At 37.5% G+C, this 115343-nt stretch carries 115 protein-coding genes, 1 tRNA gene and 1 pseudogene (2 of these 117 running past the window's edge); 96 read left to right on the top strand and 21 right to left on the bottom strand.

The window, feature by feature from the left end:
- Together DQM45_RS08700 and DQM45_RS08695 are read right to left on the bottom strand one after the other, a co-directional pair.
- Window positions 1–154 carry the start of a DUF1129 domain-containing protein gene (locus tag DQM45_RS08700; protein ID WP_003083341.1) on the bottom strand. The gene continues 515 nt to the left of window position 1, outside the view, so 154 of the gene's 669 nt are visible here — the first part of the coding sequence; it begins with the start codon at window positions 152–154; its stop codon lies off the left edge, out of view.
- 114 nt (window positions 155–268) lie between these two features.
- On the bottom strand, window positions 269–1213 hold the full coding sequence (locus tag DQM45_RS08695; RefSeq protein ID WP_003085337.1) for a magnesium transporter CorA family protein: 945 nt from the start codon (window positions 1211–1213) through the stop codon (window positions 269–271).
- 220 nt (window positions 1214–1433) lie between these two features.
- On the opposite strand from DQM45_RS08695, the gene uvrA reads away from it, so the two are divergent.
- Complete coding sequence (gene uvrA / locus DQM45_RS08690; protein ID WP_003084665.1) at window positions 1434–4259, top strand: excinuclease ABC subunit UvrA; 2826 nt, start codon at window positions 1434–1436, stop codon at window positions 4257–4259.
- Between the two features lie 12 nt (window positions 4260–4271).
- On the opposite strand, the gene DQM45_RS08685 is transcribed toward uvrA, so the two are convergent.
- Together DQM45_RS08685 and DQM45_RS08680 are read right to left on the bottom strand one after the other, a co-directional pair.
- Window positions 4272–4745 carry a thioredoxin domain-containing protein gene (locus tag DQM45_RS08685; RefSeq protein ID WP_003084227.1) on the bottom strand — a complete coding sequence of 158 codons (474 nt, stop codon included), beginning with the start codon at window positions 4743–4745 and terminating at the stop codon, window positions 4272–4274.
- A complete protein-coding gene (locus tag DQM45_RS08680) occupies window positions 4742–5752 on the bottom strand; it encodes an excalibur calcium-binding domain-containing protein (protein WP_003085260.1) in 1011 nt (336 codons plus the stop codon). The genes DQM45_RS08685 and DQM45_RS08680 overlap by 4 nt, the downstream gene beginning before the upstream one ends.
- A gap of 185 nt (window positions 5753–5937) precedes the next feature.
- Between DQM45_RS08680 and DQM45_RS08675 the strand changes: the two genes are divergently transcribed.
- The 5 genes from DQM45_RS08675 to nusB all read left to right on the top strand — a co-directional run bounded on the left by DQM45_RS08675 (window position 5938) and on the right by nusB (window position 9055).
- Complete coding sequence (locus tag DQM45_RS08675; protein WP_003083658.1) at window positions 5938–7011, top strand: M24 family metallopeptidase; 1074 nt, start codon at window positions 5938–5940, stop codon at window positions 7009–7011.
- Between the two features lie 33 nt (window positions 7012–7044).
- Window positions 7045–7503: a deoxycytidylate deaminase gene (locus tag DQM45_RS08670; RefSeq protein ID WP_003085052.1), complete on the top strand. Its 459-nt coding sequence runs from the start codon at window positions 7045–7047 to the stop codon at window positions 7501–7503.
- A 139-nt stretch (window positions 7504–7642) separates the two neighbouring features.
- Complete coding sequence (gene efp / locus DQM45_RS08665; RefSeq protein ID WP_003084847.1) at window positions 7643–8200, top strand: elongation factor P; 558 nt, start codon at window positions 7643–7645, stop codon at window positions 8198–8200.
- Window positions 8201–8241: 41 nt separating this feature from the next.
- A complete protein-coding gene (locus DQM45_RS08660) occupies window positions 8242–8631 on the top strand; it encodes an Asp23/Gls24 family envelope stress response protein (protein ID WP_003084149.1) in 390 nt (129 codons plus the stop codon).
- Window positions 8624–9055: a transcription antitermination factor NusB gene (nusB, locus tag DQM45_RS08655; protein WP_003084415.1), complete on the top strand. Its 432-nt coding sequence runs from the start codon at window positions 8624–8626 to the stop codon at window positions 9053–9055. Before DQM45_RS08660 ends, nusB begins: the two co-directional genes overlap by 8 nt.
- Window positions 9056–9111: 56 nt before the next feature.
- Here nusB and DQM45_RS08650 read toward each other — a convergent pair whose 3' ends face one another.
- Window positions 9112–10077: a LacI family DNA-binding transcriptional regulator gene (locus DQM45_RS08650; protein ID WP_003085487.1), complete on the bottom strand. Its 966-nt coding sequence runs from the start codon at window positions 10075–10077 to the stop codon at window positions 9112–9114.
- A gap of 1 nt (window position 10078) precedes the next feature.
- Window positions 10079–11518, bottom strand: coding sequence for a sucrose-6-phosphate hydrolase (locus DQM45_RS08645; RefSeq protein WP_003083535.1), 1440 nt, complete (start codon window positions 11516–11518; stop codon window positions 10079–10081).
- Between the two features lie 180 nt (window positions 11519–11698).
- On the opposite strand from DQM45_RS08645, the gene DQM45_RS08640 reads away from it, so the two are divergent.
- The 8 genes and pseudogenes from DQM45_RS08640 (at window position 11699) to DQM45_RS08605 (ending at window position 22978) form a co-directional block, all read left to right on the top strand.
- The gene (locus DQM45_RS08640) at window positions 11699–13561 is read left to right on the top strand and encodes a PTS beta-glucoside transporter subunit IIBCA (protein ID WP_003085957.1); all 1863 of its coding nucleotides are present in this window, start codon (window positions 11699–11701) and stop codon (window positions 13559–13561) included.
- Window positions 13562–13684: 123 nt separating this feature from the next.
- A pseudogene (gene scrK / locus DQM45_RS08635) lies at window positions 13685–14568 on the top strand (fructokinase ScrK).
- Window positions 14569–14688: 120 nt separating this feature from the next.
- On the top strand, window positions 14689–15639 hold the full coding sequence (manA, locus tag DQM45_RS08630) for a mannose-6-phosphate isomerase, class I (protein ID WP_003086111.1): 951 nt from the start codon (window positions 14689–14691) through the stop codon (window positions 15637–15639).
- A 143-nt stretch (window positions 15640–15782) separates the two neighbouring features.
- Complete coding sequence (gene secA, locus DQM45_RS08625) at window positions 15783–18317, top strand: preprotein translocase subunit SecA (RefSeq protein WP_003084935.1); 2535 nt, start codon at window positions 15783–15785, stop codon at window positions 18315–18317.
- 111 nt (window positions 18318–18428) lie between these two features.
- The gene (gene acpS / locus DQM45_RS08620) at window positions 18429–18782 is read left to right on the top strand and encodes a holo-ACP synthase (RefSeq protein WP_003083072.1); all 354 of its coding nucleotides are present in this window, start codon (window positions 18429–18431) and stop codon (window positions 18780–18782) included.
- Entirely contained in the window at window positions 18782–19888 is a 1107-nt protein-coding gene (gene alr, locus DQM45_RS08615; RefSeq protein ID WP_003085070.1) for an alanine racemase, read from the top strand. Before acpS ends, alr begins: the two co-directional genes overlap by 1 nt.
- Window positions 19889–19955: 67 nt before the next feature.
- Entirely contained in the window at window positions 19956–21971 is a 2016-nt protein-coding gene (gene recG, locus DQM45_RS08610; RefSeq protein ID WP_003083215.1) for an ATP-dependent DNA helicase RecG, read from the top strand.
- A gap of 89 nt (window positions 21972–22060) precedes the next feature.
- A complete protein-coding gene (locus DQM45_RS08605) occupies window positions 22061–22978 on the top strand; it encodes an aldo/keto reductase (RefSeq protein ID WP_003084663.1) in 918 nt (305 codons plus the stop codon).
- A gap of 46 nt (window positions 22979–23024) precedes the next feature.
- Here the strand turns inward: DQM45_RS08605 and DQM45_RS08600 are convergent, their stop codons facing one another.
- Complete coding sequence (locus DQM45_RS08600) at window positions 23025–23987, bottom strand: asparaginase (RefSeq protein ID WP_003086012.1); 963 nt, start codon at window positions 23985–23987, stop codon at window positions 23025–23027.
- 70 nt (window positions 23988–24057) lie between these two features.
- Between DQM45_RS08600 and DQM45_RS08595 the strand changes: the two genes are divergently transcribed.
- On the top strand, window positions 24058–25455 hold the full coding sequence (locus DQM45_RS08595; protein WP_003083887.1) for a Cof-type HAD-IIB family hydrolase: 1398 nt from the start codon (window positions 24058–24060) through the stop codon (window positions 25453–25455).
- A 26-nt stretch (window positions 25456–25481) separates the two neighbouring features.
- Here the strand turns inward: DQM45_RS08595 and DQM45_RS08590 are convergent, their stop codons facing one another.
- A complete protein-coding gene (locus DQM45_RS08590; protein WP_003085578.1) occupies window positions 25482–25934 on the bottom strand; it encodes a universal stress protein in 453 nt (150 codons plus the stop codon).
- Window positions 25935–26131: 197 nt separating this feature from the next.
- On the opposite strand from DQM45_RS08590, the gene DQM45_RS08585 reads away from it, so the two are divergent.
- The 3 genes from DQM45_RS08585 to DQM45_RS08575 all read left to right on the top strand — a co-directional run bounded on the left by DQM45_RS08585 (window position 26132) and on the right by DQM45_RS08575 (window position 28874).
- Window positions 26132–27346 carry a pyridoxal phosphate-dependent aminotransferase gene (locus tag DQM45_RS08585; protein ID WP_039984918.1) on the top strand — a complete coding sequence of 405 codons (1215 nt, stop codon included), beginning with the start codon at window positions 26132–26134 and terminating at the stop codon, window positions 27344–27346.
- Window positions 27347–27538: 192 nt separating this feature from the next.
- Window positions 27539–28321 carry a GTP-sensing pleiotropic transcriptional regulator CodY gene (gene codY, locus DQM45_RS08580; RefSeq protein WP_003083524.1) on the top strand — a complete coding sequence of 261 codons (783 nt, stop codon included), beginning with the start codon at window positions 27539–27541 and terminating at the stop codon, window positions 28319–28321.
- 4 nt (window positions 28322–28325) lie between these two features.
- Entirely contained in the window at window positions 28326–28874 is a 549-nt protein-coding gene (locus DQM45_RS08575) for a cysteine hydrolase family protein (protein WP_003085723.1), read from the top strand.
- A 33-nt stretch (window positions 28875–28907) separates the two neighbouring features.
- Here the strand turns inward: DQM45_RS08575 and DQM45_RS08570 are convergent, their stop codons facing one another.
- A complete protein-coding gene (locus DQM45_RS08570) occupies window positions 28908–29168 on the bottom strand; it encodes a metal-sensitive transcriptional regulator (RefSeq protein ID WP_003083478.1) in 261 nt (86 codons plus the stop codon).
- Between the two features lie 268 nt (window positions 29169–29436).
- On the opposite strand from DQM45_RS08570, the gene DQM45_RS08565 reads away from it, so the two are divergent.
- Window positions 29437–29736 carry a rhodanese-like domain-containing protein gene (locus DQM45_RS08565; protein ID WP_003085520.1) on the top strand — a complete coding sequence of 100 codons (300 nt, stop codon included), beginning with the start codon at window positions 29437–29439 and terminating at the stop codon, window positions 29734–29736.
- 97 nt (window positions 29737–29833) lie between these two features.
- Here the strand turns inward: DQM45_RS08565 and DQM45_RS08560 are convergent, their stop codons facing one another.
- A complete protein-coding gene (locus DQM45_RS08560) occupies window positions 29834–30796 on the bottom strand; it encodes a 3-hydroxyacyl-CoA dehydrogenase (protein WP_003084257.1) in 963 nt (320 codons plus the stop codon).
- 182 nt (window positions 30797–30978) lie between these two features.
- Here DQM45_RS08560 and DQM45_RS08555 point away from each other — a divergent pair, with 182 nt between their 5' ends.
- The 31 genes from DQM45_RS08555 (at window position 30979) to DQM45_RS08405 (ending at window position 60221) form a co-directional block, all read left to right on the top strand.
- Window positions 30979–31608: a helix-turn-helix transcriptional regulator gene (locus tag DQM45_RS08555; RefSeq protein WP_003084648.1), complete on the top strand. Its 630-nt coding sequence runs from the start codon at window positions 30979–30981 to the stop codon at window positions 31606–31608.
- A gap of 12 nt (window positions 31609–31620) precedes the next feature.
- Complete coding sequence (locus DQM45_RS08550) at window positions 31621–32427, top strand: pyruvate, water dikinase regulatory protein (protein WP_003082646.1); 807 nt, start codon at window positions 31621–31623, stop codon at window positions 32425–32427.
- A 23-nt stretch (window positions 32428–32450) separates the two neighbouring features.
- The gene (ppdK, locus tag DQM45_RS08545; RefSeq protein WP_039984660.1) at window positions 32451–35096 is read left to right on the top strand and encodes a pyruvate, phosphate dikinase; all 2646 of its coding nucleotides are present in this window, start codon (window positions 32451–32453) and stop codon (window positions 35094–35096) included.
- Window positions 35097–35291: 195 nt separating this feature from the next.
- Window positions 35292–35594, top strand: a complete 303-nt coding sequence (gene gatC, locus DQM45_RS08540; RefSeq protein WP_003083222.1) for an Asp-tRNA(Asn)/Glu-tRNA(Gln) amidotransferase subunit GatC — start codon at window positions 35292–35294, stop codon at window positions 35592–35594.
- On the top strand, window positions 35594–37060 hold the full coding sequence (gatA, locus tag DQM45_RS08535) for an Asp-tRNA(Asn)/Glu-tRNA(Gln) amidotransferase subunit GatA (RefSeq protein WP_003083429.1): 1467 nt from the start codon (window positions 35594–35596) through the stop codon (window positions 37058–37060). Before gatC ends, gatA begins: the two co-directional genes overlap by 1 nt.
- The gene (gatB, locus tag DQM45_RS08530; protein WP_003085837.1) at window positions 37060–38499 is read left to right on the top strand and encodes an Asp-tRNA(Asn)/Glu-tRNA(Gln) amidotransferase subunit GatB; all 1440 of its coding nucleotides are present in this window, start codon (window positions 37060–37062) and stop codon (window positions 38497–38499) included. The genes gatA and gatB overlap by 1 nt, the downstream gene beginning before the upstream one ends.
- 172 nt (window positions 38500–38671) lie before the next feature.
- Window positions 38672–39607 (top strand): DMT family transporter, encoded by a 936-nt coding sequence (locus DQM45_RS08525; RefSeq protein WP_003084183.1) that lies wholly within the window; start codon window positions 38672–38674, stop codon window positions 39605–39607.
- A 64-nt stretch (window positions 39608–39671) separates the two neighbouring features.
- The gene (locus tag DQM45_RS08520) at window positions 39672–39908 is read left to right on the top strand and encodes a GlsB/YeaQ/YmgE family stress response membrane protein (protein WP_003085174.1); all 237 of its coding nucleotides are present in this window, start codon (window positions 39672–39674) and stop codon (window positions 39906–39908) included.
- Window positions 39909–40262: 354 nt separating this feature from the next.
- Complete coding sequence (locus DQM45_RS08515) at window positions 40263–40529, top strand: ACT domain-containing protein (RefSeq protein ID WP_003082719.1); 267 nt, start codon at window positions 40263–40265, stop codon at window positions 40527–40529.
- Between the two features lie 14 nt (window positions 40530–40543).
- Complete coding sequence (locus DQM45_RS08510) at window positions 40544–41881, top strand: PFL family protein (protein ID WP_003083191.1); 1338 nt, start codon at window positions 40544–40546, stop codon at window positions 41879–41881.
- Between the two features lie 92 nt (window positions 41882–41973).
- Complete coding sequence (locus tag DQM45_RS08505) at window positions 41974–42123, top strand: CsbD family protein (protein ID WP_003085193.1); 150 nt, start codon at window positions 41974–41976, stop codon at window positions 42121–42123.
- Between the two features lie 128 nt (window positions 42124–42251).
- On the top strand, window positions 42252–42959 hold the full coding sequence (locus DQM45_RS08500; protein WP_039984656.1) for a histidine phosphatase family protein: 708 nt from the start codon (window positions 42252–42254) through the stop codon (window positions 42957–42959).
- Window positions 42949–43704: a M15 family metallopeptidase gene (locus DQM45_RS08495; RefSeq protein WP_003085633.1), complete on the top strand. Its 756-nt coding sequence runs from the start codon at window positions 42949–42951 to the stop codon at window positions 43702–43704. The genes DQM45_RS08500 and DQM45_RS08495 overlap by 11 nt, the downstream gene beginning before the upstream one ends.
- Complete coding sequence (locus DQM45_RS08490; RefSeq protein ID WP_003085985.1) at window positions 43701–44288, top strand: glycoside hydrolase family 73 protein; 588 nt, start codon at window positions 43701–43703, stop codon at window positions 44286–44288. The genes DQM45_RS08495 and DQM45_RS08490 overlap by 4 nt, the downstream gene beginning before the upstream one ends.
- A gap of 132 nt (window positions 44289–44420) precedes the next feature.
- Window positions 44421–45455, top strand: a complete 1035-nt coding sequence (gene hrcA / locus DQM45_RS08485) for a heat-inducible transcriptional repressor HrcA (protein WP_003083688.1) — start codon at window positions 44421–44423, stop codon at window positions 45453–45455.
- A 43-nt stretch (window positions 45456–45498) separates the two neighbouring features.
- On the top strand, window positions 45499–46038 hold the full coding sequence (gene grpE, locus DQM45_RS08480; protein WP_003082777.1) for a nucleotide exchange factor GrpE: 540 nt from the start codon (window positions 45499–45501) through the stop codon (window positions 46036–46038).
- A gap of 86 nt (window positions 46039–46124) precedes the next feature.
- A complete protein-coding gene (gene dnaK / locus DQM45_RS08475) occupies window positions 46125–47951 on the top strand; it encodes a molecular chaperone DnaK (RefSeq protein ID WP_003084420.1) in 1827 nt (608 codons plus the stop codon).
- Window positions 47952–48366: 415 nt separating this feature from the next.
- Window positions 48367–49506: a molecular chaperone DnaJ gene (gene dnaJ / locus DQM45_RS08470; RefSeq protein WP_003085742.1), complete on the top strand. Its 1140-nt coding sequence runs from the start codon at window positions 48367–48369 to the stop codon at window positions 49504–49506.
- Between the two features lie 160 nt (window positions 49507–49666).
- Window positions 49667–50458 carry an enoyl-CoA hydratase gene (locus DQM45_RS08465; RefSeq protein ID WP_003082774.1) on the top strand — a complete coding sequence of 264 codons (792 nt, stop codon included), beginning with the start codon at window positions 49667–49669 and terminating at the stop codon, window positions 50456–50458.
- A 73-nt stretch (window positions 50459–50531) separates the two neighbouring features.
- Window positions 50532–50966, top strand: coding sequence for a fatty acid biosynthesis transcriptional regulator FabT (fabT, locus tag DQM45_RS08460; RefSeq protein ID WP_003085625.1), 435 nt, complete (start codon window positions 50532–50534; stop codon window positions 50964–50966).
- Window positions 50966–51940 (top strand): beta-ketoacyl-ACP synthase III, encoded by a 975-nt coding sequence (locus DQM45_RS08455; protein WP_003083491.1) that lies wholly within the window; start codon window positions 50966–50968, stop codon window positions 51938–51940. Before fabT ends, DQM45_RS08455 begins: the two co-directional genes overlap by 1 nt.
- A gap of 60 nt (window positions 51941–52000) precedes the next feature.
- Window positions 52001–52225, top strand: a complete 225-nt coding sequence (locus DQM45_RS08450) for an acyl carrier protein (protein ID WP_003083638.1) — start codon at window positions 52001–52003, stop codon at window positions 52223–52225.
- 140 nt (window positions 52226–52365) lie between these two features.
- Complete coding sequence (gene fabK / locus DQM45_RS08445; protein WP_003085232.1) at window positions 52366–53334, top strand: enoyl-[acyl-carrier-protein] reductase FabK; 969 nt, start codon at window positions 52366–52368, stop codon at window positions 53332–53334.
- A 28-nt stretch (window positions 53335–53362) separates the two neighbouring features.
- Window positions 53363–54304 (top strand): ACP S-malonyltransferase, encoded by a 942-nt coding sequence (gene fabD, locus DQM45_RS08440; protein WP_003082641.1) that lies wholly within the window; start codon window positions 53363–53365, stop codon window positions 54302–54304.
- Window positions 54295–55029 (top strand): 3-oxoacyl-[acyl-carrier-protein] reductase, encoded by a 735-nt coding sequence (fabG, locus tag DQM45_RS08435; protein ID WP_003086079.1) that lies wholly within the window; start codon window positions 54295–54297, stop codon window positions 55027–55029. The genes fabD and fabG overlap by 10 nt, the downstream gene beginning before the upstream one ends.
- Before the next feature lie 16 nt (window positions 55030–55045).
- Window positions 55046–56278 carry a beta-ketoacyl-ACP synthase II gene (gene fabF, locus DQM45_RS08430; protein WP_003083063.1) on the top strand — a complete coding sequence of 411 codons (1233 nt, stop codon included), beginning with the start codon at window positions 55046–55048 and terminating at the stop codon, window positions 56276–56278.
- Window positions 56279–56306: 28 nt separating this feature from the next.
- Window positions 56307–56765 carry an acetyl-CoA carboxylase biotin carboxyl carrier protein gene (locus DQM45_RS08425; RefSeq protein ID WP_370737017.1) on the top strand — a complete coding sequence of 153 codons (459 nt, stop codon included), beginning with the start codon at window positions 56307–56309 and terminating at the stop codon, window positions 56763–56765.
- Complete coding sequence (fabZ, locus tag DQM45_RS08420) at window positions 56762–57184, top strand: 3-hydroxyacyl-ACP dehydratase FabZ (RefSeq protein WP_003084278.1); 423 nt, start codon at window positions 56762–56764, stop codon at window positions 57182–57184. Before DQM45_RS08425 ends, fabZ begins: the two co-directional genes overlap by 4 nt.
- A 27-nt stretch (window positions 57185–57211) precedes the next feature.
- Window positions 57212–58585 (top strand): acetyl-CoA carboxylase biotin carboxylase subunit, encoded by a 1374-nt coding sequence (locus DQM45_RS08415; protein ID WP_003084390.1) that lies wholly within the window; start codon window positions 57212–57214, stop codon window positions 58583–58585.
- Between the two features lie 2 nt (window positions 58586–58587).
- Entirely contained in the window at window positions 58588–59454 is an 867-nt protein-coding gene (accD, locus tag DQM45_RS08410) for an acetyl-CoA carboxylase, carboxyltransferase subunit beta (protein WP_003085970.1), read from the top strand.
- Window positions 59451–60221, top strand: coding sequence for an acetyl-CoA carboxylase carboxyl transferase subunit alpha (locus DQM45_RS08405; protein ID WP_003084798.1), 771 nt, complete (start codon window positions 59451–59453; stop codon window positions 60219–60221). Before accD ends, DQM45_RS08405 begins: the two co-directional genes overlap by 4 nt.
- 239 nt (window positions 60222–60460) lie before the next feature.
- Here the strand turns inward: DQM45_RS08405 and serS are convergent, their stop codons facing one another.
- Entirely contained in the window at window positions 60461–61738 is a 1278-nt protein-coding gene (gene serS, locus DQM45_RS08400; RefSeq protein WP_003083255.1) for a serine--tRNA ligase, read from the bottom strand.
- A gap of 289 nt (window positions 61739–62027) precedes the next feature.
- Between serS and DQM45_RS08395 the strand changes: the two genes are divergently transcribed.
- Window positions 62028–63101 (top strand): acyltransferase, encoded by a 1074-nt coding sequence (locus DQM45_RS08395; protein WP_003082635.1) that lies wholly within the window; start codon window positions 62028–62030, stop codon window positions 63099–63101.
- Window positions 63102–63125: 24 nt separating this feature from the next.
- Here DQM45_RS08395 and DQM45_RS08390 read toward each other — a convergent pair whose 3' ends face one another.
- From DQM45_RS08390 to DQM45_RS08370, 5 genes are all read right to left on the bottom strand, one after another.
- Window positions 63126–63491 (bottom strand): DUF956 family protein, encoded by a 366-nt coding sequence (locus DQM45_RS08390; RefSeq protein WP_003084671.1) that lies wholly within the window; start codon window positions 63489–63491, stop codon window positions 63126–63128.
- Between the two features lie 94 nt (window positions 63492–63585).
- Window positions 63586–64497 carry a PTS system mannose/fructose/sorbose family transporter subunit IID gene (locus DQM45_RS08385; protein WP_003083270.1) on the bottom strand — a complete coding sequence of 304 codons (912 nt, stop codon included), beginning with the start codon at window positions 64495–64497 and terminating at the stop codon, window positions 63586–63588.
- A 13-nt stretch (window positions 64498–64510) separates the two neighbouring features.
- Window positions 64511–65323: a PTS mannose/fructose/sorbose transporter subunit IIC gene (locus DQM45_RS08380; RefSeq protein ID WP_003085252.1), complete on the bottom strand. Its 813-nt coding sequence runs from the start codon at window positions 65321–65323 to the stop codon at window positions 64511–64513.
- Window positions 65324–65442: 119 nt separating this feature from the next.
- Window positions 65443–66432, bottom strand: coding sequence for a mannose/fructose/sorbose PTS transporter subunit IIA (locus tag DQM45_RS08375; protein WP_003085239.1), 990 nt, complete (start codon window positions 66430–66432; stop codon window positions 65443–65445).
- Window positions 66433–66805: 373 nt separating this feature from the next.
- Window positions 66806–67618: a Cof-type HAD-IIB family hydrolase gene (locus tag DQM45_RS08370; protein ID WP_003084187.1), complete on the bottom strand. Its 813-nt coding sequence runs from the start codon at window positions 67616–67618 to the stop codon at window positions 66806–66808.
- Between the two features lie 249 nt (window positions 67619–67867).
- On the opposite strand from DQM45_RS08370, the gene DQM45_RS08365 reads away from it, so the two are divergent.
- The 4 genes from DQM45_RS08365 to lytR all read left to right on the top strand — a co-directional run bounded on the left by DQM45_RS08365 (window position 67868) and on the right by lytR (window position 71681).
- The gene (locus tag DQM45_RS08365) at window positions 67868–69328 is read left to right on the top strand and encodes an NCS2 family permease (RefSeq protein WP_003086041.1); all 1461 of its coding nucleotides are present in this window, start codon (window positions 67868–67870) and stop codon (window positions 69326–69328) included.
- Window positions 69329–69417: 89 nt separating this feature from the next.
- Complete coding sequence (gene tsaE / locus DQM45_RS08360; protein ID WP_003083787.1) at window positions 69418–69861, top strand: tRNA (adenosine(37)-N6)-threonylcarbamoyltransferase complex ATPase subunit type 1 TsaE; 444 nt, start codon at window positions 69418–69420, stop codon at window positions 69859–69861.
- On the top strand, window positions 69854–70378 hold the full coding sequence (locus tag DQM45_RS08355; RefSeq protein ID WP_003085921.1) for a GNAT family N-acetyltransferase: 525 nt from the start codon (window positions 69854–69856) through the stop codon (window positions 70376–70378). Before tsaE ends, DQM45_RS08355 begins: the two co-directional genes overlap by 8 nt.
- Before the next feature lie 7 nt (window positions 70379–70385).
- The gene (gene lytR, locus DQM45_RS08350; protein ID WP_003084213.1) at window positions 70386–71681 is read left to right on the top strand and encodes a glycopolymer--peptidoglycan transferase LytR; all 1296 of its coding nucleotides are present in this window, start codon (window positions 70386–70388) and stop codon (window positions 71679–71681) included.
- 72 nt (window positions 71682–71753) lie between these two features.
- Here the strand turns inward: lytR and DQM45_RS08345 are convergent, their stop codons facing one another.
- Both DQM45_RS08345 and DQM45_RS08340 read right to left on the bottom strand, forming a co-directional pair.
- Window positions 71754–72038 (bottom strand): hypothetical protein, encoded by a 285-nt coding sequence (locus DQM45_RS08345; RefSeq protein ID WP_003084563.1) that lies wholly within the window; start codon window positions 72036–72038, stop codon window positions 71754–71756.
- Window positions 72035–72454, bottom strand: a complete 420-nt coding sequence (locus tag DQM45_RS08340; RefSeq protein ID WP_003082804.1) for an HIT family protein — start codon at window positions 72452–72454, stop codon at window positions 72035–72037. The genes DQM45_RS08345 and DQM45_RS08340 overlap by 4 nt, the downstream gene beginning before the upstream one ends.
- A 435-nt stretch (window positions 72455–72889) precedes the next feature.
- On the opposite strand from DQM45_RS08340, the gene DQM45_RS08335 reads away from it, so the two are divergent.
- The 14 genes from DQM45_RS08335 to DQM45_RS08270 all read left to right on the top strand — a co-directional run bounded on the left by DQM45_RS08335 (window position 72890) and on the right by DQM45_RS08270 (window position 85101).
- Window positions 72890–73615: an ABC transporter ATP-binding protein gene (locus tag DQM45_RS08335; RefSeq protein ID WP_003085185.1), complete on the top strand. Its 726-nt coding sequence runs from the start codon at window positions 72890–72892 to the stop codon at window positions 73613–73615.
- 2 nt (window positions 73616–73617) lie between these two features.
- The gene (locus DQM45_RS08330) at window positions 73618–74652 is read left to right on the top strand and encodes an ABC transporter permease (RefSeq protein WP_003085379.1); all 1035 of its coding nucleotides are present in this window, start codon (window positions 73618–73620) and stop codon (window positions 74650–74652) included.
- A 60-nt stretch (window positions 74653–74712) separates the two neighbouring features.
- On the top strand, window positions 74713–75504 hold the full coding sequence (gene ccrZ / locus DQM45_RS08325) for a cell cycle regulator CcrZ (protein ID WP_003084957.1): 792 nt from the start codon (window positions 74713–74715) through the stop codon (window positions 75502–75504).
- On the top strand, window positions 75504–76139 hold the full coding sequence (trmB, locus tag DQM45_RS08320; protein ID WP_003085540.1) for a tRNA (guanosine(46)-N7)-methyltransferase TrmB: 636 nt from the start codon (window positions 75504–75506) through the stop codon (window positions 76137–76139). Before ccrZ ends, trmB begins: the two co-directional genes overlap by 1 nt.
- A gap of 33 nt (window positions 76140–76172) precedes the next feature.
- A tRNA-Ser gene (locus DQM45_RS08315) sits at window positions 76173–76259 on the top strand.
- A gap of 154 nt (window positions 76260–76413) precedes the next feature.
- Window positions 76414–76911 carry a ribosome maturation factor RimP gene (gene rimP / locus DQM45_RS08310; RefSeq protein ID WP_167394855.1) on the top strand — a complete coding sequence of 166 codons (498 nt, stop codon included), beginning with the start codon at window positions 76414–76416 and terminating at the stop codon, window positions 76909–76911.
- 61 nt (window positions 76912–76972) lie between these two features.
- Window positions 76973–78127 (top strand): transcription termination factor NusA, encoded by a 1155-nt coding sequence (nusA, locus tag DQM45_RS08305; protein ID WP_003084329.1) that lies wholly within the window; start codon window positions 76973–76975, stop codon window positions 78125–78127.
- Window positions 78128–78142: 15 nt separating this feature from the next.
- A complete protein-coding gene (rnpM, locus tag DQM45_RS08300; RefSeq protein WP_003084094.1) occupies window positions 78143–78439 on the top strand; it encodes an RNase P modulator RnpM in 297 nt (98 codons plus the stop codon).
- A complete protein-coding gene (locus tag DQM45_RS08295) occupies window positions 78432–78734 on the top strand; it encodes a YlxQ-related RNA-binding protein (protein WP_039984650.1) in 303 nt (100 codons plus the stop codon). Before rnpM ends, DQM45_RS08295 begins: the two co-directional genes overlap by 8 nt.
- A 19-nt stretch (window positions 78735–78753) precedes the next feature.
- Window positions 78754–81624, top strand: coding sequence for a translation initiation factor IF-2 (gene infB / locus DQM45_RS08290; protein WP_003083503.1), 2871 nt, complete (start codon window positions 78754–78756; stop codon window positions 81622–81624).
- Window positions 81625–81717: 93 nt separating this feature from the next.
- A complete protein-coding gene (gene rbfA / locus DQM45_RS08285; protein WP_003083357.1) occupies window positions 81718–82074 on the top strand; it encodes a 30S ribosome-binding factor RbfA in 357 nt (118 codons plus the stop codon).
- Between the two features lie 138 nt (window positions 82075–82212).
- Entirely contained in the window at window positions 82213–82647 is a 435-nt protein-coding gene (locus tag DQM45_RS08280) for a CopY/TcrY family copper transport repressor (protein WP_003084195.1), read from the top strand.
- Entirely contained in the window at window positions 82648–84882 is a 2235-nt protein-coding gene (locus DQM45_RS08275; RefSeq protein WP_003085784.1) for a heavy metal translocating P-type ATPase, read from the top strand.
- An 18-nt stretch (window positions 84883–84900) separates the two neighbouring features.
- Window positions 84901–85101, top strand: a complete 201-nt coding sequence (locus DQM45_RS08270; RefSeq protein ID WP_039984646.1) for a heavy-metal-associated domain-containing protein — start codon at window positions 84901–84903, stop codon at window positions 85099–85101.
- A 48-nt stretch (window positions 85102–85149) separates the two neighbouring features.
- On the opposite strand, the gene DQM45_RS08265 is transcribed toward DQM45_RS08270, so the two are convergent.
- Window positions 85150–85911 (bottom strand): DeoR/GlpR family DNA-binding transcription regulator, encoded by a 762-nt coding sequence (locus DQM45_RS08265; protein ID WP_039984644.1) that lies wholly within the window; start codon window positions 85909–85911, stop codon window positions 85150–85152.
- A gap of 210 nt (window positions 85912–86121) precedes the next feature.
- On the opposite strand from DQM45_RS08265, the gene DQM45_RS08260 reads away from it, so the two are divergent.
- From DQM45_RS08260 to DQM45_RS08225, 8 genes are all read left to right on the top strand, one after another.
- Complete coding sequence (locus DQM45_RS08260) at window positions 86122–86595, top strand: PTS sugar transporter subunit IIA (protein ID WP_003084319.1); 474 nt, start codon at window positions 86122–86124, stop codon at window positions 86593–86595.
- On the top strand, window positions 86588–86893 hold the full coding sequence (locus tag DQM45_RS08255; RefSeq protein WP_003082720.1) for a PTS sugar transporter subunit IIB: 306 nt from the start codon (window positions 86588–86590) through the stop codon (window positions 86891–86893). The genes DQM45_RS08260 and DQM45_RS08255 overlap by 8 nt, the downstream gene beginning before the upstream one ends.
- 16 nt (window positions 86894–86909) lie before the next feature.
- Complete coding sequence (locus DQM45_RS08250) at window positions 86910–88358, top strand: PTS transporter subunit IIC (protein WP_003084959.1); 1449 nt, start codon at window positions 86910–86912, stop codon at window positions 88356–88358.
- 120 nt (window positions 88359–88478) lie between these two features.
- The gene (gene lacA, locus DQM45_RS08245; RefSeq protein ID WP_003085745.1) at window positions 88479–88904 is read left to right on the top strand and encodes a galactose-6-phosphate isomerase subunit LacA; all 426 of its coding nucleotides are present in this window, start codon (window positions 88479–88481) and stop codon (window positions 88902–88904) included.
- 16 nt (window positions 88905–88920) lie between these two features.
- On the top strand, window positions 88921–89436 hold the full coding sequence (gene lacB / locus DQM45_RS08240) for a galactose-6-phosphate isomerase subunit LacB (protein WP_003083301.1): 516 nt from the start codon (window positions 88921–88923) through the stop codon (window positions 89434–89436).
- A gap of 8 nt (window positions 89437–89444) precedes the next feature.
- Window positions 89445–90401: a tagatose-6-phosphate kinase gene (gene lacC / locus DQM45_RS08235; protein WP_003085305.1), complete on the top strand. Its 957-nt coding sequence runs from the start codon at window positions 89445–89447 to the stop codon at window positions 90399–90401.
- Entirely contained in the window at window positions 90382–91359 is a 978-nt protein-coding gene (gene lacD, locus DQM45_RS08230; protein WP_003082723.1) for a tagatose-bisphosphate aldolase, read from the top strand. Before lacC ends, lacD begins: the two co-directional genes overlap by 20 nt.
- A 130-nt stretch (window positions 91360–91489) precedes the next feature.
- Window positions 91490–92302 carry a Cof-type HAD-IIB family hydrolase gene (locus DQM45_RS08225; protein WP_003084803.1) on the top strand — a complete coding sequence of 271 codons (813 nt, stop codon included), beginning with the start codon at window positions 91490–91492 and terminating at the stop codon, window positions 92300–92302.
- A gap of 78 nt (window positions 92303–92380) precedes the next feature.
- On the opposite strand, the gene DQM45_RS08220 is transcribed toward DQM45_RS08225, so the two are convergent.
- On the bottom strand, window positions 92381–92941 hold the full coding sequence (locus DQM45_RS08220) for a TetR/AcrR family transcriptional regulator (protein WP_003085973.1): 561 nt from the start codon (window positions 92939–92941) through the stop codon (window positions 92381–92383).
- 134 nt (window positions 92942–93075) lie between these two features.
- Here DQM45_RS08220 and DQM45_RS08215 point away from each other — a divergent pair, with 134 nt between their 5' ends.
- Window positions 93076–93924, top strand: a complete 849-nt coding sequence (locus DQM45_RS08215; protein WP_003084680.1) for a DegV family protein — start codon at window positions 93076–93078, stop codon at window positions 93922–93924.
- A 47-nt stretch (window positions 93925–93971) separates the two neighbouring features.
- On the opposite strand, the gene DQM45_RS08210 is transcribed toward DQM45_RS08215, so the two are convergent.
- The gene (locus tag DQM45_RS08210) at window positions 93972–94649 is read right to left on the bottom strand and encodes a GA-like domain-containing protein (RefSeq protein ID WP_003083528.1); all 678 of its coding nucleotides are present in this window, start codon (window positions 94647–94649) and stop codon (window positions 93972–93974) included.
- A gap of 164 nt (window positions 94650–94813) precedes the next feature.
- Between DQM45_RS08210 and nagA the strand changes: the two genes are divergently transcribed.
- The 18 genes from nagA to DQM45_RS08120 all read left to right on the top strand — a co-directional run.
- Window positions 94814–95962, top strand: a complete 1149-nt coding sequence (gene nagA, locus DQM45_RS08205) for an N-acetylglucosamine-6-phosphate deacetylase (protein ID WP_003085155.1) — start codon at window positions 94814–94816, stop codon at window positions 95960–95962.
- Between the two features lie 179 nt (window positions 95963–96141).
- Window positions 96142–97293, top strand: coding sequence for a PTS sugar transporter subunit IIC (locus DQM45_RS08200; protein ID WP_232036535.1), 1152 nt, complete (start codon window positions 96142–96144; stop codon window positions 97291–97293).
- On the top strand, window positions 97286–98107 hold the full coding sequence (locus DQM45_RS08195; RefSeq protein WP_003083792.1) for an alpha/beta hydrolase: 822 nt from the start codon (window positions 97286–97288) through the stop codon (window positions 98105–98107). Before DQM45_RS08200 ends, DQM45_RS08195 begins: the two co-directional genes overlap by 8 nt.
- A gap of 35 nt (window positions 98108–98142) precedes the next feature.
- Window positions 98143–98982, top strand: coding sequence for an aldo/keto reductase (locus DQM45_RS08190; RefSeq protein WP_003082568.1), 840 nt, complete (start codon window positions 98143–98145; stop codon window positions 98980–98982).
- Between the two features lie 107 nt (window positions 98983–99089).
- Window positions 99090–99617, top strand: a complete 528-nt coding sequence (locus DQM45_RS08185; protein ID WP_003084102.1) for an isoprenylcysteine carboxyl methyltransferase family protein — start codon at window positions 99090–99092, stop codon at window positions 99615–99617.
- A 439-nt stretch (window positions 99618–100056) separates the two neighbouring features.
- A complete protein-coding gene (glyQ, locus tag DQM45_RS08180; RefSeq protein WP_003084681.1) occupies window positions 100057–100974 on the top strand; it encodes a glycine--tRNA ligase subunit alpha in 918 nt (305 codons plus the stop codon).
- Window positions 100974–103013 carry a glycine--tRNA ligase subunit beta gene (gene glyS, locus DQM45_RS08175; protein ID WP_003082828.1) on the top strand — a complete coding sequence of 680 codons (2040 nt, stop codon included), beginning with the start codon at window positions 100974–100976 and terminating at the stop codon, window positions 103011–103013. The genes glyQ and glyS overlap by 1 nt, the downstream gene beginning before the upstream one ends.
- Window positions 103014–103048: 35 nt before the next feature.
- Window positions 103049–103306, top strand: coding sequence for a DUF896 family protein (locus DQM45_RS08170; protein WP_003085229.1), 258 nt, complete (start codon window positions 103049–103051; stop codon window positions 103304–103306).
- 138 nt (window positions 103307–103444) lie between these two features.
- Window positions 103445–104956, top strand: coding sequence for a glycerol kinase GlpK (gene glpK, locus DQM45_RS08165; RefSeq protein WP_003085288.1), 1512 nt, complete (start codon window positions 103445–103447; stop codon window positions 104954–104956).
- 14 nt (window positions 104957–104970) lie between these two features.
- A complete protein-coding gene (glpO, locus tag DQM45_RS08160; RefSeq protein ID WP_003085012.1) occupies window positions 104971–106809 on the top strand; it encodes a type 1 glycerol-3-phosphate oxidase in 1839 nt (612 codons plus the stop codon).
- A gap of 2 nt (window positions 106810–106811) precedes the next feature.
- The gene (locus DQM45_RS08155) at window positions 106812–107513 is read left to right on the top strand and encodes an MIP/aquaporin family protein (protein ID WP_003083080.1); all 702 of its coding nucleotides are present in this window, start codon (window positions 106812–106814) and stop codon (window positions 107511–107513) included.
- Between the two features lie 79 nt (window positions 107514–107592).
- Entirely contained in the window at window positions 107593–108927 is a 1335-nt protein-coding gene (locus DQM45_RS08150; protein WP_003084585.1) for an NAD(P)/FAD-dependent oxidoreductase, read from the top strand.
- Window positions 108924–110396 (top strand): helix-turn-helix domain-containing protein, encoded by a 1473-nt coding sequence (locus DQM45_RS08145; protein ID WP_003082579.1) that lies wholly within the window; start codon window positions 108924–108926, stop codon window positions 110394–110396. The genes DQM45_RS08150 and DQM45_RS08145 overlap by 4 nt, the downstream gene beginning before the upstream one ends.
- A 123-nt stretch (window positions 110397–110519) precedes the next feature.
- A complete protein-coding gene (fsa, locus tag DQM45_RS08140) occupies window positions 110520–111164 on the top strand; it encodes a fructose-6-phosphate aldolase (RefSeq protein ID WP_003085947.1) in 645 nt (214 codons plus the stop codon).
- A gap of 159 nt (window positions 111165–111323) precedes the next feature.
- The gene (tkt, locus tag DQM45_RS08135) at window positions 111324–113309 is read left to right on the top strand and encodes a transketolase (RefSeq protein WP_003083831.1); all 1986 of its coding nucleotides are present in this window, start codon (window positions 111324–111326) and stop codon (window positions 113307–113309) included.
- A gap of 167 nt (window positions 113310–113476) precedes the next feature.
- Window positions 113477–113728 (top strand): bacteriocin immunity protein, encoded by a 252-nt coding sequence (locus DQM45_RS08130; protein ID WP_003086118.1) that lies wholly within the window; start codon window positions 113477–113479, stop codon window positions 113726–113728.
- 24 nt (window positions 113729–113752) lie between these two features.
- Window positions 113753–114490 (top strand): ABC transporter ATP-binding protein, encoded by a 738-nt coding sequence (locus tag DQM45_RS08125; protein WP_003083620.1) that lies wholly within the window; start codon window positions 113753–113755, stop codon window positions 114488–114490.
- Window positions 114491–115343: the 5' portion of an ABC transporter permease gene (locus tag DQM45_RS08120; protein ID WP_003082928.1), read on the top strand. Its footprint extends 788 nt past the window's final position; only the first 853 of its 1641 coding nucleotides appear in the window; its start codon is at window positions 114491–114493; its stop codon lies beyond the right edge, outside the window. It begins immediately after the preceding gene.

The raw sequence follows: 115343 nt of genomic DNA, 5'->3' as shown, positions 1-115343 counted from the left end.
CTGGGATCCCTTGTCTTTGTCTTTCAAGAATCGTAGGAACTGTTTCTTCTAAAATGTCTTTAATTTCTTGATCAGATTTGCCATCTTGAATTAAACGGTTAGTAGCAATATGAATAAATTCTTGATTCTTTTTGGTTAGTTGTTGAAAATCCATGGGGTCTCCTTAGAGTAGTCTAAATTAAAATAATATTGTGAAAAGGTGTTTGCTTATAATGTTTTAGATAATAAAACTAGCAGAGCAACCTTAGTAATCTTAGGAATTACTCGCTTAAAACCATTTTTTCCTTAAGAAATAGATGATAACGCCAGATGATCCTAAAGCAGCAATCAGAACAATGAGATAGAAACCATGCTCTAAATCATTAAAGGGCATCCAGTTATTCTGAAAGTTCATACCATAGGCCGAGAAAATAACAGTTGGAATATCCAAAGTCATGGTCATTAAAGCCAAGGTTTTCATGATAGTATTCTGATTGTTATTGATGATAGAAGCTGTTGTCTCGGTCATAGCATTTAAGACATTTTCATAGATGCCAGCCATTTCAATGGCCTGCTGCGTTTCAATCAGTGTATCCTCCAGTAAATCTTCATCTTCGATGTATTTCTTTAAAGAAGAAGTAGAACTGGATAGTTTTTTGACAATGCGCTCATTGAATTTCAAAGAGGCTTTCAAGTAGACGATGGATTTTTCAAGTTCCATCATATCAACAAGTTCTTCGTTACGAGTTGCCTTCTCAAGCTGTGCTTCTAAGCGATCACTTTGACGATCAATCGTACGGAGTGCAGTAAGAAATAGCTCAGCATTGCGATATAAAATTTGAAAAACGAAACGCGTTTTCATAAAGGTATAGAAATTTTTCACCCGCTTGTTATGAAAATGGTCAAATAAAGTTAACTCCTGAAGACAAGTTGTAATCACTGCTTGCTCGGTAACAATTATTCCCAGTGGGACGGTGACATAATAACTCTTACTATTGCGTTCTTCGTATGTTGGGACGTCAACGATGATTAAAGTATAGTCATCTTCAACAGCGATACGGGATGTTTCTTCAATATCCAACGGAGCTCTCAAGTCTTCGATGTCAATGTTAAATTGATCAGCAACCTCAATAGACTCTTCCTGGGAGGGGTTCACCAGTTTAATCCAAGCCCCTGGCTCGAATGTTTCAATTTCTTTGAATTCAATTGCTGATGAAAGAAACATTTGTTTCATGACAAGCCCTCCTTTTTAATGATAGTCTATTAACTTAGGAAGATGATGTGAAAAACACTTGAAAAGCCATGAAAACAAATGGTAACACATAATACCCCTAATTATAATTAAATACTAACCTATTATACTATAAATGATCAAGTTTGGGACAACTGAATATTAGAAAATTTTGTTATAATATAGAAAATTGTTATCAGAAAGAAGATTGGTTAAGAACCATATGCAAGATAAGTTAATTATTCATGGAGCGCGAGCTCACAATTTAAAAAATATAGACGTAGAGATTCCTAGGGATAAACTTGTTGTCGTTACAGGACTGTCTGGGTCAGGGAAGTCCAGTTTGGCGTTTGACACCATCTATGCTGAGGGACAACGTCGCTACGTAGAGAGCTTATCAGCCTACGCTCGGCAATTTTTAGGTAACATGGAAAAACCTGATGTTGACTCCATTGATGGTCTTAGTCCAGCTATTTCTATTGATCAAAAAACAACTAGCAAGAATCCACGTTCGACAGTTGGTACTGTTACGGAAATTAATGACTACTTGAGGCTTTTGTATGCGCGTGTAGGAACGCCCTACTGCATCAATGGGCATGGTGCGATAACTGCTTCATCTGTTGAGCAAATCGTGGAACAAGTTTTGGGCTTGCCAGAACGGACGAGGATGCAAATCTTGTCTCCGATTATTCGTCGTAAGAAGGGGCAACATAAAACAGTTTTTGAAAAAATTCAAAAAGATGGTTACGTTCGAGTTCGAGTTGATGGGGACATTTACGATATTTCGGAAGTTCCCGAATTGTCTAAAAGCAAAATGCATGATATAGAAGTTGTTATTGATCGGTTAGTCAACAAGGAAGGTATTCGTAGTCGCTTATTTGATTCTATCGAAGCTGCCTTACGACTGGGAGATGGCTATCTTATTATTGACACTATGGATGGTCATGAACTCCAGTTTTCAGAACACTATTCTTGTCCGATTTGTGGTTTTACTGTACCAGAATTAGAGCCTCGTCTTTTCTCTTTCAATGCACCGTTTGGCTCTTGTCCAACCTGTGATGGATTGGGGATTAAATTAGAAGTGGATTTAGACCTAGTTATTCCAGATCCGAGTAAAACACTACGTGAGGGGGCACTTGCTCCTTGGAATCCAATTTCATCTAATTATTACCCAACGATGCTTGAGCAGGCGATGGCTACCTTTGGAGTTGATATGGATAAACCTTATCAAGATTTATCTGAAGCTGATAAGGATTTGATTTTGTATGGTTCGGGTGATCGTGAATTTCATTTTCATTATGTTAATGATTTTGGTGGAGAGCGGAACATTGACATTCCTTTTGAAGGTGTCGTAGCAAACATTAATCGTCGGTACCATGAAACAAATAGTGAATATACTCGAAATGTGATGCGGGCTTATATGAACGCATTAACTTGCACAACTTGTCATGGCTATCGTCTAAATGATCAAGCCTTATGTGTTCGAGTCGGTGGTCAAGATGGACCAAACATTGGTCAAATTTCAGAACTATCTATTGCTGATCACTTGGAACTCTTGGAAGGGTTAATTCTTTCTGAAAATGAGAGCACAATTGCTAAACCGATACTTAAAGAGATTCATGATCGTTTAACCTTTTTAAATAATGTCGGTTTAAACTATCTAACTCTTTCTCGTGCTTCGGGCACCTTGTCGGGAGGTGAAAGTCAACGAATTCGTCTTGCAACGCAAATCGGGTCCAACTTATCAGGAGTTCTTTATATCCTTGATGAGCCTTCAATTGGTCTACATCAGCGTGATAATGACCGCCTGATTGATAGTTTAAAAAAGATGCGTGACTTAGGTAATACATTAATTGTTGTAGAGCATGATGAAGATACTATGATGCAGGCAGATTGGTTGATTGACGTGGGTCCTGGGGCAGGTGAATTTGGGGGACAAATTATTGCCTCAGGAACTCCAAACCAAGTTGCTAAGAATAAAAAATCGATTACGGGACAATATTTATCTGGTAAAAAAGCAATTCCTGTACCGTTAGAACGACGCCGAGGAAATGGACGTTTCCTAGAGATTAAAGGAGCAAGTGAAAATAATTTACAGAATATAAATGTTCGTTTTCCACTAGGGAAATTTATTGCCGTAACAGGTGTATCTGGCTCTGGAAAATCAACACTGATTAATAGTATTTTGAAAAAAGTGGTTGCTCAACACCTTAATCGAAATTCCGAGAAACCTGGCAAACATAACTCTTTTGAAGGGATTGAGCATATTGATCGTTTAATTGATATTGATCAAAGCCCAATTGGAAGAACTCCTCGCTCAAATCCAGCAACTTATACAGGTGTTTTCGATGACATTCGTGATCTTTTTGCTCAAACTAATGAAGCTAAAATCCGTGGTTATAAGAAAGGTCGCTTCTCATTTAATGTTAAAGGTGGTCGTTGCGAAGCATGCTCAGGAGATGGTATTATTAAAATTGAAATGCACTTTCTCCCTGATGTTTACGTTCCATGTGAAGTATGTCATGGACGTCGTTATAATTCTGAAACCTTAGAAGTTCATTATAAAGACAAAAATATTGCTGAAATATTAGATATGACCGTAGATGATGCTTTAGAATTTTTCGCAGCAATTCCTAAAATTGCCCGTAAGATTCAAACTATTAAAGATGTTGGACTAGGTTATGTGACTTTGGGGCAACCTGCTACGACACTGTCAGGAGGGGAAGCCCAACGGATGAAATTAGCTAGTGAGCTTCACAAGCGTTCAACAGGTAAGAGCCTTTATATCTTAGATGAGCCAACAACAGGCTTGCATACTGATGATATTGCACGACTGTTAACAGTGCTGGAACGATTTGTAGATGATGGTAATACTGTTTTAGTAATTGAGCATAACTTGGATGTTATTAAGTCAGCAGATCATATCATTGATCTAGGTCCAGAAGGTGGTGTAGGTGGCGGCCAAGTTATTGCCACTGGTACACCAGAAGAAGTAGCTAAGGTCAAAGAAAGCTATACAGGACATTATTTACAAATGAAATTACAATAAAAAACCGGTTTTCTACCGGATTTTTTGTTGTAATAGAAAGTGCCAGATATCTTCTTTTTGTGCTTGACTAGGCTTATCCAAACTTTTAATGAGATGATTGGATTGAAAATATGAGAGATTGGGGACAGTCATTATCCCATAATGTGTTCTAAAATGCCTTAGTGTTAGATCAAGGCTGGTGTTTTCAGAATCTAAATAGTGAATGGGGACCTTGCAATGTTGAGTTACCTGCAGAAGTTTAGGGATGAAACTTCTGCAGTGGGGGCAAGTCGCACGGCCTGTATAGAGGTAAAATTGGTCTCCTTTTACCATCATAATTTGAAGTTTAGCAATAGAAGTATGTTTGAAGTAGTGACTGCTTTGTTTATAAGTTAAAATTGCTTGGGCCTCATTGTGGGCTAAAATAGGTGGTGATTCAGCTCTAGTAACCTTACTATTTAGTAACAAGAAAGATAGTAGTAATATGACTGTTAATTTCTTGCTCATTCACATGCCCATCCGTCATGGTCACGATCTAAGTGTGCACTGTAACCTGGCTGACCTTGTTGGATTGGGGCGGCATTAGCATTCCGCATAGCCGTACAGTTAGCATAGTAGCTATTGCTAGTTGAAGGGGGTTGGGAAAACTGCGGGGCTGTCGTTGCTTGAGCTTCACGTTCTTGAATTTCGTGCAACTCAATGGTTGAAATAACTGTATTTATACGATTAATTAGGCTTGTTCTCCGTTCACTATCGGTAACGAGGTTAACTTTATTTTGCACATTGGCAACATGATCACGGATTTGACTCACCTCAAGCTGCTTCACAGCACTTTCGGCATTGTTTATGATGGCCATCTGGGTTTCTTCCTCAATAGTCTTATTCACTAAATTAATGCGGTCTGTAAAATTTTTCCTTTGGCTAACGTCAGTGATGAGATTTACCTTCTGTCTAGCGCTTTCAATTAAGGATTTAGTTTTTGTTAATTCTAACTCTTCAGTTATCTTTTTTGCTTCTTCTGTATACATGTCTTGCTCAAGCCGTACGAAGCGTTTTTGTAATAGTTGTCTATCCTTATCGTTTTTGATTTGCTTGATAGCTACTCTAGCTTTTTCTAGATTTATAGGATTGGTATCCTTTTCTAACTGACTAATAGCTAGATTAGCTTTACTAATGCCTTTGTTCTGACTCTGGGAAGAGTTGTGTTTAGCTTGAGGATTTGTCTCTTTATTTTTGGAGCTAATGACAGTGTTAGGAGCTACTTGCTCTGTATTTTTAAGTGTATTAGAAGAATGTGTAAGACTAAAACTTAAAATAGAAGTTCCAATTAAACCTATGGCTATCGCACCGATAGCATAATTTTTTCTTTTGCTATCTGGTTTTTTCTTGCTATAGAACCATAGACTTATAATTCCTGCTATTAAAATCAGAGGCATTAGTATTAAAATAATACTAAAAATAATAATTCCTAGAAACACATATAGAACAGCAGTTAAGCAACTTTTATTTTTCATTAGTTTTCCAATTTCTTATTTTTATTTTAATTTTACACTTTTTTAATCCATGTGTAAACGCTTTACTAAATAAGAATAACTCATTTAATTAAACTTACTGGCTCTTTTACTGTGATTTCTAGCCATTAAGTAGCCTTTCATGCTACAATATTCTCAAAAGTCAGTAGAAGGAGATTAATTTAAGTATGGGTGAAATTATGGAAAAACGTTTAATGAAATGTCAAGAATTACTAAAAGAGAAAGGGCTGGATGCTATTCTCGTCACTAATTTAACAAATTGTTATTATTTAACAGGTTTTTCAGGAAGTGCAGCAACTATTTTAATCACAAGCAAACGTCGTATCTTTATCACTGATTCTCGCTATACATTAATGGCCAAGGCTAGTATAGAAGGTTTTGATATTATCGAAAGTCGTACACCATTAAAAGTTGTTGCAGAGTTGTTAGAAACAGATCGAGTGGACAACCTTGCATTTGAGGACCAAGTTAGCTTTTCCTTTTATCAAGCACTGCAGACTGCTTTTTCGGGGATTACTTTGCTTGCGCAAGCAGGTTTTGTGGAGGAACTACGCTTGATTAAGGATGATTCTGAAATTAAGACAATTGCTAAAGCTTGCTCTATTTCGGATAAGGCCTTTATGGATGCTCTTGATTTTATTAAACCTGGAATAACTACTGAACAAGAGTTAGCTAATTTTTTAGATTTTCAGATGCGTCAGTATGGTGCTAGTGGAACTTCATTTGACACCATTGCAGCCTCAGGTTTTCGCTCTGCTATGCCCCACGGACGTGCTAGCGATAAGGTTATTAGGTCTGGAGAGAGTCTAACAATGGATTTTGGTTGTTACTATAACCACTATGTTAGTGATATGACTAGAACTATTCATATTGGACAGGTGACGGATCAAGAGCGTGAGATTTATGAGATTGTACTTGCGGCCAATGAGGCTCTGATAGAAAAAGCTTGTGCGGGTATGACCTTTACCGATTTTGATAAAGTCCCACGAGATATTATTACTTCAGCTGGTTACGGTAGTAACTTCACACACGGCATTGGCCATGGTATTGGACTTGATATCCACGAAAATCCATTTTTTGGAAAGTCTCAGCAAAAACTTCAGGTCGGTATGGTAGTAACAGATGAACCGGGTATTTATTTAGATAATAAGTACGGCGTGCGAATAGAGGATGACTTAGTTATTACGGAGATGGGGTGTCAGGTTTTAACTTTGGCGCCTAAGGAATTAATCGTATTGTGAGTGAATAATCTAGAAAGTGTTAGGTAAGAAGCAATGACAAATCGTTTATCATGGCAAGATTATTTTATGGCCAATGCAGAGCTTATCTCCAAGCGGTCAACCTGTGACCGTGCTTTTGTAGGAGCTGTTTTGGTGAAGGATAATCGCATTATTGCAACTGGTTATAATGGTGGCGTTTCAGCGACAGACAATTGTAACGAAGCTGGCCACTACATGGAAGATGGACATTGCATCAGGACAGTTCATGCTGAAATGAACGCTCTGATACAGTGTGCTAAGGAAGGAATCTCAACGGATGGAACGGAACTTTACGTGACACATTTTCCCTGTATCAATTGTACTAAGGCCCTTTTACAAGCAGGAATAAAGAAAATCACTTATAAAGCCCACTATCGGCCACATCCTTTTGCTATTGAGTTGATGGAGAAAAAAGGAGTGGCCTATGTGCAACACGATGTACCAGAACTAACATTGGGTGGTTATTCAGACTAGGTTTGTCTTTACTAGTGAAGTTGGTTAAAAGTGAAGATAGGAGTCTTACGCCTTTCCTTGGGCAGAAAAGATTTGAGCAAAAGGTCCTTTTGTGATAGAATGAGATGATAAATATTTTAGTAATAAGAGGTAATAATAAATGATTGAAGCAAGTAAGCTTAGAGCAGGTATGACTTTTGAGTCAGAAGGCAAATTAATTCGCGTTCTTGAAGCAAGTCACCACAAACCAGGTAAAGGGAATACCATCATGCGTATGAAATTGCGTGATGTTCGTACAGGTTCTACTTTTGATACGACTTATCGTCCAGACGAGAAGTTTGAACAAGCCATTATTGAAACTGTTCCAGCTCAATACTTGTACAAAATGGACGACACAGCTTACTTTATGAATACTGAAACCTATGATCAATATGAAATTCCAGTTGCGAACGTTGAGCAAGAATTGCTTTATATTCTTGAAAATTCTGATGTTAAGATTCAATTTTACGGCAGTGAGGTTATCGGTGTTACGGTACCTACAACTGTTGAGTTAACTGTTACAGAAACACAACCTTCTATAAAAGGAGCTACTGTAACAGGTTCTGGTAAACCAGCTACTCTTGAAACAGGGTTAGTTGTCAATGTTCCAGACTTTATCGAAGTTGGACAAAAATTGATTATTAACACAGCCGAAGGTACCTACGTTTCTCGTGCTTAAGGATTTTGTCAACAACTTGTTGAGAAAAGAAAGGAAATGCTATGTTGAGCGAAAATATTGGTGAAATCGTTATCTCACCACGTGTTCTTGAAGTTATTACAGGCATTGCTGCAACACAAGTTGACGGCGTCTATTCACTTCATAACAAAAAAATGTCAGACAGTTTTAATAAAGCTAGTCTAGGTAAAGGAGTGTACTTACGTACAGAGGATGATGGCTCTGTCACTGCCGATATCTATGTTTATCTTCAGTATGGTGTCAAAGTACCAACTGTTTCAGTGGCTATTCAAAAGGCTGTAAAAGCAGCTGTCTATGATATGGCAGAGGTTACTATCGCTGCAGTTAATATCCACGTGGAAGGTATTGTACCAGAGAAAACGCCGAAACCTGATTTGAAATCACTGTTTGAAGAGGATTTCTTGGATGACTAGTAGTTTTGAAAATTCAAGAAGAGACCTTCGAGAGCGTGCTTTTCAAGCACTCTTTAATATGGAACATGGAGGTGACTTTTTAGAGTCGTCTCAATTTGCCTATGATTATGATAAGGTGTCGGATCAAGATCATCCTTTGGATATACCAGCCTTTCTATTGACCTTAGTTAATGGGGTTAACAATCATAAGGATGAACTGGACGCCATCATTAAAGAAAATCTAAAAAAAGGTTGGTCAATTGAACGATTGACCTTGTCAGATAGAACGATGCTTCGTTTAGGTCTTTACGAAATCAAGTATTTTGACGAAACTCCAGACCGCGTGGCGTTAAATGAAATCATTGAAATTGCTAAAAAATATTCTGATGAAACCTCGGCCAAGTTCATTAATGGTTTATTAAGCCAATTTGTAAAAGATAATTAAAAAAAGCACCTATTCCCACGGGAATAGGTGCTTTTTTAGCTTGAATGTCGCCTTTTTTAAATGCTTTTCCCAGGTAGAAGGCTTATGGGTAAGATATAATCTTTGGCAATTTTTTCTTTGGCAATCCGCTTTAAAAGGATTTCTACAGTTAATTGAGCAATTTCTGGAATAGGTTGTTTAATGGTTGTGAGTTGGGGGAAATAATTTTCAACAAATGCTGTCCCGTCATAGCCAATAAGCTTTAAGTCTTTTGGAATCGTCAAGCCTAGTTGCTTGGCTACTTTCATGATTAAGATTGCTGTTAAATCATCTGATGCAAAAATACCATCGGGTTTACGAGTAGCTAGAATAGATTTAATTTCCATTTCGCGACGTATAGGCGATAGATGATTCGGTAATTTAATAATGTCAGCACTTTTTTTTAATTGGTAAGAAAAACCAAGTTGACGTAAACCTGTCGGTGAATCGGAGTTATCGTTACCAGTTATCATGATGATGGTCTGACAATGATAACTTTGTAACGTTTGTGCAGCCAATTGGCCACCTTGGAAGTTGTCAGAGGAAATAATGGGAACATTTGGGGCCAAATTACGATCGAAAGCCACAATTGGTGCTTCCACACGTTCATAATCTTCGATACCTAAGTTATGACTAGATGAAATAATACCATCGACTTGATTTGCAGCCAACATTTCTAGATATTCTCGTTCTTTAAGAGGATCATGTTGGCTGTTACAAATAATTGTTTTATAACCAGCCTTGAAAAGTTCGATTTCTAAGTATTCAATTAGTTCAGAATAAAAAATATTGCTAATATTAGGAAAAATCAAACCAACTAGTCGGGCTGATTTACCTTGTAGACTACGAGCAAAATTGTTAGGTTGATAACCTAATTCACGCATAGCAGCTTTAACCTTATCTATTGTTTTTTGGGACAAGTATCCCTTTTGATTAATAACACGTGAAACAGTTGTTGGGCTAACTCCAGCTAGTTCAGCAACATCGGTTAATTTTGCTACCACACTAATACCTCATTTCATAGTAAAGTCCCGTAACCTTGCCATCTGGCATCAGAATAGCTGAAGCCTTCTCTTCTGGGAAATAGCGGCTTGTTAGGACAAATTGACCATCATTGATAAAAATTTCAACTATAGACTGGTCTACGTAGATATTAAGTGTAACATCTTCTTTTGGAATTTGGCAAGAGCGTTTAGTTCCAAAATTTTCAGCGAAGCGATTACTAGATTGGCTTCGGTCAAGACTCATCCAGCCTTCTTGGGTATCAACAGTGATGGCTAAGCCTTGACCTTTTGCATCAGCAAAAAGAATCAGACTTTTTTGCTCGCGCTTAGAAACTGTTATTTCTAACAAGTAGCAATTTGAGGTGTGTTCTGTTTCATCTAGAAGTTGAGGTTTTGTTTTCAAGTCTGAAAGAGCCTGAACGGGCTTTTGATATAGGATACCATCTTGGATAGTTAGCTCTTTGACAAGACTGAGTGCTCCTTGATAGTCATAACGATCTGTTGGATAATCGATGTCGGGAAGGCCAATCCAAGAGATAGCGAGGGTGCGGCCATCAGGACTATTGAAAGCCTGGGTTGCATAGATATCAAACCCAAAATCTAGATTCCGTAAAGGGGCTTGACCAATCAAGCATCCATTAGCAGGGTCGAAGGCTTCAAAGATCTGGTAGGTGTTAGGATAGATGTTGGCATAGGCTAACTCCTTTTTAGAAAGACCCTGAGGACAGTAGATAAGAACCGGTGTTTGATCGATAAAGACTAAATTGGGACACTCAATCATATATTCACTTGCTTGGCGACCAATATCTAGATTTGACACAAATTCCCAATTTTCCACATCATTATTGACAGCTTTGTAGAGCTTGATAAAACCTCTCTTTTCATGACTTTGAGCGCCAATAATAGCATATAGCTGGTCTTGGTATTCAAAAATTTGTGGATCTCGAAAATGTTCTGTTACATCTATGGGTTGGGGAATAAGGACTTGAGAGCATTTTTTGAGCTGGCCATCAGTCGAGAGATAGGCACCAATTTGTCTTGGATCGCGTAGCCAATTAGCATCGCGTACGTTACCGGTATAGAATAGAAACAATTGATCACCAACAGGGTAGGCTGAGCCAGAATAGGCACCCTCTTTGTCATTAGTGTGATCAGGAAGTAATTTTATTCCTGTTTCTTCAAAATGGACTAAATCGTCGGAGATAAGATGAACCCATTGCTTTAAGCCGTGAGCTGGACCGTAAGGCCAATTTTGATAAAAAAGATGATATTGACCATTAAAATAAGAAAAACCATTTGGATCATTTAATAAGCCAGTTCTAGGTTCTATATGGTAATGAACATGCCAGGGAGAGTTAGAAATATTAGCTTTTATTATCTGAAATTCTTGTTCTGACCACTCATGATAAGGCCGGTAACGAATCTCCTTTGGTAAATCCATAGAGGTACTCCTTTGTTGAATTCTTAGATACTATACTAAACGTTTTCCTTTTAAAAATCAATATTTAACCTGTAATTTTTTTATTTTATGTCAAACGCTTGACATAAAATGTAAAGGTGCTAAAATGGTTATCAAGAGATAAAGCAGATTTATCAAAAGGAAAAAGGAGAATTTGCAAAGATGGACAATAGAGAAATTGCAAAGCAAGTCATCGAAGCTTTAGGTGGTCGTGAAAACATTAAAAGTGTTGCGCATTGTGCTACACGGTTAAGAGTTATGGTTATTGATGAATCAAAGATTGATAAAGGAAGAGCTGAAAACATTGAGAAAGTGAAAGGTGCTTTCTTTAATTCAGGACAGTACCAAATGATTTTTGGTACTGGTACTGTTAATAAGATTTATGATCAGGTGGTGGCTTTAGGCCTACCTACTTCCACTAAATCTGAAATGAAAAGCGAAGCAGCAAAACAAGGGAACTGGTTTCAACAAGCAATTCGTACTTTTGGGGATGTTTTTGTACCTATCATTCCAGCTATTGTAGCGACTGGTCTTTTCATGGGGCTCCGAGGCTTACTTGGCGCACTTGGAATTACTCTTCCAGAAGATTTGAATACCTATTCCCAAATTTTAACTGATACCGCCTTTATTGCGCTTCCGGCGTTGGTTGTTTGGTCAACCTTTCGAGTGTTTGGAGGAAGTCCGGTTATTGGTATCGTCCTTGGTTTCATGTTGATTTCAGGGTCTCTTCCCAATGCGTGGGCAGTTGCTTCAGCTGGGGATGTTAAACCAGCTATTTTCTTTGGTATTATTCCAGTTGTAGGCTTACAAGGTTCTGTTTTACCAGCGTTTATCATTGGTATAATCGGTGCGAAATTTGAAAAGTTAGTCCGTCGCTATGTTCCAGAAGTACTTGATCTTCTAGTAACGCCATTTGTAACTTTGCTGGTGATGTCAATTCTTGGCTTATTTGTTATTGGTCCAGTATTCCATGTTGTTGAAAACTACATCTTATTAGTTACAGATACTATTCTCGCTTTACCATTTGGATTACCTGGCTTACTTATCGGTGGTATTCATCAAGTCATTGTAGTTTCAGGTGTTCACCACATCTTTAATTTATTGGAATCACAATTGATTGCCCACAATGGGGCAAATCCTTTTAACGCTATTATCACAGCTGCCATGACTGCACAAGGAGCAGCAACAGTTGCTGTAGGCATGAAAACAAAAGATCCAAAACTAAGAGCCCTTGCTTTTCCAGCAGCTTTATCAGCTTTTCTAGGTATTACTGAGCCAGCTATTTTTGGGGTAAATTTACGTTACCGTAAGCCTTTCTTTCTTTCCTTGATTGCGGGGGCCATTGGTGGAGCAACAGCATCATTGCTTGGTTTGGCAGGAACTGGCTTTGGGATTACGATTATCCCTGGAACCCTGCTATACCTAAATGGCCAACTCTTGCCATATCTTTTAATGGTTGCCGTATCCTTTATTGCCGGTTTCACTTTAACTTATCTTTTTGGATTTGAGGATGAAAACGGTGAAGTAATCACTAGTAAGATTGAAACAAACGAACTTAGTGTTAATGCTAAACAAGAAGAAATTGTTTTTTCACCACTTGATGGTCAACTTTTATCACTTGATAAAGTTAGTGACCCTGTCTTTGCTTCAGGTGTTATGGGTAAAGGCGTAGCCATCAAACCAAGTGGGAATCATTTATATGCACCGCTTAATGGGCGAGTGGAGGTCGTTTTTGAAACTGGTCATGCTTTCGCTATCAAATCAACTATGGGAGCTGAAGTATTGATTCATGTTGGAATTGATACTGTTTCAATGGCGGGCCTTGGTTTTGAACCATTAGTGTCAGTTGGCCAAAATGTAAAAAAAGGGGACTTATTGGCTCGTTTTGATTCTGCTAAAATTAAAGCAGCTGGTTTGGATGATGTGACCATGGTTGTTCTGACAAACACTTCTGATTATAAAGAAGTTACTATTGTCGAAGCTACTGACCTTTCTCATGGTCAAGAACTTTTCGTTGCTCAGTAAAAGGTTAGCATAGTCTAACCTTTTTGGGATACTTTCTAAAAAATAGAAAGCTTAAAGTTGGCTAGGACAGCCTAAAAGTTTTCGCTAGTCAATGTAAAAAATTATTTTGAAAAAGGAGAAAAAATGACAGGCTTATATGGAAGCATTGAAGCAGGTGGTACTAAATTTGTCTGTGCTGTAGGTAACGATCAGTTCAAAATTATCAAACAAGCTCAATTTCCGACTACAAATGTTGAAGAAACAATTGCTAATTGTGTCACTTTTTTTTTGAATCTTTTCGTAATCAGCTGCTTGGTCTAGGGATTGGTTCTTTTGGTCCCATCGACAATAATCAAAAATCACCTACTTATGGCTATATTACTAATACTCCAAAAGAAGGTTGGTCAAATGTTGATTTAGTTAGTGAGTTTACAAAAGCTTTGTCAGTTCCTATTTTCTTTACAACTGATGTTAATAGTTCTGCCTATGGGGAAATGATAGCTAGACCTAACGTTAATAGCCTTGCTTATTATACCGTTGGTACTGGTATTGGTGCTGGGGCTATCCAAAAAGGTCAATTGATTGGAGGACTAGGCCATACTGAAGCAGGGCATACCTACGTGAAGCTTCATCCCTCAGATCTTAAAAAAGGCTTTACAGGTATTTGTCCATTTCACCAAGGATGTTTGGAAGGCTTGGCATCAGGTCCAAGTCTAGAGGCGAGAACAGGAGTCAAGGGGGAACGGTTGCTGCTTGACTCACCTGTTTGGGATATTCAGGCCTTCTATATTGCTCAAGCTGCTGTACAAGCAAGTATGCTCTATCGTCCAGAAGTTATCGTTTTTGGTGGCGGTGTGATGGCACAAAATCATATGCTTGAACGAGTACACCACCACTTTGAAGTCCTCTTAAATGGATATCTACCAGTGCCAAATTTGAAAACGTATATTGTCACACCGGCTGTTACAAATAATGGGTCCGCTACACTTGGAAATTTTGCTTTAGCTAAAAAAGTCTCGGGTAAATAATAAGGTTTGTGACATAGTCGAAAGTAGCGTTATAGACCATTTGGCTGACAGTGTCATATAAAGGAGGAAAATGGTATAATGAACCTATCTATTATCATATTCAAATGAAAGAGGAAGTTTATGTCAGAACCATTTTTCCTAAAATCTTGTATGCACGATAAAATTTGGGGTGGAACAAAATTAAGAGATATTTTTAATTATGATATTCCCACTGAAACAACAGGTGAATATTGGGCTATCTCAGCCCATCCAAATGGTGTTTCAACGATTATCAATGGACGATTTGCAGGTCAAAAACTTGATCGCGTTTTTATGGAGAACCCTGCTTATTTTGGGAACCCAAAAGAAAAAGTTTTTCCGCTATTGACAAAAATTTTAGATGCGAATGATTGGTTGAGTGTTCAAGTGCATCCTGATGATACCTATGCCATGGAGCATGAGGGGGAACTTGGAAAAACAGAATGTTGGTATATTATTTCCGCTGAACCTGGTTCTGAAATCATCTATGGTCATAATGCTAAAAGTAAAGAAGAATTGGAAACTATGATTGAAGCTGGCGATTGGGAACGTTTGTTGACAAGAATTCCCGTTGAAGCTGGTGACTTCTTCTATGTTCCAAGTGGTACCATGCATGCTATTGGTAAAGGGATTATGATTCTTGAAACGCAACAGTCCAGCGATACTACTTATCGTGTTTATGATTTTGACCGTAGAGACGCCAAGGGTCAATTGCGTGACTTGCATATAAAACAGTCGGTTGATGTCTTGACAATTGGTAAGCCTAAAAATAGCGTACCTGCCACTCTTGTCTTAGACCATATTGTGACTAGCACCTTAGTTTCTAACCCCTTTTTTACAGTCTACAAATGGGTAATTGATGGTCTAGTAGACATGCGACAGACAGCTCCATATTTACTTGTTAGTGTTTTAGAAGGACAAGGGCAATTGTCAGTAGGTGCAGAAGCATATGATGTCAAAAAAGGGATGCACTTTATCTTGCCTAACGATGTTAAAAAGTGGACTTTTGAAGGACAACTAGAGATGATTGTTAGTCATCCCAACGCTTTATAATTATTAGACATTATCATAGAAAAATTAACGAGAGAAAGGGGATAGAGAGCGAATCCCTTTTCTCTTTTCCTTTATTGGGTTTTCTTGTACTAGTTCCTTAATTATGTTAAAATGAACTGATAAGATGATCGAAAGGAATTAGAATGGCCAATATTCTACGCAAAGTCATTGAAAATGACAAAGGCGAACTAAGAAAATTAGAAAAAATTGCAAAGAAAGTTGAATCTTACGCAGATCAGATGGAAGCACTATCTGACCAAGATTTACAAGCAAAAACACCAGAATTTAAAGAGCGTTATCAGAATGGGGAAACCCTTGAACAATTGTTACCAGAGGCTTTTGCAGTTGTACGTGAAGCTGCTAGACGTGTTCTAGGTTTATATCCTTATCGTGTACAGATTATGGGGGGGATTGTCCTTCATAATGGGGACGTTCCCGAAATGCGCACAGGTGAAGGTAAAACATTAACAGCAACGATGCCGGTTTACTTAAATGCCATCGCTGGTGAAGGTGTACACGTTATCACGGTTAATGAGTATCTATCGACCCGTGATGCTACTGAAATGGGCGAGGTTTATAGTTGGCTTGGTCTCTCTGTAGGGATTAATTTAGCAGCTAAATCTCCGGCAGAAAAACGTGAAGCGTATCTTTGTGATATTACTTATTCAACCAATTCAGAAGTTGGGTTTGATTACCTTCGGGATAACATGGTTGTGCGTCAAGAAGATATGGTTCAGCGTCCATTGAACTACGCTCTAGTTGATGAAGTTGACTCTGTATTGATTGACGAAGCTAGAACGCCTTTGATTGTTTCAGGTGCCGTTAGCTCAGAAACCAATCAATTATACGTGCGCGCTGACATGTTTGTCAAAACTCTTAATGCTGATGACTATATTATTGATGTACCAACAAAAACAATTGGTCTTAATGATTCAGGAATTGATAAAGCGGAATCTTACTTTAACTTAAATAATCTTTATGATATTGAAAATGTTGCTTTAACCCACTTTATTGATAATGCACTTCGCGCTAATTACATCATGCTACTTGATATTGACTATGTAGTTAGTGAAGATGGTGAAATTCTGATTGTTGACCAATTTACGGGTCGGACCATGGAGGGTCGTCGTTTCTCAGACGGCTTACACCAAGCTATTGAGGCTAAAGAAGGTGTCCGTATCCAAGAAGAGTCTAAAACCAGTGCTTCAATTACTTATCAAAACATGTTTCGTATGTACAAGAAACTTGCAGGAATGACGGGTACTGCCAAGACAGAAGAAGAGGAATTCCGCGAAGTTTATAACATGCGAATCATCCCGATCCCAACCAACAAACCCGTTGCACGTTTAGATCATACAGACCTTCTTTATCCAACTTTAGAATCAAAATTTAAAGCGGTTATTGCCGACGTTAAGGCTCGTCATGAAAAAGGGCAACCCGTTTTAGTTGGTACAGTAGCTGTCGAAACTAGTGATTACATTTCAAAACAGCTGGTCGCTGCTGGCGTCCCTCATGAAGTGTTGAATGCTAAAAACCACTTCAAGGAAGCTCAAATTATCATGAACGCTGGGCAACGCGGTGCTGTTACTATTGCAACCAATATGGCTGGTCGTGGTACAGATATCAAACTTGGCGAGGGTGTTCGTGAATTAGGCGGACTTTGTGTAGTTGGTACAGAACGCCATGAAAGCCGCCGTATTGATAACCAATTACGTGGGCGTTCTGGTCGTCAGGGAGACCCAGGAGAGTCACAGTTCTACTTATCTTTAGAAGATGATTTGATGAGGCGTTTTGGTTCAGATCGGATTAAAGCATTCTTAGATAGAATGCGTGTAGAAGAAGAAGATGCTGTTATTAAGTCACGAATGTTGGCACGACAAGTTGAATCTGCTCAAAAACGTGTTGAAGGAAACAACTATGATACTCGTAAGCAAGTTCTTCAATATGATGATGTCATGCGTGAACAACGTGAAATCATTTATGCTAATCGCCGCGATGTGATTACAGCAAACCGTGATCTAGGCCCTGAAATTAAAGCTATGATCAAACGGACAATCAAACGAACAGTTGAAGCTCATACACGTAGCAATCGTAAGGATGCTATTGATGCTATTGTCGCTTTTGCGCGAACAAATATTGTACCAGAAGACTCTATTTTTGCTAAAGACCTTCGTCAATTAAAAGATGATCAGATTAAAGAATTACTGTATGAGCGTGCCCTTGATATCTATGATAGTCAGATAGCTAAGTTACATACTCAAGAAGCTGTTTTAGAATTCCAAAAAGTTTTGCTGTTAATGATTGTCGATAACAAGTGGACAGAACATATTGATGCTCTAGATCAATTACGTAATTCTGTTGGTTTACGTGGTTACGCTCAAAACAATCCAGTTGTTGAATATCAAGCTGAAGGTTTCAAGATGTTCCAGGATATGATTGGTGCTATTGAGTTTGATGTGATGCGAACTATGATGAAAGCGCAAATCCATGAACAAGAAAGAGAACGTGCAAGTCAGTATGCAACTACAACCGCAACACAAAATATTTCTGCTCAATCTACAAATAGCATGACAGATTCTTCTCCGGACTTTACACATGTTAAACGGAATGATCCATGTCCATGCGGTTGCGGTAAGAAATTTAAAAATTGTCATGGTCGCAAAGCTTTTAATAACTAATTCCAATCCTAGATGTTTTCTGATAATAGTGATGAAGCTAAGCTTAAGGCTTGGCTTCATAGACTTTTCCAATCTAGTAAGATAAAAATAATGATCAATTAAGGTAAGAAAATGATTATTGGACACGGTATTGATTTGCAAGAAATTTCAGCTATTGAGCGGGCTTACCAGCGTAATCCTAGATTTGCTCAAAAGGTTTTAACTCCAAGGGAACTCGTAATTTTTGAGACTTATAACAGTAAAAGACGTATAAGCTACTTAGCTGGGCGTTGGTCGGCCAAGGAAGCCTTTTCTAAAGCTATGGGATCTGGAATTGGAAAACTTAGTTTCCAAGATATAGAAGTGACTTCGGATGAGAAAGGGAAGCCTTATTTTAGCCAATCACCTTTTAGAGGGAGAAGCTTTTTAAGTATTTCTCATAGTGGGGATTTTGTCCAGGCAAGTGTGATATTGGAGGAAGAATAATGATCTCAAGTATACATCGTCCAACAGTGGCAACTGTTGATTTAAAGGTTATTCAGAATAATATTAAAGCTGTACAAGGCCATATCCCTAAAGACACAAAAATCTATGCAGTGGTAAAAGCTAATGCTTATGGGCATGGAGCAGTAGAAGTTTCTAAAGCTATTGATAAAGAAGTTGATGCATATTGTGTCTCTAACTTAGATGAAGCTTTAGAATTAAGACAGGCAGGTATCAGCAAAGAAATTTTGGTTTTAGGTGTAGTACTAGCTGATGATTTGCTTTTAGCAATTGAAAATCAAATAACCATAACAGTGGCTAGTCAAGAGTGGTTGGACGATGCACAGGCTTTTCTTGGTGGTGATCTGACTAACTTGCATGTCCATGTCAAGGTTGACTCTGGTATGGGGAGAATTGGTGTCCGTAGCTTAGCTGAAGCAGATCAGTTAATTGCTCATTTACGCCAAGCTAAAGTCATTGTTGATGGGATTTTCACTCATTTTGCTACAGCTGATGAAGCGGATACTAGAAAATTTGAAACACAATTAAACTTCTTTACAGACTTAGTTAATCATTTGACTTATAAACCTGCGTTGGTTCATGCTAGCAATTCAGCAACAAGTCTTTGGCACAGTGACACTATCTTTAATGCGGTTCGGTTAGGAATTGCCATCTATGGGTCAAACCCAAGTGGTAGTGAGCTTAACCTACCTTACCCGTTGAAGCCGGCTTTATCTTTGAGATCACGTTTGGTCCACGTTAAAGAGATTCATGCTGGAGATACTGTTGGCTACGGAGCAACCTATACAGCTACTGAAACTGAATTTGTCGGTACTATCCCTATTGGTTACGCAGATGGCTGGACTAGGGATTTGCAAGGTTTCGAGGTACTAATCGATGGTCAATTTTGCCAAATCATAGGAAGGGTATCAATGGACCAAATTACGGTCAGATTACCAAAAGTTTATGAAATTGGTAAGTTAGTGACCTTAATCGGAACAAGTGGTGATCAGGAGATTACAGCGACAGACTTAGCTGAAAAAAAAGGCACTATTAACTACGAAGTGCTCTGCCTCTTAAGCGATCGTATTCCCAGAGAGTACCAGTAGTGAAATAAAGATGAAACTCTTGTATAATAATTACAAGAGTTTTTTGACTAAAATAGAAGGTATAACTATGCATTTACATTCGCCACTTTCGGAGTTGAAAGGTTTTGGACCTAAATCAGCTGAAAAATTTCAAAAATTAGATATTTTTACAATTGAAGAGTTATTGCTTTACTACCCTTTTCGCTATGAAGATTTTAAGAGTAAATCTGTTTTTGATTTGCAAGATGGAGAAAAGGCTGTACTGAAAGGGAAAGTTGTAACACCTGCAACGGTTCAGTATTATGGTTTTAAACGCAACCGATTAAGCTTCAAAATCAAAGAAGATGACTTGGTAATAGCCATTAATTTTTTTAATCAACCATACTTAGCTGATAAAGTTGAATTAGATAAGGAAGTGGCTATTTTTGGTAAATGGGATCAAAAAAAGACGAGTTTAACGGGTATGAAATTTCTGATGAGCCTTGAAGATGACTTACAACCGGTTTATCATGTGGCACAAGGCGTTAGCCAAACGGCTTTAATCAAAGCTATCAAATCAGCTTTTGATACGAATCTATTGTCAGAAATAGAAGAAAATATTCCTGAACTTTTGGTTCAAAAATATCGGTTAATGGGAAGACAAGAAGCAATTCGGGCGATGCATTTTCCAGCGGATTTACCAGAATACCGTCAGGCACTTCGTCGTATTAAGTTTGAAGAACTCTTCTATTTTCAAATGCAGTTACAGGTACTTAAGCATGCTAATAAATCAGCCACTTCTGGTTTAGCGATAGCTTATGACCAAAGAGCTTTAGAACAAGTTATTGCAAGCTTGCCTTTTTCCTTAACAGGGGCACAACTAAAAAGTTTAGAAGAAATTTTGAAGGATATGGCTAGTGGGCAACATATGAACCGTCTTTTACAAGGAGATGTTGGTTCAGGTAAAACAGTGATTGCGAGTTTAGCCATGTACGCGGCCTATACAGCTGGCTATCAGTCTGCACTCATGGTACCAACGGAAATCTTAGCAGAACAACATTATCAGAGTTTGACAAGTCTTTTTCCAGAACTATCAATTGCCATTCTGAAATCTGGTATGAAAGCAGCAGCTAAGAGAAGTGCTTTGACAGCTATTGCAGATGGTTCAGTCGATATGATTGTGGGCACCCACGCTCTAATTCAAGATGCTGTTCAGTACCATAAACTTGGTTTAGTGATTACTGATGAACAGCATCGATTTGGGGTGAAACAGCGACGTATTTTCCGTGAAAAAGGTGAAAATCCCGATGTTCTCATGATGACAGCAACACCTATCCCAAGGACATTAGCTATCACAGCTTATGGAGAAATGGATGTCTCCATAATTGATCAACTACCAGCAGGACGTAAACCCATTGTGACACGGTGGGTTAAGCATCAACAGCTCGATGATGTTCTAACGTGGATGCGTCAGGAAATTGCTAAAGGTGCCCAAGTTTATGTGATTTCCCCCTTGATTGAAGAGTCAGAGGCATTAGATTTAAAAAATGCTGTCGCTTTGGAACAAGAGTTGAAAAACTACTTTCAAGGAGATGCAAGAATTGCCCTGATGCATGGTAAAATGAAAAATGAAGATAAAGATGCTATTATGCAAGCCTTTAAAAATCAAGAAATTGATTTATTAGTTTCAACAACGGTTATTGAAGTCGGTGTCAATGTGCCAAACGCAACAATTATGCTTATCATGGATGCAGACCGTTTTGGATTGAGTCAATTACATCAGCTAAGAGGAAGGGTAGGACGGGGTCATAAACAGTCTTATGCTCTATTGGTAGCTAACCCCAAAACAGAAACAGGTAAGGAACGCATGCGTATTATGACCGAGACTAATGATGGTTTTATTCTTGCAGAAGCTGATTTGAAAATGCGTGGTTCCGGTGAAATCTTTGGTACTAGACAATCGGGTATTCCAGAATTTAAAATAGCAGATTTGCTAGAAGACTATCCGATTCTTGAGGAAGCACGTCGGGTGGCAAGTGAAATAGCTAGTCAACCCAACTGGCAAACTGATCAGAGGTGGCAAAAAATTGTTAAGAATCTTAACCAAAAGAATTCTTTTGACTAGGATAAAAACTTAAAAGTCTGTCAAATATCAGAAAACAATAACGAAAAATGATACAATATTAAGGGAATAAGGACAAAAAGGAGAAGCGGATGGCAAAACAAATAATAGGGGCAACCAATGTAGAAGGGTCGCGCATTGTCTTAGGTTGTATGCGGATGGCGGCTCTAGAGGTCAAACAAGCTGAAGAAACCATCAGAACAGCCTTAGATGAAGGAATTTCTTTTATTGATCATGCTGACATTTATGGTAATGGAGAATCTGAAATTCGTTTTGCTCAGGCAGCCAAGAATTTAGGGATATCCCGTGATGCCTATCTTTTACAATCAAAATGTGGTATTCGTAAAGGCTACTTTGATTTTTCAAAGGACCATATTATTGCATCAGTAGAGGGTATTTTACAGCGTTTAGAAACAGACTACTTAGATTTTTTGCTCCTTCATCGACCAGATGTGTTAGTTGAACCTGAAGAAGTAGCGGAAGCTTTTACGCAATTAAAAAAAGCTGGGAAGATTAGATATTTTGGTGTTAGTAACCAAAACCGCTACCAAATGGAATTACTACAAGCTTATATGGATCAAAAGCTTGTAGTTAATCAAATGCAGTTATCACCAGCTCACACACCTATGTTTGATTCGGCTTTAAATGTTAATATGCGTAATCAAGCAGGCATTGACCGAGATAACGGTGTGGTTGACTACTGTCGTCTCAATAAAGTGACCATTCAAGCCTGGTCACCATTTCAGATTGATTTGGATAAAGGCCTCTTTACGGGCAATCCAGATTATCAAGAATTAAATGAAACAATAGCAAACTTAGCTGATCAGTATAGGGTTAGTGCAGAGGCTATCGTTATTGCATGGATTTTACGTCATCCGGCCCAAATGCAAGCTATTGTTGGTTCCATGAATCCTGATCGTCTCAGAAAAATTGCTCAGGCACATTCTGTCAACCTCTCTCGTGCAGAGTGGTATGATATCTACACAAGCGCAGGCAATTCACTTCCATAATAAAAAAAACCTAGCTAGTTACTACTAGCTAGGTTTTTGGCTTGTTTTATCCTTCAATATAATCTCTTAAAGCTTGGCCTTTTAGACCAGCATTAAGGGCAATTAAAAGTTTGAGACGTGCTTTGGGTGCGTTCAACTCTTTGACAAACATGACTCCAGCATTTTGTAGCATGGCCCCTCCTCCTTGATAGGCATAAACAGGTTCTGCAATTCCGTTAAAGCAACGAGAAACGAGGACTACGGGAATCCCCCAAGTGATTAATTTTTCAAGTTCGGGTGCGGCATGTGGAGGAATATTACCAGCGCCAAGAGCTTCAATGACAAGACCTTGGATATTATTGGGACTTAATAAACTCAGGATACTTCCATCTCCCATCCCTGCATAGGCTTTAATAATAGGAACAGTACCTGTAATGGTTTGTAAGTCAAATCGGACGCGAGGTTCTGCTGTTTTGAAAAAAAGCAAATCCTGTTTCATGATAATTCCTAAGGGGCCATGGGTAGGTGTTTGAAAAGTAGAGATATTTGTGGTATGAGTTTTGGTTACATATTTTGCAGCATGGATTTCATCATTCATGACAACAAGAACCCCTTTGCCTCTTGCTTTATCATGGCTAGCTACTCGAAGCGCTGTTAAATAATTATAAATACCATCACTTCCAACTTCGTTTGAACTCCGCATGGCACCGGTAATGATAACTGGGATATCGGGGAGTGCCATAGTATCTAAGAAATAAGCAGTTTCTTCTAGGGTATCCGTACCATGTGTAATAACGATACCATCGTAGCTATCAGCTTCCTCTTTGATCTTGTGATAAAGTGCTAACATATGCTTGGGAGTAATATGGGGGCTGGGTAAATTGAAGAAGTCAATGACTGTTAATTGAATATTTTCTAACTCCAATCCAACCTGAGTCATGGGGTTGATTTGATTTGGAGAAATATTTCCGCTCGCATCGGCTTGCATGGAAATTGTTCCTCCAGTGTGCAATACTAGAATTTGTTTCATTATTTGTCATTCTTCCTTCGAAATATGTTATAATCTATTCTATCATAAATAGAAGTGAGTAAAAAAGGTTTTGACAATTAAAGCAGTCTTTTTTGACATTGATGGTACCCTTTTAAATGACCGAAAAAATGTTCAAAAAACAACACAACAAGCCATTCAAAGTTTAAAAAAACAAGGTATAATGGTGGGCCTAGCAACTAGCCGTGGGCCTGGTTTTGTGCAACCTTTTTTAGAAAACTTTGGTCTTGATTTTGCGGTTACCTATAATGGTCAATATATCTTAACTCGGGACAAGATTCTCTATCAAAACCAATTACCAAAATCTCTCATTTATCGTGTGATTCGTTATGCTAGCGACAAGAAAAAGGAAGTCTCGCTAGGGACAGCTTCAGGATTAGCTGGTTCGCGCATCATTGATATGGGAACAAGTCAATTTGGACAAGTGGTTTCTAGTATTGTTCCAAGAGGTATGGTAACGACAGTTGAGAGTAGTTTTAAGAATCTTATCCGACGTGTGAAACCACAGAGTTTTAATAACTTGGTAACGATTATGAGGGAGCCGATTTATCAAATTGTTATGGTTGCCTCTACCCAAGAAACGACTGAGATTAAAGAAAAGTTTCCTCATGTTAAAATTACAAGAAGTAGTCCGTATTCAATTGATTTAATTTCTCTGGACCAGTCTAAGATTAAAGGAATTGAGCGGCTTGGGGAAATGTTTGGCTTTGAATTATCAGAAGTTATGGCCTTTGGCGATTCAGATAATGACATTGAAATGCTCAATGGGGTCGGTGTTGGTGTTGCCATGGGGAATGCTGATGATCTCTTAAAAGCAGGTGCTAGCTTTGTGACAGCATCTAATAATAATGGAGGTATTTCAAAAGCTCTCGCTCATTATGGCCTCATTCATTTTGATGTTGAAAAAAGCTTCAAAAGTCGTGATGATAACTTTAATAAAGTTAAAGATTTCCACCGCCTGATGGATGGTGATACTATTGAAACGCCGAAGGGTTATACATTAAAAGATGCTAGCCACCGTGCAGACTTCAAAATTGAAGAGTTGGTAGAATTTGTCTATGCAACTAGTCAAGGTGACAAGAATAAATTTACGCAGGCGTTGATCGATATGCACTCGGCAATTGATAAAGCCGCTATTAAAGTACAATCTAAAGATAGTAATGAGTCACCACTTGTTGGGCAAGTAGATGCCTTAACGGATTTGCTTTACTTTACTTATGGGTCTTTTGTTTTGATGGGAGTAGACCCACAACCCATTTTTGAAACGGTTCATGAATCTAACATGGGTAAAATTTTCCCTGATGGAAAGGCCCATTTTGATCCAGTAACACATAAAATTTTGAAGCCTGATAATTGGGAAGAACAATACGCACCGGAAAAATCAATTAAAAAAGAGCTAGATAAACAGTTGCAAAAATCTTTACAGCGCTTAGAAAAAGAAAAAGCTTAAGTAGTTAGATCTACTTAAGCTTTATTTTATAAGGTTTTATTGTTATCTCTGACCACTAATAAATCGACTTTAGCGTGACGCATAATGTACTCAGAAGAAGAGCCAACCAAGAGTCGCTCAAAGGTATTTAAACCAGTCGCACCAACCATGATAAGGTCAACCTTTTCTCGGTCGGGAATGTCATGTGCTAATAGGTTTTTAGGATTGCCAAATTCAATGACTTGTTTAACGTTAGTCACTCCGCGCTCGCGGGCTTGTTTTTCTAGATCAACAAGTACCTCTTTTGCTTCTTGTTCTAACTTATCATAGATGTAAGTATCGAAAGTAGCAACACTTTGTAAGGCTCTAGTATCAATAACGTGAGCGAGGATTAATTCAGCTTGATTTCGTAAGGCAACATTTACACCTTTATTGAAGGCAAGCTCAGACTCGAAAGAACCATCAACGGCAACTAAAATGTGTTCATATTTTTGGATCATATAGAAGACCTCCTTTTTATTGCAAGATTACTGTTTTCTATCTACTCTTACCCTATTATACCTTATTTGAGGAAGATTTGAAAGCGGTTAATGTTTTTTCAGAAATAGTTTTAGCATCATTTTTCACATCAAAACCTTTGGTAATTTCTTTTTATTTTTTTGCTTTTTGTTATAATGTTAGGTACGAGGTAGAAGTTATGAAAATTTTTGAGAAATCATCAAAATTAGAACATGTTGCTTATGATATTCGTGGACCGGTTTTAGAAGAAGCAGAACGGATGATGGCGAATGGCGAAAAAATTCTGCGTTTAAATACTGGAAACCCAGCTGCTTTTGGTTTTGAAGCCCCTGATGAAGTCATCCGTGATTTAATTATGAATGCGCGAGACAGTGAAGGTTATTCTGATAGTCGAGGCATTTTTTCTGCTCGTAAGGCTATTATGCAATATTGTCAACTGAAACATTTTCCAGATGTTGATATTAACGATATTTATTTAGGAAATGGGGTTTCTGAATTAATCTCTATGTCTTTACAAGCTCTACTAGACAACGGAGATGAAGTCTTAGTCCCAATGCCTGACTATCCCCTTTGGACGGCTTGTGTTAGCCTTGCAGGTGGTCGTGCTCGTCATTATATTTGTGATGAGGAAGCTGATTGGTACCCTGACATAGATGATATAAAATCAAAAATTACAGATCGAACTAAAGCTATTGTTGTTATTAACCCTAATAACCCGACAGGCTCACTTTATCCTAAAGAACTCTTGGAAGAAATTGTTGCTATTGCGCGTGAACATCAATTAATTATTTTTGCTGATGAGATTTATGATCGATTGGTGATGGATGGAGGAGAACATGTTGCCATCGCTAGCTTAGCTCCAGATGTTTTCTGTGTTTCGATGAACGGCTTGTCCAAGTCTCACCGAATTGCAGGTTTTCGTGTTGGGTGGATGGTGCTTTCAGGGCCTAAAGAACATGTACGGGGTTATATTGAAGGTATCAATATGTTAGCCAATATGCGTCTTTGTTCAAACGTTTTGGCTCAACAAGTGGTTCAAACTTCTTTAGGTGGGCATCAATCAGTAGATGAATTGTTATTGCCAGGTGGCCGTATTTATGAGCAACGTAATTTTATGTATGAAGCCATAAATAGTATTCCGGGACTTTCAGCTGTCAAGCCCAAAGCTGGACTTTACATTTTCCCTAAAATTGATCGTCAAATGTATCGGATTGATGATGATGAACAATTTGTTTTGGATTTACTAAAACAAGAGAAGGTCATGTTAGTGCATGGTCGTGGATTTAATTGGAAGGAGCCTGATCATTTTCGGATTGTTTATCTTCCTCGAGTGGAAGAGTTAGCAGATGTTCAAGCTAAAATTACACGGGTTCTACAACAGTACAAACGCTAATTCAATTCTCATATTGACCTTATTATGATTTAATCACCAATTACTTCAAGTGCTAGTAATGAGAGAAATTGGCTAGGAGTAAGTTGATACAAGAATTGTAGAAATAATAAAAAATTTTCTGATAATTTCTTGCTAAAACTAAGCCCCTTTGGTATAATTGAGACGAAATATATCAAAAGAAATAGGTGACTTATGCCCAACTTATTAGAAAAAACTCGTAAAATTACTTCAATTCTTCAACGTTCTGTAGATAGTCTTGATGCTGAATTACCATATAATATTATGGCTTCTCGATTAGCGGATATTATTGATTGCAATGCTTGTATTATAAATGGTGGTGGTACCCTTTTGGGATACGCTATGAAGTACAAGACAAACAATGATCGTGTCGAGGAATTTTTTGAAGCTCAGCAATTTCCAGAGTCATATGTTAAAGCGGCTAGCCGAGTGTATGATACTGAGGCTAACTTGCCAATTGATAATGAATTGACTATCTTCCCTATTGAATCTAAGGAGACTTATCCAGAAGGTTTAACAACTATTGCCCCAATTTATGGTGGTGGTATGCGTTTGGGTTCATTAATTATTTGGCGTAATGACAAGAAATTTAATGATGATGACTTGATTCTGATTGAAATTTCTAGTACCGTAGTAGGTATTCAGTTATTGAATCTCCAAACTGAAAACTTGGAGGAGACAATTCGTAAACATACTGCTGTTAATATGGCGATGAATACTTTGTCATATTCAGAAATGAAAGCTGTAGCGGCTATTTTAGGAGAATTAGATGGAAATGAAGGCCGCCTAACAGCTTCAGTGATTGCTGATCGTATCGGTATCACACGTTCAGTAATTGTTAATGCACTGCGTAAATTGGAGAGCGCGGGTATTATTGAAAGCCGTTCTTTAGGAATGAAGGGTACTTATCTTAAAGTTATTAATGAAGGTATCTTCGAAAAACTAAAGGAAATCTAAAATAATGACAAAGGCTTTAATTTCAATCGATTACACTTACGATTTTGTGGCTGATGATGGTAAATTAACCGCAGGAAAAGCAGCACAAGCTATTTCAGAAGGAATCTTTCAGGTCACTAAGAGGGCTTTTGAAGAGGGAGACTACGTTTTCTTCGCTATTGATTGCCATGATGCAGCTGACCCTTTTCATCCTGAAAGTAAGCTCTTTCCGCCACATAATCTTAAGGGGTCAAATGGACGGAACCTCTATGGTTCGCTGGGGTCCTATTATCAGGAAATTAAGGCTGATTCAAAGGTATTTTGGTTAGACAAGAGGCATTATTCTGCCTTCTCAGGTACGGATTTGGATATTCGTCTGCGCGAACGGAAGGTTGATACATTGATTCTAACTGGAGTTTTGGCAGACACTTGCGTCTTACATACTGCCATTGATGCCTATAATCTAGGTTATCAGATTGTGATTCCATCTTCGGCTGTGGCTAGTCTGACAGAGGAAAGCAAAACTTGGGCACTAGAACATTTTGAACATGTCTTAGGAGCTAAGATAACATAGAATAATAATAAAGACATGATTAAAATCATGTCTTTATTTTTTGATAATTAAATTGATTGCTTGGTTGATGCGCTCTTCTTGAAGTTCAGGATTATCTACTGGATTTTCGATAACCTGAGTGATTCTATTCCCAATGATAACTCCCATGGTACTATTGATGCTAGATCTGATAGCAGTTAACTGGGTAATAATTTCGAAACACGTTTTCTCATCTTCAATCATTTTTTGGACGCCTCGAAGTTGTCCCTCTGTACGTTTCAATCTATTAATAATGTCTTTTTTCTCGGACCTCATATATACCTCACTTCTCTAGCCATTATACGTGGTGAAGTAGCCTTTGTCAATTCTTTCTGAAGTGCTTTGGTTGACTGAGTATAGGATAGATGTTATCATTAGAATACCATATATGGTATTCTAAATTACTGTTTCTTCTGATTACTTTCGTGTTATAAAGTTAAGGAATGGCCAATCGTCTAGACTAGTGATTTAAGACGCTTGATGATTTTAAATTTAGATGAAGCTTGTGCTCTTTATAGAAGTTATGACTTAAAAAGGATAGGTGATGATGAAAACTGAAAGTATCATGGCACTAGCAGATCAATTAGCAGCAGGATCGATTGAATTGATTGATGTGAGTGAGAAAGAAGAATTTGCTTTAGGTCATGTTCCAAGCGCTGTTAATCTCCCCTTAAGTCAATTGGATGACTATTACCAGTCCCTTTCAAAAGATAAAACTCTTCATATTATTTGTCAATCTGGTCATCGATCTCAAAGGGCTTGTGAATTTTTGGCAACTAAGGGTTATCATGTTGTTAATGTTGAAGGTGGTATGGTTACTTGGTTATGGCCACTAGAAAATTAAAAAGCTGTCTATTTCATTTGAAGTAGATAGCTTTTTAATTTGTTAAACTGATATGATAATTGGGCTGGACTTTTAAAGATATACTACTGATTTTCAATTAATAGGGGTAAAAACCATGACCTGCGACTTTACCAAGGTATCCTTTATCAATGAATTCTTCTTTTAACATTTTGGCTAAATGAGCGTGTAAACTATCTGGGTTTTCAGTAGTATCAGCATAATTTTTGAGGATATTATAGGCTGTTTCAATACCGATGATATCTAGAATTTCCAAAGGTCCATAAGGCGCTCCAGTACCTAATTTCCAGGCTTGATCAATAGTTTTTGAATCGGCAACTTTCTTATAGTAAAGTGTTAAAGCGGATTCTAAAAATGGGACAAGTATTGAATTTAAAACATAACCTGGCTGTTCCTGCTTGAGTTCTAAAGGAATCATGCCAATTTGTTGGGCAAACTCTAAGACTGTTTGATGTGTTTTGGAACTTGTATGCTCATGTCCCATAATTTCAACAATGTTATTTTGCCAGATATTATTAGCAAAGTGCAGCGCAATAAACTGTTCAGGACGGCCGGTCACTTGTGCAAATTCACTTGGCAGTAGTGTGGAGGAGTTAGTTGCAAAAATAGTTTTTTTAGGAGCAAGGTGACTTAGTTTTTGATAAAAGTCTTTTTTAACCTTGGCTTGTTCAGGAACAGCTTCAATCACAAGGTCAGCCTCTTCGACAGCTTTTGCTAAATCTGTTGAGAAGTGAATCTCACGAGGGAGTTCCTCAACTAATTCAAGTGATTGATTCACTTTTTCTAGAAAGACATCATCCAATTTAGGGAGTAGATTTTTATTATAGGAAAGATTCTCAACTTTTTCACTGTAATTGTTTTTGGCGACCAATATTTCATCTTTATATAGAGAAGCAAGGTGTTTAATCTTTGCTTTACCACGCTCTATAGCCTGCTCATCAATATCATAGATGGTCACTTCAAAGCCTTTATAGGCTGTTTGGAAAGCAATTTGGCTGCCTAAAACGCCACTACCGGCGACTGTAACTCGTTTAATTGTCATAAAAACACCTCCAAATATTTTTCTGTAAACGTTTACAGATGCATTCTATCAGATAAAAGTGAAAATCACAAGCAAATAGTAGATACAAATAAAGTTCTTTTTTCAATTTTAACCTTGAATTTTAAAAAACGAAGTATTATAATATACTATATAATAAATAGTATATCACATTTAAGAAGGTGGTGGGTATTATTCAACTAACTAAAAGACAAGAAGAGATTAGTCAGATTGTTCAGCAAAACCAACCTATTACAGGTGAAAAAATTGCTGACCTATTGCATGTAACGCGTGCAGCTCTCCGATCAGACTTGGTTGTTTTAACCATGCTAGGACTATTGGATGCTAAACCAAAGGTCGGGTACTTTTACGTAGGATTGGAGAATCAAAAAAACGAATATTACCATTTTAAAGATACGACAGTATCCGATATTATGGGGATACCTTTAACGTCACATCAGGCAGATTCAGTATATGAGGTGATTGTCAAAATTTTTATGGAGGATGCAGGTTGTGCTTTTATTCTAGATGATGATGGTTTTCTTTGTGGCGTGGTTTCGCGCAAAGATTTACTCAAAGCCAGTATTGGTGGTGGGGATTTATTCAATATTCCGATAGGGATGATAATGACTCGCGTACCAAATATTGCAACTGTTCTGGAGTCTGACTTTGTTTTTGAAGCCACCGAAAAATTAGTTCAACGGCAAGTTGACAGTCTACCAGTTATTCGTTTGGTAGAGAATGGAAAAGCCCGTGTAGTCGGGAAGTTTTCTAAGACGATCATCACAAAACTCTTTTTAGAGCTAAAAGAGTAAGAAGGAGGCGCTATGGACGACCAACTATCACTCTATATTATTTCTGACTCATTAGGAGAAACTGCTAGAGCTATTGCTAATGCCTGTATGCAACAATTCCCTCAACATGAAAATTGGCAGTTTGAACGTTTCTCTTATATAAATACTAAGGAGCTTTTAGATGAGGTTTTTGAAAAAGCTAAAACAAAAAATGTTTGTCTTATGTTTAGTTTAGTGGATGATGACCTTGCAAATTACGCTCAGCAACGTTCAGAAAAGGAAAATTTTGTCTATGTTGACCTCTTATCCAATGTTATTAAGGCGATGTCAAAAATTTCTGGATTGGCGCCTCTAGGTCAACCAGGGCTTTTAAGGAAACTGGATCGAGAATATTTTAGACGTGTTGAAGCTATTGAGTTCGCTGTGAAATATGATGATGGTAAAGATCCGCGAGGTATTTTAATAGCAGATTTAGTTCTTTTAGGAATCTCTCGGACGTCAAAAACACCTTTAAGCATGTTTCTTGCCGATAAACACGTCAAGGTTGTTAATATTCCTTTAATTCCAGAGGTACCAATACCGAAGGAAATTTATGAGATTGATCCTAAGAAAATTATTGGTTTGACCAATTCCGTAGAGCGCCTGAGCCAGGTTCGAAAAGAACGACTGAAATCCATGGGAATCTCTAGTTCAATTTCTTATGCAAATTGTGACCGTATTTATGAAGAAACACGCTATGCAGAAAAGCTTATGCGTCAGTTAAAATGTCCAATCATTGACGTTTCTGACAAAGCGATTGAAGAAACAGCAACGATCATTTTGGAAATATTGGAAAAATAATAGTTTTTAAATTGGAGGAGAATATGAGAGGAAAGTTTGTGTATCCTTTTTCGGAAGGTCATAAAGATATGAAGTCTTTGTTAGGTGGTAAAGGGGCTAATTTGGCAGAAATGACTGGGATTGGCTTGCCAGTGCCTCAAGGATTTACCATTACGACAGAAGCATGTAATGATTATTATAATAGTGGGGAACTAATCCGTTCAGAAATTTTACAAGAGATTGACCAAGCTTTAGTGACTTTAGAAAAAGAACAAGGAAAAGGCCTTGGGAGTGACCAAGATCCCCTTTTGGTATCTGTTCGTTCGGGCGCTGTTTTTTCGATGCCAGGAATGATGGACACTATTCTTAATCTGGGGCTTAATGATACTAGTGTAAAAGGTTTAATCGCTGTAACTCAGAATGAGCGTTTTGCTTACGATTCTTATCGTCGCTTTATCCAAATGTTTGCAGATGTTGCTATTGGTATTTCAAAATATAAATTTGATGCGGTCTTAGAGCGAGCAAAAGAAGAAAAAGGTATCCAAAACGATACCGAATTAAGCAGTCAGGACTTACAAGAAATTGTAACCGCATACAAACAAATTTATTTAGATGAAACCGGAGAAGCTTTCCCACAACAGCCCAAAGAACAATTAGTGTTAGCCATTGAAGCTGTTTTTAAATCTTGGAATAATCCACGTGCTAAAGTCTATAGACGATTAAATGATATCTCACAAAGTTTGGGAACAGCTGTTAATATCCAAGCAATGGTTTTTGGTAATATGGGTGAAAACAGCGGAACAGGAGTTGCTTTCACGCGTAACCCATCAACTGGAGAAAACAAGTTATTTGGTGAATATTTGATTAATGCTCAAGGAGAAGATGTTGTAGCTGGCATTCGGACCCCTCAAAGCATTGATCGGTTAAAAGCAGATATGCCTAATATTTACCAAGAACTCTTAAAGACAACACAGTTACTTGAAAAACATTATCAAGATATGCAAGATGTTGAATTTACAATCGAAAAAGGCAAACTCTTCATGTTACAAACTCGAAATGGTAAGCGTACAGCAAAGGCTGCGATTAAGATTGCTGTTGATCAGGTTAGAGAAGGATTAATTAGTAAAAAAGATGCTATTATGCGTATTGAACCTCGACAACTTGAACAAGTTTTGCACCCTACATTTGATTCTGATGACGTGCAAAAAGCTGAGTGCCTTACAAACGGATTACCAGCGTCACCAGGTGCAGCTTGTGGACAGGTATATTTCCATGCTGATGATGCTGTTAGAGAAGCTAAATCAGGTAAAGATGTCCTTCTTGTCAGACAAGAAACGTCTCCGGAAGATATTGAAGGTATGGTTTCTGCCAAAGGGATTATCACAGCTCGAGGTGGCATGACATCGCATGCAGCCGTAGTTGCGCGTGGGATGGGGAAACCCTGTGTTGCAGGTTGTAGTCAGCTTTTGGTTGACGAAGCACGCAAAGAAATAACAATAGGACAAATAACTATTAATGAAGGGGAATTCTTATCAATTGATGGCGGAACAGGGGCGGTCTATATTGGTCAAATCCCCATGTCGGCTACAAATCTTGATAGTGATTTTCAAACGTTCATGTCTTGGGTAGATGAGGAACGTGACATGAAAGTCCGGTCTAATGCTGATAATCCACGCGATGCCCGAAAGGCTTTGGAATTTGGCGCAGAAGGTATTGGGTTATGTCGGACTGAGCATATGTTTTTTGATGAAGAGCGCATTCAACTTGTCCGTGAAATGATTGTGGCTGACAATCTGAAAGACCGTGAAAAAGCTTTAGCAAAATTATTACCTCACCAACGTGGAGATTTCTATGAACTCTTTAAAGCGTTAGATGGCAAGTCAGCTACCATTCGCTTACTGGATCCGCCTTTGCATGAATTTTTACCGCAAGATGTTTCTTCTATTACCAGTCTTGCTAATCAGCTTGGCTTAAATGTTAATTTGCTTAAAAAGCGTATTCGCGATTTATCAGAATTTAATCCGATGTTGGGACATCGGGGTTGCCGCTTAGCGATTACCTATCCAGAAATCTATAAGATGCAGGTACGCGCTATTACTCAAGGGGCTATTCAGGCTATCCAAGAAGGTTATCACGTTGCTCCAGAAATTATGATTCCCTTAGTTAGTATTGTTGATGAATTACGGATTCTTCGCAAATTAATTGCAGAAACGGTGGACCAAGAACTGGAAGAAGCAGGAGTAAGCATGTCATATAGCATAGGGACGATGATTGAAATTCCGCGTGCTTGCGTCACAGCTGATGAGATTGCTCAAGAAGCAGATTTCTTTAGTTTTGGAACTAATGATTTAACGCAAATGGGGTTTGGTTTTTCTCGTGATGATGCAGGTAAGTTTTTAGGCGAATACAGTGAGAAGGGAATCCTTGATAAAGATCCTTTCCAAGTGTTAGATCAAAAAGGTATAGGCCGATTAATAGAGATGGCCGTTAAACTCGGTCGTCAAACTAAGTCCGATTTAAAAATGGGAATTTGTGGAGAACACGGTGGTGAAGCAGCGACAGTCGGTTTCTGTTACCAACAAGGTTTAAACTATGTTTCTTGCTCGCCTTTTAGAATACCAATTGCTAAATTAGCAGCGGCTCAGGCTAAGATTAACCGGTCAGGAAATAGTTTTAGTCATGACAAATAAGTTTTGATAGGTAGTTATTATTAAAACAGGGTAGATAAGAGTTATAAAAAGAGAGTGTGTGAGTCTAGTGGAGGGTATTTGTCTTTTGCTAGATTCACTTTTTTGTTAAGAAATGAAGATTAGTACGCTAGCTGAATAGGTGGCAATTGTGATATAATGAATAAGACTATGTAAAAATAGAACTAAGGAGAAATGATGAAAATTTCTGAAGAGGAAGTGCGCCACGTAGCCACTTTATCAAAATTAACATTTTCTGATCAAGAGACTAGCGCGTTTGCCACTAGCTTAACGAAAATTGTTGATATGATTGAATTATTGAATGAAGTTGACACAGAAGGCATTGCAATTACTACAACCATGGCTGACCGAAAAAATGTGATGCGACAAGACATAGCTCATGCTGGCACAGATCGCCAACTCTTGTTTAAAAATGTACCAGAAAAAGAAAATAACTTTATCAAAGTACCTGCCATTTTAGAAGATGGAGGAGATGCCTAATGTCATTTAACACTAAAGATTTAACAGAATTACATGACTTATTGGTGAAAAAAGAGATTTCTGCCAAAGAATTAACTGCTGCTACGATTGAAGATATCAAAAAACGTGAAGATAGTATCGGCTCATTTATTACGATCAGTGAAGATTCAGCACTTGCTCAAGCGCAAGCGATAGATGATAAAGGTATTGATGCTGATAACCTTTTGTCTGGAATTCCGTTTGCTGTCAAAGATAATATTTCGACCAAAGGTATCCTAACAACAGCTGCCTCAAAAATGCTTTATAATTATGAGCCTATTTTTAACGCGACAGCTATTGATAATGCACTTGCTAAAGATATGATTGTTATAGGAAAAACCAACATGGATGAATTTGCCATGGGGGGATCAACGGAAACTTCTTATTTCAAAAAGACCAAAAACGCTTGGGATCAGACTAAAGTACCTGGGGGATCTTCAGGTGGCTCTGCGACAGCAGTAGCTTCAGGACAAGTCCGCCTCTCTCTAGGTTCGGATACAGGTGGCTCTATTCGTCAACCAGCAGCCTTTAATGGTGTTGTGGGAATGAAACCAACCTACGGGGCAGTTTCTCGCTATGGCTTAATTGCCTTTGGATCTTCCTTAGATCAAATAGGTCCTATTTCGCAAACCGTTAGTGAAAATGCTTATATGTTGAATGTTATCGCTGGTCCAGATGAGAAAGATTCAACTTCGGCGCCTGTGAAGATAGCTGATTATACTAGCAAGATTGGTCAAGAGATAAAAGGGATGAAGATTGCTCTTCCAAAAGAATATCTAGGAGAAGGTATTGATCCTCAAATCAAAGAAAATATTCTAGAAGCTGCTAAACAGTTTGAAAAATTGGGAGCTCGTGTAGAAGAAGTGAGTCTTCCGCATAGCAAGTATGGGGTAGCTGTCTATTATATTATTGCCTCATCAGAAGCATCATCGAATTTACAACGTTTTGATGGAATTAGATATGGATTCCGTGCTGAGAATGCGAAATCTTTAGATGACATCTATGTACAAACACGTAGCCAAGGCTTTGGTGATGAAGTGAAACGCCGAATTATGCTAGGAACTTTTAGCTTATCTTCTGGTTACTATGATGCTTATTTCAAAAAAGCTGGTCAAGTTCGTACCTTGATTATTGAGGATTTTGCTAAAGTTTTTGCTAATTATGATCTTATTCTTGGGCCAACAACACCTTCCGTTGCTTTTGGACTAGACACTCTCAATCATGATCCTGTTTCGATGTACTTAGCTGACTTATTGACTATTCCGGTTAATTTAGCTGGTTTGCCAGGAATCTCAATTCCTTCAGGATTTGCAGATGGCTTGCCAGTTGGCTTACAGTTAATTGGACCAAAATACAGTGAAGAAACAATTTATCAAGCAGCAGCAGCTTTTGAAGCTAGCACAGACTACCATAAGCAACAGCCATTTATTTTTGGAGGTGACAAGTAATGAATTTTGAAACAATTATTGGACTAGAAGTTCACGTTGAACTGAATACCAATTCGAAAATCTTCTCACCTTCGTCGGCACATTTTGGGCAAGAAGCTAACGCAAACACCAACGTCATTGACTGGTCTTTCCCAGGTGTTTTACCAGTCATGAATAAGGGTGTAATTGATGCAGGAATCAAAGCTTCGCTGGCTCTTAATATGGATATCCATAAAAAGATGCACTTTGACCGCAAGAATTATTTTTACCCTGATAATCCCAAAGCGTATCAAATTTCCCAGTTTGATGAACCTATTGGGTATAATGGCTGGATTGACATCAGGCTGGAAGATGGAACTGAGAAAAAAATTAGAATTGAAAGAGCTCACTTAGAAGAAGATGCAGGAAAGAATACTCATGGAACAGATGGTTACTCCTATGTTGACCTCAACCGTCAAGGTGTTCCCTTAATTGAGATTGTCTCAGAAGCAGATATGCGTTCTCCTGAAGAAGCCTACGCCTATCTTACAGCTCTTAAAGAAATTATCCAGTATACTGGTATTTCTGACGTGAAAATGGAAGAAGGCTCAATGCGCGTGGATGCCAACATCTCTCTTCGCCCATATGGTCAAGAAGAATTTGGTACGAAAACAGAGTTGAAAAACCTCAATTCTTTCTCTAACGTCCGTAAAGGTTTGGAGTACGAAGTTGAACGACAAGCTAAAATCTTGCGTTCAGGTGGAACTATTCGGCAAGAGACACGACGCTATGATGAAGCTAATAAGGGAACAATTTTAATGCGGGTTAAAGAAGGTGCTGCAGACTACCGTTATTTCCCAGAGCCAGACCTACCCTTGTATGAAATTGACGATGCTTGGATTGAAGAGATGCGCTCAGAGTTACCAGAGTTTCCAGCTCAGCGTCGTGCCAACTACATCACAAAACTAGGTTTATCTGACTATGATGCAAATCAATTAACAGCAAGTAAGGCCTTATCCGATTTCTTTGAACAAGCAGTTGCAGTTGGCGGAGATGCTAAGCAAGTTTCGAATTGGTTACAAGGTGAAGTTGCTCAATACCTTAATTCTCAGGACCAAACGATTGAAACGATTCAACTGACACCAGATAACTTAGTGGAAATGATTCAGTTAATCTCAGATGGTACGATTTCATCTAAAATTGCTAAAAAAGTTTTTGTTCATTTAGCTAAAAACGGTGGTTCTGCTCGTCAATATGTCCAAGAAGCAGGCTTAGTACAAATATCAGATCCAGAAGTCTTAATTCCAATTATTCATCAGGTCTTTGCAGATAATGAAGCAGCGGTTGTTGACTTTAAATCCGGCAAACGTAATGCGGATAAAGCTTTCACTGGTTTCCTCATGAAAGCAACTAAAGGCCAAGCTAACCCACAAGTCGCTCAACAACTATTAGCACAGGAATTGCAAAAATTATTAGATTAATAAAACACGGAAATAGATTCATAATAAAAAGGAAGTCTTGCTTCCTTTTTATTATGGGCTGAGCTCTATCACATTGATGAGGAATGAAGTAAACATTGAAAATAAGGAGTACTTTTAAAGCCAAAGCAACTGTGTTACACTAGAATTAGTTAGTTATAAAGAAGGGAAAGTTATGTCCAAAAAATGGAGTGGAAGTATCATGGTTTTGTCTGCTGGAATAGCTTGGGGTATTTCAGGAGTTTCAGGACAATATTTGATGGGTCATGGTATCCATGTTAATCTATTAACCTCATTACGTTTATTATTGTCAGGACTTTTTTTGTGTGGTTTAGCTTTAGTGACACAAAAAAGTAATCTTAAGAAAATACTTACTAATCCTAAGTTGCTAGTTGCTATTTTTTTATTTGCCATTTTTGGTTTATTAATGAATCAATACGCTTATTTGAATGCTATTCAGTACACAAATGCTGGAACAGCAACAGTACTTCAATACTTATCGCCAATTTTTATTTTGATTTATGTTTCGCTTGTCGAAAAAAGGTGGCCGTCGTTAAGTGAGTGTTTTTCGATGTTTTTGGCTATCCTAGGGACGTTGATTATTGCTACCCATGGTCATCTGTCACAATTAGCCATCACCCCAAAGGGACTAACGTGGGGGTTATTAGCGGCAGTAACCGCGGCTTTATATATTATTATTCCGATACGGCTAATTGAAAATTGGGGAAGCTTGGTCGTAATTGGTTTGGGGATGCTATTTTCAGGAATCTTTTTCCCACTTGCTACACAAGCCTGGCAATACCCGCTATCATTAGGGGGATATAATCTCTTAGCTTTGTTTGGTTTGATAGGGATAGGAACTATTTTTGCGTATACTGTTTTTTTGAAAGGGACAGCCTTGGTTGGCCCCGTTAATGGTAGTTTGTTAGCTTCTATTGAACCAGTTGTCTCCGTTGGCTTTGCTATTCTACTTTTAAAAGAAGTTTTTTATCCAATTGATCTTATAGGGATGCTATTGATTTTGATTTCTGTTATTTTGATTTCGTATCGAGATTGGCTTATCATGCGTAGCCTTAGAAAAATGAATGAAGGAGATGATTTGCTCATCTGAGGTCGGTTTTCTGTTCATAAAGCTAGATTATGTTATAATATGGAAAATATAAAAGGAGAAAGTTATGATTGGATCTTTAATCGTCGGCGCTATCATCGGGATGATTGCCGGTAAAATTACAGAAAAAGGCGGACAAATGGGTTGTTTAGCCAACATAGTAGCGGGCCTTGCAGGTTCATATGTGGGACAACGTCTTTTTGGAAACTGGGGCCCTCATTTGGCAGGTATGGCACTTTTTCCCTCTATTATCGGTGCAGCTATCATTGTTGTATTAGTATCTTACCTAATAGGTAAAAAGTAAAAGCTCACAAGAAGTGGGCTTTTTCTTCAATTTATTGAATACCAGTATTTTTCTAAGCAACTATAAATCATTTTTAGTAGTATTTAAAAAAAGATTGGCCTAAGATAAAAAATGCACCCCTATTAGAGAAGGGTGCTGTGATCAGCAACTTTAAAATTGTCTTATCTTTTTAATTGGTTGCCCAACCATCATTATAGAGCAGTAATATTGAAATTATCTGTCAATTTGGTAACAAAATTCACCGTATCTGTGACATTTGACATCAAGATGCAATCAAGGAGGTATAGAGTTTAAGTAGCCTAGAATAATGGTTTTTTTTGTGGTAAAATGTAACAAATATAAGGAGGTGCTTTCATGAAAGCTATTATTACAGTTGTCGGTCAGGATAACAGAGGTATTGTCGCCGGAGTTTCAGGAAAGATTGCAGACTTAGGACTAAATATTGACGATATTTCACAAACTGTATTAAATGATTATTTTACAATGATGGCTCTTGTGTCAAGTGAAAATAAGGAAGATTTTACTCAGTTACGTAAAGAGTTTGATGCTTTTGGGGAAAGCCTTCAGGTGAAGATTAATATCCAAAGTACAGCAATCTTTGATGCCATGCATAATCTATAAGGAGATATTGACCAATGGATATTAGACAAGTCCGTGAAACCATCGAAATGATTGAAGAGCAACATTTTGATATTCGAACCATTACCATGGGAATTTCTCTATTAGATTGTATTGATCCTGATATCAATCGTGCGGCAGAGAAAATTTACCAGAAAATTACAATGAAAGCTTCAACTTTAGTAGCTGTTGGAGATGAGATTGCTGCTGAGCTGGGGATACCTATTGTTAATAAAAGGGTGTCTGTTACGCCTATTTCTTTGATTGGAGCGGCAACAGATGCTACCAATTATCTACCATTAGCAAAAGCACTAGATAAAGCTGCGCACGAAATTGGTGTTGATTTCATTGGTGGTTTTTCTGCTTTGGTTCAAAAAGGCTACCAAAAAGGTGATGACATTTTGATTAATTCTATTCCTCAAGCCTTAGCGGAAACGTCAAAAGTCTGTGCTTCTGTCAATATTGGTTCGACTAAATCGGGGATTAATATGAGTGCTGTCGCTGATATGGGACGTATTATCAAAGAAACTGCTCAAAAATCAGACCTAGGAGCTGCTAAATTAGTTGTTTTTGCTAACGCTGTTGAGGATAATCCTTTTATGGCAGGTGCTTTTCATGGTGTTGGTGAAGCTGATGTAGTCATCAATGTTGGAGTATCTGGTCCTGGTGTTGTTAAGCGTGCTTTGGAGAAAGTTCGTGGGGAAAGTTTTGATGTTTTAGCAGAAACAGTTAAGAAAACAGCTTTTAAAATTACCCGTATTGGTCAGCTGGTAGGGCAAATGGCTAGCGAACGCTTGGGTGTTAAATTTGGCATTGTTGACTTATCCTTAGCGCCAACGCCAGCAGTGGGGGATTCTGTCGCGCGCGTTTTGGAAGAAATGGGTTTAGAGACAGTGGGAACGCACGGAACCACGGCTGCTTTGGCTTTACTCAATGATGCTGTAAAAAAAGGTGGTGTTATGGCCTGCAACCAAGTAGGTGGTTTATCAGGTGCTTTTATCCCAGTATCTGAAGATGAGGGGATGATTGCTGCTGTTCAAAATGGTGCGCTAAATCTTGAGAAACTTGAAGCAATGACGGCAATTTGCTCAGTTGGATTAGATATGATTGCTATTCCAGAGGATACACCATATCAGACCATCGCAGCAATGATTGCTGATGAAGCAGCAATTGGTGTAATAAATCAGAAGACGACAGCAGTTAGGATTATTCCTAAAGGTCAAGTGGGTGACTTGATTGAGTTTGGTGGCTTACTCGGGATGGCGCCGGTCATGTCTGTCAATAAAAATTCCTCAGCAGATTTTATTGCACGTGGTGGACAGATTCCTGCGCCAATACATAGCTTTAAGAATTAATGATAGACTAGTTAGTCTGTTGATGACTGTTTTTCCTTGCAAATCTTCCTTTTAAGTGATAAGATTTTAGAAAATAAAGGGAGGATTTTACAATGACAGAACAAAAGTTAGATTCTAAATTTGAAGAAGTAAAAGGTCGTGCTAAAGAGGCTGCTGGAAAAGTCCTCGGGGATAAAAAGTTGGAAGTTGAAGGCTTGGTCGAAAAGGAAATTGGCAAGATCAAACAAAAATTCGAAAAGTAAACTTATGAAGGGCATCACTAAGGTGATGTCTTTTTATGAACGACAAATAATCTTAAACGTTGATTTGATTGCCTGTAAAAGTAAAATCATGCTATAATCTTATTATGTATAGAATCTGGGAGGTTAAGATGTCGAAAACGAGATTATATATTGCCCGTCATGGAAAAACCATGTTTAATACAATTGGTCGCGCTCAAGGTTGGAGTGATACCCCCTTAACTAAAAAAGGAGAAGAGGGGATTCGAGAATTAGGCCTTGGCTTAAAAGATGCAGGCATTCCTTTTAAAGCAGCTTTCTCCAGCGATTCTGGTCGAACAATGCAAACTATGGAGATTATTCTTAAGGAATCCGAAAATGAATTTCTCCCCTATACTAGAGATAAAAGAATTCGTGAATGGTGTTTTGGTAGCTTAGATGGTGCCTATGATGCAGAGCTTTTTATGGGGGTTTTACCAAGAACTAAAGCCTTTGAAGGAAAAAAAGACATGCGTGATGTTCCATATTCTGAGCTGGCTGAAAGTATTGTTGAGGTCGACACTGCTAATTGGGCTGAGCCTTGGGAGGTTTTGAAAAAACGCATTTATGAAGGATTTGAAGCTATAGCTTTATCCATTGAAAATTCTGGAGGTGGCAATGCTATTGTTGTTAGTCATGGTATGACGATTGGAACTTTTATGTGGTTAATTGATCCTAACCGTGAAAAACAATTTATTGATAACGGCAGTGTGACTATTGTTGACTTTGAAGAAGGGCAATTTCGCATCAAAACTATTGGTGATATGAGTTATCGTTACCGGGGCCAAGAGATTATAGAGAAAATATCAAATGAAAAATAATAAGTTATTACTTTTTTTGATGCAGGTCTTAGCCCTGCTTTTGTTTGCTTTTTGCTTATATATCTTTATTAAGGGTGACGCCGCTCTTTTAAATCCTAAAAAGGCTCAAGAGAGTCAGACTGTTACCAGGAAAAAGGTAACAACTCCTTCGAAAGCTGATGGTGATTTACCAAAGGTTTCACTCAAAGATTGGGAGTTGGTTTTAGTTAACCGTGACCATACAAAAGAAGAAATGAATCCGGAACTTGCGGAGATTAATGGTATCTATGTGGATAAAAGGATTGCAGATGCCACAGCTGATTTCTTAGCGGCAGCTCAGGCTGTTGATCCTCAGGAACATCTTATTTCGGGCTATAGAAGTGTTGAGTATCAGGCGCAGCTTTATCAAACTTACCTTGCTCAGGAAATGGCAAAGGATCCTAATCTAACACAAGAAGCCGCGGAGAAACTGGTTCAAACCTACTCTCAACCAGCGGGTTCTAGTGAACATCAAACTGGCCTAGCTATTGATATGAGTACGGTTGATCAGCTAAACCAAAGCGATCCAGCAGTTGTTAAACAAATTATTGCTTTAGCGCCGAAATATGGTTTTGTACTACGATTTAAGGATGACAAAAAGGAGAGTACTGGTGTTGGATATGAAGATTGGCATTATCGCTATGTGGGTAAGAAATCGGCAGCATATATGACAAAGCATAACCTTTCTTTAGAAGAATATATTAAGGTCTTAAAGGAGAAACAATGAGAGCGCGTTTGAAACTACCTGTATTTTTAGGAATACTTGTCTTCTTTCTATTGATTTGTGTCTTTCCGCTTGTTATTAATAGTCATTCTAATCAAGCTTACAAAAGGGTAAAAGTTCCTTATACCCAAAAGGAATTTATAAAAAAAATAGGTAAGGAAGTTATCCCTTATGCCAAAGTTTACGGTATTCGATCGTCAATTATTATTGGTCAAATTTTGTTGGAAAGCCAGAATGGTCAAACACTTTTAGCTTCACGTTATCACAATTTGTTCGGAATGGAAGCTAGACCTGGTCAAGCATTTGCAAACTTGTATGTTTCAAAAAATGTTGCTTCTCAACAAAATAATAGCTTTGTTCGTTTCACCCGTTATCCGGATTGGCAGAATTCAATTGCTGATTATTTTTCAACTCTACGTAAAGGACAAGTTTGGGATAAACAACTCTATCGGGAGTTAGCTATACAAGAAGGTTATAAGGCTCCTGCTCAAGCTCTTGAAGATTACATCTATTCTTACGATAAAGATTACTCTAATAAACTGATCAAAGTTATTGAAGATAATGACTTGACTCGATTCGATAAATGAATTAGCACTCTAAAAAAAGAGTGCTAATTTTTTAAGGTTTTTTCTTGACAGGTAGGATATTAAGAGTATAATAGAAATATAAGTTAGCAGTCTTACTGATAGAGTGCTAATTCCGAAAAGGGGTGATTGTTAGTGATCACAGAGCGTCAGAATGAAATTCTAAATTTGATTGTTGACTTGTTCACGCAAACTCATGAACCGGTCGGATCAAAAGCTCTGCAAGCAAGTATAGAGACAAGTAGCGCAACCATTCGTAATGAAATGGCTAAGCTTGAGAAATTAGGGTTGTTAGAAAAAGCTCATACCTCTAGTGGACGAATGCCTAGTGCGGCAGGGTTTAAATATTTTGTCGAGCATTCTTTGAATCTTGACAGTATTGATGAAAGAGATGTCTATCAGCTTGTAAAAGCTTTTGATTTTGAAGCCTTTAAGCTAGAGGATATACTGGCAAAAGCAAGTCATGTCTTAGCTGCGATTACAGGTTATACAGTTGCTATTTTGGATGTAGAGCCGTCAAGGCAAAAGCTGACAGGTTTTGAAATTGTTCAACTTTCCAATCATGATGCTTTAGCAGTCCTTAATCTGGATGAATCTAAGCCAATTACAGTTCAGTTTGCCATTCCTAAAAACTTTCTAAAACGTGATTTATTCATCTTAAAGGAAATTGTAGATGAACGTTTACTGGGACGAGAACTGATGGATGTTCACTACAAACTAAGAACTGAAATTCCTCAAGTTCTTCAGAAATATTTCACGGTAACGGATAATGTTTTGGACTTGTTTGATTATATTTTTAAGGGATTATTCCAAGAAAGTGTTTTTGTAGATGGTAAGGTTCATGCCCTTGATTATGCGGGTTTACAAACTTATCAGTATTTAGATAATGAACAAAGTTTAGCTTTGACAATACGCCAAAGTATGGCGGAAAATGAGATGGCTACCGTTCAAGTTGCTGATAGTAGTGAACCAGCTTTAGCAGACTTAAGTCTTTTGACTTATAAATTTCTTATCCCTTATCGAGGATTTGGTTTGCTTAGCCTAATAGGCCCCATTGATATGAATTATCGACGAAATGTTAGTTTAATTAACGTGGTGGGACGTATTTTGGCGGTGAAACTAAGAGATTACTATCGCTATTTAAATAGTAATCATTACGAGGTTCATTAGTTTATAACCTTGTTCAAAGAAAACAAAGAAAGAGGACCTTCAATTGTCAAAGAAAGATAAAGAAGATATTCAAAAAGAAGAAATTGAAAATGTGACCGAAGAGACTGAGCAAAAAAAGGTTGAGGAAACTGAGGCACCCATTGAAAAAACGGAGTTAGAACTAGCACTTGAGAAGGCAGAAGATTTTGAAAATAAGTACCTTCGTGCCCATGCTGAAATGCAAAATATCCAGCGCCGAGCTAATGAAGAACGTCAAAGTCTTCAACGTTATCGTTCACAGGATTTAGCTAAAAAAATCTTACCAAGCTTAGATAATCTTGAACGTGCTCTTGCTGTTGAAGGCTTAACCGACGATGTTAAAAAAGGTTTAGTGATGGTTCAAGAAAGCCTCATCCAGGCATTAAAAGAAGAAGGAATTGAAGAAGTAGCAACAGAAAGCTTTGATCATAATTTGCATATGGCAGTGCAAACATTGCCAGCTGATGATAATCATCCAGCAGATAGCATTGCAGAGGTTTTCCAAAAAGGCTATAAGCTTCATGAAAGACTACTCAGACCAGCAATGGTTCTTGTTTATAATTAACAATCATTCATTTAATAAATAATCATTTTCGACCGCCAAGTCGTTAAACTAGCCTAGTATAAGAAAAAAATAAAGAGGTATATAAGATGTCTAAAATTATTGGTATTGACTTAGGAACAACAAACTCAGCAGTTGCAGTTCTTGAAGGAGCTGAAAGTAAAATTATCGCTAATCCAGAAGGAAATCGTACAACACCTTCAGTAGTATCATTTAAAAATGGAGAAATTATTGTCGGTGATGCTGCTAAACGTCAAGCAGTGACAAACCCTGAAACTATTATCTCTATTAAATCTAAAATGGGAACTTCAGAAAAAGTTGCAGCAAATGGAAAAGAATATACTCCACAGGAAATCTCTGCAATGATTCTTCAATACCTTAAAGGATATGCTGAAGATTACCTTGGTGAAAAAGTAACAAAAGCTGTTATCACAGTTCCGGCTTACTTTAACGATGCCCAACGTCAAGCAACAAAAGATGCAGGTAAAATTGCAGGTCTTGAAGTAGAACGTATCGTCAATGAACCAACTGCAGCAGCTCTTGCTTACGGTCTTGATAAGACAGATAAAGAAGAAAAAATCTTGGTATTTGACCTTGGTGGTGGTACCTTTGACGTTTCAATCCTTGAACTAGGAGATGGTGTTTTCGATGTACTTGCTACCGCTGGTGACAATAAACTTGGTGGGGATGACTTTGACCAAAAAATCATTGATTTCTTAGTAGAAGAATTTAAAAAAGAAAATGGTATTGATTTATCTCAAGATAAAATGGCCTTGCAACGTTTGAAAGATGCTGCTGAAAAAGCTAAGAAAGATCTTTCAGGTGTGACTCAAACACAAATTTCATTACCATTCATCACTGCAGGTGCTGCTGGGCCGCTTCACTTGGAAATGAGCCTGTCTCGTGCTAAATTTGATGATTTAACACGTGATCTTGTTGAACGCACTAAGACTCCAGTCCGTCAAGCTCTTTCAGATGCAGGATTATCCTTATCAGAAATTGACGAAGTTATCTTAGTTGGTGGTTCAACTCGTATCCCAGCTGTTGTCGAAGCTGTTAAAGCTGAGACTGGTAAAGAACCTAATAAATCAGTAAACCCTGATGAAGTTGTTGCTATGGGTGCTGCTATTCAAGGTGGTGTCATTACTGGAGATGTTAAAGACGTTGTTCTTCTTGATGTTACCCCATTGTCACTTGGTATCGAAACTATGGGTGGTGTCTTCACTAAATTGATTGACCGTAACACAACTATCCCAACATCGAAATCACAAGTCTTTTCAACAGCTGCAGACAATCAACCAGCCGTTGATATCCACGTTCTCCAAGGGGAACGCCCAATGGCAGCAGACAACAAGACTCTTGGACGTTTCCAATTGACAGATATTCCTGCAGCTCCTCGTGGTATTCCACAAATCGAAGTAACTTTTGACATTGATAAAAATGGTATTGTTTCTGTAAAAGCAAAAGACCTTGGCACACAAAAAGAGCAACACATCGTTATTAAGTCAAACGACGGTCTTTCAGAAGAAGAGATTGACCGCATGATGAAAGATGCAGAAGCAAATGCAGAAGCAGATGCTAAACGTAAAGAAGAAGTAGACCTTAAGAACGAAGTAGATCAAGCTATCTTTGCAACTGAGAAAACAATCAAAGAAACAGAAGGTAAGGGCTTCGATACAGAGCGTGATGCTGCACAATCAGCTCTTGATGAATTGAAGAAAGCGCAAGAATCTGGCAACCTTGAAGATATGAAAGCAAAACTTGAAGCACTCAACGAAAAAGCACAAGGGCTTGCAGTTAAAATGTATGAACAAGCGGCAGCAGCACAACAAGCCGCTCAAGGAGCAGAAGAAACACAATCAACAGATTCAAATAAAGGCGATGATGTTGTTGATGGTGAGTTTACTGAAAAATAAGCTTATTCCGTTAGACAGTCCCAATCTAAGCTAGTTCCTTATATTATTAGGCTTTAAGACTGGAAAAAAGGGAAATAATCATTTGAGAATGAATTGATTATCTCTCCTGTTGTCTCATAAAACAATGATCGATATTTGGGTGAGACGTTGTGTTGTCTCAGCCTATGATGAGTAAAATATCCAAAGTCAGAGGTTTTACCAGACCTCTGTTTTTGGCTAATTGATTAGGTTTACCTTTTAATCATACAGAAAGGAATCGTGGTGTTCAAAAGCTGAACACGGTCGTTCATATTTAGGCGGACAGCTAAATATACTACGGGCCGCAACTCCATATAAAAGTAATTTTCTAGAGACGAATACTTGACTCTTGTTGTTATTTTTGTGGAGATATTAACGACTTTTATATCTTAATACTATGAATAATACAGAATTTTATGATCGCTTGGGGGTATCAAAGAATGCCTCGCAAGATGAAATTAAAAAAGCTTATCGGAAGATGTCAAAAAAATATCATCCAGACATCAATAAAGAAGCTGGAGCTGAGCAAAAATATAAAGACATTCAGGAAGCCTATGAAACTTTGAGTGACTCACAAAAACGTGCTGCTTATGATCAATATGGTGCAGCAGGTGCACAAGGTGGTTTTGGTGGCGGTGCTGGTGGATTCGGTGGCTTTGATGGCTCTGGATTCGGTGGCTTTGAAGATATTTTCTCCAGCTTCTTTGGAGGGGGTGGCGGGATGCGTAATCCCAATGCTCCAAGACAAGGTGATGACTTACAGTACCGCGTTAACTTATCCTTTGAAGAAGCTATTTTTGGAGCTGAAAAAGAAGTTTCTTACCATCGTGAAGCAACATGTCATACGTGTGCGGGCTCGGGAGCTAAACCTGGAACTAGTCCCGTAACATGTGGTCGCTGTCATGGTTCTGGTGTTATCAATGTAGACACTCAAACACCGCTTGGAATGATGCGTCGTCAAGTAACCTGTGATGTTTGTCATGGAACTGGACAAGAAATTAAAGAACCGTGTCAAACTTGTCATGGAACAGGTCATGAAAAAGAGACTCATAAAGTTTCTGTGAAAATTCCAGCAGGGGTAGAAACAGGTCAACAGATTCGTTTGCAAGGTCAAGGTGAAGCAGGGTTTAATGGAGGTCCTTACGGAGACTTGTTCGTGGTCTTAAATGTTCTTCCAAGTAAGAAATTCGAACGGAACGGCTCAACCATTTACTATACAATGAACATTAGCTTTGTACAAGCTGCTTTGGGAGACGTGGTGGATATCCCTACTGTACATGGAGATGTTGAAATGGCAATCCCTGCAGGAACACAAACAGGAAAAGTTTTCCGCTTGAAAGGGAAAGGTGCACCTAAACTTCGGGGTGCAGGTCAGGGTGATCAGCATGTTACAATTAATATCGTGACTCCAACCAAGCTAAACGATAAACAAAAAGAGGCTCTCCAAGCTTTTGCGCAAGCAAGTGGCCAAGAAATTAGCACACCAAAGAAAAAAGGTTTCTTTGATAAAATGAAGGATGCTTTAGAAGATATTTAAAAATCATAACTTAGAAGACTATCTTCTAAGTTATTTTTTTGAAAAAAACTTGCATCTTTGGAACAAGTGGTGTAGAATAATAAACATATTTAATTTGATTATCAAATAACTTTACAAAAAAATCATTTTATAATCAAATAAAATAAGAAAGTAGGCCAATATGACATTTCAAAATATTATGTTTGAAAGAGAAAGTGACTTAGCTATTTTAACTCTCAACAGACCGGAAGTATCAAATGGTTTCAACGTTCCAATGTGTCAGGAGATGCTACATGCAATCAAGGCTGTTGCTACTGATGATACGATACGTTTTTTGATTATCAAGGCGAAGGGATCGGTATTCTCCGTAGGGGGGGATCTGGTTGAAATGGAGAAAGCTGTGGCTAATGATGACATCCAGTCACTTGTGGATATTGCTAAATTAGTTCAGGAAATCTCATTTGCAATCAAGCGATTATCGAAGCCAGTAATCATGTGTACTGATGGAGCAGTTGCTGGAGCAGCAGCAAACATGGCTCTGGCAGTTGATTTTTGTATTTCCAGTCTGAAAACAAAATTTATCCAAGCTTTTGTCAATGTCGCCTTAGCACCGGATGCTGGTGGACTCTTCTTTTTGACAAGGGCAGTAGGTCTTAATCGAGCAACACATCTGGTCATGACAGGAGAAGGCGTAACAGCTAAAAAAGCTCAAGAATATGGTTTTGTTTATAAAGCAGTCGAAAGCCCAGAGCTTGAAAAAACGTTAAGCCAACTCTTAAAAAGATTAAGACGAGGTTCATCGAATTCCTATGCTGCCATGAAAAAGCTTGTTTGGGAAAGTTTTTTTAAGGAATGGACGGATTATGCCCATCTAGAATTAGATCTCCAAGAACAACTTGCATTTAAAGAGGATTTCAAGGAAGGTGTTAGAGCTTTCTCGGAAAGACGATTACCTAAATTTCAAGGAAAATAGGATAAAACCTTGCAAAATACTTTGGTGTTTGATACAATTTGATAGTCAAAGTTTATTGTTGGGAGGTGACAACTTGGAATATACAAAAATAAATGACTACTTAGTTGACGTATTCAATCGAATTTTGGTCATTGAAGAAATGAGTTTGAAAACTAGCCAGTTCAAGGACGTTTCTATAAAAGAGATGCATACTATTGAAATTATTGGAAAGTTTGAAAACGTTACTCCAAGTGATATTGCTAGAGAGCTTATGGTGACTTTAGGAACTGTAACTACTAGTCTCAACAAACTCGAAGCTAAAGGCTATATTGAGCGAAGACGCTCAAGTTCAGACCGTCGAGTTGTCTATTTAAATTTGACGAAAAAAGGAAGGCTCTTGGATCGGTTACATGCTCAATTTCATAAAAACATGGTTGGGCATGTTGTTGCAGACATGGATGAAGAAGCTATGAAAGCACTTCTAAGAGGCTTAGAAAATCTACATCAGTTTCTGGAGGACTTGGTTTAATGCCTTATTCAAAAATTAGTCAGGTAGCTCATTATTTACCTGATCAAGTGGTTAGTAATGATGACTTGGCTAGTATTTTAGAGACAAACGATGAGTGGATTTCTTCACGGACAGGCATTAGAAAACGACGTATATCAAAATCGGAAACGACTAGTGATTTAGCTAGTCAAATTGCTCGGCAATTGCTAGAAAAATCAGGTTATCAAGCAACTGATATCGATTTTATTATTGTTGCTACAATTTCTGCTGATACCGTTATGCCTTCAGTGGCAGCTAAGGTTCAAGCCTATACCGGTGCAACAAAAGCTTTTGCTTTTGATATGACTGCTGCTTGTAGTGGCTTTGTCTTTGCTTTAGCCATGGCTGATAAGTTGATTAGTTCAGGGGCTTATCAAAAAGGGATTGTTATCGGAGCTGAAACTCTTTCTAAGAGCTTGGATTGGTCAGATCGTTCGACTGCTGTTCTTTTTGGTGATGGTGCTGGAGGTGTTTTGTTAGAAGCATCTGAAACGTGTCATTTTTTAGCAGAGTCTTTGAATACTGATGGTAGAAGAGGGTCTAGCTTAACATCTGGGCAGAGCGGGTTGAATTCACCTTTTTCTGATGAAACGGACAGTTCTCCTTTTATCCGAATGGATGGAAGAGCTATCTTTGATTTTGCTATTCGAGATGTTGCCAAAAACATCAAGAAGTTGATAGAAGATTCCTCGTTATCAAAAGAAAATATTGATTATTTCTTGCTTCATCAAGCAAATCAACGCATTTTAGATAAAATGGCTAGGAAGATTGCTTGTCCTCGTGAGAAATTCTTAGAAAACATGATGAACTATGGTAATACTAGCGCAGCAAGTATACCAATTCTCCTATCCGAGGCAGTTCAAGATGGTCATATTTTATTAGATGGTAGCCAAACTGTCTTACTTTCTGGTTTTGGTGGAGGTTTGACATGGGGAAGTCTAATTGTTAAAATCTAGTTATATTATGTGCTTTTGCACATTATAAAAATAAATAAAGAATATTTAAGGAGAAATACAATGTCAGTATTTGAAAAAGTACAAGAAATTATCGTTGAGGAACTTGGTAAAGAAGCAGATGAAATCAAAATGGAAACAACTTTTGATGACTTAGATGCTGATTCACTTGATGTATTCCAAGTCATTTCAGAGATTGAAGATGCTTTTGATATTCAAATTGAAACTGAAGAAGGTTTGAATACTGTAGGTGATTTAGTTGCCTATGTTGAAGAAAAAACAAAATAAAACTTAGCTTTTTAAGTATATGACGAGACATCATATCATTGAGGGTGAGATTAGCCCCCTGTCAAAAGGACCTAACTCACTCTTTCTTTATTTCTATATAGTTTGATTATCAAATTATTTTACGGCAAGAGAAGGATACTATGAAAACACGCATTACAGAATTACTAGATATTGAATACCCTATTTTTCAAGGAGGAATGGCTTGGGTTGCAGATGGCGACCTTGCGGGAGCAGTTTCCAATGCTGGTGGCTTAGGCATTATTGGTGGAGGAAACGCACCAAAAGAAGTTGTTAAGGCCAATATTGACCGCGTTAAATCAATTACCGATAAGCCATTTGGTGTCAATATTATGCTACTGTCACCCTTTGCGGATGATATAGTTGACTTAGTGATTGAAGAAGGTGTTAAAGTGGTAACGACCGGTGCGGGAAATCCTGGTAAATACATGGAGAGATTGCACCAAGCAGGAATCATTGTGATTCCGGTAGTTCCAAGTGTTGCACTAGCAAAACGTATGGAAAAATTAGGAGTTGATGCAGTCATTACTGAAGGAATGGAAGCTGGAGGTCATATTGGGAAATTGACTACTATGACATTGGTGCGCCAAGTGGTGGACAGTATTTCTATACCAGTTGTTGCAGCTGGAGGAATTGCTGACGGACAAGGAGCTGCTGCAGCCTTTATGCTTGGAGCAGAAGCTGTCCAAGTTGGTACACGTTTTGTTGTTGCAAAAGAATCAAATGCTCATCAGAATTTCAAGGATAAAATTTTAAAAGCAAAAGATATCGACACTATTGTATCTGCCCAAGTTGTCGGTCACCCAGTACGTGCCTTAAAAAATAAATTGACATCGGCTTACGCAAAAGCTGAAAAAGAGTTTTTAGCAGATAAACGTACAGTTCAAGATATTGAAGAAATGGGAGCTGGAGCTTTGCGCAACGCTGTTGTTGATGGTGATGTGGTTAACGGATCCGTTATGGCTGGTCAAATTGCTGGCTTAATTCAAAAAGAAGAAAGTTGTCAAGCAATCATAGAAGATATTTTCTATGGAGCAGCAGCTGTTATTCAAAAAGAATCTAAGCGTTGGGAAACTATTAAGATAGACTAAATCATTTTGACATGGATGAGGATGATAAATGACAAAAATTGCTTTTTTATTTGCAGGACAGGGAGCTCAAAAAATAGGTATGGGTCATGACTTTTATGAGACCTATCCTATTGCTAAGGCAACCTTTGATCAAGCTCAAGAATTACTAGGTTATGATTTACGACAGCTAATTGATACAGATGCTGAAAAACTAAATCAAACTCGTTACACACAACCGGCGATTTTGACGACTTCAATTGCTATTTACCGAGTATTATCAAGTTTTGACATCAAACCGGATATGGTAGCAGGACTTTCCCTTGGAGAATATTCGGCTTTAGTAGCATCAGGAGCTATCTCTTTTGAGGAGGTTTTACAGTTGGTTGCTAAACGTGGTCAATTTATGGAAGAAGCTGCTCCAGCAGGCTCAGGCAAAATGGTAGCTGTATTGAATACCCCTGCTGAGCTAATTGAAAAAGTATGTCAATTGGCATCACATAAAGGGATTGTATCACCGGCTAACTATAATACACCAGGTCAGATAGTTATAGGAGGACAAACTGAAGCGGTTAATGAAGCGGTTGAGCTTTTAAAGGAAAGAGGAGTTAAACGTCTGATTCCACTCAATGTTTCTGGACCATTTCATACAGCTTTGTTAGAACCAGCCAGCGTTAAATTAAGTCAAGAATTGGGGAAAATAAACTTTAAAGATTTCGAATGTCCTTTAATTGGGAATACAGAAGCAGATGTTATGAACCGAGAGGAAGTTCCTCAATTATTAGCTCGCCAAGTTATGGAACCAGTCAGGTTTTACGAGAGCATCAAAAAACTTCAGGAGAGAGGTTGCGACCAAGTGATTGAGATTGGTCCTGGAAGTATTTTAAGTGGCTTTATCAAAAAAATTGATAGAAGCTTAGAAACAACTAGTATTGAAGATATAGCTTCATTGCGACACTATTTAGAAGGTAGGAAAGAAAAGAAATGGATGTAAAAGGTAAAAATATTTTTATTACTGGATCAACTCGAGGTATTGGCTTAGCTATTGCAAAAGAATTTGCTCAATTAGGCGCTAACGTCATCTTAAATGGCAGGTCATCTGTGGCACCAGAAGTTTTATCATCTTTTGAAGTGTTTGAGGGTAAGGTATCCTTTATTTCTGGAGATGTTTCAGATCAGAAAGACGCTGAGCGAATGATTAATGAAGCTATTGAATTATTTGGATCAGTAGATATTCTTATTAATAACGCCGGTATTACCTATGATAAACTCTTATTAAAAATGACTCAGGAAGATTTTGAGACTGTGCTAAGAATTAATTTAACCGGAGCATTTAATATGACAAAATCAGTCTTAAAACCGATGTCAAAAGCACGACAGGGTGCTATTATCAATTTGTCTAGCGTTGTTGGCTTAACTGGGAATATTGGTCAAGCCAATTATGCAGCCTCAAAAGCAGGACTGATTGGTTTTACAAAATCAGTTGCTAGAGAAGTAGCAGGACGTGGGATTACTGTTAATGCTATTGCTCCAGGATTTATTGAATCAGATATGACTGATGTGCTATCGGAAAAAACAAGAGAGGCTATCCTTAGCCAGATTCCTATGAAACGAATTGGGAAGGCTGAAGAAGTCGCTAAATTGACAAGTTATTTAGCTAGTCAAAGTTATATCACAGGTCAAGTTATCGCCATTGATGGCGGAATGACCATGCAATAAGATTGAGGTAATAAAAATGACATTTAAGAGAGTAGTAATAACAGGATACGGCCTGACATCTCCTATTGGGAATACCCCTAAAGACTTTTGGTCAAGCTTGAAAAATGGTAAAATTGGTATTGGCCCAATTACAAAATTTGATACCAGTGATTTTGCGGTAAAAAATGCTGCTGAAGTGAATGACTTTCCATTTGATAAGTATTTTGTAAAAAAAGATTTAAATCGATTTGATACATATTCCCTTTATGCATTATATGCGGCTAATGAAGCGGTAAATAATGCTAAATTAGATTTAGAAACAATTAATTCGGATCGCTTCGGTGTTATTGTGGCGACGGGTATTGGTGGCATTCAGGAAATTGAAGAGCAGGTTATTCGTCTACATGAAAAAGGGCCTCGGCGCGTTAAACCGATGACATTACCAAAAGCCTTGCCAAATATGGCAGCAGGAAATGTTGCTATGCGGGTAGGAGCTAAGGGTATTTGTAAATCAATTAATACAGCTTGTGCGTCATCAAATGATGCCATTGGAGATGCTTTTCATCTTATCAAATTTGGCTTACAAGATATTATGATAACTGGTGGAGCAGAAGCGGCCATATCTAAATTTGCCATTGCTGGTTTCCAAAGTTTAACTGCTTTATCTACTACAGAAGATCCAACACGTGCTTCGATTCCTTTTGATAAAGATCGAAATGGTTTTGTTATGGGAGAAGGTTCAGGCATGCTAGTTTTAGAAAGTCTTGAACACGCCCAAAAACGAGGTGCAACTATTCTTGCAGAGATTGTGGGTTACGGAAATACTTGCGATTCTTATCATATGACGTCGCCTCATCCTGAGGGTTTAGGTGCTCGTAAAGCTATTAAACTTGCATTAGAAGAAGCTTCAATTTCTGCTGACACTATTGACTATGTAAATGCCCATGGAACTTCAACTCCTGCAAACGAAAAAGGAGAAAGTCAAGCTATTGTGGCAGTTCTTGGCAAGGAAGTGCCAGTATCATCAACTAAGTCATTTACTGGTCACCTTTTAGGGGCAGCTGGTGCAATTGAAGCTATTGCAACCGTGGAAGCAATGCGCAACGATTATGTTCCGATGACAGCTGGGACACGAGAACTGTCTGTCGATATTGAAGCAAACGTGATATTTGGACAAGGACAAGAAAAAGAAATCCATTATGCCATCTCAAACACTTTTGGTTTTGGTGGGCATAATGCAGTATTAGCTTTCAAAAATTGGGAGGAATAAGTTGAACATTCAAGAAATTAAGGATTTGATGACACAATTTGATCAATCAAGCCTAAGAGAATTTTCATTTAAATCACAAGATGAGGTTTTAACTTTTAGTAAAAATGAAACCAATATTACTCTGCCAACGCCGTCTTTTGATGATCAAGGACTGGCAGCAGAATCATCACTACCGATAAATAAAGCCACTATCACTGATTCTATCAATCAAAACTCAGCGGCCGTAGACCCCTTATTAGTTGAGAAAGCTGAAGGAGAATTGGTTGAAAGCCCTCTAGTTGGAGTTGCTTATCTATCTCCTGGTCCAGGTAAAGATAATTATGTAACTGTTGGAAGTCAAGTGAAGAAGGGGCAAACCTTATTAATTATTGAGGCTATGAAAGTCATGAATGAAATTCCGGCTCCTCACGATGGTGTCATAACAGAAATTCTTGTTTCTAATGAAGAAGTTGTCGAATTCGGAAGTGGGTTAGTTAGACTAAAATGATAGATATTAAGAAAATTCAAGAAGCTTTGCCACACCGCTATCCTATGTTACTGGTTGACAGAGTTTTAGATGTTACAGAGGATAAGATTGTTGCCTTGAAAAATGTAACGATTAATGAACCTTTTTTTGAAGGACATTTTCCTGATTATCCTGTAATGCCAGGAGTTTTAATTATGGAAGCTTTAGCGCAAGCGGCTGGTGTACTAGAGTTATCAAAACCAGAAAACAAAGGGAAACTTGTCTTTTATGCTGGTATGGATAAAGTTAAGTTTAAAAAACAAGTTGTTCCTGGGGATCAACTCATCATGACAGCTACCTTCCTTAAAAGACGAGGGACTATTGCTGTCGTAGAGGCAAAAGCAGAAGTTGATGGTCAATTAGCTGCGAGTGGTATGCTAACTTTTGCTATTGGTAACTAAGAACTACAGATTCTGTGGAGGAGAATAATGTTTAAAAAAATCTTAATCGCTAATCGTGGCGAAATTGCTGTTAGGATTATCCGAGCAGCTCGAGAATTAGGGATTTCCACAGTAGCCGTTTATTCTGAAGCCGATAAAACAGCTCTACATACCATGCTTGCAGATCAAGCCATTTGTATAGGTCCTGCCCGTTCAACTGATTCTTATTTAAATATGAAATCAGTCTTATCTGCAGCTATTGTCACAGGGGCTCAGGCCATTCATCCAGGCTTTGGTTTTTTAAGTGAAAACTCTAAATTTGCAACTATGTGTGAAGAAATGAATATAAAATTTATCGGTCCAGCTGCAACCATTATGGATAAGATGGGAGATAAAATTAATGCACGTGCAGAAATGCAGAAAGCAGGTGTCCCTGTTATTCCAGGTTCTGATGGTGAGGTTTTCTCAGTCCAAGAAGCACAAGAGGTTGCAGATAAAGTAGGCTATCCCATTATGTTAAAGGCCTCTGCTGGTGGGGGTGGTAAAGGTATTCGCAAAGTCACGACTGCTAGTGATTTAAAAGAAGCCTTTGAATCTGCTTCTCAGGAAGCTCTTAGTGCTTTTGGAAATGGTGCGATGTATGTTGAGAAGGTCATCTACCCAGCTAGACATATTGAAGTGCAAATTTTAGGTGATTCTTATGGGCATGTAATTCACTTGGGTGAAAGAGATTGCTCATTACAACGTAACAACCAAAAAGTTCTGGAAGAGAGTCCTTCTATTGCAATCGGCGAAACCCTTCGTAAAGAGATGGGGGATGCTGCCGTTAAAGCTGCGCAAGCAGTTGGTTACGAAAATGCTGGAACGATTGAATTTTTATTAGATGAGAAAAGTGGTCAATTTTACTTCATGGAAATGAATACGCGTATTCAAGTTGAGCATCCGGTAACAGAGTTTGTAACTGGTATTGATCTTGTTAAGGAACAAATTAAGATAGCTGCTGGTATGGAGCTGGAAATCAAGCAAGATGATATTAGGATTTCTGGCCACGCTATTGAATGCCGTATCAATGCTGAAAATCCTAAATTCAATTTTGCACCGAGCCCTGGGAAAATTACTGATTTGTATTTACCTAGTGGAGGCGTTGGTTTGCGTGTTGATTCGGCGGTCTATAACGGTTATACTATTCCCCCGTATTATGATAGTATGATTGCTAAAGTTATTGTTCACGGTGAAAATCGTTTCGATGCCTTAATGAAGATGCAAAGAGCTTTATATGAATTAGAAATTGAGGGGATTTCGACTAATATCGATTTTCAATTGGACTTGATTGCAGATCAGCATGTTATAGCTGGTGATTATGATACAGCTTTTTTGATGGAAAGCTTTTTACCAGTTTATTCTAACAAAGAAGAGGAGTGATTATGGCTTTATTTAGTAAAAAAGATAAGTACATTCGAATTACCCCTCATGTCACCCAAAAGAGCGTTGTCAGTCAGCTTGTTCCAGAGGTTCCGGATGAACTCTTTGCTAAGTGCCCAGCTTGTAAACATTCTATTTACCAAAAAGACTTAGGACCAGCTAAAATATGTCCAGAATGCTCCTATAATTTTCGAATATCTGCTCAAGAGCGTCTCGCTTTAACTATTGATGAAGGTAGCTTCCAAGAACTTTTTACGGACTTTGAGACTGAGGATCCTTTGAATTTTCCGCAATATAAGGATAAATTAGCTAAAGCAAAAGAACTTACCGGCTTACACGAAGCTGTTTTGACTGGGTTGGCTAAGGTAAAAGGCCTTAAACTTGCTTTGGCGATTATGGATTCTCACTTTATCATGGCTAGTATGGGAACAGTTGTTGGAGAAAAATTAACCCGCCTTTTTGAATATGCCACCAAAGAAAACTTACCGCTGGTTGTTTTTACAGCTTCTGGTGGAGCGCGAATGCAAGAAGGTATTATGAGTTTGATGCAGATGGCAAAAGTATCTGCGGCTGTGAAGAAGCATTCCAATGCTGGGCTTTTCTATTTGACGATTTTGACAGACCCGACAACGGGTGGTGTCACTGCGAGTTTTGCTATGTTAGGTGATATTATTCTTGCTGAACCTCAATCACTTGTAGGTTTTGCGGGACGTCGTGTCATCGAAACGACAGTTAGAGAGAATCTTCCTGAAGACTTTCAAAAGTCAGAGTTTCTCCTAGAGCATGGGTTTGTGGATGCTATCGTTAAAAGGACAGAGCTTCGCGATACTATTGCGTATTTGCTGGACTTTCATGGAGGTGTTAGATGACAGATGTAGCACGGATTCTAAAGGAAGCCCGAGATCAGGGCCGGATGACGAGTCTTGACTATGCCCATCAATTGTTTGACGATTTTATGGAACTGCACGGAGATCGTCTATATGCTGATGATGGTGCTGTTGTTGGAGGTATAGGTTACTTAAATGATCTTGCAGTTACGGTTGTTGGTATCCAGAAAGGTTCTAACCTACAAGATAACCTGCATCGTAATTTTGGTCAACCTCATCCGGAAGGTTATCGAAAAGCTTTGCGTTTAATGAAGCAGGCTGAGAAATTTGGCCGTCCGATCATTACATTTATTAATACTGCTGGTGCCTACCCAGGTGTGGGTGCAGAAGAAAGGGGTCAGGGCGAAGCAATTGCTCGTAATCTTTTAGAGATGAGCGATCTGAAAGTTCCTATTATTGCAATTATAATAGGTGAAGGTGGTTCTGGTGGAGCATTGGCACTAGCATTAGCTGACCAAGTTTGGATGCTTGAAAACTCCATTTACGCCGTTCTCAGCCCAGAAGGTTTTGCTTCCATTTTATGGAAGGATGGTTCGAGAGCTACAGAAGCAGCTGACCTGATGAAAATTACGGCTAGAGAATTGCTTCAAATGAAGGTTGTAGATCGTATTATTCCTGAACGTGGTTATTTTTCAAGTGAGATTATCGCTAAGTTGAAAAAGCATTTAATTACTGAAATTGAAAATTTGCGGAAATTACCACTAGAAGAATTATTAGAAAATCGGTACAATAGATTTAGAAAATATTAAAAATCCTAATTAGGATTTTTTTTTGCAAAAGGAAGAACTAGCACGAAAATAAAAAGTTATTACCACTTATCATTGTGCTAACTGCTTGTCAGAATTCATCTTATAAAGAAAAAGATCATAGCTGGGTTTTAAATCAGAAAAGGATATAAGAAAAAGGATAGAAATTTCTATCCTTTCAGGTTTAAGGCAAACTAGAACTAGCAGTAGCCTAGCTTGTCTTTTATTTTATCCTTGATTTTCTATTTTGGCGAAATAATATCAGCACCACCCATATAAGGACGGAGAACTTCAGGAATAGTGATTGAACCATCTTCATTTTGATAGTTTTCTAAAATTGCTGCAACGGTACGTCCAACAGCAAGACCGGAACCATTAAGGGTATGGAGTAGCTTAACTTTACCGTCAACTTCATCTCGGTAGCGGATTTGTGCACGACGAGCTTGGAAATCTTCAGTGTTAGAACAACTTGAAATTTCTCTATAGGTGTTTTGTGCAGGTATCCAAACTTCCACATCATAAGTTTTAGCGGCAGAAAACCCCATATCTCCAGTGCATAATGTTATAACCCGATAAGGAAGGTTAAGTTTTTGTAAGATGTTTTCAGCGTTGGCGGTCATTTTTTCAAGTTCATCATAAGACTCTTCAGGTTTTGCAAATTTAACCATTTCTACCTTATGGAATTGATGTAAACGAATGAGCCCACGTGTATCACGACCTGCTGAACCTGCTTCTGAGCGGAATGATGGACTCATAGCAGTAAAGTAAATTGGTAATTCTTTACCGTCAAGAATTTCGCCGCGGTAATAATTAGTCAAAGGAACTTCTGCTGTAGGAATGAGAACAAAATTAGTATCAGCCAATTCAAAGGTATCCTCTTTAAATTTTGGATATTGACCTGTTCCAAACATAGAATCATGATTAACCATGTAAGGAGGGATAATTTCCTGATAGCCTTCTTTGGCATGTTCATCTAGCATAAAGTTATAGAGTGCTCGTTCAAGTCGAGCGCCTAAGTTTTTATAGAATAAGAAGCGTGCACCAGTAACTTTGGCGCCACGTTCCCAGTCAAGAATATCTAAAGCTTCACCCAAGTCCCAATGTGCTTTGATTTCAAAGTCAAATTCACGCGGTGTTCCCCAACGACGAACTTCAACATTTTCTTCCTCATCAGCACCAACAGGAACAGAATCGTGGGGTGTATTAGGGAGGGTGGTAATGATTTCAGTTACTTTTTCATCAATTTCAGCTAATTCATTATCAATTGCTTTAATATTTGCTGAGACTTTTTGCATATCAGCAATTTGTTGATTTGCATCTTCTTTTTGACGTTTTGCTTGGGCAATAGCAGCAGAAGCAATATTACGTTCAGCTTTTAATTCTTCAGATTTGATAAGTAGTTGTCGTCGTTCTTGATCTAAATCTTTTAAATGGCTAAGTGTTTCTTCAGAGACACCGCGCATTTTTAACTTTGCGGCAACACTATCAAAATCAGTTCTGATACGCTTTAAATCTAACATGATAAACTCCTTTTTTATAAAAAAATACAGAATATGAAATGCTGGAGCGCTTTTGCGCGGTTCCATCCAGCTTCACATTCTGTGCACTTAATTAGTATTCAATTAATCGAATCGGTAGAATTTCACATGGGCAACTTATCTGTTCACAGCAAGCACAGACTTTCTGAAAAGGTAACCATATTACTTATCCGACAAGTTTATTATATCAAATTTATTTGAAATGTAAACAAGAAAAATACGTGCATAGTAGACGCCGACACCTGCATTCCCTAAAAACTTATGATAAAATATGGCTATGACTACAAAAATGAAAAAAGAAAGTCGAACACATCACTATGGCTTGGATTTATTACGAATTATTTCCATGTTTATGATTGTTGTGACTCACGTATTAGGAAAAGGTGGCCTTAGATCGGAAGTTGATGGACAAGCAGACTCTTATTTTATTGTTACATGGGTCATTCAGGTTTTAGTATATGGAGCAGTTAATTGTTATGCTTTGATTAGTGGTTACGTAGGAGTAAATTCAAAATATCGATATTCAAAATTAGCCAATATTTGGTTGCAGGTTTTCTTCTATACTTTTACTATTACGTTATTATTTTCCTTAGCCGGATTCCCAGTAACCTTATTAAATTGGCGTCAAGCTTTTTTCCCAATTGTTAGTGGCCAATATTGGTATATGTCTGCTTATTTTGGCTTACTTATTTTTATGCCAATGATTAACAGTGGACTCAAAGCATTGTCAAATAACCAGTTGCGAAATCTCGTTATTTTGATTGCTATAGTATTTTCTATCTTACCTGCTATGATGAATAATCGTGTTGCCGAGTTTTCATTGAGTAAGGGATTTGAGATGACCTGGTTGCTTATTCTGTATATTTTGGGTGCATACCTACATCGATTAGATCTGAAACGATTTAGTACTTACAAGTTGCTGCTTGTTTATTTCATATCGATGGTAGTTACTTATTTTATGAAGTTTATTGTTGGGAATATTTGGTACTGGTATGTATCTCCAAGTCTCAGTTTAGGAGCTATTTGTTTATTTATAATTTTTGCAAAGATGACTATATCTGAGCAACACAAGCTTCATGCTTTTATTGTACTAGTAGCCCCCACTACGCTAGGCGTTTATCTAGCACATTTGCACCCCTTATTAGTAAAGTTTGTCATACGTGATTTTGCAGAACCATTTATTAACGCACCTATTTTTATTTATCCATTTTTAATATTAGGAGCAAGTTGCCTCATTTATATGTGTGCCTTTTTCGTTGAAAAAAGTCGCATCTACCTTTTTAAATGCTTAAGAGTCAATTACTTAATGGAGTGGATTGATCGTAAATTACCTTTTGATAAATAAAAAAATAAACTGAAAGAAGTCAGTTTATTTTTTTCGTCTAAACCATCTAGCGATAATCGTTTGAATGAGTGTTGGTAATCTAACAACCTTTTCATTTCCGATTTTTTCTCTAGCAACTTTTAAAATCTTTCCCGAATCTTTAGAAGCAAATAAAAATTTACCTTTATCCGTAAAAATCTCAAAATGGCGACTAATTTTTTTTCTTGAAACATTAGCTCCAATTTGATTTATGGAGGTCCAAGGAATTTGAATATAGTCTTCTACATTTTTATCGCTATAAAACTCAAATGCTTTATCACCAATTAAAATTTTCCCGACTTTACCTCCCATACCAAGGTATGAGACAGCTTTAGTTTGTAAGATGACTGAACTATTCATGGATTTAGCCATTAATCTAACCCCTTCTAAAAAGACTATAGCTATTATAGCATATATTAATAGTAAAGATAAAAACCTGAGATAAAAATCCCAGGTTTTGTCGTTATTACATGATATGTAGTACACGAGCAAGGATACCAACAGCAAACAAAGCGATAATGATTGTGATTGGTGAAACTTTTTTCTTCAGCAACCACATACATAGGAATGTAAGGGCAAGTCCCATTAATCCAGGAATAAGTGAATCAAGTTGTCCTTGAAGTGATTGTTCTTGATATTTATCAAGGCTCATACCATTGAGTGCTTGACCAAGGATTCCTTTTAATTCAGCTCCGTTGATATTTCCTTTAGGGAACTCAACATAAGCACCTTTTGATAGAAGTTTAGATGGCAGTCCAACTGTAAATTTAATGGATACCCAACGTTCTACCAACACGGCAAGAATGAACATACCAAGGATTGAAGCACCTTTTGTGATATCTTGAAGGATTCCACCTGACATGTCTTTAGTGATTTCAGAACCAGCTTTATAACCAAACTCTTGAGTATACCATAAGAAGGCCATACGAATGATGTTCCATCCAAAGAAGAATAATAGAGGACCAACAATATTACCAGATGATGCTAGAGAAGCACCAAGAGCACCTAAGATTGGGCGAACTGTAAACCAGAAGACGGGATCACCGATACCGGCCAAAGGTCCCATCATACCAATCTTAACCCCTTGAATAGCTGCGTCATCAATATCAGTTCCATTAGCTCTTTCTTCTTCAAGTGCTAAAGTAACCCCCATGATTGGAGCAGCAACATATGGATGAGTGTTAAAGAATTCAAGGTGACGTGCAAGTGCAGCAGATTGATCTTCTTTTGTTGTGTATAGTTTTTTAATAGCTGGAATTAGTGCATATGCCCAACCTAAATTTTGCATACGTTCGTAGTTCCAAGAACCTTGTAAGAATTGTGAACGCCACCATACTTTCTGACGATCGGATTTTGATAATTTAATTTGTTCAGTCATTGTGGGCCCCTTTCTAGTAGTCTTCAAGGATATCGCCGATTGGATCATTTGATCCACCGTTACCTGATCCACCATTACCACCTTGTTTTGAAAGGTTTAGGTAGATGAAGGCCATTGCAACACCGATAGTACCAAGAGCGATAAGAGTTAAATTGCTCAAAGCAGCAAAAGCGAAACCAAGAGCGAAGAAAGGCCATACTTCACGAGTAGCCATCATGTTGATAACCATAGCATAACCTACGGCAACAACCATGCCACCACCAACAGCCATACCACCATTTAACCAATCTGGCATCAAATTAAGGGCATCTTTTACGGCGTGTGCAGGAATAGCGATTAATAGGGCTGCGGGAATCGCGATACGAAGACCTTGCATAAGTAATGCGATAAAGTGGGCACGTTCAACACCGGCGATGTTACCATCTTTTGCTGCATTATCAGCAGTATGGGCTAAGGCAACTGATAGTGTACGAACAATCATGGTTAGGAAAAGTCCAGCAACGGCCAAAGGAATTGCTGTTGCTGTTGCAACTGCGATTCCTTGGGTAGTAAAGTTTCCACCTTTTACCATGATAATAGCAGCAGCGACAGATGCGAGTGCTGCATCTGGTGCAACTGCAGCTCCAATATTTGCCCAACCTAGAGCAATCATTTGTAATGAGCCACCAAGCATAACGCCAGCTTCTAGATTACCAGTTACGAGACCGATAAGTGTACAAGCGACAAGTGGTTGGTGGAATTGAAATTGGTCAAGAATACCTTCCATACCTGCGAAGAAGGCAACCACAACGACCAAGATAGCAGAAATAATTGAAATATCTGACATTTTCTTATCCTTTCGAAGTGTAAATAGAGAGACTGTCTTAATATAAAAGTAACAGACAGAATTCATCGATTTAATATAGATATAATAGATAGGTTTCGACTTTATTGTCCTAAACTATCTTATTTAACATTTGCTTTTTTAATAAGATCAAATAGATTCTTTTTAGAATCGTTTGGAACTTTACGGACATCAAACTGAACGCCTAATTCTTGAAGTTTTTCAAAAGCAGCAACATCATCTTTATCCATTGAAAGAACGTTGTTAACCATTGTTTTACCTGTTGAATGAGCCATTGAACCAACGTTCAATTCTTTAATCTCTACACCACCTTCAACGGCGCGTAGGGCGTCTTGAACAGTTTCAAATAAGATCAGAGCTTGAGTATTACCAAAGCGAGGATCTTTCGCAACTTCAGTTAGTTTTTTAATAGGAACAACATTTGCTTTGATACCACCAGGTGCGGCTTGTTTAATCAATTGTTTACGTAGATCGTCTTTAGCAACAGTATCTGACGCAACGATGATACGGTTTGCTTTAGAAGCTGGTGTCCAAGCTGTCGCAACTTGACCGTGTAATAAGCGAGTATCGATACGAGCAAGGTTAATTTTAAGTTTACCATCACCAATGACAGTACCTTCTGGAATTGAACCTTTCACAACTGGGGCAGCTACTGGACTAGCGACAACCTCAGCTGGATTGAGCTCTTCTGGTAGAGCTTTGACTCCCTCTTTAGATTCTTTAATAATATTAGCGGCAACTTGTTCAACACCTGCATTAGCGTCCATCATACGCTCAGTATAGGCTTGAATAAGCATTGGCAAGTTAAGACCTGTGATGATAGCCATTTTACGTTCAGGATTTTCTCCCATAACGCGACTAGCCTGGTTAAATGGAGATCCACTCCAAAGGTCAGCTAGTACAAGTACTTCATCATCAGTATCAAATTGAGCGATAGCATTGTTGAAGTGTGCATATAAATCATCAGGTCCTTCATTTGGCATAAAAGTTACAACTTGAACTTTCTCTTGTTCGCCAAAAATCATAGAACCAGATTGATGAATACCTTCAGCAAATTTACCGTGGCTGGCAATAATAATACCGATACCCATTCTTGTTCTTCCTCCTTTTAAAAATTTTTTCGCTAAAATGAAAAAGAATAATCTCCTTCCAACTGTTATTTTTGTCTGACAGTTGGCAATCCTTTTCCATTTAAACGAAATTCAAGAACGTCTCTATTTTAAAACGTTTTCAATGAAAAAGCAATACTTTTTCCAAATTAATTATAAATATAGGAAAAATACCGTGAAATATGAGATAAAATCACCATCTTTGAAGTATTGTTATTATCTTAACCTTAAGGAGATGATAGCTACAAGAAAAAGGCTTGGAAGCGGTGTGGAAATATGAAAACGAAGGCTGATAACTGAGAAAATATCACGAAAAAAACCAACTTTCCGATAAAGAAAGTGGTTTCGTTTTCAACTATAAGAAAAGCGCCTCTAATTTTCTTGCTACTCCATCTTCTTCGTTAGACCATTCAATTTGTTCATCGGCATAAGGTAGCAAGAGATCGTTCGCATTTTTCATGGCATAGCCTTTGCCTGCGTAAGCAAGCATCTCTGTATCGTTTTGTTCATCTCCAAAGGCAATGAGGTCTTTTCTTTCCTTATTAAAGAGATTAAGAAGGTAATTGAGAGCGTATGCTTTATTAACATTTTTAGGAGAGATTTCAAGGATATTTAAGGGGCCACCCCAGGAGTTAACTTCAATCTCATCTTTGAAAAATGCACGCATATTTTTAGCCAAAGCAATCTTATCTTGATGATGTGTTTGCATTAATAGTGCATTTGGATCCCGTGTAATCTTATTTTCAATAAGTTGCATATCATCTGTAATTGCCTCTACTCCAAATAATTGAGGATCAATCTTGTCTCTATTGTTTAAGGTAATGTAGAAGTTTTTGCGATATTCACTAGCAATAAAATCCATTTGGAAATCTTCTTGGAGTTTTAATATATCAAGGAGGTATTTTCGGTTCAGAGTAACATTATGTTCATATTTCCATTTTTGTTCAGGTATATGAGTTAGAGAACCATTGAATGTAATCATGGGAGTTTTGAGTTGTAATTGAAGATAGTAATCTAAGGCCATTCGATAAGGACGTCCAGTAGAGATAACAACTTGGTGACCTTTTTTTTCCACTTTTTGAAGAACTTTTTTTGTATACTCTGAAATAGTATTATCATGATGGAGTAAAGTTCCATCTAAATCAAGGGCAATTATTTTTTTAGTCATGCTAAAAGTATATCAAAAAAAGCAAAAAAACCATAGTATTATCGGAAGGTTAAAAGTCTCTTTCTGTTTTAATAAAAAACGAACATTAAAATATTTTTTTATAAAAATGTTTGAGTTTTAATTGGTTTGATGTTACCATGATCTTGTCGTTTATAATAAAAATCATTAATTAAACAAGGCTAAGTGACATTAATGAAGCCTTTTTTGATTTTTTGTATTATCTAGAAAATAAGGAGAATCCGATTAATTATGGATACATTTTTTAAATTAAGAGAGAATGCTACAAGTGTCTCTACTGAGATAATTGCAGGCCTAACAACCTTTTTTGCAATGTCTTATATTTTGTTTGTCAATCCGAGTATTCTAGGAGCAGCAGGTATGCCAACTAAAGCTGTCTTCCTTGCAACAATTCTTGCAGCAGTAACTTCTACTTTAATTATGGGCTTGTTTGCGAACGTACCGTATGCCTTGGCACCTGGTATGGGCTTAAATGCCTTTTTTACTTATACTGTTGTTTTTGGGCTTGGCTTTTCTTGGCAAGAGGCTTTAGCAATGGTTTTTATTTGTGGTCTGTTTAACATTTTTATTACGGTAACCAAGGTGCGCAAAAGTATTATTAAAGCTATTCCGCTCAGTTTGCAGCATGCTATTGGTGGAGGAATTGGTGTCTTTGTAGCTTATTTGGGATTTAAAAATGCGAATATCATCAATTTTTCCTTGTCCGCTCAAAATATTGTTGCCGTTAATGGCATAGAGCCTGCTAAAACAAGTGCTAAAACATTTGCGCATGGAATCTTATCGCTAAGTGCTAACGGTGGCGTGGTTCCAGCCATCTCTACATTTACAGAACCAAGTGTTCTTTTAGCTGTCTTTGGTTTACTTTTAATGACTGTATTGGTTATTAAGAATGTTCGTGGAGCCATTTTGTTGGGTATTATTGCAACAACATTGATAGGGATTCCATTAGGTGTTGTTGATTTATCAGCTATTGATCTTGGGGGCAATCATATTGGCCAAGCCTTTAATGAGTTAGGGACAACCTTCTTGGCAGCAGTTGGTGGCTTGACAAACTTATTTAAGGATTCTAGCCGTCTGCCGCTTGTTCTTATGACAATTTTTGCATTTTCCTTATCAGATACATTTGATACTATAGGGACCTTCATTGGTACGGGACGTCGTACAGGGATTTTTTCAGCAGAAGATGAAGCTGCTTTAGAAAATAGCACTGGCTTTTCGTCTAAGATGGATCGTGCCTTGTTTGCTGATGCTATAGGGACATCAATTGGGGCTTTATTTGGAACCTCAAATACAACGACTTATGTAGAGTCTGCAGCAGGTATTGCGGAAGGTGGGAGAACGGGTTTGACAGCAGTTTCTACAGCAGTATGTTTTCTCTTATCGATTCTTTTGTTACCATTAGTGGGCATTGTTCCTGCTGCAGCAACTGCTCCAGCTCTCATTATTGTTGGTGTTATGATGGTTTCATCATTTTTAGATGTGGATTGGAGTAATTTTGAAGATGCTTTACCAGCTTTTTTTGCCGCCTTTTTTATGGCCTTATGTTATTCCATTTCCTATGGGATAGCTGGCGCATTTATCTTCTACTGTTTAGTCAAAGTAGTTAAAGGCAAAGCCCGAGAGGTTCATCCAATCTTATGGGGAGCAAGCTTCCTATTTATACTTAACTTTGTTATACTTGCTATTCTTTAAAAAAGCAGTTGTAAATACGACTGCTTTTTTCGAATAGAATAGATAGGATAGGACTTGGAAGTAAAATGCTTTTCTGATATAATGACTTTATGTTTTATACTAAAGATGAAGCTGAGCTCATTACTTTTGGTTGTGCACTTGGCCAAAAACTAAAAGAAAATGATTTGTTAATTTTATCAGGGGACTTAGGAGCTGGCAAAACTACTTTGACTAAGGGGATTGCCAAAGGCTTAGGAATTGCCCAAATGATTAAAAGTCCTACTTATACTATAGTTAGAGAATATGAAGGTCGGTTGCCTCTTTTTCATTTAGATGTCTACCGAATTGGTGACGATTCGGATTCTATTGATTTAGATGATTTTGTGTATGGGAATGGTGTGACGGTTATTGAATGGGGCGATCTGTTAAACTTAGCTGACTTTGAAGATTATTTAGCCATTACCATCGAAAAAATCGCGAATGGACGCCAATTGAAGTTTCATGCACAAGGAAAACGGTCTCAACAACTCCTTGAGGATTTGCAAAATGACTAATGATAATGTACTTATCGAAGAAGCTCGAGCTGAGGATGCTGAAGCTATCATCAATTTAATGAACCAGGTTGCTCAAGAAACGTCCTTTATCTCAGAAGTAGAAGTCTTTAAAAAGGCCTCCCTAGAGCAGTTGCAATTTCTTTTGGCGAGTCAAACAGAAAGCGTACTAGAACTCTGTCTAGTCGTTAAAGTTAATCAAAAATTGATAGGTCTCTTGAATATTTCCAATAGTCAACTGGAGGAAACAGCTCATATTGGTGACCTATTTATCATTGTTAGTGAAGCCTATCAAGGTTATGGTTTAGGGCAAGATTTAATTGAGCTCGCCCTAGACTGGATAAGAGAAATGGGATTGCTTAAAAAAATTGAACTCCAGGTTCAGGTTAGGAATCAAAAAGCCATCCATATTTATGAAAAGTTTGGTTTTAGGATTGAAGGGAAAAGAAAATTAGCTGTTAAAACGAAAGATGGAGAATTTCAGGATGTTTACCTTATGGGAAAAATTCTGGAAGATTAAATAATAAATGAAAATTGGAAAAAAAATATTTTTGATGATTTTAACAATCATCTGTACGACTCTTATAGCAATAGGCGTGTATGCAACTAGTGCTTATAATTTTTCTACCGGTGAACTAGCAAAAACCTTTAAAGATTTCAATACCTCTGATAAGAAAACTGATGTTATCAAGCAAACTAAGCCTTTTTCTATTTTATTAATGGGGGTTGATACCGGCTCATCTGAGCGTAAGTCCAAGTGGTCAGGTAATAGTGACTCGATGATTTTGGTGACTATAAATCCTGAAACTAAAAAAACAACTATGACTAGTTTGGAAAGAGATATTTTAATAAAACTTTCCGGTCCAGACTCAAATGATATGAATGGAGCAGAGGCTAAACTCAATGCTGCATATGCTTCTGGCGGGGCTCAGATGGCTATCATGACAGTTCAGGATTTATTGAACATCAAGATTGATAAGTATGTTCAAATAAACATGCAAGGACTTATTGATTTGGTTGATGCTGTGGGTGGTATTACAGTTACAAATGAATTTGATTTTCCGATTTCAATCTCTGAGAATGAACCGGAGTATCAGGCAAAAGTTCAGCCAGGCACTCATAAAGTAAATGGGGAGCAAGCCCTTGTTTATGCTCGGATGCGTTATGATGATCCTGAAGGGGATTATGGCCGACAAAAACGTCAGCGATTAGTTATTCAAAAGGTCATTAAGAAAATTCTAGCCTTAAATAGTATCAGTTCTTATCGAAAAATTTTACATGCGGTTAGCAATAACATGCAAACTAACATCGAAATTTCATCACAAACTATTCCGGCTTTACTTGGCTATGCCGATGCCTTGAAAAGAATCCATTCTTATCAGTTGAAAGGTGAGGATGCTACCTTAGCAGATGGTGGTTCTTATCAAATTGTTAAGGAAGACCACTTATTGGCTATTCAAAATCGGATTCGTCGTCAACTGGGCTTAAGTGAAATCACAGAACTCAAAACGAGTGCAGTGACTTACGAAGAGTTATATGGTCTTGAAGGAAGTTCGAAAGCTAAAGCAGAAGCTAGTTCTGAAGAGAATACACAATCTGAGGGTCAATATTCAGGCCAAGTAAATAATAATAGTTCGTACTATTCAACTCCAAATAATTTTAGTACGGGTGTTCCTTCAGAAAGCATTCCTTCAACGGTTCCTGGTTCTACAAATAGCTCGGTAACAGGAGGAACTGCAAATTCAGGTAGTCTTCCTGCTAATACAGGGGCAACTACTGAACCAGTAAATCCAGTCTCTCCTGCACCGAATGGGGGGAACTAGCCTTACACCGACGCAATAAAAAAGCAAGACCTAACGGAAGAGGTCTTGCTTTTTTACTAATGCTATCAAAAGTTATTGATATTTTTCCATGCGTTCTTTGATTTGATTGATTTTGGGTTGTGTCTCTTGGTTAAAGACTCTTAACTTATAAGTCAAGTCGTCACTAATTGTTTGAATTTTTTCAGCTTCGGATTGAATAAGTTTCAGATTTGCTTTGATACTATTTAAATCTAACTGAATCTTGTCTTTGGTTTCTTTTACCTTGCTTAGATTGGAAATAATTTTTTCTTTATTCTGATAGGTCATATAAGCAATATAGGAAGCCAATCCTCCTATCAAGAAGGGTTTGATTTTCATTCGTTAACCTCCTTTTTTATTTTGGCAGCAAGCTGTGCTAGGTGTTCAAAGTCAGGGTCATGTACAGTGTATTTAATAGAAAGACCGTCATTTTCGCTATAGCGAGGGACTAAGTGAATGTGTGCATGGAAAACAGTTTGTCCTGCTAACTCCTCGTTGTTATTAACAATATTCATTGCAGTAGCATCGGTGGCTTTTTGAACAGCTCTTGCAAGTTTTGGTAAACGAGCGAAGGTTTTGCTGGCAGTTTCTGCACTCATGTCAAGGACATTGCGGACATGTTCTTTAGGAATGAGGAGAGTGTGTCCAGGGGTGGCCTGGGAAATATCTAAAAATGCTAAGACATCGTCATCTTCATAAACTTTTGACGAGGGAATATCTCCATTTATTATTTTACAAAAAATACAATCATTCATAATGCTTACTACCCTTCTTTAGATTCTATAGCTATTTTTAATCTACTTTTGATTATGGGGATAAATGCTTTAAATGAAAGTTTACTGGACTTTCTTACAAGATTTACCAATAAGTCCCGTCCAAAAAGTAAGTAAAAAAATAATTGAAACTTTGAACCATTTAAACATTGTCAATCCTCCTTTTTACATTTTACCTTTTTTTTGAAAGCACTTCAATCAAAATAAGATAAGAGAATAATCGGATGTGGATTCTTATAATGATAAGCTTCAAAATTGTCGGAATCTTTATTTTTCGGGAAGAAATTAGCTGTAGTGTGTGTTGTTATTAGGTTTATGATAATTCTTATAGAAGCAATTAACTGATTTGCTTCACTTTCTTATCTATAATTTGTTATAATAGAAGGCATTAAAAGCTATTATTTAGAAAGAGTTAACATGCTGAAAATCGAAAATTTAACAGGGGGATATATTAATATTCCTGTTCTGAAAGATATTACTTTCTCAGTTGATGACGGCCAGTTAGTAGGTTTAATAGGTTTAAATGGCGCTGGGAAATCAACTACTATTAAGGAAATTATCGGACTTTTAAGACCTTATAAGGGCACAATAAAAATTGATGGGCTAAGCTTGGAAGAAGACCCAGCTGCTTATCGTAAAAAAATTGGATTTATTCCAGAAACACCAAGTTTATATGAAGAATTGACTTTGGCAGAACATATTGAAACGATAGCTATGGCTTATGATATAGAGGTTTCAGACGCTTTTGAACGTGCACAGCCTCTACTTAAAACTTATCGTTTGTTAGACCGATTAGATTGGTATCCAAGCCAGTTTTCAAAAGGAATGAAACAAAAGGTAATGATTATTTGTGCTTTTATTATTGATCCTAGTCTCTTCATTTTAGATGAACCTTTCTTGGGACTTGATCCTTTAGCTATCTCGGATTTAATTGCTTATTTAGAAGTTGAAAAAGGAAAAGGGAAGTCTATTTTAATGAGCACTCATGTCCTTGATTCAGCAGAAAAAATGTGTGATTCTTTTGTAATTCTACACCAGGGAGAGATAAGAGCTCAAGGAACTCTATCTGATTTACGAGCAACTTTTGGAAATCCAAAAGCCAGTTTGAATGATATCTATTTAGCGTTAACAACTGAGGTATAAAGATGAGACAACTTTTTAAGCAACGTCGGTTAGCCTTCTTAGCCTTGCACCGTAAATATCTCCCTTATGTTTTAAATGATCACTTTGTTTTGGTTTTAGTTTTCTTGTTAGGTTATATTCTTTATCAATATAGTCAATTGCTCAATCATCTCCCTGAGAACCGTTTCCCGATTATACTTATTGTAATGGTTTTATTTCTGTTTCTCTTAGGTTTTGGAAAACCCGCTACCTATCTTGAGCCGGCAGATCAACACTTCCTTCTTTGTCAAGAAACTTATGTCGTCAAGCATCTTAAAGGAAGTGGTAGGCGTTCCTTCTATACTTGGACGGGAGTAGGTGGCCTTCTTTTATTACTCTTATACCCATTATTCCTTAAGTTGGGATTTGGTGTAGTGACCTTTTTAGGTGTCTTAGCTTTGTTTGCTAGCCTGAAGTGGATTGTCCAAAAATATAAAGTTGATACATTGTTGGTAGAAGGGCATCTGGATTGGGATAAGGCTATTGCTTATGAATTAGAACGTCAGCAGGGGGTCTTAAAATTTTATGCTCTTTTCACAACGGTCAAAGGACTTTCTAGTAAGTTTAAAAATAGAAGATATCTCAATTTCTTATTGGCTATCTTCCCTAAAAAGAGTGATAATCTATGGTTAAACCTCTATGCACGGGCTTTTTTGAGAAGTTCAGATTATTTAGGTCTATTTCTTAGACTAATTATCTTGAGCTGTCTGAGTCTAAGTCTAATAAAGAATTCTTATCTAGCTTTGACTCTAGCTCTCGTGTGGAACTATTTATTATTCTTCCAGCTTCTAGCTTTATATCATCATTATAATTATTATTTTATGGCTCAGCTTTATCCTAAGACTAAGGAACTGAAAAAAAAGAATTTATTACTCTTTCTAAGATACTTATCAGCTTTTGCCTTCCTACTCCAAGTTATTTTTTGTCATGAACTAATCATTTTAGGAGGAGTAACTATTATAATGCTCTTTTTAACTCTAGTTTATATCCCTTATAAGCTGAAGAACATAATTGACTAAGTTATCTAAAACAAGTAAAATAGGGATAACTGATTTGAAATAGAAAAGGAGGGCGATAGTATGACAATAACAGAAGATGATTTAACCTTGACGCCCTTACGCGGAAAAAGTGGAAAAGCTTACAAAGGAACCTACCCCAATGGTGATAGTGTTTTTATTAAGTTGAACACTACTCCAATTTTGCCAGCCTTGTCTAAAGAACAAATTGCACCGCAATTACTTTGGGCAAAACGCATGGGGAATGGTGATATGATGAGTGCGCAAGAATGGTTAGATGGCCGTATTCTTTCGCGTCAGGACATGAATAGTAAGCAAATTATCCATATATTATTGAGGCTACATAAGTCAAAACAACTAGTCAATCAACTGTTACAGCTTAATTACAAAATTGAAAATCCCTATGATTTAGTGGCCGACTTTGAACGAAATGCCCCTTTGCAAATTCAACAAAATTCTTACTTGCAAGGTGTAGTCAAAGAACTTAAAAGAAGTCTGCCAGAATTTAGAGCTGACATAGCTACTATTGTTCATGGTGATATTAAGCACAGCAACTGGGTTATCACAACGAGTGGTATGATTTACTTGTGTGACTGGGATTCAGTACGTTTAACAGATCGGATGTATGATGTGGCTTATTTATTGAGTCATTATATTCCAAGATCACGGTGGTCAGAGTGGTTATCTTACTACGGCTATAAAAATAACGAAAAAGTGATGAGTAAAATCTTCTGGTATGGTCAACTTTCTTACTTGACTCAGATCTTAAGATGCTTTGACAAACGTGATATGGAACATGTGAATCAGGAAATTTACGCCCTCCGTAAATTTAAAGAAAGTTTTAGAAAGTTATAATGCGAGTTCGAAAACGAAAAGGTGCTGAGGAGCACTTGGAAAATCACCCACAATATGTTATATTAGAACCTGAAGTTGCCAAAGGTCGTTGGCAAGAAGTATTTGGCAATACTAATCCTATCCACATTGAAGTTGGTTCAGGAAAAGGTGGCTTTATCACTGGTATGGCTAAACAAAATCCAGACATTAACTATATTGGAATTGATATTCAATTATCGGTTTTAAGTTATGCTTTAGATAAAGTATTAGAGGCAGATGTTCCAAATGTACGTTTGTTGCGAGTGGATGGCTCTAGTTTGACTAACTATTTCAATGATGGAGAGATTAGTCTACTCTATCTTAACTTTTCAGATCCTTGGCCAAAATCCAGACATGAGAAACGTCGACTGACTTATAAGGATTTCCTTAAGACTTATCAAACTATTCTTCCTCCTCAAGGACAACTTCATTTTAAAACAGATAATCGTGGCTTATTTGAATATAGCTTAGCTAGCTTTTCTCAGTATGGGATGACTTTAAAGCAGGTTTGGTTAGATTTACATGCTAGTGATTATGAAGGAAATGTCATGACTGAGTACGAAGCTAAGTTTGCTCAAAAGGGGCAAGTGATATACAGAGTGGAAGCTCAATTTTAATATGTTTTGGAAGTTGATATCAACTTCTCAAATGGAGAGGTCGCATAGTGGCCGAGTGCGCACGCTTGGAAAGCGTGTAGTCCTTAACGGGGCTCGGGGGTTCGAATCCCCTCCTCTCCTTTGAATTAACTTTTGAGAAAGTTTAGGCTTTAGGCTTGCTATGTCGAAGGATTGTGGTATAATGGGAATAACAAATATAGAAAGGTGGTGAGAAATATCTCGCCACTTTTGTATTGACATTTTGTCCGATAAAGGAATTTTCCTTTATGCAATTATAGTAAAGGAGGGCATTGTTATCGCTAATCAACATATTATCGATACTGTTACGGAGACAGTATCCCCAGTTATCAAGTCGCCGTTTGAACTTGTTGATGTAGAATATGAAAAAATGGGGAGTGACTATATCCTAAGCATTCTGGTTGACAAAGAAGGTGGTATTACGGTTGAAGATACTACTGAGTTGACGGAGATTATTAGTCCACTTTTAGATCAGATTTCTCCGGATCCCTTTCCAGACCAGTATATGTTAGAGGTATCTAGTCCTGGGTTGGAAAGACCACTCAAGACCAAGGAAGCTATTGAAAAGGCGGTAGGTTCCTATGTGAATGTTAGCCTTTATAAGGCTATTGATAAAGTCAAGGTTTTTCAAGGAGATTTGATATCTTTTGATGGGAAAACCTTAACGATTGATTATTTAGATAAGACTCGTCACAAAGTAGTAGATATCCCATACCAGACAGTTGCTAAAGCACGTTTGGCAGTTAAACTTTAACTGATTTTAAAAGTAAGAAAGGAATTTTGCTTTTGCAAGGAATTGCAGAGCATCACAGATTATGAGCAAAGAAATGCTAGAAGCCTTCCGTATTTTGGAAGAAGAAAAACACATTAACAAGGACGATATTATTGAAGCCGTTACAGAATCTTTAAAGTCTGCTTATAAGAGACGTTATGGTCAATCAGAGTCGTGTGTGATTGAGTTTAATGAAAAAACTGGTGACTTTCAGGTCTTTTCAGTCCGTGAAGTTGTCGAAGAAGTTTTTGATAGTCGTTTAGAAATTAGCTTAAGCGATGCCTTAGCTATCAGTTCCGCATATGAATTAGGAGATAAAATTCGTTTTGAAGAATCGGTAGCTGAATTTGGTCGTGTTGCAGCACAATCTGCTAAGCAAACGATTATGGAAAAAATGCGTCGCCAAATGCGTGAAATCACCTACAATGAATATAAAGAGCATGAAGGTGAAATCATGACAGGGACAGTTGAACGTTTTGATCAACGTTTCATTTATGTGAATTTAGGATCACTTGAAGCGCAGCTATCACACCAAGATCAAATTCCAGGAGAAACTTTCAAATCTCATGACCGTATTGAAGTCTATGTTTATAAAGTTGAAAATAATCCGAAAGGTGTTAATGTTTTTGTAAGTAGGAGTCACCCAGAATTTATCAAACGCATCATGGAACAAGAAATTCCAGAAGTGTTTGATGGCACGGTGGAGATCATGAGTGTCTCACGTGAAGCTGGTGATCGGACAAAGGTAGCTGTAAGAAGTCATAATCCAAACGTTGACGCCATCGGAACCATTGTAGGGCGTGGTGGAAGTAACATCAAAAAAGTTATTAGTAAATTTCATCCGAAACGTTACGATGCCAAGACAGGAATTGAAATTCCAGTAGAAGAAAACATTGATGTGATTCAATGGGTAGACGATCCAGCAGAATTTATCTATAATGCGATTGCTCCCGCTGAAGTTGATATGGTTCTTTTTGATGAAATAGATAGTAAACGTGCAACAGTTGTGGTACCTGATAGTAAATTATCTCTTGCAATTGGACGTAGGGGTCAAAATGTTCGCTTAGCAGCCCATTTAACGGGTTATCGTATTGATATTAAATCAGCTAGTGAATATGATGCACTAGAAACTGAACAGGAACACGTCAACACTTCAGAAGAAGTAGAACAAGTTTTACCAGCGACTGAGGAAGAATAAGAAAAGAGGTGTTTTATGCCTAAAGTAAAAAAAATACCTTTACGTAAGTCATTAGTTTCGGGCGAAATTATTGATAAAAGAGATTTGCTTCGCGTTGTAAAAACCAAGGAAGGTGATATTTTTATAGATCCAACAGGTAAGAAAAATGGTCGCGGAGCCTATATTAAGCTTGATAATCAGGAAGCAATTATGGCTAAAAAGAAACAAGTCTTTAATCGTAATTTTGCCATTGATGTACCTGAAAGTTTTTATGATGAATTGATAGCTTATGTAGAACACAAAGTTAAAAGAAGAGAGTTAGGCCTTGAATAATTTAGAAAGATTGGCTAATCTCATTGGTCTAGCGCAACGAGCTGGAAAAGTTGTTTCTGGGGAAGAATTGGTTGTTAAAGCCATTCAAAATCAAAACGTTCAGCTTGTTTTTCTAGCAAACGATGCCGGACCAAATGTAACTAAAAAGATTACAGATAAAAGTAAGTATTATAATGTAGAAGTCTCCACAGTGTTAAATGCACTGGAATTAAGTTCTGCTCTTGGTAAAGCGCGAAAAGTGGTTGCCATAGCGGATGCTGGATTTTCAAAGAAAATGAGGACTCTTATGGAATAGACGAATAGGAGGACACAAATTGTCAAAGAAAAGATTACATGAAATTGCCAAAGAGATTGGTAAAACAAGTAAAGAAGTTGTTGAAAAAGCAAAAGAACTTGGATTAGATGTCAAAAGTCATGCTTCTAGCGTTGATGAATCAATAGCAAGTAAAATTGCTTCAAGTTTTGCAGGCACATCCCAAACGACCACACAGTCAGTAACCAAAGAAGAAGTAAAAACAGACTCAAGGCCGGCTCAAATACAAAAATCTGAAGAGAAAGTAGTCGCTACGACCTCTAAGAGTGAAGAAGTTGGGTCAAGTGCACCTGTTAATCCTGCTCATGCAAGGCCAAAAAGTCGTAACTTTAAAGCTGAGCGGGAGGCTAGGGCAAAAGAACAAGCTGCGCGTCAACAAGAAGGAAAACAAAATCGTTCTAATGATCGCCGTTCTAACAATCGCAACAATGGTCAACAAAATGATCGATTTGCTAGTAAAGGTCAACACCAGAATAGGGAACGTCGATTTGAAGGTAAACCAAATCAATCTGGAAATCAACAAGATAACCGTCAATTTGGCAACCGTGACAATAATCGTCCGACAACAACACCTAATCGCTCAAATGATCGTTTTAAAGATAATAGGCAGCAACAAAATCGGGTTCAACAACAGGCACCGGCTCCTAAAATTGATTTTAAAGCACGGGCAGCTGCTCTAAAGGCTGAACAAAATGCTGAGTATACCAAGCAGCGTGAAAATCAATTTCGTGCTCAAGAAGAAGCTAAACGGCAAGCTCGAATTGCTCAAGAAGAAGCACGTCGTTTAGCTGAAAAGGAAGCTGAAGCGGCTGCGAAAAAAGCAGCTGAGCAAGCCAAAGTAACAACAGCTGAAAGAGTTACACCTGAGGTCGTAACTACTACTCCTAAGCCTGTTGATAAACGTCGTAAAAAGGGACGTCTTGAAAAAGTCAATGACGCTAATCAAGGTCATGACAATGGACCAAAACAAAATAAAAAGAGTTGGAATAATCAGAACCAAGTGAGAAATCAAAGAAATAGTAACTGGAACAAAAAACCTAAAAAAGGCAAAAATAACAGGAATAATAGCGTCGCTCCAAAACCAGTAACTGAGCGTAAATTCCATGAATTACCAAAAGAGTTTGAATATACTGAGGGTATGACAGTTGCCGATATAGCAAAACGGATTAAACGTGAACCAGCAGAAATCGTTAAAAAACTATTTATGATGGGGGTAATGGCAACCCAAAATCAATCTCTAGATGGCGATACCATTGAATTATTAATGGTTGATTATGGTATTGAAGCAAAGGCTAAAGTTGAGATTGATGATGCTGATATCGAACGATTCTTTGAGGATGACTCTTACCTTAATCCAGAGAATCTTGTTGAAAGGGCACCGGTTGTAACCATCATGGGGCACGTTGACCATGGTAAAACAACCTTATTAGATACCTTGCGTAATTCACGGGTAGCTACTGGTGAAGCAGGGGGAATTACCCAACATATAGGAGCCTATCAAATCGAAGAAGCTGGTAAGAAAATTACCTTCTTGGATACACCTGGACATGCTGCCTTTACTAGTATGCGTGCACGTGGGGCTTCAGTTACTGATATCACTATCTTAATTGTTGCGGCAGATGACGGCGTTATGCCACAAACAGTCGAAGCAATTAACCACTCTAAAGCTGCACAAGTTCCGATTATTGTTGCTATCAACAAAATTGATAAACCGGGTGCTAATCCAGAACGTGTGATTGCTGAGCTGGCTGAATATGGTATTATTTCCACAGCCTGGGGTGGTGACTGTGAATTTGTTGAGATTTCAGCTAAATTCAATAAGAATATTGATGTTTTACTGGAAACAATTCTTTTAGTTGCTGAAGTTGAAGAGCTGAAGGCAGATCCAACAGTAAGAGCTATTGGTACTGTTATTGAAGCAAGACTTGATAAAGGAAAAGGTGCTGTAGCAACCCTTCTTGTTCAACAAGGGACACTACACGTTCAAGATCCAATCGTTATCGGTAACACCTTTGGTCGTGTCCGTGCTATGGCAAATGATCTTGGTCGTCGTGTAAAATCAGCCCTTCCATCAACACCTGTTTCTATTACAGGTTTAAATGAAACACCTATGGCTGGCGATCACTTTGCTGTCTATGAAGATGAAAAAGCAGCTCGAGCAGCAGGTGAAGAGCGTGCCAAACGTGCTCTCCTTAAACAGCGTCAAAATACGCAACGTGTCAGTCTTGATAATTTATTTGATACTCTTAAAGCAGGTGAAATTAAGACAGTTAACGTAATTATTAAAGCAGATGTTCAAGGTTCAGTAGAAGCCTTAGCAGCTTCACTCCTCAAAATAGAGGTTGAAGGTGTCCGTGTTAATGTTGTTCATTCAGCTGTAGGTGCGATCAATGAATCTGATGTTACTTTAGCTGAAGCTTCAAATGCTGTTATTATTGGTTTCAATGTTCGCCCTACTCCACAAGCACGTCAACAAGCTGAATCAGATGAAGTTGAAATTCGACTTCATAGCATTATCTACAAAGTTATTGAAGAAGTAGAAGAAGCGATGAAAGGTAAACTGGATCCAGTCTTCAAAGAAAAAATTCTTGGGGAAGCTATTGTTCGTGAAACCTTTAAGGTATCTAAAGTTGGAACAATTGGTGGATTCATGGTTATCAATGGTAAAATAACACGCGACTCTAGTGTTCGTGTTATCCGTGATAGCGTGGTTGTTTTCGATGGCAAAATTGCTAGCTTGAAACATTATAAGGATGATGTTAAAGAAGTTGGTAATGCTCAAGAAGGTGGGTTAATGATTGAAAACTATAACGACCTCCAAGTTGATGACACACTTGAAGCTTATATCATGGAAGAAATTGTTAGAAAGTAAAATAACCTAACAATGATGAATGACTTGATTACTAGGGTTAAGAATAAGAATGTATTATTGTTCTTACTCATTAACCCTTAGAAAGGATAGTTTATGGCAAATCATCGTATAGACCGTGTTGGCATGGAAATAAAACGTGAAGTCAATGAGATTTTACAGAAGAAAGTTCGTGATCCTCGAGTAGAGGGAGTAACGATTACAGAAGTACAAATGCTTGGAGATTTATCGGCAGCAAAAGTGTACTATACTGTAATGAGTGATTTAGCTTCCGACAATCAAAAAGCTCAAATTGGACTTGAAAAAGCAACTGGGACTATTAAGCGTGAGTTAGGTCGTAATTTAACGATGTATAAAATTCCAGATCTTATTTTTGAAAAAGATAATTCCATTGCTTATGGTAATAAAATTGATCAACTCCTTAGAGATTTAGATGCTAAATCTAAGGATTAGAATGAAAAAGGAACTTCAAATGAGGTTCTTTTTTTGTTGTGGAAAACTTATTATTAAATATTTACAATTGTAGACATAAGAGGTATAATATATTTACAGATGTAAACTAAAAACCATGATAAAACAAAGGAGAATAGGATGCTTAAAATTTCAGCCGCTGAATGGCAAGTTATGCGTATTATTTGGGCTAATAATGGCATAAAGAGTTCAGAGATTATAGCTATTCTGAAAGATAATAGTCATTGGTCTCAATCAACAATAAAAACACTCCTAGGAAGGTTAATTGACAAAGGTTTGGTTAAAAGACAAAGAGAAGGTCGTGCATTTATTTATCAAGCAAATACTCAGCAAATGACATACCAAAAGAAAATGCTAGCTGATGATTTTAGCAGAATTTGTCAAAAAGAACACCCCGATTTATTATTAGATTTACTTGCCGATATGCCCATGACTGAGGAGGTTTTAGAAGCCTTTGAAAAACTTTTAGAAGAAAAGTCCGAAAAACTTGTTGCTGATATTCCTTGTAATTGTCGCCTTGGCCAGTGTAAGTGCCACCAGAAAGTAGGTGATTAAATGGCAAAAGAAGAAGTTTATCTTATTGATGGAATGACTTGCGCCTCTTGTGCTCTAACAGTCGAGAAGGCTGTTCAAAAATTACCAGCCACTGAAAAAGCAACAGTCAATTTAGCAACAGAAAAACTAACAATTTCCTATCAAGGGCAGTCTATGAATGCAGAAGATATTATTAAGGCAATAGCTGATGCAGGGTATCAGGCCAGTTTATATAGGCCTAATCAAAATGAAAGTCTTAGTCAAAGGCAAGAAAGGCAGAATAGAAACCTTTGGAAGAGATTTTTATGGTCGGCTCTATTGACATTACCAGTTCTTTATGTCGCAATGGGTTCTATGTTAGGAGCTTGGCTTCCTGAGAGCCTAAATCCTAACTCACAACCTGGAAATTTTGCGATACTACAATTACTTTTTACCTTACCCGTCCTCTACCTAGCTAGAGACTACTATAAAAATGGTTTTACCTCCATATTTAGAGGCCATCCAAATATGGATAGCTTAGTTGCCTTAGCAACTAGTTTTGCTTTTGGTTATAGCTTATTTGCGACTCTTCGAATTTTTCAAGGGGAAAATCACTACCATCATAGCCTTTACTTTGAATCCGTGCTTGTTATTTTAACTTTGATTACCTTGGGTAACTTTTTTGAAAATAAATCAAAAAGTAGAACGTCTCAGGCTATTCAGAAATTGCTCTCTTTAAGACCAACTGAGGTGAGAATAGTCAAGGGTGAAAAGCAAGAATTAGTTCCCCTTGTACAAGTGAGCTTAGGTGATCGTGTCATGATTAAACCAGGCGAAAAAATTCCTGTTGATGGACGTGTGGTTTCTGGCCAATCTTATGTCGATGAGGCTATGCTAACAGGTGAGAGTGTGGCAAGTGCCAAACAAAAGGATAGTCTTGTCTATACCGGAACTATCAACGGACATGGAAATTTGATTGTAGAAGTCACAAAACGAGAATCTGAAAGCTTTTTAGCACAAATTATTAGTCTAGTTGAAACTGCACAAGGGAGCAAGGCGCCAATAGCTAAAATTGCCGATCAAGTATCGGGCATATTCGTACCCATTGTTATTCTTTTAGCGATACTAACTGGTCTATTTTGGCTCTTTATCATGAAAGAAGATATTAGCTTTTCTTTGACAAGTGCCATAGCTGTATTGATTATAGCTTGTCCATGTGCTTTGGGGTTAGCAACACCAACAGCTATCATGGTAGGCTCTGGTCGCGCGGCTGAGAATGGGATTCTCTTCAAAGAAGGAGCATACCTCGAAAACTTGGCTAATATCAAAACGTTGGTATTTGACAAAACCGGTACCATTACTCAGGGACGACCGCAAGTTAGTCAGATAGTACTTTTAGATCAAACAGAAAAAACAATTTTGCAAGAAGTTGCTTCATTAGAGTCACTGTCTGAACATCCTTTAAGTCAGGCTATTCTAGCAAAAGCAGAGGCAGAAGAATGGGCTTTATTACCGGTCCGAGACTTTACAACGATTTCTGGTCAGGGTCTTAAAGGGGAAATTAAGAATCATACCCTACAAGTTGGCAATAGAAGATTAATGACTGAAAATGATGTTATTTTTGACCAACCAATTGAGGAAAAGATTAAAGCCTTGCCACCTCAAGCAACAATTGTTTATGTGGCAAAAGATTATCAACTGAAAGCTCTGATTTTAATTGAAGATCAGATAAAGACAGACAGTCAAGCTACTATTGATGCACTTAAAGCTTCAGGAATCAAACTAGCCTTGTTAACAGGAGACCAAAAGTCGACGGCTAAGGCAATTGCCCAAAAAGTAGGGATTGAAGAGGTCTATAGCGAGGTTTTACCTACTCAAAAAGCCGCTATTATTCAATCGTTACAAGCTAATAAGGAGCTAGTAGCTATGGTCGGGGACGGTATAAATGACGCCCCAGCATTAGCAGTAGCTGATTTAGGGATTGCTATTGGCTCTGGGACGGATATTGCCATTGAATCAGCAGATATTATTTTGATGCATACGCAACTAACAGACTTGCTTAAAGCTATATCATTGAGTCGTCAAACAATTCGAGTGGTTAAAGAAAATTTATTTTGGGCTTTCATTTATAATATTTTGATGATACCAATTGCTATGGGAGTTCTCCATTTATTTGGGGGACCGTTACTTAACCCCATGCTTGCTGCTATGGCCATGAGCTTAAGTTCAATTTCTGTTGTTCTAAATGCTCTGCGATTAAAAACAATCAAATTATAAACTAAAAGGGAGAAAATTATGGAAAAGACGTATAAGATAAGTGGTATGAAATGTGAGGGTTGTGTGAAAACTGTAACTGAAAAACTAGAATCAGTACGAGGGGTTCAGCACGTTGACATTAGTCTAGCAGAAGGAAAGGCAGTTATTACAGGAAATCCTTTTACTTTATCACTTAAGCGCGCTTTAAAAGGAAGTAAATTTACAATTGAAAAGGCCTAGATGATTATTCATTTAGAGACTAGAAAAGGACTTCAAATTTCGAAGTCCTTATTTTTGTGCAATGATAATGTCTGTAAATGTTTGGTAGTCTTCTACAATTTCCTTAGAAATAGTAGAATCTGTTATAACTTGATTGATCTGATCTAATTGGTAGAAAACGGAGAAATCGTAAGTATTAAATTTTTGGCTATCAACTAAAACAAACTTTTTAAAGGAATTATCCAGTGCTAATTTTTGAATTTCACCTTCAGCTTCGTTATAAGTTGCAATATCCTTGCCATAAATACCATTACAACTGATAAAACATTTAGAAAACTTGAGAGAAGAAATGCTCTGATTGGTTAGTGAACCGACAAAAGCACCTGTAATTTCTCTGTATTCACCTCCGATAAGAATTAAATCAATCTTGGGGCTATTTTTTAGAATAGTAAAAACGGGAAGGCTATTAGTGACAATGCGAAGTTGTTTTTGAACTAATCGCTCAGCGAAGAATTCAAGTGTTGTACCTGGGCCGATAAAAATCGTTTCACCATCCTTAACCAAATTGCTAGCAGTGTTAGCAATTTCTTTTTTTTCTTTTGTTTGCACTGATAATTTTTCGGTATTAGACTTTTCGACTTTTGTTGGATAAGCAATGCTTTGTGCTCCCCCGTGGATACGGACTAATTTTCCAGAATTTTCTAATTCATCTAAGTCACGACGAGCAGTCATATCAGAAATTTTTAAAGTTTCGATGATTTCATTGACTGTGATAATTCCCTTAGTGTTTACCATATCCATAATTTTTAGGAGTCTTTCTTTTTTTAACACACTGGTCTCCTTTTTTTCTGTATTTCCTTTTCTAATCATAGCATAAAGGTTTTCTTTTTACAATAATTAGCAAAAACAAACACAAATCAACACAAAAATAAACAAAAAAGTGTTGAATTTTGTTTATTAATATACTATAATGAACGATGTAAACGGTTACTTAAAAATAGTATCGAAATCCTAAAAAAATTTTTAGAAAGGTGGTATTAGATGTCTACAGACATTGTACTTATGAGTGTGACCTCTCAAGATCAATTATTTGACGAGGTAGCTTCTCATCTCCACAAATTACACTATGTCACGGAAGATTACAAAGAAGCATTAAAAAATAGAGAAAAAGAGTTTCCGACTGGTTTGAAAATTGATTTTAAAGATGGTAGTAACATCCATTACGCTGCTATACCTCATACCGAGACAAAGTATTGCTTAACGAATAAGGTGGTTTATGTTAGAAACGAGAACCCTCTTGTTTTTAAACACATGATTGACCCCAGTGAGGACTGCTTGGTTCGTCACTTCTTCTTTATTATCAATTCAAAGAATGACGGGCAAACTAAAATTTTGTCACATTTAATTAGTTTCTTTATTGAGAAGGGGAATATGGAGAAATTAGAACAATGCGGAAATGATTCTAAAGTCATCAAAAACTATTTATTAAAAGAAGGAGTGCTTACAAATGATTAAAGTTTTAGCTGCATGTGGTGCGGGAGTTAACTCTAGCCATCAAATTAAAGAGGCTATTGAAAGACAAATGCTAGAAAGAGGTTATAGTGTCCATTGTGATGCTGTAATGATCAAAGATATCACTGAAGAAATGGTTTCAAAATATGATATTTTTACACCGATTGCCAAAACAGACCTAGGCTTTGATATGCCGATACCAACTGTTGAAGCCGGTCCCATTCTCTATCGGATTCCCGTCATGAGTGAGCCGGTCTTTGCAGAATTAGAGCGGGTCATAAAAGACCATGGATTAAACTAGGTAAGGGGAAGATGATATGCAATCATTTTTAGAAGTAATTAACCATATGCTTACTCCATTAATTAAGATGGGGTCTGGAGTTGTCATGTTAGCTGTCATGACAGGACTTGCGATGGCTTTTGGTGTAAAATTTACTAAGGCTTTGGAAGGCGGGATTAAATTAGCTATTGCTTTAACAGGTATTGGGGCGATTATTGGTATTTTAACAGGAGCTTTCTCTGAATCTTTACAGGCTTTTGTGAAGAACACAGGTATCAGTTTAAATATAATTGATGTTGGCTGGGCTCCATTAGCAACAATAACGTGGGGATCACCATACACGCTTTATTTTCTCCTAGTCATGTTAATAGTCAATATTGTTATGATAATTATGAATAAAACAGACACTCTAGATGTAGATATCTTTGATATCTGGCATCTCTCTATCACTGGTTTATTAATAATGTGGTATGCTGCAAAGAACCATCTCCCGGTTATATTATCACTTTTCATAGCGACCCTCGCAGTCATCTTAGTTGGTGTATTGAAAATTATTAATTCTGATTTAATGAAGCCTACATTTGATGATTTATTAGCAACGGGGCCTAACTCGCCAATGACATCTACCCATATGAATTACATGATGAACCCGATTATCATGGTATTGGACAAAATTTTTGATAAGGTCTTTCCGGGATTAGATAAATATGACTTTGATGCTGCTAAATTAAACAAGAAAATTGGATTTTGGGGTTCTAAATTTTTTATTGGAATGATTCTTGGATTTGTGATTGGAATTATGGGAGATCCTCATTTTAAAATTTTATCAATTAAACATTGGTTTGAACTTGGTTTCACAGCAGGTGCTTGTTTAGAATTATTCTCTCTCATCGGTTCATGGTTTATTGCAGCAGTAGAGCCACTTTCTCAAGGAATTACCAACTTTGCCAATGCAAAAATGGGAGGACGACGCTTCAATATCGGTCTAGATTGGCCATTTATTGCAGGGCGTGCAGAAATTTGGGCGTGTGCCAATATTTTAGCACCTATTATGTTGGTTGAGGCTTTATTGCTGTCAAAAGTTGGAAATGGTATTCTGCCACTTGCGGGGATTATAGCTATGGGGATGACACCAGCCCTACTCGTTGTTACTCGTGGTAGACTAATTCGGATGATTTTATTTGGATCACTTTTATTGCCTTTATTCTTACTCTCTGGAACAATGATTGCCCCATTTGCTACGGAATTGGCTAAAAAAGTAGGAGCCTTTCCTAAGGGGGCACCGGCAGAGTCACTAATCACTCATTCTACGCTTGAAGGCCCCATGGAGAAAATCTTTGGCTATGTTATTGGTCGTGCCACCACCGGGCAAATCGCTGCTCTCATGACGTTAGTAGTCTTTTTAGGGATTTACCTTGGACTCTTTGTTTGGTATGCAAAAGAAATGAAAAAACGTAATGAAGCCTACAAGCTGGCTCAAGATTAGAGAGTAACTATAAAGACGTGACACCAGTAGGAAAGCTATTGGTGTTAGTCTTTAAAGTTTAATAAAGCTTGTAAAGTAAACCCATAGAGTTTGCACATTTTTTAGTAATAAGGAGAAGAAATGACTATTATAATAGGTGCAGATGCACAAGGATATGACTTGAAAAACCAAATCAAAGCTTTCTTAATCAAGGAAGGTTATCAGACTAAAGATATTTCAGACTTAGATAAAGACTTTGTTGATAATACACTAGCTCTTGTTAAAGCTGTGCAAGAATCAGAGGAAAATCTAGGCATCATGATTGATGCTTATGGAGCAGGTCCTTTCATGGTGGCCACTAAACTTAAAGGAATGGTGGCTGCAGAAGTATCCGATGAAAGATCTGCTTATATGACTCGTCAACACAATAACGCTCGAGTAATAACCATCGGATCTGAAATTGTTGGTCAAAAACTGGCAGAAAATATTGTCAAAGCTTTTGTATCAGCTCAATACGATGGTGGGCGTCACCAAATTCGTGTTGACATGCTAAATAAAATGGTCTAAAAAGGAGAATTAAAAGATGAAAATCGCAATTGGCTCTGACCATATTGTTACAAATGAGAAGATGGCGGTAGTAGATTTCTTGAAACAAAAAGGTTACGATGTTATAGATTTTGGAACTTATGACCATACGAGAACGCATTATCCGATTTTCGGCAAAAAGGTCGGTGAGGCAGTGGTTCAAGGACAAGCAGACTTAGGTGTTTGTATTTGCGGGACTGGTGTTGGTATCAACAATGCTGCTAATAAGGTTGCTGGCGTTCGATCTGCATTAGTTCGTGACATGACGACGGCTCTTTATGCAAAAGAAGAGTTAAATGCTAATATCATCGGGTTTGGTGGTAAAATTACTGGAGAGTTATTGATGTGTGATATTATTGATGCCTTCATCAATGCAGAATATAAAGAAACAGAGAATAATAAAAAACTAATTGCTAAAATTGCTAATCTAGAACATCCAGCTACTAACCAAGAAGATCCAGAGTTCTTTACAGAATTTTTAGAACAGTGGGATCGTGGTGAGTATCACGACTAGGAGGCATGATGATTTTAACTGTAACTTTAAATCCTTCCATAGACATCTCTTATCCGTTAGAAACTTCTTTTAAGTTAGATAGGGTTAATCGTGCTAGTATTGCTCTAAAAACGGCTGGCGGTAAAGGATTAAATGTTAGTCGTGTCTTATCAGAAATAGGACAAGATGTTATTGCAACAGGCTTTATTGGCGGACGGCAAGGGCAATATCTTTTAGATCAACTTGAGAAGCAAAATATACCCAGTCAATTTTTTCATATTAAGAATGACACCCGTAACTGCATTGCTATCTTACACGACGGTTTACAAACAGAGATTCTTGAAAGTGGTCCCTATATAGATCTTGATGAGGCAGATGGTTTTATCTATCATATGCAGATTATTTGTCCTCAGTGTAAAGTGATGACCATTTCAGGTTCTTTGCCACAAGGATTGGATACGATGTTTTATCATCGGATTATTTCGATGGCAAATACTTTTCAAAAAAAAGTTGTTTTGGATTGTTCTGGAGCCCCATTAGAGGCTGTCTTAACATCAAGAGAAAAACCCACTGTCATTAAACCTAATATTGAAGAATTGGGCTTGCTTCTAAAGAAAAAAATAGCAGTAAGAACTGACAGCTTGAAGACAATTCTTAAAGACCAACTTTTTGATGGGATAGAATGGGTTATTGTATCACTTGGGGAACAGGGAGCATTTGCAAAACATCATGACCGATTTTATCGAGTCACTATACCTAGCATTTCAGTCGTTAATCCAGTGGGGTCTGGAGATGCTACTGTAGCGGGAATAGCCTGGGCTTTATCAGAAGAAGATGATGAAATAACCTTATTAAAAAAAGCAAATGCACTGGGTATGCTAAATGCTCAACAAGCCTTAACAGGACATGTTGATATGAGAAATTATTCTAGTGTTTTTAATCAAATCATAGTAGAAGAGGTAAAAAATGACAGTTATATCAAATAAAAAAGCCTACTTAGAAAAAGTAAGCCGTGACGGAATTATTTCTGCATTGGCTTTTGATCAACGCGGTGCTCTAAAAAGGATGATGGCAAGCCATCAAAAAGAAGAGCCAACAACTGAGCAAATAGTAAGCTTAAAGCGGCTGGTATCTGAAGAATTAACTCCCTATGCTTCCTCAATTCTCTTAGACCCAGAATATGGGTTACCAGCTATTGAAGTCAAAGACCAAAAAGCAGGTTTGTTACTGGCTTACGAAAAAACAGGCTACGATGCCAAGACAAGTAGTCGCTTACCAGACTGTCTAGAAGACTGGTCAGTGAAAGGTCTTAAAGCAGCTGGTGCAGATGCGATTAAGTTTCTCCTCTATTATGACGTTGATGGCAATGAGGCTGTTAACCACCAAAAGAAAGCTTACATTGAACGCATCGGTTCAGAGTGTCAAGCAGAAGATCTTCCCTTCTTTTTAGAGATTTTGACCTATGATGAAAAGATTAGTGATAATAGCAGTATTGCTTTCGCCAAAGTAAAAGCCCATAAAGTTAATGAAGCCATGAGAGTTTTTTCGGCTAAACGGTTTGGGATTGATGTTTTGAAAGTGGAAGTTCCACTTAATATGGCCTATGTTGAAGGCTTTACAGAAGGTCCCATTCTTTATAGTAAAGCAGACGCAGCTCTAGCTTTTAAAGAACAAGAAGCAGCCAGTCACTTACCGTACATCTACCTTAGTGCAGGAGTATCAGCTCAGCTATTCCAAGAAACCTTAATATTTGCGGCCCAGTCAGGAGCGACGTTTAACGGTGTTCTTTGTGGTCGTGCTACATGGGCCGATGTTGTTTCAGTCTATATCAAAGAAGGAGAGGCTGCAGCTCGTCAATGGCTAAGACAAGAAGGGGTAAAGAATATTGAATCTCTTAATGACGTTTTAGCTAAGACAGCCAGTCCTTGGACAAATAAAGTATAAGAAGATATTTCCTAAAAAGCACTTCTCCGGTGAGGAGTGCTTTTTATTAGGTAAAGGCTTCAAATTCACCTTTATTAAAAAAAATGCTACACTAATAATAAGAATATGGAGTGAAAGGATAAGTTAGAAAATGATAAAATTAATTGCTATTGATTTAGATGGTACCTTGTTAAATAGTCAGAAAAAGATTCCAGATGAAAATATTAAAGCCATAAAAGAAGCAACAGAGGCAGGAATTAAAATTGTTCTTTGTACTGGCCGACCCCGTAGAGGTACACAACCTTATTTTGAGGAACTTAATCTCACCGAGAACGAATTTCTTATCTTAAATAATGGCTGTAGTTTGCACGCTAGTAAGGATTGGCGTATGCTACATGCCCATAGCTTGACCATAGATGAAATAGAAGAGCTATTTCAAAAAGTAGAAAGTCATCCTGGTGTCTATCTAACCTTGACAGCTGAAAATGACTACTACGTCTTGAATGATTTTGTACCTGACCTTGTTCAGGCCGATGGCGATTTAGTTTTCACACAAGTCAAACCAATAACAATGGCTGACCTTAAGGGGAAACCAGAGCTTATTTTAGAAGGAATGTATATGGGTGAAGAAGCTGCTATTGATCGTTTTGAAGAAGTATGTCGCCCAGAGTTAAGTGAACATTTCAGTTTGGTTAGAAGTCAAAACTATCTGCTTGAGGCTATGCCAAAAGGCGTCACTAAAGCTCGTGCTTTACAAGAATTAGCAGAAGACTTGAAAATCAAGCCCGAAGAAATAATGGCTATTGGTGATGCTCCCAACGATAGTGAGATGCTAGCTTATGCAGGGTTAGGAGTTGCTATGGGTAATGCAAGCGAAGCCATAAAAGTTTTGGCGGATCGAGTAACCTTGTCTTGTGATCAGGCAGGAGTCGCACACGCCATTCGTACACTTGCTTTACCATAATAGTAAAAAACTCTTGATGGTGCTCAGAAACTTAGTAGCTGTTCAAATCTACTAGCGTAAATGAGTCATCAAGAGTTTTTAATATGGTAGCAACGGTAAACCAATACTAGCCATTTCTTCTGCTGGAGTAGTCATTCCATCTTTTATCCAGTCAACTAAAACCGATACAATGGCATTACTCCAAAAGAGTCTGGTGTAATGGGATTGTTTATGCAATTTCCAACGCTGATAGGCTTTTAAGCGTTTTGTAACAATTTGTGTAATCAAAGTTTGTAATTGGTTTTTAAACATGAGCCGAAGTAACTTTTCTTCCTTTTTGGCTTCAGTAAAGAGATAATACCAAGCTTGGTTAGCTTGAGTATTAAGATCAAATAGCTTTAAACCTTGGAAAATTCTTCGAATAACGGCATTTAAGCGATACAACAAGATTTCTTCTTTTGATTTATAATTGCGATAAAAGGCATTTCGAGAGACACCCGCTTTAGTAACAAGTTCAGAGATAGAGATATGAGCTAGTTGTTTTTTCTCTAAGAGATCTAAAAGAGCAATCTCCATTGATTCTCGAGAAAGATTTTGATTTTCCTTGTTAAATTGTGCTAAATTTTGAAGTGACTTTTTCGAAATCAATTTATCAGTCATCACAAATCCCTTCCAAATGTTACGTCCGACGTCATTTTTATAGCTTCACAAAAGCTTTTGATGATATAATTTTATGGGAATTAATAATATTTGTCAATATAAACAACAATCAATAAAGAATGAAGGAGAGACAAATGAAGAAGTGGAAAATTGTGGTAGATTCGGGATGTGATTTAATAGAGTTGGAAACAAATCCCGAAACTATTGCTTTTGAACGAGTGCCTTTGACACTTTGTGTAGGTAAGGAAGTTTTTATAGATAACAGTGAGTTAGATATTGACGGCATGATGGCTGCTATGAACCAATCTGCGCAAGCAACGACATCGTCATGCCCAAGTCCAGATGCCTTTTTACAAGCCTACCATGGAGCAGAAAACGTTATTGCAATTACAATCACGGGGACCCTATCTGGCAGTCATAACAGTGCTCGTTTAGCCAAGGAAATGCTTTTGGAGGAAAATCCTGACGTTAACATTCATGTTATAGATTCATTATCAGCTGGTGGCGAAATGGATTTAATGGTTTTAGAATTAGAACGACTCATCAATCAAGGGCTAACATTTGAAGGAGTTGTAGAAGCTATAGAAACTTACACTAATCAAACAGGCTTGTTATTTGTTTTAGCGAAAGTTGATAATTTAGTCAAAAATGGTCGATTGAATAAGCTTGTTGGGGCTGTTGTAGGTCTTCTTAATATTCGAATGGTTGGCTGCGCAAGCAGTGATGGGAAACTTGAATTACTGCAAAAAGCAAGAGGCCAAAAGAAAGCTGTTAATGCTTTAGTTGAAGAACTGCAAAAAGCTGGCTATAAAGGTGGTAAAATCATTATTGCGCAACGTAATAATGCCAAAATTTGCCAACAACTTACAGAGAAACTTCAATCACTTTATCCAAGTGTATCAATTACTACTTACCCGACCTCTGGTCTCTGCAGTTTTTACGCAGAAGAAGAGGGGATCTTATTAGGGTTTGAAAAAGCATAAAAACTACTAAAAAGAATTATTTCCTCATGGAAATAATTCTTTTTGACTTAATTTAATGAAGTACCAGAACTAGTGTTATCAGTTGCTGCACCGGAATTTGTATTTGGAGAAGTATTTGCTTGGGGAGGTGTTGCTTGATCACCTAGGGGAGCTTGAGGAACATAGCTTTCAGCTGGAGTTTGACCAAGGTAAGCCGAATTGGTTTCCTGATTATTTGGATTAACTCCAGGGGTAACGGTTGACTCGCTATTACTTCTTATTTGATTAGCAGTAGTGACAGCATCCAGTCGATTTTGTAATTCTGCTTTCTTTGCTTTACTATCCACTTGGTTAATAGCAGCTTGAGCAGTTTCAACGGTTTCAAGTGTTGGATTTTTTTCAGCTTCTTCCACTGCTTTGGTGGCTTCTTCACTAGAAACTAATTCTATTAAGCGGTCTAATTTTTCTTGGAGACCTGATTTAGTTTCTGATTTTTTAAGTTTATTGACGAGCTTCTGAGCAGTTTTAACCCTTGCTAAAGAGGGGTTGGATTCAGCTAAGTTAACTGCTTCAATGGCTTTGCTTAAATAATTGGTTTTTTTGACAATCTTTCCAGCTCCTTGATTATGGCTATCTAGAGGCTTACCATTGTAATTATGAGCGAAAGCGACATAAATTGTTCCTCCGATAATTAAGGTTAAAAGACTTAAAATCAGAAAAAGCCTCTCAGTTTTTGCTTGTTTCATTTATTCTCCTTTTATCTCATTTAAAATGCTTCAGAAACCATTATACACTTTATGGGGGGAAAATTAAAGATTTCTTAGCATTAAAAATGAAAACGACTGGTATATACCATTTACAAATAAAAAGATTAGTCGTATAATAAAAGGTAGACAAAGGGAGGAAAATGATGACACGCTATATCAAAGCAGATTGCTTTTATTACCCAGATCATGTAAAAGAAAGTGGGTACTTAGCATTAAATGACGGTAAATTTGGCAAATGGGTAAGTTCAGTCCCAGCTGATGCTGACATTATTGATTACAGTGGCTACCAAATTGCACCCGGCTTAGTTGATACTCACATCCATGGTTTTGCGGGAGCTGACGTCATGGATAATTCAGCAGAAGGACTTCATAGAATGAGTGAAGGGCTTTTATCTACAGGAGTGACCTCATTTTTACCGACGACTTTAACCTCAACTTTTGAGCATTTAGAAAAAGTCTCCGCTACAATCGCTACCGTTGCTGGTAAGGTTAAAGGTGCTAAAATTCAAGGGATATATTTTGAAGGTCCCTACTTTACAGAAGAATATAAGGGAGCACAAAATCCTACTTATATGAAGAATCCTAGTTTAGATGAATTTGAAGCTTGGCAAAAAGCAGCAAATGGACTTATCAAGAAAATTGCCTTGGCACCAGAACGTACGGGGGTGGCAGACTTTGTTTCAACTGTCACCAAAAAGGATGTGACAGTGGCTCTTGGGCATTCTAACGGAACTTACAAAGAAGCCAAAGAAATCGTTGATGCAGGAGCAAGTGTGTGGGTGCACGCTTACAATGGCATGCGTGGACTGACACATCGAGAACCTGGTATGGTCGGAGCTGTCTACAATATTCCAAATACTTATGCAGAGTTAATTTGTGATGGTCATCATGTTTCTCCTGTAGCATGTGAAATTTTGATGAAACAAAAAGGCCATGACCATGTAGCTATGATTACAGATTGTATGCGAGCTGGTGGCTCTCCCGATGGTGATTATATGCTGGGTGAGTTTCCTGTTATTGTCGAAAATGGTACGGCAAGATTAAAATCAAGTGGAAATTTAGCAGGATCTATTTTGAAGCTTATAGATGCAATTAAAAATGTTGTGTCTTGGGGGATTGCTAGTCCGGAAGAAGCTATTCGAATGGCCACCTTAGTTGCTGCCACATCGGTAGGGATAGATCATCTTTGTGGTCAAATCAAAGAAGGGTATGCTGCTGATTTTATCGTGCTTGATGAGAGACTTGAGCTCTACGCTACTTATCTAGATGGTAAGAAAGCTTTCCAAGCCTAAAAACACCAAAGATTAAGATGTCAAAACTCTTAATCTTTTTTGTCTGTCATTATATCTGATTGTGATAAAATAGAAATAAGAAAAATAGTCACATAGCAAATAGCTATCTAAATAGAAAGGGGGTGGATGTTCTGATTCAATTTACAGTTAAGTTATTTATGTCTACTGTAAGAGAAAATTTGAGGAAGCTTGTTCCTTTTGCTCTAGTCTATTCCTGGGTTGAGTTAATTCAGTCTCTTTGTCTATCCCCTTATTCATTTATTGCTGAAACAAGTAACGCCTCAGTTTATTCAGAAAAATGGTTGATATGGATATCTGATCAAACAACTGAATTATCTAAGATACTTATGATTATTATGGTTGCTTATTTTCTTTCAAATATGGTTTTGTCCTTAATACCTGAGGAAGGGAGTGACACTTCAAAGTTACCCTGGATATTATTTCTGATGACTTGGATTCTTTATACAGCTAGTAATAATTTTAACAATTACTATGCTCAGATTCCTTTCTGGCTGTTATTAGGACTGATAGCTTTCGTTTTAGCTTTTATTGCTAGGAAACTAAAGATGCTTTCCCTCAATCAAAGGGTTGTTATTTTTGTCATCTCAATATTTTCAACTTATAGTTTGAGTAAATATTTAGCTAGACATATGAGCTCTAGCCCGGATCTTCTTTTACAAATGGCTAGTCTCTCCTTGCTAGGAGCTGGACCAAGTCACGTGCTATCAGTAGTCTTTTGGTCTAGTATTGCTGTTATCATGCAAGGGGTAGGTCTACTAGTACCTTATATCTTACAGACGCCTGCGAATGATTTGATTTTGACAAGTGAGAACGTTAATGCAGCTTTGTCGGGTCACCTTGATAATATTCCACATTTATTTTCTCTATATACTTTGCGTGATAGCTTTGCTATGTTTGGAGGACTGGGAATGGTTCTTCCCTTGTTGTTAGCTGTTCTCATTGAAAGTAAGAAACTGGACAAGCCCTACCATTTTCATTTAAGTATATTATGCTTCCTGCCAGTTCTTTTTGACCAACCGTTGGCCTTTTTAGTGGGTTTGCCTATCATTTTGGAGCCACTAATATTATTACCAATGGTGACTGTTACCATTTTATCAGAAGTGATAGGAGCTATTGTATTAACTTTGAAGTGGGTACATCCTGCTGTATTTATTGTGCCTGAAGGCACCCCAAGTCTTATATTTGCTTTTTTAGCAAGTAATGGCGATTGGAGGTATTTCATTATTGTTGCTTTTATTATTATTGTATCTATACTGATTTATCTTCCATTTGTTAAGAGGGCATTCCAGAAGGAGGCCTTATATGATTAAGAAAAGATATATTTTAGTTATTTTGGCTACAATTGGTCTATATCTTGTTTTGATCATGTTGGGCAAATCCTATATTAATAAAACAACTAGTCAACAGAAGGCTATCTATCGCTCTCGCATGGTCCCGACTGTTTTTGTTCCAGGGTCTGGTGCAACAAATAACCGCTTTGACGATATGATTTCAGAGCTAAACAAAATGCATCGTAAGCACAGTATCTTAAAAGTTGAAGTTTCAAAAAACAATAAACTAACTTATTCCGGAGGTATCAGTAGTAATGATGAGCATCCTTTTATAGTCGTTGGCTTTGAAAATAATCTTGATGGCTATGACAATATCAAACAACAGGCTAAGTGGTTAGATACAGCTATGCATAATTTGCAATTGAGATATAAATTTCAACGCTTTAATGCAGTTGGGCATTCAAATGGTGGCTTGAACTGGACAATTTTTCTTGAAAAATATTATTCATCAGAACAGTTTCAGATGGAAAAACTCTTAACTATTGGAACGCCTTATAATTTTGAAGAAAGTAACTTTTCTAACAAAACACAAATGTTGAAAGATTTGATCAATGAACGAAATTTGATTACTTCAAATTTACTGGTCTATAATTTGGCAGGTACAAATACTTTTGAAGGTGATAAAATTGTACCCTACGAAAGTGTTGAAGCGGGTAAGTTTATCTTTCAAAAAGTTGCAAAACATTATACTCAGGTCACCGTAACTGGTGATGATGCGACACATTCTGATTTACCAAATAATCCTGAGGTTATTCAATATGTTGCTGACAAATTATTAAGACCTAAACCTTAGATTAGCGTAATACCTTATAAGAAGGAGATATGAAGATGTATAAAGACTTAACAATGAACAATGGATTAGTAATTCCAGCAGTTGGTTTTGGTACTTTTAAAGCAGCTGATGGAGAAGAAGCTTATCAATCAACTTTAGCAGCTATTAGAGCAGGTTACCGTCATATTGACACGGCTGCTATCTACAAAAATGAAGAGAGTGTTGGGCGTGCGATTAAAGACTCAGGTCTTGCAAGAGAAGAGTTATTTGTAACGACTAAATTATGGAATGATGCCCATAGTTATGATGGAGCAAAGAAAGCTTTATCTGCATCATTAAAACGCTTAGGACTAGATTATGTGGATCTTTATTTGATTCATTGGCCGAATCCTAAGGCTTTGCGTGATTGCTGGGAAGAGGCTAATGCACAAGCGTGGCGTTACATGGAAGAGGCAGTTGAGGAAGGATTAATTAAAACAATTGGTGTTAGCAATTTTATGGTTCACCATTTAGAGGCTTTGGCAAAAACTGCGAATATCAAACCAGCAGTTAATCAGATTCGTTTAGCCCCTGGCTGCTATCAAGAGGAAGTGGTAGACTATTGTAAAAAACATAATATTGTGATTGAAGCTTGGAGCCCCCTAGGCCAAGGGGATATCTTTGAAAATGGGACCATGCTAGAATTAGCCACTAAATATAATAGGTCTGTGGCTCAAATTGCACTTGCTTGGTCGGTTTATAATGGCTTTTTACCATTACCAAAATCTGTACATGAAGATCGAATCAAAGCAAATTTAGATTTCTTTGATATTAATTTAAGTGCAGAAGATGCTGAAAAGATTAAAAATATTAAAGGGTTAACACCAGTACCTAATCCAGACACCAAAGATTACTAATTTATTGAAAAGCTTGGTTTATAACTGAGCTTTTTGTATTGACAAGTTTTTATCATTTATATATAATCTTGTTATATTTAAATTACAAATAAATAAAGAGGTTAAAAATGATTTTAATATTTATGTTGGCTATGTTTATCATACGCCTAGTTTTCTTAAAGCTATCTATTGCTAATGAAAAAACAATCCGAGCAAATGGAGGCAGAGAGTTTGGTAAGTTAAATTCTCAGTTCTTAACTCTCCTTCATATTATGGTTTACGCTTTTGCTACCTTAGAAGCTTATTTGCGAAAGACTGAATTTGATGGCTGGAGTTTGCTTGGTCTCTCCCTCATGGTTTTCTCATTAGTTGTTCTTTATAAGGTAACTCAACTACTTGAAGGTATTTGGACGGTCAAATTGATGATTACTCAAGACCATCAATACGTTGATCATTGGCTTTTTCGTTATGTAAAGCATCCTAACTATTATCTCAATATTTGTCCTGAACTAATTGGGGTAGCGCTGCTTTGTCATGCTAAGATTACGGCGGCTATCCTGTTCCCATTCTATCTTGTCTCACTTAGTGTCAGAATCCATGAAGAAAACCGCCTCATAAGAGAGGTTATTATTCCTAATGGTAAGGTAGAAAGATAGAGAATTAGCTTCAGTTTATAACTGTTGACCTAGACAAAGCCTTAGAGATATGGTAAAATATGGGCTATGGAAGAGGGCTTAATAGCATGAAATGAAGCGAGTTCTAGGGCAGTGAAAGCTAGGCAAGATTGTTAGTAAGTTGGCACTTTCAAAGACCGATGTCTATCTAAGGACAAGGTCTTCATCGGCATTAATAATGGAGTAATAAATTAGGGTGGAACCGCGTTTCGACGCCCCTATGTCTTTGACATAAGGGTGTTTGAATGTGGTTCTTTTTGTATTCACAATTCATACACAGTCTATGTGCTACAATGCTTCTATTTAGAAGAGGCCGAGACTCTTACTTATTTGTAGTGACTACTTACCCGTCTTAGAGTTATGCCTTTAGGGATATGGTTTGCAATTTACAAGACACAATTTTTAATAATGGAGGAATCAAATGACTAGAAAACTTACTTTTCAGGAAATAATTTTAACTTTACAACAATACTGGAATGACAAAGGTTGTATGTTAATGCAGGCTTATGACAATGAAAAAGGTGCTGGCACCATGAGTCCCTATACATTTTTAAGGGCAATTGGTCCTGAGCCTTGGAATGCTGCCTATGTGGAGCCGTCTCGTCGACCAGCTGACGGTCGTTATGGTGAAAATCCGAACCGTCTTTATCAACATCACCAATTCCAAGTTGTGATGAAACCATCACCAGCTAATATTCAAGAACTTTATTTGGAGTCACTTGAAAAGTTAGGGATTAATCCATTAGAACATGATATTCGTTTTGTTGAAGATAACTGGGAAAATCCCTCAACTGGATCAGCAGGACTTGGTTGGGAAGTATGGTTAGACGGAATGGAAATCACCCAATTTACCTATTTTCAACAAGTCGGTGGTCTTGCGACTAGCCCGGTTACCTCTGAAGTTACCTATGGCTTAGAACGACTTGCTTCCTATATACAGGAAGTTGATTCTGTCTATGATATCGAATGGGCACCAGGAGTCAAATACGGTGAGATTTTCTTGCAGCCAGAGTATGAACATTCCAAATATTCATTTGAAATTTCAGATCAAGATATGTTGCTTGAGAATTTTGAAAAGTTTGAAAAAGAAGCTGCACGTGCACTAGAGGAAGGTTTAGTTCATCCAGCTTATGATTATGTTCTAAAATGTTCTCATACATTTAATCTCCTTGATGCCAGAGGAGCAGTTTCAGTGACTGAGCGGGCAGGCTACATCGCGCGTATCAGAAACTTAGCACGTGTGGTCGCTAAAACATTTGTTGCGGAACGTCGTAAACTGGGTTACCCACTCCTTAACGATGCATGTCGCGCAGAATTACTAAAAGAGGAGGCAGAATAATGACAAGAAATTTATTAGTTGAATTAGGACTTGAGGAGTTACCGGCATACGTTGTAACGGCTAGTGAAAAACAATTAGGACAAAAAATGGCTGCCTTTTTGGAAAGTAATCGTTTGTCCTATGAGAGGATACAAACCTTTTCAACTCCACGTCGATTAGCAGTTCGAGTGCTTGGGTTGGCAGACAAGCAAGAAGATCTTGTAGAAGATTTTAAAGGGCCTTCTAAAAAAATTGCTCTAGATGATCAAGGGAATTTTTCTAAAGCAGCACAAGGCTTTGTGCGCGGAAAAGGGTTAACCACTGACGATATTGAATTCCGCGAAATAAAAGGAGAAGAATACGTATATGTGACTAAAAATGAGAAAGGTAAAAGTACTCAAGAAGTTCTTATGGGAATTCCTGATCTCCTAGCAAGTCTTACTTTCCCAGTATCGATGCATTGGGCAAGTAACAGTTTTGAGTATATCCGTCCAGTTCATACCTTAACTGTCTTATTAGATGACCAATTACTTGAAATGCCTTTTCTTGACATTAGTTCAGCTCGTTATTCACGAGGTCATCGTTTCTTAGGAAAAGAAATTGCTATCCAAAATGCCTTATCTTACGAAGCAGATTTAAGAAGCCAGTCTGTTATTGCAGATCCTCTTGAACGTCAACAAATGATTCTTGATCAAATAAAAGGGCTGGAAAAAGAGCATCATATCTACGTTGATATTGATGATGACCTTCTAAATGAGGTACTCAACTTAGTTGAGTACCCAACGGCTTTCCTTGGTTCTTTTGATGCAAAATATCTCAGCGTTCCAGAAGAAGTATTGGTAACTTCAATGAAAAATCATCAGCGCTATTTTGTTGTTCGTGACCAATCAGGCAAGTTATTGCCTAACTTTATCTCTGTTCGTAATGGGAATGACCAGTATATAGAGAATGTCATTAAAGGCAATGAGAAGGTCTTGATTGCACGCTTAGAAGATGGTGAATTTTTCTGGCGCGAGGATCAAAAGTTAAAAATTGAAGACCTTGTTGCTAAATTAGAACATGTCACTTTCCATGAAAAAATTGGTTCATTAGCTCAACATATGGAAAGAACAGGCGTCATTGCTAAATATTTAGCTGAAAAAGCAAATTTAAGTGTAGAGGAAACAAAAGCTGTTGAACGAGCTAGTCAAATTTATAAGTTTGACTTACTAACGGGTATGGTTGGTGAATTTGATGAATTACAAGGGTTAATGGGAGAAAAATACGCCCTCTTGGCTGGTGAAGATTCATTGGTTGCTACAGCCATAAGAGAACATTATTTACCTAGCTCAGCAGATGGAGTTTTACCAGAAACAAAAGTCGGTGCCATATTAGCATTAGCTGATAAACTTGATACTTTGTTGTCCTTCTTTTCAGTCGGCCTTATTCCGAGTGGTTCAAATGATCCATACGCTCTACGTCGTGCTACTCAAGGTATTGTTCGAATACTAGAAGCTTTTGGTTGGGCTATCCCGATGGATCAATTAATTGCTAACTGCTATCAATTGTCATTTGCAAGTCTGTCCTATAGTCATCAAGAAGAAGTTATGGCCTTTATTGCTGCTCGTATTGAAAAGATGATGGGCAATGGAATTCCTAAAGACATTAGAGAGGCAGTTTTGGCAAGTACTAATTATCAAGTGCCAGAAATGTTAGCAACAGCTCAAGCACTTCTAGAAGCTTCTAAAACGGATCAATATAAAATGGCTGTCGAAAATCTATCTCGGGTCTTTAACCTTGCATCTAAGGTTGATGCAAAAGTAAATGTTAATCCAAGTTTATTTGAGAACCAAGAAGAAAAACAACTTTATCAAGCGATATCGGACTTGCAATTGGAGGGTAATGCCACTCATAAATTAGAGCAACTTTTTGCCTTGACCGATAAAATTGCTGTTTTCTTTGCTCATACAATGGTTATGGCCGAAGATATTATGGTTAGAAATAATCGTCTCGCACTATTAACTGAATTGATGCAGAAAGCAGGGACTGTTGCACAATTTAATCTTCTAAATACTAAATAATAAGTTTTTAAAGTGGAGGAAAAGAGAGGTCAGTTATGGATCCTAAAAAAATTGAACGAATAAATGAATTGGCAAGAAAAAAGAAAACAGTTGGTTTAACTGGACCAGAAAAAGTCGAACAAGCTGAATTACGACAAGAGTATATCGAAGGCTATCGTCGCTCAGTCCGTCACCACATTGAGGGCATTAAAGTGGTTGATGAAGAGGGAAATGATGTGACACCAGAAAAGTTGAGACAAATTCAACGAGAGAAAGGTTTACATGGCCGTTCGCTTGATGATCCAGAATCATAAAAGTTAGAGGTTCCTCTAACTTTTTTATTTTTTATCATAAATTTCCTGAGTAATTAAAATTTATGATAATACAATTTAAAATAAATTGGTTATAATAGTGTTATTAAAAAGAAAACGCTTACTCAAGGAGGAAGACACATGCCAGAAGAAAAGTACATTATGGCTATTGACCAAGGGACAACAAGTTCTCGAGCAATCATCTTTAATAAAAAAGGTGAAAAGATTGCTAGTAGCCAAAAAGAATTTCCGCAGATTTTCCCTCAGGCGGGCTGGGTAGAACATAATGCTAACCAGATTTGGAATTCGGTTCAGTCGGTTATTGCTGGAGCTTTTATTGAATCTAGTATTAAACCAAGTCAAATTGAAGCAATTGGTATTACAAATCAGAGGGAAACGACTGTGATTTGGGACAAAAAAACTGGCGTGCCAATTTATAATGCTATTGTCTGGCAGTCACGTCAAACAGCTCCTATAGCAGACCAATTGAAAGCAGATGGTTATACCGACATGATCCACGAAAAAACAGGATTGGTTATTGATGCTTATTTTTCTGCTACTAAAATAAGATGGATTCTTGATCATGTGCCAGGTGCTCAGGAAAGAGCAGAGCGTGGGGAGCTTCTTTTTGGGACAATTGATACTTGGTTGGTGTGGAAGTTGACTGATGGGGCAGCGCATGTAACTGACTACTCAAATGCAGCAAGAACAATGCTATACAATATCAAAGAATTAAAGTGGGATGAAGAAATTCTATCTATTTTAGACATTCCCAAAGCCATTCTTCCTGAAGTTAAGTCCAATTCAGAAATTTATGGTAAGACAGCAGGCTTTCATTTTTATGGAGGAGAAGTTCCTATTTCAGGTATGGCGGGAGACCAACAGGCTGCCTTGTTTGGACAGTTAGCATTTGAACCGGGAATGGTAAAAAATACTTATGGTACGGGATCCTTTATCATCATGAATACTGGTGAGGAAATGCAATTATCAGAAAATAACCTTCTGACAACTATTGGATATGGTATAAATGGCAAGGTATACTATGCTTTAGAAGGATCTATTTTTATTGCGGGAAGCGCTATCCAATGGTTACGTGATGGATTAAGAATGATTGATACTTCTCCAGAATCTGAAGAATTAGCAATGGCTTCAACTAGTGATGATGAAATCTATGTGGTTCCAGCCTTTACTGGCCTAGGAGCACCTTATTGGAACTCCAACGCACGTGGATCTGTTTTTGGCTTAACAAGAGGATCTACTAAAGAAGATTTTGTAAAAGCAACCTTGCAATCAATAGCCTATCAGGTTAGAGATGTCATCGATACCATGCAAATTGATTCAGGAATTGATATTCAACAATTACGGGTTGATGGAGGCGCTGCTATGAATAATCTATTGATGCAGTTCCAAGCTGATATTTTAGGAAAAGATATTGCGCGAGCTAAAAACTTGGAGACGACTGCTTTAGGTGCAGCTTTTCTCGCTGGTTTAGCAGTTGGCTATTGGGAAGATCTTGATTCATTAAAAGAGTTGAATGCAACTGGTCAATTATTTAAGGCAAGTATGAATGAGTCACGCAAAGAAAAACTATACAAGGGTTGGAAAAAAGCCGTTATTGCTACTCAAATCTTTGCTGAGGATAAAGAAGACTGATAGAGGAGGAAATAATGGAATTTTCAAATGAAACAAGACGATTAGCTATCCAAAAAATGCAAGAACGTTATTTGGATTTGCTTGTGATTGGAGGAGGAATTACTGGTGCTGGTGTTGCTCTACAAGCTGCCGCTAGTGGCTTGGATATAGGCCTAATTGAGATGCAAGATTTTGCTCAAGGAACCTCTAGTCGCTCTACTAAATTAGTTCATGGCGGTCTACGCTATTTGAAACAATTTGATGTAGAAGTTGTTGCCGATACAGTTACAGAGCGTGCTGTTGTACAACAGATTGCACCGCACATTCCTAAGCCAGATCCAATGCTCTTACCAGTTTATGATGAGCCAGGTAGTACATTTAATATGTTTAGATTGAAAGTTGCCATGGACTTGTACGATTTGTTGGCTGGTGTAACAAATACTGCTGTAGCTAATAAAGTATTAACAAAAGAACAGGTTTTGGAAAGGCAACCCAACCTTCAAAAAGAAAATCTTCTAGGCGGAGGGGTCTATCTAGATTTTAGAAATAATGATTCTCGCTTGGTAATAGAAAATATCAAAAGAGCTAATCGAGATGGGGCACTGATTGCAAGTCACGTAAAGGCTGAGGATTTCATTTTTGATGATTCTGGTAAAATTACAGGCGTAGTTGCTAGAGATTTGCTGACCAATGAAGAAATTCGAATCAAGGCTAAAGTCATCATTAATACTACGGGTCCTTGGAGTGATACTGTTCGTAATTTTTCAAATACGGGTCAAGAAATAAAACAAATGCGACCTACAAAAGGTGTTCACCTTGTAGTTGATCGTCGTAAGCTAAATGTTGATCAACCAATTTATGTTGATACTGGTTTAAATGATGGACGGATGGTATTTGTTTTGCCACGTGAAGAAAAAACTTATTTTGGAACAACGGATACAGATTACACAGGAGACCTTGAACATCCTACGGTTACACAAGAAGATGTTGACTATTTATTAGATATTATCAACAGACGATTCCCTGATGCTCATATAAGTATCATGGATATTGAAAGCTCTTGGGCTGGTTTACGTCCTTTATTATCAGGAAATAGCGCATCAGACTATAACGGAGGAAATAGTGGTAAGCTTACTGAGGACAGCTTCAACCACCTTGTCGCTACCTTCCAAGACTATATGGAGCAAAAAGTTGATCGTAACACTTTAGAAAAAGCGATTGGTTCTGTTGAATCAAGCACCTCTGAAAAAGAATTGAATCCATCGGCGGTTTCTCGTGGATCAAGCTTGGATCGTGATGAAAATGGCTTATTCACGCTTGCTGGGGGAAAAATTACTGATTACCGGAAGATGGCAGAGGGAGCAATGAATGCAATTATTGAAGTTTTGGCAACTGAGTTTGGGAAACACTTTAAATTAATTAATTCTAAAACTTATCCTGTTTCAGGTGGAGAAATCAATCCTGCTAAAGTGGAATCAGAACTAGAAACCTATGCTCAATTAGGTACCCTAAGTGGACTATCAATGGAAGATGCAAGGTATTTAGCAAACTTATATGGTTCAAATGCTCCAAAAGTTTTTGCATTAACTCGTAAAGTTAAAGCTGCCAAAGACTTGACTTTAGCAGAGACATTATCGCTTCATTATGCCATGGATTACGAGATGACCTTGAAACCAACTGACTATTTCTTGAGAAGAACAAATCACATGCTTTTTAACAGGGACCATCTAGAAGAGTTAATCGAACCAGTTTTACTAGAGATGGCTAAACATCTCAAGTGGGATGAAGAACAAAAACAAAATTATGAGAAAGAGTTGAGACAAGCTATTAAAGATAATGATCTGGACAAATTGAAAAGAGATAGGAGTCATTAATAATGGATGTATTTGGGGAATTTTTAGGAACAACCTTATTGATTTTATTAGGAAATGGTGTAGTCGCTGGAGTAGTTCTTCCTAAAACAAAAAATAACAATTCAGGTTGGATTGTTATTGCTATGGGATGGGGAATCGCTGTCGCAGTTTCGGCGTTTATTTCTGGCAAGTTGGCACCCGCCCACTTAAATCCCGCAGTCAGTATTGCTTTTGCACTCAATAAAACCATTACTTGGGGGACCGCGGGGATGTATATTGTAGCGCAGATGTTAGGAGCTATGCTAGGTTCAATCCTTGTGTTTTTGCAATACAGACCCCACTACCAGGTTGCAGAAAATCCAGCAGATATCTTGGGAACATTTGCAACTGGTCCTGCTATCAAAGACACACTTTCTAATCTCTTGAGTGAAATTTTTGGAACTTTTGTTTTAATGTTAGGAATTTTGTCTTTTGGTTTATATAATATGCCAGTGGGATTAGGAACCTTATGTGTTGGAACTTTAATTATTGGTATTGGTTTGTCGCTAGGCGGGACCACAGGGTATGCGATTAACCCAGCGCGGGATTTGGGTCCACGAATTATCCACGCCATCTTACCTATAAAACATAAAGGAGAATCTGATTGGTCATACTCTTGGATTCCAATTATAGGCCCAATTGTGGGAGCTAGTTTAGCTGTCTTATTGTTTCAAATAATGAAATAATAGAAGAAAGCTCAATCAGGAGATTGGGCTTTTTACTGCTTGAAGTGGAATTAAACAATAGAATTGATATAATGAGATTATGACTAAGAAAATACATATTATCGGGGCTTCCTTTTCAGGGTTGGCTTGTGCCGAAAAATTAGCACAGTTACTACCAAATACTCAGATAATCCTGATTGACAAAGATCAATCACCTGATTATATTCCTAATGGGTTGAATGAACATCTTCGAGGAAATATCAATCATTTATCTCAAGCTATGTGGCAGGGATTACCATCTTCCAAATCAAAAAACATTGTTCGATTACATGCTGAAGTTGTCAAGATTGATCCAAAAAAGAAGGAGCTTTTATTAAAAATTGATGACCAAGACATTATTTTTGAACCCTATCAATTATTAGTTTGTGCAATGGGTTCTGAGGCAAGATCAAACTTTATTAAAGGAAGTGATAGAGATGGTGTTATAACAACAAAATCATATTTTGATAGTCAAGAAGCACTTTCAAAAATTGAAGAAAGTCAAGAGATTGTAGTTGTCGGAGCAGGTGTAATTGGACTAGATTTTGCTTATAGTTTAGCTCAAAAAGGAAAGAAGGTTACTCTTGTTGAGGCTGCAAATGATATAAATTTTCACCAGTTTGACAATGATATGATTGCTCCTATCCGTACGAAAATTAATCAAAAAGGAATTTCCTTAGTGACTAATACTCGTGTAACAGAAATTATAGAAAATCAAGATGAAAGTCTATCAGTTCTTACGGATTGTGGTCAATCTTATAAAGGAGATATAGTGATGTTAGCTGTCAATTTCAGGCCTAATAGTTCACTTTTAGAAAATATCGTTGACTGTCATTTGGATAGAACAATTAAGGTTGATTCTGTTATGAAAACTTCAGATCCTAATATTTATGCTATTGGTGATTTAATCGCATTGAAGCAGTCCGTAATTAACTTTCCTTATTATAGTCCTTTAATTAGTCATGCCATAAGGACTGGACAATATCTAGCATACCATCTGGCAGGTATCGGCTTATCTAAGCTTGAAATGACCAAGTTATCAGGCAGTTTTAATTTTGACTACTACCAATCAAGTGCTGGTTTAACTGAAGAGGAAGGTTCCTTATATCATCAGTTGATTAGTTATTGCCACAAAGCAAAATTAAGTAAAGATGGTTCTCTGATTTGGATTAAATTGATTGCAAAGAGGGGAAATGGTCAACTTGTTGGCTGTCAAATAATATCAGAGTGTAATAATTTACTATTGACTAATTATGTTTCCCAAGCAATCATTTTAAAGCAAAAAGATTCTGATCTCGCTTTTCATGATTTTATTTTTTTAAAAGGGGAGGGGGAGTTGGTTTATCATTTACATGAAGCTGCCGTAAACCTCTTTGAAAAGAGGATTTCCCTATGAAAATAGAGCAGCTTATGGATAAGGAAAGGAAAGCTCAGTATCAGATTTTATCCCATCTCTATAAAAGTTCAGAGAGGGTAACTCAAAGAGAGTTGTTGGAAATAAGCAAGTTATCAAAGGTTACCTTATTAAAATATTTAGAGAATATAAACAATTTATTTAGAATAGAGCAACTATCCGCTTACATTAGCTTTGAAAATGATGCGGTGATAATCATTGATGACAATCAATTCACTTGGCAACAAGTTATGAGGGTATTGTTGAAAGATTCGATACCTTATAAACTATTAAGATACTTTTTTACTAACGAGGATTTTAATGCAACCTTTTTAGCACAAAAATTCCTAATAAGTGAACCCACCTTCAATCGCTACCTAGCACATATCAATGCTTGTATTGAAGAGTTTGATATTTCAATCTATCAGGGGAAACAAACAGGGAGTGAGCTCCAATGGCGGTATTTTTATTATGAGCTATTTCAGTTAACACTCACTGAGAAAGAGCAAGACGAGATGACCAAGGATCTTGATTTTGATCATTTAAATCAATTAATTGAAAGATTTATTGGTTCAGAAATTGCGAGAGAACAGTTAAAGCAACTATCTCTATGGTTGACGATTTCTCAGAAACGATTCCATTTTCAGAAAGAGAAGGGCTTTCCAAGTCATTTTAAAATTGACTATATAGACAATAATATTTTTTATAAGCGACTTGACCGTCTCATGCTTCATTATCTTAGTAGATATGCCATTGAATTTGATCGTTTTGAATCAAAAAGCTTATTTATCTTTTTACATTCTAATCCTATTTTACCCATCCATTCAATGGAGTTTATCCTTGGTTTTGGAGGGCCAATCGCAGATAAAATTTCGGAAGCATTATGGCTTTTGCGAAAAGCGAATATTATTTCGAATAAAGCAAAAGAAGAGATTATTTATGGCCTAAGCCTTTATTATTCTAAAGCCTTTTTCTTTAAGGGGGCTATCTTGGGCAAGGTTCAGTCTATGGATGCTCTATACCAGTTGCTTCCAAGCGATGAGAAGGATAAAATGGAACTTGTTCTAAGCCATCTCTTTGTATTAATTGGCAATAAAAAATTATTAAATTCGGATTTCTTGACAAGATTAAGGATAGACTTGTTAGAATTATTGATTTTTTCAATTGATAGGCAACATAAACCATTAGTTATTGGTTTAGATTTTGGTTCACAATCTGTAAAAAAAGCTATCGTGGAGTTAAGTATTGGAAAATACTTGGACAATAACAAAAATTATCATTTTGAAACTTATAACCCCCGACATCGCTATGATTGTGTCCTTTCTTACGGGAACTACCATAGTCAACCGAACTATCCGCATTTTCATTTAAAATCTTATGTATCCCCTGTTGAGTTGAATAACTTACAGCTGTTTTTAGAGCAGAAGTTAAAAGATAAAAATAGTTATGAGCAAGAAAATTATCGAAACTGAAAGAGGAGGTCTAATTTTGAACACTAGCTTGTGTAATAGTTGGTCTTTATAATCTTTGTTGAGCTTTTTATAATAGTTATATCGGATTCAAAGTAAATTTTAATAAATATTGGAGGCAAAAAGATGAAATTTTTCTTAGATACTGCAAATGTTGAAGCGATTAAAGCAATCAATGAGCTTGGGCTTGTAGACGGAGTAACAACAAACCCAACCATCATTTCAAAAGAGGGTCGTGATTTTGAAACTGTCATTAAAGAAATTTGTGACATTGTTGATGGCCCAGTATCAGCTGAAGTTACAGGATTAAGCACCGATGAGATGGTCAAGGAGGCGCGTGAGATTGCTAAATGGCATCAAAATATCGTCATCAAGATTCCAATGACTATGGAAGGCCTAAAAGCTACTAACATTCTTTCAAAAGAAGGCATCAAGACTAATGTAACACTAGTCTTTACTGTCTCACAAGGTTTAATGGCTATGAAAGCTGGGGCAACTTATATCAGTCCATTCATTGGTCGCTTGGAAGATATTGGCTCAGACCCGTATCAATTAATTGAAGATTTAAGAGAAATTATCGATGTCTTTGGTTATAAGACTGAAATTATTTCTGCTAGCATCCGGAATTCTGCTCATGTGGAGGCTGTTGCTAAGCTGGGTTCAGACATTGCAACTATTCCTGACGCAGTCTTTGGAAAAATGGTTAAGCATCCACTGACAGATAATGGGATTGATCAATTTATGAAAGATTGGGCTTCCTTTAAAAAATAGAAATTTAGGAGACCTAGTAACACATGAGCTACTAGGTTTCTTTATGGACTCTTTTTTAGGAATTAAGGATTTCACTAAAATTTAGTCGTGAAATATGATACAATAGAGAATGGAAAACGTTTTACATTTAGTAGTGATACACAGAAAGGTTTTTAACTTATGACATTTGATGCAGTTGACCAGTTGGCAGTAAATACTGTCCGTACACTTTCAATGGATGCAATTCAAGCGGCAAACTCAGGACATCCAGGTCTTCCAATGGGAGCCGCTCCAATGGCTTATGTTTTATGGAATAAAGTCATGAATATCAATCCTAAAACGGGTCGTAACTGGACAAACCGTGACAGATTTATCTTATCTGCTGGACATGGTTCCGCAATGCTTTATAGCTTGCTACATTTAGCAGGTTATAATGTGACTAATGAAGATCTTAAAAACTTCCGTCAATGGGGATCTAAAACCCCAGGACATCCAGAAGTTAACCATACAGATGGTGTAGAAGCAACAACTGGGCCACTTGGCCAAGGAATTGCCAATGCGGTTGGGATGGCTATGGCAGAAGCTCATCTTGCAGCAAAATATAATAAACCTGGTTTTAACATTGTTGATCATTATACCTATGCCTTAAATGGGGATGGAGATTTGATGGAAGGTGTCAGTCAAGAAGCGGCAAGCTTAGCAGGCCACTTAAAACTTGGCAAATTAATTCTCTTCTACGATTCAAATGATATTTCTTTAGATGGCCCAACATCAATGGCTTTCACAGAATCTGTCAAAGGACGTTTTGAAGCTTACGGTTGGCAACATATTCTTGTTAAAGATGGCAACGATTTAGAAGCAATTGCTAAAGCAATTGAAGAAGCTAAAGCTGAAACTGATAAACCAACTATTATTGAAGTTAAAACAATTATTGGTTTTGGTGCTGAAAAACAAGGAACTTCCGCAGTACACGGTGCTCCATTGGGAGCAGAAGGCATTGCCTTTGCTAAAAAAGCTTATCAATGGACAGCTGAAGATTTTGAAGTTCCAGATGAGGTTCGTCTACGCTTCGAAGAAGAACTTCAGGAACGTGGAGAAAAAGCTGAGACTGCTTGGAATGACCTTTTTGCTAAGTATCAAGCAGAGTATCCAGAATTAGCTAAAGATTACTTAGAGGCCTTTGCTAATGAAGCTATCTCAGTTGACTTAAAAGCTCATGAAATGGGTACTTCTAAAGCAAGTCGAGTATCAAGTCAAGAAGCTATCCAACAAATCTCAGAACAAGTTGCTTCCTTCTGGGGAGGTTCAGCAGACCTTTCAGCTTCAAATAATACCATGGTTAAAGTTGAAAAAGACTTCCAACCTGATCAATATGAAGGTCGAAATATCTGGTTTGGGGTACGTGAATTTGCTATGGCGGCAGCTATGAATGGTATCGCTCTTCATGGTGGTACACGTGTTTATGGCGGTACTTTCTTTGTCTTCTCAAATTACCTCCTACCAGCCGTTCGAATGGCAGCTCTTCAAAATTTACCAACTATGTATGTGATGACACATGACTCTATTGCTGTCGGTGAAGATGGTCCAACACACGAGCCAATTGAACAATTGGCAAGTGTTCGGTCAATGCCAAACTTAAATGTTATCCGTCCAGCTGATGGTAATGAAACCAACGCCGCATGGAAACGTGCTTTGGCTGAAACTGACAGACCGACTATGTTAGTGCTTACGCGTCAAAACTTACCAGTTCTTGAAGGGACAGCAGACCTTGCTGAAGATGGGATTAACAAAGGTGCATATATCCTTTCCGATGCCAAAGGTGAGCTTGACGGTATTATCATTGCCACAGGTTCTGAAGTGAAACTAGCTATGGATACACAAGCTGCGCTAGCAGAAGAAGGAATTCAAGTGCGTGTGGTTTCAATGCCATCACAGAATATCTTTGATGAGCAAGATGCTGAATATAAGGAAAGTATTTTACCAGCGACAGTAACGAAACGACTTGCAATTGAGGCTGCATCAAGCTTTGGTTGGGCAAAATATGTTGGCTTAAGTGGTAAGACCTTAACAATTGATACTTGGGGAGCATCAGCACCAGGTAACCGAATTTTTGAAGAATATGGCTTTACAACTGAAAATGCTGTAAGTCTTTACAAGTCATTATAAAGAAGGATAACGAGTTGTTAGGATAACAACTCGTTATTTCGATTTTATTCGTTTTTTAACAGAAGGCAATGATAAAAGGTAAAAGGTGATTTATCTTGACAAAGAGTGACTATTTCTATATGATAAGACATATATTGTATTAATTAAAAAGTACAAAAGGGGATGGGATGGAAAAACGTTGTCAAGAATTGTATGATCAAATAAAGAGGGCTTATGATTATCCTGAAAATAGAGAAAATAGTGAATTGGCACAGTATCTTTTAACGGCATCAAATCAATTAATTAAAAATCAGAATCCTATATTAATAGCTAGAGAATTAAATAATCAGATGGATACTTATTTTATTCAAGATAATAAGCATTTGCCCCGATCTTTATATATACTTAAGGATGCTTTAAAAAATTTTATTGAAATGTAATTATGACACTAACAAGGAGTTATTATGATTGAATTTAAACATATTTCTAAACTATACGGAGAAAAAGAGGCATTAAGTGATTTAAACTTAACTGTTGAAGATGGCGAAATATTTGGACTTATTGGCCATAATGGAGCTGGAAAAACAACGACTATTAGTATTTTAACTTCCATTATTGAGGCAAGTTATGGAGAACTCTTGGTTGATGGTCAAGAGATAGCTACCAATCGAGATCTTATCAAGAAAAAAATCGGTTATGTTCCAGACTCACCGGATTTATTTTTAAATTTAACAGCTAGAGAATATTGGCATTTCTTGGCGAAAATCTACGATGTTAGTGATGAGGACTATAATAACCGGATAAAAGAACTCAGCCATCTTTTTGATATGCAAGATGAATTGGATAACACTGTTGGTAGTTTTTCGCACGGAATGCGCCAAAAAGCAATTGTTATTGGAGCTTTGATTTCAAATCCAGCTATTTGGATTCTAGATGAACCCCTGACTGGTTTGGATCCTCAAGCTTCCTTTGATCTGAAAAAAATGATGCGAGACCATGCTGATTCAGGTAACATTGTCTTGTTCTCTACCCATGTTCTTTCTGTAGCAGAGCAATTATGCGATCGCATTGGCATTTTGAAACAAGGAAAATTAATTTTTGTAGGAACTATTGATCAGCTAAAAGAAAATTACCCCGAAAAAGATTTGGAAACAATCTACTTAGAGTTAGCAGGACGACACTCAAAGGAAGAGGTGATTTAAATGAATTGGACAACAGTTTGGGAATTGGTGAAAATCAATATTCTTTACTCCAATCCCCAAGCCTTAACGGCTTTAAAGAAAAAGCAGGCCAAAAAACCTAAGGCTAATTTTAGCGCCTATAAGTCCATGCTAAGAAATCAAATCATGATGTCTATATTGTTTCTATTTATATATGTATTCATGTTTGTAGGAGTGGATTTTAGTCGATATCCCGGATATTTCTCTTTTTATATCGCTTTATTTTTTGTAATGTCAACCATAACGGCATTTACAGCACTTTACACTATTTTTTATGAAAGTAATGACGTTAAATTATATGTCCATCTTCCTATTAAAGCGAGTGAACTTTATCTAGCGAAGATTTTTTCATCAGTAGGTATGGGTTCACTCTTCTTGATGCCCTTACTATCCCTTTATGTCATTGCTTATTGGCAAATGAAAGGCCTTATTATGGCCATTCCAATGGCTATCATTATGTTTCTGGTTACCTTTTTTAGTTCTAATGTGATTGCTATTTATCTTAATGCATGGATTGGAAAGATAATTGTCAGATCCCCAAGACGCAAGTTAATTTCAACTCTCCTTTTATTTCTCTCTAGTATTGGAGCAATTGGTCTGATATTTTTCTTAAACGCTACTAATAATAGTAAAATGATGCAAGGAGCACATCTTGTTGATCGGGCGCTTGTTCCTTATTTTAGAGGATTTTATGATGTAATGGTGCAACCTTTTGGAATGAATGCACTCATTCATTTCTGGTTGCCACTCGCCCTTCTCCTTTTAATGGCTTATGGTATTGTGACAGGAATCATGCCTAAGTATTATCAAGAGGCACTCTATACTGGTGAGCGTA

Source organism: Streptococcus porcinus, from assembly GCF_900475415.1.
Classification (GTDB): domain Bacteria; phylum Bacillota; class Bacilli; order Lactobacillales; family Streptococcaceae; genus Streptococcus; species Streptococcus porcinus.
This window is presented reverse-complemented; position numbering and strand designations above follow the sequence as displayed.

Bases quoted from the DNA above. Each gene is read 5' to 3' on its own strand.
- DQM45_RS08695 (WP_003085337.1), bottom strand. From the start codon at position 1,213: ATGAAACAAATGTTTCTTTCATCAGCAATTGAATTCAAAGAAATTGAA.
- uvrA (WP_003084665.1), top strand. From the start codon at position 1,434: ATGCAAGATAAGTTAATTATTCATGGAGCGCGAGCTCACAATTTAAAA.
- DQM45_RS08685 (WP_003084227.1), bottom strand. From the start codon at position 4,745: ATGAGCAAGAAATTAACAGTCATATTACTACTATCTTTCTTGTTACTA.
- DQM45_RS08680 (WP_003085260.1), bottom strand. From the start codon at position 5,752: ATGAAAAATAAAAGTTGCTTAACTGCTGTTCTATATGTGTTTCTAGGA.
- DQM45_RS08675 (WP_003083658.1), top strand. From the start codon at position 5,938: ATGGGTGAAATTATGGAAAAACGTTTAATGAAATGTCAAGAATTACTA.
- DQM45_RS08670 (WP_003085052.1), top strand. From the start codon at position 7,045: ATGACAAATCGTTTATCATGGCAAGATTATTTTATGGCCAATGCAGAG.
- efp (WP_003084847.1), top strand. From the start codon at position 7,643: ATGATTGAAGCAAGTAAGCTTAGAGCAGGTATGACTTTTGAGTCAGAA.
- DQM45_RS08660 (WP_003084149.1), top strand. From the start codon at position 8,242: ATGTTGAGCGAAAATATTGGTGAAATCGTTATCTCACCACGTGTTCTT.
- nusB (WP_003084415.1), top strand. From the start codon at position 8,624: ATGACTAGTAGTTTTGAAAATTCAAGAAGAGACCTTCGAGAGCGTGCT.
- DQM45_RS08645 (WP_003083535.1), bottom strand. From the start codon at position 11,518: ATGGATTTACCAAAGGAGATTCGTTACCGGCCTTATCATGAGTGGTCA.
- DQM45_RS08640 (WP_003085957.1), top strand. From the start codon at position 11,699: ATGGACAATAGAGAAATTGCAAAGCAAGTCATCGAAGCTTTAGGTGGT.
- manA (WP_003086111.1), top strand. From the start codon at position 14,689: ATGTCAGAACCATTTTTCCTAAAATCTTGTATGCACGATAAAATTTGG.
- secA (WP_003084935.1), top strand. From the start codon at position 15,783: ATGGCCAATATTCTACGCAAAGTCATTGAAAATGACAAAGGCGAACTA.
- acpS (WP_003083072.1), top strand. From the start codon at position 18,429: ATGATTATTGGACACGGTATTGATTTGCAAGAAATTTCAGCTATTGAG.
- alr (WP_003085070.1), top strand. From the start codon at position 18,782: ATGATCTCAAGTATACATCGTCCAACAGTGGCAACTGTTGATTTAAAG.
- recG (WP_003083215.1), top strand. From the start codon at position 19,956: ATGCATTTACATTCGCCACTTTCGGAGTTGAAAGGTTTTGGACCTAAA.
- DQM45_RS08605 (WP_003084663.1), top strand. From the start codon at position 22,061: ATGGCAAAACAAATAATAGGGGCAACCAATGTAGAAGGGTCGCGCATT.
- DQM45_RS08600 (WP_003086012.1), bottom strand. From the start codon at position 23,987: ATGAAACAAATTCTAGTATTGCACACTGGAGGAACAATTTCCATGCAA.
- DQM45_RS08590 (WP_003085578.1), bottom strand. From the start codon at position 25,934: ATGATCCAAAAATATGAACACATTTTAGTTGCCGTTGATGGTTCTTTC.
- DQM45_RS08585 (WP_039984918.1), top strand. From the start codon at position 26,132: ATGAAAATTTTTGAGAAATCATCAAAATTAGAACATGTTGCTTATGAT.
- codY (WP_003083524.1), top strand. From the start codon at position 27,539: ATGCCCAACTTATTAGAAAAAACTCGTAAAATTACTTCAATTCTTCAA.
- DQM45_RS08575 (WP_003085723.1), top strand. From the start codon at position 28,326: ATGACAAAGGCTTTAATTTCAATCGATTACACTTACGATTTTGTGGCT.
- DQM45_RS08570 (WP_003083478.1), bottom strand. From the start codon at position 29,168: ATGAGGTCCGAGAAAAAAGACATTATTAATAGATTGAAACGTACAGAG.
- DQM45_RS08565 (WP_003085520.1), top strand. From the start codon at position 29,437: ATGATGAAAACTGAAAGTATCATGGCACTAGCAGATCAATTAGCAGCA.
- DQM45_RS08560 (WP_003084257.1), bottom strand. From the start codon at position 30,796: ATGACAATTAAACGAGTTACAGTCGCCGGTAGTGGCGTTTTAGGCAGC.
- DQM45_RS08550 (WP_003082646.1), top strand. From the start codon at position 31,621: ATGGACGACCAACTATCACTCTATATTATTTCTGACTCATTAGGAGAA.
- ppdK (WP_039984660.1), top strand. From the start codon at position 32,451: ATGAGAGGAAAGTTTGTGTATCCTTTTTCGGAAGGTCATAAAGATATG.
- gatC (WP_003083222.1), top strand. From the start codon at position 35,292: ATGAAAATTTCTGAAGAGGAAGTGCGCCACGTAGCCACTTTATCAAAA.
- gatA (WP_003083429.1), top strand. From the start codon at position 35,594: ATGTCATTTAACACTAAAGATTTAACAGAATTACATGACTTATTGGTG.
- gatB (WP_003085837.1), top strand. From the start codon at position 37,060: ATGAATTTTGAAACAATTATTGGACTAGAAGTTCACGTTGAACTGAAT.
- DQM45_RS08525 (WP_003084183.1), top strand. From the start codon at position 38,672: ATGTCCAAAAAATGGAGTGGAAGTATCATGGTTTTGTCTGCTGGAATA.
- DQM45_RS08520 (WP_003085174.1), top strand. From the start codon at position 39,672: ATGATTGGATCTTTAATCGTCGGCGCTATCATCGGGATGATTGCCGGT.
- DQM45_RS08515 (WP_003082719.1), top strand. From the start codon at position 40,263: ATGAAAGCTATTATTACAGTTGTCGGTCAGGATAACAGAGGTATTGTC.
- DQM45_RS08510 (WP_003083191.1), top strand. From the start codon at position 40,544: ATGGATATTAGACAAGTCCGTGAAACCATCGAAATGATTGAAGAGCAA.
- DQM45_RS08505 (WP_003085193.1), top strand. From the start codon at position 41,974: ATGACAGAACAAAAGTTAGATTCTAAATTTGAAGAAGTAAAAGGTCGT.
- DQM45_RS08500 (WP_039984656.1), top strand. From the start codon at position 42,252: ATGTCGAAAACGAGATTATATATTGCCCGTCATGGAAAAACCATGTTT.
- DQM45_RS08495 (WP_003085633.1), top strand. From the start codon at position 42,949: ATGAAAAATAATAAGTTATTACTTTTTTTGATGCAGGTCTTAGCCCTG.
- DQM45_RS08490 (WP_003085985.1), top strand. From the start codon at position 43,701: ATGAGAGCGCGTTTGAAACTACCTGTATTTTTAGGAATACTTGTCTTC.
- dnaK (WP_003084420.1), top strand. From the start codon at position 46,125: ATGTCTAAAATTATTGGTATTGACTTAGGAACAACAAACTCAGCAGTT.
- dnaJ (WP_003085742.1), top strand. From the start codon at position 48,367: ATGAATAATACAGAATTTTATGATCGCTTGGGGGTATCAAAGAATGCC.
- DQM45_RS08465 (WP_003082774.1), top strand. From the start codon at position 49,667: ATGACATTTCAAAATATTATGTTTGAAAGAGAAAGTGACTTAGCTATT.
- DQM45_RS08455 (WP_003083491.1), top strand. From the start codon at position 50,966: ATGCCTTATTCAAAAATTAGTCAGGTAGCTCATTATTTACCTGATCAA.
- DQM45_RS08450 (WP_003083638.1), top strand. From the start codon at position 52,001: ATGTCAGTATTTGAAAAAGTACAAGAAATTATCGTTGAGGAACTTGGT.
- fabK (WP_003085232.1), top strand. From the start codon at position 52,366: ATGAAAACACGCATTACAGAATTACTAGATATTGAATACCCTATTTTT.
- fabD (WP_003082641.1), top strand. From the start codon at position 53,363: ATGACAAAAATTGCTTTTTTATTTGCAGGACAGGGAGCTCAAAAAATA.
- fabG (WP_003086079.1), top strand. From the start codon at position 54,295: ATGGATGTAAAAGGTAAAAATATTTTTATTACTGGATCAACTCGAGGT.
- fabF (WP_003083063.1), top strand. From the start codon at position 55,046: ATGACATTTAAGAGAGTAGTAATAACAGGATACGGCCTGACATCTCCT.
- DQM45_RS08425 (WP_370737017.1), top strand. From the start codon at position 56,307: ATGACACAATTTGATCAATCAAGCCTAAGAGAATTTTCATTTAAATCA.
- fabZ (WP_003084278.1), top strand. From the start codon at position 56,762: ATGATAGATATTAAGAAAATTCAAGAAGCTTTGCCACACCGCTATCCT.
- DQM45_RS08415 (WP_003084390.1), top strand. From the start codon at position 57,212: ATGTTTAAAAAAATCTTAATCGCTAATCGTGGCGAAATTGCTGTTAGG.
- accD (WP_003085970.1), top strand. From the start codon at position 58,588: ATGGCTTTATTTAGTAAAAAAGATAAGTACATTCGAATTACCCCTCAT.
- DQM45_RS08405 (WP_003084798.1), top strand. From the start codon at position 59,451: ATGACAGATGTAGCACGGATTCTAAAGGAAGCCCGAGATCAGGGCCGG.
- serS (WP_003083255.1), bottom strand. From the start codon at position 61,738: ATGTTAGATTTAAAGCGTATCAGAACTGATTTTGATAGTGTTGCCGCA.
- DQM45_RS08395 (WP_003082635.1), top strand. From the start codon at position 62,028: ATGGCTATGACTACAAAAATGAAAAAAGAAAGTCGAACACATCACTAT.
- DQM45_RS08390 (WP_003084671.1), bottom strand. From the start codon at position 63,491: ATGGCTAAATCCATGAATAGTTCAGTCATCTTACAAACTAAAGCTGTC.
- DQM45_RS08385 (WP_003083270.1), bottom strand. From the start codon at position 64,497: ATGACTGAACAAATTAAATTATCAAAATCCGATCGTCAGAAAGTATGG.
- DQM45_RS08380 (WP_003085252.1), bottom strand. From the start codon at position 65,323: ATGTCAGATATTTCAATTATTTCTGCTATCTTGGTCGTTGTGGTTGCC.
- DQM45_RS08375 (WP_003085239.1), bottom strand. From the start codon at position 66,432: ATGGGTATCGGTATTATTATTGCCAGCCACGGTAAATTTGCTGAAGGT.
- DQM45_RS08370 (WP_003084187.1), bottom strand. From the start codon at position 67,618: ATGACTAAAAAAATAATTGCCCTTGATTTAGATGGAACTTTACTCCAT.
- DQM45_RS08365 (WP_003086041.1), top strand. From the start codon at position 67,868: ATGGATACATTTTTTAAATTAAGAGAGAATGCTACAAGTGTCTCTACT.
- tsaE (WP_003083787.1), top strand. From the start codon at position 69,418: ATGTTTTATACTAAAGATGAAGCTGAGCTCATTACTTTTGGTTGTGCA.
- DQM45_RS08355 (WP_003085921.1), top strand. From the start codon at position 69,854: ATGACTAATGATAATGTACTTATCGAAGAAGCTCGAGCTGAGGATGCT.
- lytR (WP_003084213.1), top strand. From the start codon at position 70,386: ATGAAAATTGGAAAAAAAATATTTTTGATGATTTTAACAATCATCTGT.
- DQM45_RS08345 (WP_003084563.1), bottom strand. From the start codon at position 72,038: ATGAAAATCAAACCCTTCTTGATAGGAGGATTGGCTTCCTATATTGCT.
- DQM45_RS08340 (WP_003082804.1), bottom strand. From the start codon at position 72,454: ATGAATGATTGTATTTTTTGTAAAATAATAAATGGAGATATTCCCTCG.
- DQM45_RS08335 (WP_003085185.1), top strand. From the start codon at position 72,890: ATGCTGAAAATCGAAAATTTAACAGGGGGATATATTAATATTCCTGTT.
- DQM45_RS08330 (WP_003085379.1), top strand. From the start codon at position 73,618: ATGAGACAACTTTTTAAGCAACGTCGGTTAGCCTTCTTAGCCTTGCAC.
- ccrZ (WP_003084957.1), top strand. From the start codon at position 74,713: ATGACAATAACAGAAGATGATTTAACCTTGACGCCCTTACGCGGAAAA.
- trmB (WP_003085540.1), top strand. From the start codon at position 75,504: ATGCGAGTTCGAAAACGAAAAGGTGCTGAGGAGCACTTGGAAAATCAC.
- nusA (WP_003084329.1), top strand. From the start codon at position 76,973: ATGAGCAAAGAAATGCTAGAAGCCTTCCGTATTTTGGAAGAAGAAAAA.
- rnpM (WP_003084094.1), top strand. From the start codon at position 78,143: ATGCCTAAAGTAAAAAAAATACCTTTACGTAAGTCATTAGTTTCGGGC.
- rbfA (WP_003083357.1), top strand. From the start codon at position 81,718: ATGGCAAATCATCGTATAGACCGTGTTGGCATGGAAATAAAACGTGAA.
- DQM45_RS08280 (WP_003084195.1), top strand. From the start codon at position 82,213: ATGCTTAAAATTTCAGCCGCTGAATGGCAAGTTATGCGTATTATTTGG.
- DQM45_RS08275 (WP_003085784.1), top strand. From the start codon at position 82,648: ATGGCAAAAGAAGAAGTTTATCTTATTGATGGAATGACTTGCGCCTCT.
- DQM45_RS08270 (WP_039984646.1), top strand. From the start codon at position 84,901: ATGGAAAAGACGTATAAGATAAGTGGTATGAAATGTGAGGGTTGTGTG.
- DQM45_RS08260 (WP_003084319.1), top strand. From the start codon at position 86,122: ATGTCTACAGACATTGTACTTATGAGTGTGACCTCTCAAGATCAATTA.
- DQM45_RS08255 (WP_003082720.1), top strand. From the start codon at position 86,588: ATGATTAAAGTTTTAGCTGCATGTGGTGCGGGAGTTAACTCTAGCCAT.
- DQM45_RS08250 (WP_003084959.1), top strand. From the start codon at position 86,910: ATGCAATCATTTTTAGAAGTAATTAACCATATGCTTACTCCATTAATT.
- lacA (WP_003085745.1), top strand. From the start codon at position 88,479: ATGACTATTATAATAGGTGCAGATGCACAAGGATATGACTTGAAAAAC.
- lacB (WP_003083301.1), top strand. From the start codon at position 88,921: ATGAAAATCGCAATTGGCTCTGACCATATTGTTACAAATGAGAAGATG.
- lacC (WP_003085305.1), top strand. From the start codon at position 89,445: ATGATTTTAACTGTAACTTTAAATCCTTCCATAGACATCTCTTATCCG.
- lacD (WP_003082723.1), top strand. From the start codon at position 90,382: ATGACAGTTATATCAAATAAAAAAGCCTACTTAGAAAAAGTAAGCCGT.
- DQM45_RS08225 (WP_003084803.1), top strand. From the start codon at position 91,490: ATGATAAAATTAATTGCTATTGATTTAGATGGTACCTTGTTAAATAGT.
- DQM45_RS08220 (WP_003085973.1), bottom strand. From the start codon at position 92,941: ATGACTGATAAATTGATTTCGAAAAAGTCACTTCAAAATTTAGCACAA.
- DQM45_RS08215 (WP_003084680.1), top strand. From the start codon at position 93,076: ATGAAGAAGTGGAAAATTGTGGTAGATTCGGGATGTGATTTAATAGAG.
- DQM45_RS08210 (WP_003083528.1), bottom strand. From the start codon at position 94,649: ATGAAACAAGCAAAAACTGAGAGGCTTTTTCTGATTTTAAGTCTTTTA.
- nagA (WP_003085155.1), top strand. From the start codon at position 94,814: ATGACACGCTATATCAAAGCAGATTGCTTTTATTACCCAGATCATGTA.
- DQM45_RS08195 (WP_003083792.1), top strand. From the start codon at position 97,286: ATGATTAAGAAAAGATATATTTTAGTTATTTTGGCTACAATTGGTCTA.
- DQM45_RS08190 (WP_003082568.1), top strand. From the start codon at position 98,143: ATGTATAAAGACTTAACAATGAACAATGGATTAGTAATTCCAGCAGTT.
- DQM45_RS08185 (WP_003084102.1), top strand. From the start codon at position 99,090: ATGATTTTAATATTTATGTTGGCTATGTTTATCATACGCCTAGTTTTC.
- glyQ (WP_003084681.1), top strand. From the start codon at position 100,057: ATGACTAGAAAACTTACTTTTCAGGAAATAATTTTAACTTTACAACAA.
- glyS (WP_003082828.1), top strand. From the start codon at position 100,974: ATGACAAGAAATTTATTAGTTGAATTAGGACTTGAGGAGTTACCGGCA.
- DQM45_RS08170 (WP_003085229.1), top strand. From the start codon at position 103,049: ATGGATCCTAAAAAAATTGAACGAATAAATGAATTGGCAAGAAAAAAG.
- glpK (WP_003085288.1), top strand. From the start codon at position 103,445: ATGCCAGAAGAAAAGTACATTATGGCTATTGACCAAGGGACAACAAGT.
- glpO (WP_003085012.1), top strand. From the start codon at position 104,971: ATGGAATTTTCAAATGAAACAAGACGATTAGCTATCCAAAAAATGCAA.
- DQM45_RS08155 (WP_003083080.1), top strand. From the start codon at position 106,812: ATGGATGTATTTGGGGAATTTTTAGGAACAACCTTATTGATTTTATTA.
- DQM45_RS08150 (WP_003084585.1), top strand. From the start codon at position 107,593: ATGACTAAGAAAATACATATTATCGGGGCTTCCTTTTCAGGGTTGGCT.
- DQM45_RS08145 (WP_003082579.1), top strand. From the start codon at position 108,924: ATGAAAATAGAGCAGCTTATGGATAAGGAAAGGAAAGCTCAGTATCAG.
- fsa (WP_003085947.1), top strand. From the start codon at position 110,520: ATGAAATTTTTCTTAGATACTGCAAATGTTGAAGCGATTAAAGCAATC.
- tkt (WP_003083831.1), top strand. From the start codon at position 111,324: ATGACATTTGATGCAGTTGACCAGTTGGCAGTAAATACTGTCCGTACA.
- DQM45_RS08130 (WP_003086118.1), top strand. From the start codon at position 113,477: ATGGAAAAACGTTGTCAAGAATTGTATGATCAAATAAAGAGGGCTTAT.
- DQM45_RS08125 (WP_003083620.1), top strand. From the start codon at position 113,753: ATGATTGAATTTAAACATATTTCTAAACTATACGGAGAAAAAGAGGCA.